This window comes from Kitasatospora sp. NPDC030952 (assembly GCF_055571335.1).
In genome coordinates this window covers 265,103-378,894 of sequence record NZ_JBVIFM010000004.1, presented here as the reverse complement: position 1 = coordinate 378,894, position 113,792 = coordinate 265,103, and the positions used below count along the sequence as shown (strand labels likewise).

General features: G+C 74.2%; 95 protein-coding genes (2 of these 95 running past the window's edge). 50 read left to right on the top strand and 45 right to left on the bottom strand.

Going from position 1 to position 113,792, the window contains the following annotated elements:
* The 3 genes from ACZ47G_RS11360 to ACZ47G_RS11350 all read left to right on the top strand — a co-directional run.
* On the top strand, positions 1–1,935 hold the 3' portion of the coding sequence (locus ACZ47G_RS11360) for an amylo-alpha-1,6-glucosidase (RefSeq protein WP_465741310.1). The gene continues 162 nt to the left of window position 1, outside the view; only the last 1,935 of its 2,097 coding nucleotides appear in the window; its start codon lies off the left edge, out of view; the stop codon is at positions 1,933–1,935.
* A 319-nt stretch (positions 1,936–2,254) separates the two neighbouring features.
* Positions 2,255–3,049 (top strand): hypothetical protein, encoded by a 795-nt coding sequence (locus tag ACZ47G_RS11355; RefSeq protein ID WP_465741308.1) that lies wholly within the window; start codon positions 2,255–2,257, stop codon positions 3,047–3,049.
* Between the two features lie 243 nt (positions 3,050–3,292).
* Positions 3,293–4,003 carry a YrzE family protein gene (locus ACZ47G_RS11350; protein ID WP_465741306.1) on the top strand — a complete coding sequence of 237 codons (711 nt, stop codon included), beginning with the start codon at positions 3,293–3,295 and terminating at the stop codon, positions 4,001–4,003.
* Here ACZ47G_RS11350 and ACZ47G_RS11345 read toward each other — a convergent pair.
* Positions 3,979–4,542: an amidohydrolase family protein gene (locus ACZ47G_RS11345; protein ID WP_465741304.1), complete on the bottom strand. Its 564-nt coding sequence runs from the start codon at positions 4,540–4,542 to the stop codon at positions 3,979–3,981. The genes ACZ47G_RS11350 and ACZ47G_RS11345 overlap by 25 nt on opposite strands.
* Before the next feature lie 136 nt (positions 4,543–4,678).
* Positions 4,679–5,965, bottom strand: a complete 1,287-nt coding sequence (locus tag ACZ47G_RS11340) for an MFS transporter (RefSeq protein WP_465741302.1) — start codon at positions 5,963–5,965, stop codon at positions 4,679–4,681.
* Between the two features lie 71 nt (positions 5,966–6,036).
* Here ACZ47G_RS11340 and ACZ47G_RS11335 point away from each other — a divergent pair, with 71 nt between their 5' ends.
* Positions 6,037–6,918 carry a winged helix-turn-helix transcriptional regulator gene (locus ACZ47G_RS11335; protein WP_465741300.1) on the top strand — a complete coding sequence of 294 codons (882 nt, stop codon included), beginning with the start codon at positions 6,037–6,039 and terminating at the stop codon, positions 6,916–6,918.
* Between the two features lie 91 nt (positions 6,919–7,009).
* Here the strand turns inward: ACZ47G_RS11335 and ACZ47G_RS11330 are convergent, their stop codons facing one another.
* Together ACZ47G_RS11330 and ACZ47G_RS11325 are read right to left on the bottom strand one after the other, a co-directional pair.
* The gene (locus tag ACZ47G_RS11330; RefSeq protein WP_465741298.1) at positions 7,010–7,594 is read right to left on the bottom strand and encodes a hypothetical protein; all 585 of its coding nucleotides are present in this window, start codon (positions 7,592–7,594) and stop codon (positions 7,010–7,012) included.
* A 110-nt stretch (positions 7,595–7,704) separates the two neighbouring features.
* Positions 7,705–8,391, bottom strand: a complete 687-nt coding sequence (locus ACZ47G_RS11325) for a hypothetical protein (RefSeq protein WP_465741296.1) — start codon at positions 8,389–8,391, stop codon at positions 7,705–7,707.
* A gap of 142 nt (positions 8,392–8,533) precedes the next feature.
* Between ACZ47G_RS11325 and ACZ47G_RS11320 the strand changes: the two genes are divergently transcribed.
* Positions 8,534–8,962, top strand: a complete 429-nt coding sequence (locus ACZ47G_RS11320) for a DUF3592 domain-containing protein (protein WP_465741294.1) — start codon at positions 8,534–8,536, stop codon at positions 8,960–8,962.
* Between the two features lie 29 nt (positions 8,963–8,991).
* On the opposite strand, the gene ACZ47G_RS11315 is transcribed toward ACZ47G_RS11320, so the two are convergent.
* On the bottom strand, positions 8,992–10,539 hold the full coding sequence (locus ACZ47G_RS11315) for a Na+/H+ antiporter (protein ID WP_465741292.1): 1,548 nt from the start codon (positions 10,537–10,539) through the stop codon (positions 8,992–8,994).
* A gap of 594 nt (positions 10,540–11,133) precedes the next feature.
* Between ACZ47G_RS11315 and ACZ47G_RS11310 the strand changes: the two genes are divergently transcribed.
* A complete protein-coding gene (locus ACZ47G_RS11310; protein ID WP_465741290.1) occupies positions 11,134–11,937 on the top strand; it encodes a thioesterase family protein in 804 nt (267 codons plus the stop codon).
* A gap of 49 nt (positions 11,938–11,986) precedes the next feature.
* Here ACZ47G_RS11310 and ACZ47G_RS11305 read toward each other — a convergent pair whose 3' ends face one another.
* On the bottom strand, positions 11,987–13,312 hold the full coding sequence (locus tag ACZ47G_RS11305) for a radical SAM protein (protein ID WP_465741288.1): 1,326 nt from the start codon (positions 13,310–13,312) through the stop codon (positions 11,987–11,989).
* 434 nt (positions 13,313–13,746) lie between these two features.
* On the opposite strand from ACZ47G_RS11305, the gene ACZ47G_RS11300 reads away from it, so the two are divergent.
* Both ACZ47G_RS11300 and ACZ47G_RS11295 read left to right on the top strand, forming a co-directional pair.
* Complete coding sequence (locus tag ACZ47G_RS11300) at positions 13,747–15,057, top strand: family 2 encapsulin nanocompartment cargo protein terpene cyclase (protein ID WP_465741286.1); 1,311 nt, start codon at positions 13,747–13,749, stop codon at positions 15,055–15,057.
* 63 nt (positions 15,058–15,120) lie between these two features.
* Entirely contained in the window at positions 15,121–15,999 is an 879-nt protein-coding gene (locus ACZ47G_RS11295) for a geranyl diphosphate 2-C-methyltransferase (RefSeq protein ID WP_465741284.1), read from the top strand.
* An 88-nt stretch (positions 16,000–16,087) separates the two neighbouring features.
* Here the strand turns inward: ACZ47G_RS11295 and ACZ47G_RS11290 are convergent, their stop codons facing one another.
* Complete coding sequence (locus ACZ47G_RS11290; protein ID WP_465741282.1) at positions 16,088–16,741, bottom strand: dihydrofolate reductase family protein; 654 nt, start codon at positions 16,739–16,741, stop codon at positions 16,088–16,090.
* 279 nt (positions 16,742–17,020) lie between these two features.
* Between ACZ47G_RS11290 and ACZ47G_RS11285 the strand changes: the two genes are divergently transcribed.
* Positions 17,021–18,091: a phosphatidylinositol-specific phospholipase C domain-containing protein gene (locus tag ACZ47G_RS11285; protein ID WP_465741280.1), complete on the top strand. Its 1,071-nt coding sequence runs from the start codon at positions 17,021–17,023 to the stop codon at positions 18,089–18,091.
* Positions 18,092–18,114: 23 nt separating this feature from the next.
* On the opposite strand, the gene ACZ47G_RS11280 is transcribed toward ACZ47G_RS11285, so the two are convergent.
* Positions 18,115–19,323: a glycosyltransferase gene (locus tag ACZ47G_RS11280; protein ID WP_465741278.1), complete on the bottom strand. Its 1,209-nt coding sequence runs from the start codon at positions 19,321–19,323 to the stop codon at positions 18,115–18,117.
* Between the two features lie 219 nt (positions 19,324–19,542).
* On the opposite strand from ACZ47G_RS11280, the gene ACZ47G_RS11275 reads away from it, so the two are divergent.
* The 4 genes from ACZ47G_RS11275 to ACZ47G_RS11260 all read left to right on the top strand — a co-directional run bounded on the left by ACZ47G_RS11275 (position 19,543) and on the right by ACZ47G_RS11260 (position 23,981).
* Positions 19,543–19,935: a ribonuclease gene (locus ACZ47G_RS11275; RefSeq protein ID WP_465741276.1), complete on the top strand. Its 393-nt coding sequence runs from the start codon at positions 19,543–19,545 to the stop codon at positions 19,933–19,935.
* 162 nt (positions 19,936–20,097) lie between these two features.
* Positions 20,098–20,235 carry a hypothetical protein gene (locus ACZ47G_RS11270; protein ID WP_465741274.1) on the top strand — a complete coding sequence of 46 codons (138 nt, stop codon included), beginning with the start codon at positions 20,098–20,100 and terminating at the stop codon, positions 20,233–20,235.
* Positions 20,236–20,528: 293 nt separating this feature from the next.
* On the top strand, positions 20,529–22,139 hold the full coding sequence (locus ACZ47G_RS11265) for a multicopper oxidase family protein (protein WP_465741272.1): 1,611 nt from the start codon (positions 20,529–20,531) through the stop codon (positions 22,137–22,139).
* A 450-nt stretch (positions 22,140–22,589) separates the two neighbouring features.
* Positions 22,590–23,981: a hypothetical protein gene (locus tag ACZ47G_RS11260; protein ID WP_465741270.1), complete on the top strand. Its 1,392-nt coding sequence runs from the start codon at positions 22,590–22,592 to the stop codon at positions 23,979–23,981.
* A 107-nt stretch (positions 23,982–24,088) separates the two neighbouring features.
* Here the strand turns inward: ACZ47G_RS11260 and ACZ47G_RS11255 are convergent, their stop codons facing one another.
* The 4 genes from ACZ47G_RS11255 to ACZ47G_RS11240 form a co-directional block, all read right to left on the bottom strand.
* Positions 24,089–24,343 carry a hypothetical protein gene (locus ACZ47G_RS11255; RefSeq protein ID WP_465741268.1) on the bottom strand — a complete coding sequence of 85 codons (255 nt, stop codon included), beginning with the start codon at positions 24,341–24,343 and terminating at the stop codon, positions 24,089–24,091.
* A gap of 193 nt (positions 24,344–24,536) precedes the next feature.
* Positions 24,537–25,553: an MASE1 domain-containing protein gene (locus ACZ47G_RS11250; protein ID WP_465741266.1), complete on the bottom strand. Its 1,017-nt coding sequence runs from the start codon at positions 25,551–25,553 to the stop codon at positions 24,537–24,539.
* A gap of 154 nt (positions 25,554–25,707) precedes the next feature.
* Positions 25,708–26,526, bottom strand: coding sequence for a PP2C family protein-serine/threonine phosphatase (locus ACZ47G_RS11245; protein WP_465741264.1), 819 nt, complete (start codon positions 26,524–26,526; stop codon positions 25,708–25,710).
* Between the two features lie 194 nt (positions 26,527–26,720).
* Positions 26,721–27,362 (bottom strand): hypothetical protein, encoded by a 642-nt coding sequence (locus tag ACZ47G_RS11240; protein WP_465741262.1) that lies wholly within the window; start codon positions 27,360–27,362, stop codon positions 26,721–26,723.
* Between the two features lie 215 nt (positions 27,363–27,577).
* On the opposite strand from ACZ47G_RS11240, the gene ACZ47G_RS11235 reads away from it, so the two are divergent.
* On the top strand, positions 27,578–28,663 hold the full coding sequence (locus ACZ47G_RS11235; protein ID WP_465741260.1) for a LacI family DNA-binding transcriptional regulator: 1,086 nt from the start codon (positions 27,578–27,580) through the stop codon (positions 28,661–28,663).
* 223 nt (positions 28,664–28,886) lie between these two features.
* Here the strand turns inward: ACZ47G_RS11235 and ACZ47G_RS11230 are convergent, their stop codons facing one another.
* Positions 28,887–29,990 carry an aryl-sulfate sulfotransferase gene (locus ACZ47G_RS11230; RefSeq protein WP_465741472.1) on the bottom strand — a complete coding sequence of 368 codons (1,104 nt, stop codon included), beginning with the start codon at positions 29,988–29,990 and terminating at the stop codon, positions 28,887–28,889.
* A 127-nt stretch (positions 29,991–30,117) separates the two neighbouring features.
* Here ACZ47G_RS11230 and ACZ47G_RS11225 point away from each other — a divergent pair, with 127 nt between their 5' ends.
* From ACZ47G_RS11225 to ACZ47G_RS11205, 5 genes are all read left to right on the top strand, one after another.
* Positions 30,118–30,708, top strand: a complete 591-nt coding sequence (locus ACZ47G_RS11225) for a helix-turn-helix domain-containing protein (RefSeq protein WP_465741258.1) — start codon at positions 30,118–30,120, stop codon at positions 30,706–30,708.
* Positions 30,709–31,031: 323 nt separating this feature from the next.
* The gene (locus tag ACZ47G_RS11220) at positions 31,032–31,901 is read left to right on the top strand and encodes an ABC transporter permease (protein ID WP_465741256.1); all 870 of its coding nucleotides are present in this window, start codon (positions 31,032–31,034) and stop codon (positions 31,899–31,901) included.
* Positions 31,874–32,602 (top strand): ABC transporter ATP-binding protein, encoded by a 729-nt coding sequence (locus ACZ47G_RS11215; RefSeq protein WP_465741254.1) that lies wholly within the window; start codon positions 31,874–31,876, stop codon positions 32,600–32,602. The genes ACZ47G_RS11220 and ACZ47G_RS11215 overlap by 28 nt, the downstream gene beginning before the upstream one ends.
* 25 nt (positions 32,603–32,627) lie before the next feature.
* Positions 32,628–33,653 (top strand): ABC transporter substrate-binding protein, encoded by a 1,026-nt coding sequence (locus ACZ47G_RS11210; RefSeq protein ID WP_465741252.1) that lies wholly within the window; start codon positions 32,628–32,630, stop codon positions 33,651–33,653.
* Positions 33,654–33,689: 36 nt separating this feature from the next.
* Positions 33,690–34,919: an LLM class flavin-dependent oxidoreductase gene (locus tag ACZ47G_RS11205; RefSeq protein WP_465741250.1), complete on the top strand. Its 1,230-nt coding sequence runs from the start codon at positions 33,690–33,692 to the stop codon at positions 34,917–34,919.
* Here the strand turns inward: ACZ47G_RS11205 and ACZ47G_RS11200 are convergent.
* Positions 34,833–36,323: an IucA/IucC family protein gene (locus ACZ47G_RS11200; RefSeq protein WP_465741248.1), complete on the bottom strand. Its 1,491-nt coding sequence runs from the start codon at positions 36,321–36,323 to the stop codon at positions 34,833–34,835. The genes ACZ47G_RS11205 and ACZ47G_RS11200 overlap by 87 nt on opposite strands.
* Before the next feature lie 74 nt (positions 36,324–36,397).
* Between ACZ47G_RS11200 and ACZ47G_RS11195 the strand changes: the two genes are divergently transcribed.
* Positions 36,398–37,936, top strand: coding sequence for an IucA/IucC family protein (locus ACZ47G_RS11195; protein WP_465741246.1), 1,539 nt, complete (start codon positions 36,398–36,400; stop codon positions 37,934–37,936).
* A gap of 22 nt (positions 37,937–37,958) precedes the next feature.
* Here the strand turns inward: ACZ47G_RS11195 and ACZ47G_RS11190 are convergent, their stop codons facing one another.
* Positions 37,959–38,444, bottom strand: a complete 486-nt coding sequence (locus tag ACZ47G_RS11190; RefSeq protein ID WP_465741244.1) for an FBP domain-containing protein — start codon at positions 38,442–38,444, stop codon at positions 37,959–37,961.
* A 71-nt stretch (positions 38,445–38,515) separates the two neighbouring features.
* Here ACZ47G_RS11190 and ACZ47G_RS11185 point away from each other — a divergent pair, with 71 nt between their 5' ends.
* The gene (locus ACZ47G_RS11185; protein ID WP_380459485.1) at positions 38,516–39,085 is read left to right on the top strand and encodes a TetR/AcrR family transcriptional regulator; all 570 of its coding nucleotides are present in this window, start codon (positions 38,516–38,518) and stop codon (positions 39,083–39,085) included.
* Positions 39,086–39,112: 27 nt separating this feature from the next.
* Here ACZ47G_RS11185 and ACZ47G_RS11180 read toward each other — a convergent pair whose 3' ends face one another.
* A complete protein-coding gene (locus ACZ47G_RS11180; protein ID WP_465741242.1) occupies positions 39,113–40,045 on the bottom strand; it encodes a YhjD/YihY/BrkB family envelope integrity protein in 933 nt (310 codons plus the stop codon).
* Between the two features lie 405 nt (positions 40,046–40,450).
* Here ACZ47G_RS11180 and ACZ47G_RS11175 point away from each other — a divergent pair, with 405 nt between their 5' ends.
* From ACZ47G_RS11175 to ACZ47G_RS11165, 3 genes are all read left to right on the top strand, one after another.
* Positions 40,451–41,701, top strand: coding sequence for a hypothetical protein (locus ACZ47G_RS11175; protein ID WP_465741240.1), 1,251 nt, complete (start codon positions 40,451–40,453; stop codon positions 41,699–41,701).
* Positions 41,702–41,747: 46 nt separating this feature from the next.
* The gene (locus ACZ47G_RS11170) at positions 41,748–42,188 is read left to right on the top strand and encodes a VOC family protein (RefSeq protein ID WP_465741238.1); all 441 of its coding nucleotides are present in this window, start codon (positions 41,748–41,750) and stop codon (positions 42,186–42,188) included.
* Between the two features lie 83 nt (positions 42,189–42,271).
* Positions 42,272–42,595 (top strand): hypothetical protein, encoded by a 324-nt coding sequence (locus tag ACZ47G_RS11165; protein ID WP_465741236.1) that lies wholly within the window; start codon positions 42,272–42,274, stop codon positions 42,593–42,595.
* A 134-nt stretch (positions 42,596–42,729) separates the two neighbouring features.
* Here ACZ47G_RS11165 and ACZ47G_RS11160 read toward each other — a convergent pair whose 3' ends face one another.
* Both ACZ47G_RS11160 and ACZ47G_RS11155 read right to left on the bottom strand, forming a co-directional pair.
* Positions 42,730–44,253: a tyrosinase family protein gene (locus ACZ47G_RS11160; RefSeq protein ID WP_465741234.1), complete on the bottom strand. Its 1,524-nt coding sequence runs from the start codon at positions 44,251–44,253 to the stop codon at positions 42,730–42,732.
* A 178-nt stretch (positions 44,254–44,431) separates the two neighbouring features.
* Positions 44,432–45,169, bottom strand: a complete 738-nt coding sequence (locus ACZ47G_RS11155) for an SDR family oxidoreductase (protein WP_465741232.1) — start codon at positions 45,167–45,169, stop codon at positions 44,432–44,434.
* A gap of 126 nt (positions 45,170–45,295) precedes the next feature.
* On the opposite strand from ACZ47G_RS11155, the gene ACZ47G_RS11150 reads away from it, so the two are divergent.
* Complete coding sequence (locus ACZ47G_RS11150; protein ID WP_465741230.1) at positions 45,296–45,868, top strand: TetR/AcrR family transcriptional regulator; 573 nt, start codon at positions 45,296–45,298, stop codon at positions 45,866–45,868.
* A gap of 36 nt (positions 45,869–45,904) precedes the next feature.
* Here the strand turns inward: ACZ47G_RS11150 and ACZ47G_RS11145 are convergent, their stop codons facing one another.
* From ACZ47G_RS11145 to ACZ47G_RS11135, 3 genes are all read right to left on the bottom strand, one after another.
* Entirely contained in the window at positions 45,905–46,645 is a 741-nt protein-coding gene (locus ACZ47G_RS11145; protein ID WP_465741228.1) for a polysaccharide deacetylase family protein, read from the bottom strand.
* A gap of 8 nt (positions 46,646–46,653) precedes the next feature.
* On the bottom strand, positions 46,654–48,513 hold the full coding sequence (locus ACZ47G_RS11140) for an MGDG synthase family glycosyltransferase (RefSeq protein WP_465741226.1): 1,860 nt from the start codon (positions 48,511–48,513) through the stop codon (positions 46,654–46,656).
* Positions 48,514–48,939: 426 nt separating this feature from the next.
* Positions 48,940–51,306 (bottom strand): ATP-binding protein, encoded by a 2,367-nt coding sequence (locus tag ACZ47G_RS11135; RefSeq protein WP_465741224.1) that lies wholly within the window; start codon positions 51,304–51,306, stop codon positions 48,940–48,942.
* A 178-nt stretch (positions 51,307–51,484) separates the two neighbouring features.
* On the opposite strand from ACZ47G_RS11135, the gene ACZ47G_RS11130 reads away from it, so the two are divergent.
* The 3 genes from ACZ47G_RS11130 to ACZ47G_RS11120 all read left to right on the top strand — a co-directional run bounded on the left by ACZ47G_RS11130 (position 51,485) and on the right by ACZ47G_RS11120 (position 54,473).
* On the top strand, positions 51,485–52,009 hold the full coding sequence (locus ACZ47G_RS11130; protein ID WP_465741222.1) for a hypothetical protein: 525 nt from the start codon (positions 51,485–51,487) through the stop codon (positions 52,007–52,009).
* 207 nt (positions 52,010–52,216) lie between these two features.
* Positions 52,217–53,569, top strand: a complete 1,353-nt coding sequence (locus tag ACZ47G_RS11125) for an MFS transporter (protein WP_465741220.1) — start codon at positions 52,217–52,219, stop codon at positions 53,567–53,569.
* Between the two features lie 61 nt (positions 53,570–53,630).
* Positions 53,631–54,473: an SAM-dependent methyltransferase gene (locus ACZ47G_RS11120; protein WP_465741218.1), complete on the top strand. Its 843-nt coding sequence runs from the start codon at positions 53,631–53,633 to the stop codon at positions 54,471–54,473.
* Positions 54,474–54,541: 68 nt separating this feature from the next.
* Here the strand turns inward: ACZ47G_RS11120 and ACZ47G_RS11115 are convergent, their stop codons facing one another.
* Positions 54,542–55,120 carry a TetR/AcrR family transcriptional regulator gene (locus ACZ47G_RS11115; protein WP_465741216.1) on the bottom strand — a complete coding sequence of 193 codons (579 nt, stop codon included), beginning with the start codon at positions 55,118–55,120 and terminating at the stop codon, positions 54,542–54,544.
* A gap of 70 nt (positions 55,121–55,190) precedes the next feature.
* On the opposite strand from ACZ47G_RS11115, the gene ACZ47G_RS11110 reads away from it, so the two are divergent.
* Positions 55,191–56,084 carry an NADP-dependent oxidoreductase gene (locus ACZ47G_RS11110; protein ID WP_465741214.1) on the top strand — a complete coding sequence of 298 codons (894 nt, stop codon included), beginning with the start codon at positions 55,191–55,193 and terminating at the stop codon, positions 56,082–56,084.
* Between the two features lie 31 nt (positions 56,085–56,115).
* On the opposite strand, the gene ACZ47G_RS11105 is transcribed toward ACZ47G_RS11110, so the two are convergent.
* The gene (locus ACZ47G_RS11105; RefSeq protein ID WP_465741212.1) at positions 56,116–57,309 is read right to left on the bottom strand and encodes a CapA family protein; all 1,194 of its coding nucleotides are present in this window, start codon (positions 57,307–57,309) and stop codon (positions 56,116–56,118) included.
* 259 nt (positions 57,310–57,568) lie between these two features.
* On the opposite strand from ACZ47G_RS11105, the gene ACZ47G_RS11100 reads away from it, so the two are divergent.
* The gene (locus tag ACZ47G_RS11100; protein WP_465741210.1) at positions 57,569–58,210 is read left to right on the top strand and encodes a DUF4360 domain-containing protein; all 642 of its coding nucleotides are present in this window, start codon (positions 57,569–57,571) and stop codon (positions 58,208–58,210) included.
* A gap of 61 nt (positions 58,211–58,271) precedes the next feature.
* On the opposite strand, the gene ACZ47G_RS11095 is transcribed toward ACZ47G_RS11100, so the two are convergent.
* Positions 58,272–58,643, bottom strand: a complete 372-nt coding sequence (locus ACZ47G_RS11095) for a winged helix-turn-helix transcriptional regulator (RefSeq protein WP_465741208.1) — start codon at positions 58,641–58,643, stop codon at positions 58,272–58,274.
* Positions 58,644–58,739: 96 nt separating this feature from the next.
* Between ACZ47G_RS11095 and ACZ47G_RS11090 the strand changes: the two genes are divergently transcribed.
* Positions 58,740–59,579 (top strand): SDR family oxidoreductase, encoded by an 840-nt coding sequence (locus ACZ47G_RS11090; RefSeq protein ID WP_465741206.1) that lies wholly within the window; start codon positions 58,740–58,742, stop codon positions 59,577–59,579.
* Between the two features lie 106 nt (positions 59,580–59,685).
* On the opposite strand, the gene ACZ47G_RS11085 is transcribed toward ACZ47G_RS11090, so the two are convergent.
* A complete protein-coding gene (locus tag ACZ47G_RS11085) occupies positions 59,686–60,687 on the bottom strand; it encodes a CU044_5270 family protein (RefSeq protein ID WP_465741204.1) in 1,002 nt (333 codons plus the stop codon).
* A gap of 56 nt (positions 60,688–60,743) precedes the next feature.
* Positions 60,744–61,373 carry an RNA polymerase sigma factor gene (locus ACZ47G_RS11080; RefSeq protein WP_465741202.1) on the bottom strand — a complete coding sequence of 210 codons (630 nt, stop codon included), beginning with the start codon at positions 61,371–61,373 and terminating at the stop codon, positions 60,744–60,746.
* Between the two features lie 192 nt (positions 61,374–61,565).
* Here ACZ47G_RS11080 and ACZ47G_RS11075 point away from each other — a divergent pair, with 192 nt between their 5' ends.
* Positions 61,566–63,221, top strand: coding sequence for a purple acid phosphatase family protein (locus ACZ47G_RS11075; protein WP_465741200.1), 1,656 nt, complete (start codon positions 61,566–61,568; stop codon positions 63,219–63,221).
* Between the two features lie 45 nt (positions 63,222–63,266).
* Here the strand turns inward: ACZ47G_RS11075 and ACZ47G_RS11070 are convergent, their stop codons facing one another.
* A complete protein-coding gene (locus ACZ47G_RS11070; RefSeq protein WP_465741198.1) occupies positions 63,267–64,319 on the bottom strand; it encodes an Lrp/AsnC family transcriptional regulator in 1,053 nt (350 codons plus the stop codon).
* 137 nt (positions 64,320–64,456) lie between these two features.
* Here ACZ47G_RS11070 and ACZ47G_RS11065 point away from each other — a divergent pair, with 137 nt between their 5' ends.
* A complete protein-coding gene (locus ACZ47G_RS11065; RefSeq protein WP_465741196.1) occupies positions 64,457–65,173 on the top strand; it encodes an SDR family oxidoreductase in 717 nt (238 codons plus the stop codon).
* A 42-nt stretch (positions 65,174–65,215) separates the two neighbouring features.
* Here the strand turns inward: ACZ47G_RS11065 and ACZ47G_RS11060 are convergent, their stop codons facing one another.
* The 7 genes from ACZ47G_RS11060 to ACZ47G_RS11030 all read right to left on the bottom strand — a co-directional run bounded on the left by ACZ47G_RS11060 (position 65,216) and on the right by ACZ47G_RS11030 (position 72,297).
* The gene (locus ACZ47G_RS11060) at positions 65,216–65,518 is read right to left on the bottom strand and encodes a hypothetical protein (protein ID WP_465741194.1); all 303 of its coding nucleotides are present in this window, start codon (positions 65,516–65,518) and stop codon (positions 65,216–65,218) included.
* Positions 65,519–65,658: 140 nt separating this feature from the next.
* Entirely contained in the window at positions 65,659–67,239 is a 1,581-nt protein-coding gene (locus tag ACZ47G_RS11055; protein WP_465741192.1) for an alkyl sulfatase dimerization domain-containing protein, read from the bottom strand.
* 251 nt (positions 67,240–67,490) lie between these two features.
* Complete coding sequence (locus tag ACZ47G_RS11050) at positions 67,491–68,951, bottom strand: cytochrome P450 family protein (RefSeq protein WP_465741190.1); 1,461 nt, start codon at positions 68,949–68,951, stop codon at positions 67,491–67,493.
* Positions 68,952–69,039: 88 nt separating this feature from the next.
* Positions 69,040–69,657 (bottom strand): GTP-binding protein, encoded by a 618-nt coding sequence (locus tag ACZ47G_RS11045; RefSeq protein WP_465741188.1) that lies wholly within the window; start codon positions 69,655–69,657, stop codon positions 69,040–69,042.
* Complete coding sequence (locus ACZ47G_RS11040) at positions 69,638–69,997, bottom strand: DUF742 domain-containing protein (protein WP_465741186.1); 360 nt, start codon at positions 69,995–69,997, stop codon at positions 69,638–69,640. The genes ACZ47G_RS11045 and ACZ47G_RS11040 overlap by 20 nt, the downstream gene beginning before the upstream one ends.
* Before the next feature lie 120 nt (positions 69,998–70,117).
* Entirely contained in the window at positions 70,118–70,504 is a 387-nt protein-coding gene (locus ACZ47G_RS11035) for a roadblock/LC7 domain-containing protein (RefSeq protein WP_380462758.1), read from the bottom strand.
* Positions 70,505–70,521: 17 nt separating this feature from the next.
* Entirely contained in the window at positions 70,522–72,297 is a 1,776-nt protein-coding gene (locus ACZ47G_RS11030; RefSeq protein WP_465741184.1) for an ATP-binding protein, read from the bottom strand.
* Between the two features lie 434 nt (positions 72,298–72,731).
* On the opposite strand from ACZ47G_RS11030, the gene ACZ47G_RS11025 reads away from it, so the two are divergent.
* The 5 genes from ACZ47G_RS11025 to ACZ47G_RS11005 all read left to right on the top strand — a co-directional run bounded on the left by ACZ47G_RS11025 (position 72,732) and on the right by ACZ47G_RS11005 (position 77,333).
* Positions 72,732–73,667 (top strand): class I SAM-dependent methyltransferase, encoded by a 936-nt coding sequence (locus tag ACZ47G_RS11025; RefSeq protein WP_465741182.1) that lies wholly within the window; start codon positions 72,732–72,734, stop codon positions 73,665–73,667.
* A gap of 143 nt (positions 73,668–73,810) precedes the next feature.
* Positions 73,811–75,040, top strand: coding sequence for a PP2C family protein-serine/threonine phosphatase (locus tag ACZ47G_RS11020; protein WP_465741180.1), 1,230 nt, complete (start codon positions 73,811–73,813; stop codon positions 75,038–75,040).
* 69 nt (positions 75,041–75,109) lie between these two features.
* Positions 75,110–75,526 (top strand): hypothetical protein, encoded by a 417-nt coding sequence (locus tag ACZ47G_RS11015; protein WP_465741178.1) that lies wholly within the window; start codon positions 75,110–75,112, stop codon positions 75,524–75,526.
* 14 nt (positions 75,527–75,540) lie between these two features.
* The gene (locus tag ACZ47G_RS11010) at positions 75,541–76,728 is read left to right on the top strand and encodes a sensor histidine kinase (RefSeq protein ID WP_465741176.1); all 1,188 of its coding nucleotides are present in this window, start codon (positions 75,541–75,543) and stop codon (positions 76,726–76,728) included.
* Positions 76,725–77,333 carry a response regulator transcription factor gene (locus ACZ47G_RS11005; RefSeq protein WP_465741174.1) on the top strand — a complete coding sequence of 203 codons (609 nt, stop codon included), beginning with the start codon at positions 76,725–76,727 and terminating at the stop codon, positions 77,331–77,333. The genes ACZ47G_RS11010 and ACZ47G_RS11005 overlap by 4 nt, the downstream gene beginning before the upstream one ends.
* Positions 77,334–77,368: 35 nt before the next feature.
* On the opposite strand, the gene ACZ47G_RS11000 is transcribed toward ACZ47G_RS11005, so the two are convergent.
* From ACZ47G_RS11000 to ACZ47G_RS10990, 3 genes are all read right to left on the bottom strand, one after another.
* Complete coding sequence (locus tag ACZ47G_RS11000; protein ID WP_465741172.1) at positions 77,369–78,685, bottom strand: sensor histidine kinase; 1,317 nt, start codon at positions 78,683–78,685, stop codon at positions 77,369–77,371.
* Positions 78,685–79,386, bottom strand: a complete 702-nt coding sequence (locus ACZ47G_RS10995; RefSeq protein ID WP_465741169.1) for a response regulator transcription factor — start codon at positions 79,384–79,386, stop codon at positions 78,685–78,687. The genes ACZ47G_RS11000 and ACZ47G_RS10995 overlap by 1 nt, the downstream gene beginning before the upstream one ends.
* Before the next feature lie 79 nt (positions 79,387–79,465).
* Positions 79,466–81,022: an alpha/beta fold hydrolase gene (locus ACZ47G_RS10990; protein WP_465741167.1), complete on the bottom strand. Its 1,557-nt coding sequence runs from the start codon at positions 81,020–81,022 to the stop codon at positions 79,466–79,468.
* 140 nt (positions 81,023–81,162) lie between these two features.
* Here ACZ47G_RS10990 and ACZ47G_RS10985 point away from each other — a divergent pair, with 140 nt between their 5' ends.
* Positions 81,163–81,603 (top strand): VOC family protein, encoded by a 441-nt coding sequence (locus ACZ47G_RS10985; RefSeq protein ID WP_465741165.1) that lies wholly within the window; start codon positions 81,163–81,165, stop codon positions 81,601–81,603.
* A 25-nt stretch (positions 81,604–81,628) separates the two neighbouring features.
* Here ACZ47G_RS10985 and ACZ47G_RS10980 read toward each other — a convergent pair whose 3' ends face one another.
* On the bottom strand, positions 81,629–82,072 hold the full coding sequence (locus ACZ47G_RS10980) for a hypothetical protein (protein ID WP_465741163.1): 444 nt from the start codon (positions 82,070–82,072) through the stop codon (positions 81,629–81,631).
* A 238-nt stretch (positions 82,073–82,310) separates the two neighbouring features.
* Positions 82,311–83,423, bottom strand: a complete 1,113-nt coding sequence (locus tag ACZ47G_RS10975; RefSeq protein ID WP_465741161.1) for an ABC transporter substrate-binding protein — start codon at positions 83,421–83,423, stop codon at positions 82,311–82,313.
* Between the two features lie 422 nt (positions 83,424–83,845).
* Here ACZ47G_RS10975 and ACZ47G_RS10970 point away from each other — a divergent pair, with 422 nt between their 5' ends.
* A complete protein-coding gene (locus ACZ47G_RS10970; RefSeq protein WP_465741159.1) occupies positions 83,846–85,180 on the top strand; it encodes a DUF4190 domain-containing protein in 1,335 nt (444 codons plus the stop codon).
* Positions 85,181–85,344: 164 nt separating this feature from the next.
* Here ACZ47G_RS10970 and ACZ47G_RS10965 read toward each other — a convergent pair whose 3' ends face one another.
* Complete coding sequence (locus ACZ47G_RS10965) at positions 85,345–86,163, bottom strand: MBL fold metallo-hydrolase (protein ID WP_465741157.1); 819 nt, start codon at positions 86,161–86,163, stop codon at positions 85,345–85,347.
* Positions 86,164–86,276: 113 nt separating this feature from the next.
* On the opposite strand from ACZ47G_RS10965, the gene ACZ47G_RS10960 reads away from it, so the two are divergent.
* The 4 genes from ACZ47G_RS10960 to ACZ47G_RS10945 all read left to right on the top strand — a co-directional run bounded on the left by ACZ47G_RS10960 (position 86,277) and on the right by ACZ47G_RS10945 (position 103,631).
* Positions 86,277–86,885 carry a helix-turn-helix domain-containing protein gene (locus ACZ47G_RS10960; RefSeq protein WP_465741155.1) on the top strand — a complete coding sequence of 203 codons (609 nt, stop codon included), beginning with the start codon at positions 86,277–86,279 and terminating at the stop codon, positions 86,883–86,885.
* 264 nt (positions 86,886–87,149) lie between these two features.
* Complete coding sequence (locus tag ACZ47G_RS10955) at positions 87,150–88,454, top strand: MFS transporter (RefSeq protein WP_465741153.1); 1,305 nt, start codon at positions 87,150–87,152, stop codon at positions 88,452–88,454.
* Positions 88,455–88,656: 202 nt separating this feature from the next.
* The gene (locus ACZ47G_RS10950; RefSeq protein ID WP_465741151.1) at positions 88,657–102,090 is read left to right on the top strand and encodes a MupA/Atu3671 family FMN-dependent luciferase-like monooxygenase; all 13,434 of its coding nucleotides are present in this window, start codon (positions 88,657–88,659) and stop codon (positions 102,088–102,090) included.
* Positions 102,087–103,631 (top strand): condensation domain-containing protein, encoded by a 1,545-nt coding sequence (locus ACZ47G_RS10945; protein ID WP_465741149.1) that lies wholly within the window; start codon positions 102,087–102,089, stop codon positions 103,629–103,631. Before ACZ47G_RS10950 ends, ACZ47G_RS10945 begins: the two co-directional genes overlap by 4 nt.
* Positions 103,632–103,864: 233 nt before the next feature.
* Here the strand turns inward: ACZ47G_RS10945 and ACZ47G_RS10940 are convergent, their stop codons facing one another.
* Positions 103,865–104,686: a S1 family peptidase gene (locus ACZ47G_RS10940; protein WP_465741147.1), complete on the bottom strand. Its 822-nt coding sequence runs from the start codon at positions 104,684–104,686 to the stop codon at positions 103,865–103,867.
* Between the two features lie 269 nt (positions 104,687–104,955).
* On the opposite strand from ACZ47G_RS10940, the gene ACZ47G_RS10935 reads away from it, so the two are divergent.
* Entirely contained in the window at positions 104,956–105,783 is an 828-nt protein-coding gene (locus tag ACZ47G_RS10935; protein ID WP_465741145.1) for a DUF4389 domain-containing protein, read from the top strand.
* Positions 105,784–105,923: 140 nt separating this feature from the next.
* Here the strand turns inward: ACZ47G_RS10935 and ACZ47G_RS10930 are convergent, their stop codons facing one another.
* The 3 genes from ACZ47G_RS10930 to ACZ47G_RS10920 form a co-directional block, all read right to left on the bottom strand.
* A complete protein-coding gene (locus ACZ47G_RS10930) occupies positions 105,924–106,250 on the bottom strand; it encodes a putative quinol monooxygenase (RefSeq protein WP_465741143.1) in 327 nt (108 codons plus the stop codon).
* 132 nt (positions 106,251–106,382) lie between these two features.
* The gene (locus ACZ47G_RS10925; protein WP_465741141.1) at positions 106,383–107,294 is read right to left on the bottom strand and encodes a hypothetical protein; all 912 of its coding nucleotides are present in this window, start codon (positions 107,292–107,294) and stop codon (positions 106,383–106,385) included.
* A 97-nt stretch (positions 107,295–107,391) separates the two neighbouring features.
* Positions 107,392–107,751 carry a hypothetical protein gene (locus ACZ47G_RS10920; RefSeq protein ID WP_465741139.1) on the bottom strand — a complete coding sequence of 120 codons (360 nt, stop codon included), beginning with the start codon at positions 107,749–107,751 and terminating at the stop codon, positions 107,392–107,394.
* Positions 107,752–108,044: 293 nt separating this feature from the next.
* Here ACZ47G_RS10920 and ACZ47G_RS10915 point away from each other — a divergent pair, with 293 nt between their 5' ends.
* The 5 genes from ACZ47G_RS10915 to ACZ47G_RS10895 all read left to right on the top strand — a co-directional run bounded on the left by ACZ47G_RS10915 (position 108,045) and on the right by ACZ47G_RS10895 (position 112,883).
* Positions 108,045–109,061 (top strand): ArsR/SmtB family transcription factor, encoded by a 1,017-nt coding sequence (locus ACZ47G_RS10915; RefSeq protein ID WP_465741137.1) that lies wholly within the window; start codon positions 108,045–108,047, stop codon positions 109,059–109,061.
* Between the two features lie 111 nt (positions 109,062–109,172).
* Positions 109,173–110,402 carry a hypothetical protein gene (locus ACZ47G_RS10910; protein ID WP_465741135.1) on the top strand — a complete coding sequence of 410 codons (1,230 nt, stop codon included), beginning with the start codon at positions 109,173–109,175 and terminating at the stop codon, positions 110,400–110,402.
* The gene (locus ACZ47G_RS10905; protein ID WP_465741133.1) at positions 110,386–111,156 is read left to right on the top strand and encodes an alpha-ketoglutarate-dependent dioxygenase AlkB family protein; all 771 of its coding nucleotides are present in this window, start codon (positions 110,386–110,388) and stop codon (positions 111,154–111,156) included. Before ACZ47G_RS10910 ends, ACZ47G_RS10905 begins: the two co-directional genes overlap by 17 nt.
* 229 nt (positions 111,157–111,385) lie before the next feature.
* On the top strand, positions 111,386–111,949 hold the full coding sequence (locus tag ACZ47G_RS10900; RefSeq protein ID WP_465741131.1) for a papain-like cysteine protease family protein: 564 nt from the start codon (positions 111,386–111,388) through the stop codon (positions 111,947–111,949).
* A 10-nt stretch (positions 111,950–111,959) separates the two neighbouring features.
* Positions 111,960–112,883 carry a hypothetical protein gene (locus ACZ47G_RS10895; protein ID WP_465741129.1) on the top strand — a complete coding sequence of 308 codons (924 nt, stop codon included), beginning with the start codon at positions 111,960–111,962 and terminating at the stop codon, positions 112,881–112,883.
* 97 nt (positions 112,884–112,980) lie between these two features.
* On the opposite strand, the gene ACZ47G_RS10890 is transcribed toward ACZ47G_RS10895, so the two are convergent.
* Positions 112,981–113,792: the 3' portion of an NADP-dependent oxidoreductase gene (locus ACZ47G_RS10890; RefSeq protein WP_465741127.1), read on the bottom strand. The gene runs 196 nt beyond the window's last position; 812 of the gene's 1,008 nt are visible here — the last part of the coding sequence; its start codon lies beyond the right edge, outside the window — the gene reads right to left on this strand; it ends in the stop codon at positions 112,981–112,983.

Genomic DNA, 113,792 nt, shown 5'->3' with positions numbered 1-113,792 from the left:
GGCGACCGCCGCATCCTCTCCCGGCTGGAGGTCGGCGCCCGCGGCGTCCCCAACGCCCCGGTCGCCACCGTCGACGGCCCGGACGGCCGCACCGCCTTCGTCACCGTGCTGCGCGGCCTCGCCGAGGAGACCGCCGACCCGGCCACCACGCTGGAACGCCGCCGCGAACTCCACCCCGGCCGCCTGGTCGAGCGCTACACCCTCCACAACGCCGGCGGCCGCCCCGCCCGGCTGCGCCTGGAGATCCGCGCCGAGAGCGACCTCGCCACCATGGACACCGTCAAGGCCGGCCGCTCCGGCACCCCGCTCAAGCCCTGCGGCGGCGACACCGACGGCCTGCGCTGGACCGACGGCCCGCTCACCGCCGCCCTCACCCTCACCCCCGCACCCCACCACCACGACCCCGCCACCGGCACCCTCGGCTACGACCTCGAACTCGCCCCCGGCCAGCGCTGGCAGGCCGTCCTCACGTGCACCGCCGAACACCGCGACGGCGACCTCTTCCCCGCCGCCACCACCACCCCCTGGACCACCCCCGAGATCACCGGCCGGGACCACCACCTCGCCCACTGGCTCACCCGCGCCCACCACGACCTGCGCGGCCTGCTGCTCACCGACCCGCTGCGCCCCGACGACACCTTCCTGGGCGCCGGAGCACCCTGGTTCCTCACCCTGTTCGGCCGGGACTCGCTCTGGGCGGCCCGGATGATGCTCCCGCTCGGCACCGCCCTCGCCGCCGGCACCCTGCGCACCCTGGCCCGGCGTCAGGGCCGCGCCGTCGACCCGGCCACCGAGGAACAGCCCGGCAAGATCCTGCACGAGGTCCGCCGCGCCGAGCAGCACCTCGACACCGGCTCCCGACTCCCGCCCGGCTACTACGGCACCGCCGACGCCACCCCGCTGTGGCTCCTGCTGCTGCACGACGCCTGGCGCTGGGGCCTGCCCGCCGACCAGGTCGAGGAGTTGCTGCCGAACGCCGAGGCCGCGCTCGACTGGCTGGAGCGCTACGCCGACCCGGACGGCGACGGCTTCCTGGAGTACGTCGACAGCACCGGCCGCGGCCTCTCCAACCAGGGCTGGAAGGACTCCTCGGACGGCATCCGCTTCCGCGACGGCCGGATCGCCGCCGCCCCGATCGCGCTCAGCGAGGTCCAGGCCTACGCCCACGAGGCCGCCGTCAAGACCGCCGACCTGCTGGAGGCCTTCGGCCGCCCCGGCGCCGAGCGGTGGCGGCCGTGGGCCGAGCGGCTGCGCGAGCGCTTCCGCGACCGGTTCTGGGCGCAGGACGCGGACGGCCGCTACCCGGTGGTCGCCCTCGACCGCGACAAGCACCCCGTCGACTCGGTCACCTCCAACCTCGGCCACCTGCTCGGCACCGGCCTGCTGGACGCCGAGGAGAGCGCGCTGGTGGCGCGCCGGCTCACCGCCCCCGGCCTGGACAGCGGCTTCGGCCTGCGCACCCTGGACGCCGCCACGGTCGGCTTCAACCCGCTGGGCTACCACACCGGTTCGGTCTGGCCGCACGACAGCGCCATCGCCGTGCACGGCCTGGCCCGGGCCGGATTGCACGGGGCCGCCGCGCCGCTGGCCGCCGGACTGGTGCGCGCCGCCGCCGCCTTCGACCACCGGCTGCCCGAGCTGTACGCGGGCTACCCGCGGGACCGCTACGCCCGTCCCGTCCCGTACCCGGCCTCCTGCCGCCCCCAGGCCTGGGCCGCCGCGGCGGCCGTGCTGGTGCTGCAGGCGCTGCTCGGCCTGGACGCGGACGCCCCCAACCGCCGGCTGTCGGTCCGGGACCGGCTCCCGGCCGGGTACGAGTCGCTGCGCATCCGCGGGCTGACGGTGGCCGGGCTGACGGTCGAGGTGGAGACCGACCACACCGGAGCCGTCCGGCTGCGCGCACCGGAGGGCTTCACCGTCACCACCGTGCGCTGAACCGCGCGTCGCCGTGCGGTGGAGCGCGCGGCACGGTGCGCTGAACCGCGCGTCGCCGCGCGGTGGACCGCCCGGCACGGTGCGCTGGACCGCGCGTCATCGTGCGCCGGACCGCCCGGCCGCCGAGCCCGGGGCGAACGCGGAGGCCTGTCCGGCGGATGCTCCGTATGCCGACTCGGCCCCGCCGGTCCGCCGCCCGGCGGGGCGTCGTCCGTCCCGGCGGCGCTGGTGTTCGAAGTGTCATCACCACCTGCTAACCTCAGCCGATTTCCCGCCGCACCGAGCCGGCGGACAAGACGGGGTAAGAGGTACAGAAGACATGGCATTCCTCCGGGCCAAGCAGAAGGCCCAGGTCATCGAGAAGCTCGCGCAGGTCGCGCCTCCCGGGGAGACCTTCATCGCCTGCGTGCACGCGGAGAGCGGTCCCAGCCCGTGGCTCGCCGCCGCACTCGGTGAGATTCCGCTCGTCGGCCTGATCATCGTGCTGACCCGCAGGTACTACTTCCTGACGCTCACCAACAGCCACGTGGTGGTCAACTCGGCCAACCGCTGGAACAACCGCCCCGGCGACGTGGTCGCGGCCTACCCGCGGCACGCCTTCCCGGTCAGCCGGGTCAAGCGGGCGAGCATCTGGAGCTCGATGTACCTCCAGATGCCGGGTGAGAGCAAGTCGGTGCGCCTGAACATCCACCGCATCTGGCGGGCCGAGATGGACCAGCTGAGCGCCGCCTTCCCGCCCGGGTCGATCGACGCGAGCTCGCAGCCCTTCGACACGCCGCAGAACCAGGGCTACCCGATGCCCGGCTACCAGACGCCCGGTCAGCCGATGGGGCAGCCGATGCCCGGCCAGCAGATGATCCAGCCGCAGCCGGGCTTCGGTGCACAGCCGGCGGCGCAGCCGTACCCGCAGCCGGCGGCGCAGCAGCCCTACCCGCCGCAGCAGGGGCAGCCCTACCCGTCGCGGCAGGCGCCGCAGGCCTACCCGCCGGCCCAGCCGTACCCGCCGCAGCCGGGTGCCCAGGTGCCGCCGCCGGCCCAGCCGTACCCGCCGCAGGTCCCGAACGTGTCCTACCCGGGCCAGCCGGGGCAGCAGGGCTACCCGGGCCAGCGCTGACCGCGCTCCTTCCCCGGGGCCTGTTTCCGGACTCCCGCAGACGGGAGTTCGAAGACGGGCCCCAACGGCCTCGGCCCCCTTCGTGGGGGCCGAGGCCGTTTCGGTGGCGCCGAACGCCCGTCCCGGCCACCGACGGTGGCCGTCCGGTCACCGGCTGCGGCCGGCCCCGGCTCGGCGCGCCCGGTCGGGCGGACTCTGCGAGGCTGAAGGGAGGAACCGCCTCGGACGAGGAGGCCGGCAGCCATGTCAGCGCAGAAACCGGAGCCCTCCGACCGGAAGGCCCGTGTCGCGGCACTCCGGGCCGCGGAGGCCCGGCACGCCCGGGACCGGCGATGGCTGGTCGGCGGACTGATCGGCCTGCTGGTGCTCGTCGTGATCGGCGGGATCGCCGTCGTGATCGCCACCAACCAGAGCTCCTCCAGCCCCAGTGGCGTCCCGGCCCACCCCCGGACGACCGCCGAGGGCCGCACCACCCCGCCGCCCTGGGACGCGCCCGCCGATGTCGCGGCGGCCGTCAAGGCGGCCGGGCTGCCGATGCTCGGCGCCGAGGGCACCGCCCTGCACATCCACGCCCACCTCGACGTCTACGCCGACGGGCAGCCGGTGACGGTGCCCGCACTGGTCGGCATCGACGAGGGCGCCCAGCGGATCAGCCCGCTGCACACCCATGACACCAGCGGCGTCATCCACGTCGAGTCGCCGGTGAGCGCCGACTTCACCCTGGGCCAGTTCCTGACCGAGTGGCAGGTCTCCGCCTCCGCCGACCACCTCGGCGGGCTGCGCACCGACGCCACCCACACCCTGACCGCGTACGTCGACGGCAAGCCGGTGGCCGGCGATCCGGCGGCGATCCGGCTGAACGCCCATGACGAGATCGCCCTGGTGTACGGCACGGCGGCGGAGAACGCCTCGGTCACCGTGCCGAGCGGCTACGCCTGGCCGAGCGGGCTCTGAACGGGGCGGTCGACGCGGGCAGCTCCGGCGGGGCGGGCGGCTCGGGTGGCTCGGGCACCTCGGGCGGCTCGGACACCTCGGGCGGTGAGCCGTTCCCAGTTGCGGTGGCCGATGTCGGCCTTCTGGTCCTCGGTGAAGGGCGCGTTCTCCAGGAAGGCGCGGGCCTCGCCGTTGCTGGTGTCGACGTACGGGAAGCCGCCGGGGCGGAAGCCGTAGGTGAACGGGTAGTCGGTGGAGTACAGCATCCGGTCGGTGCCCATGACCTCGGCGGTCCACCGCAGGTAGCGGGGGCTGTTGGTGCCGCTGCCCGCGACCCAGAAGTTCTGCCGCCAGTAGTCGGCGAGGGGCCGGCGCAGGCCGCCCGCCTCGGCGAAGAACCCGACGTGGTCGAGGTGGAACATGGTGAGTTCGCCCCAGTGCCCGGCGATGACCTGAAGTCCGGGAAAGCGGTCGAAGACGCCGGTGAAGATCATCCGCAGGTACTGGAGGCCGAGGTCGTAGTACCAGCCGATGCCGGGCCCGGCCAGGACCGGGCCCATGGCGCCGAGGCCGGAGTAGTACGGTCGACCAGGTGACCTGCACGGCCTCCTGAACCCACCGACCCGGTGGGCACCGTACCGGCCGCACGGTGCCCACCGGGGCGGACGCCGGACCCGCGGCCGCCCCGGCCCGACCTCAGGCGAGCTCGCGCATCCGGCGGATCGGGCCGGCCAGCAGGATCAGCGGGCTCGCCACGCTGACGACCGCGACCAGCAGCAGCGCGGTGCGCGGCCCCCAGGCGGCCGCGGCGGCGCCGGCGGCCAGGGCGCCGACCGGGATGGCGCCCCAGGAGACGAAGCGGACCGTGGCCATCACCCGGGACAGCAGCTCCGGGGGCGTCTCGGTCTGCCGGTGGGTGCGGGTGACGATGCTGGTGACCACGACCCCGGCCGAGAACCCGGCGTTGCCGAGGGCGAAGACCAGGGTGGCCCAGCCGGATCCGGCGAGCGGGAGCAGCAGGGCGAAGCCGGTGGCGACCGCCGCCGCCCACCGCAGGGCCCGGGCGCTGCCGAACCGGGTGACCAGCCGGGGCGTGGCGGCGGCGCCGAGCAGGCTGCCGAGCCCGCCGGTGGCCATCAGGGCGCCGACGGCGGCGGCCGGGGCGTCGAGGGTGCGGATCAGGAAGACCGGGGTGAGCGTCATCAGCCCGCCGCAGACGAAGTTCACCGCGGTGGCGTCGGCGACGCAGGGCCGGATCACCGGGTGTCGGGCGACGAACCGCCAGCCCTCGCGGATCTGCTCGCGCATCCCGATGCCACCGGTCGGCCGGGCGGCGGGCGGGCCGAGCGGCGGCAGGCTGCCGAGCAAGGCGGCCGAGGCCAGGTAGCTGACGGCGTCCAGCAGCATCGAGGCCGCTCCGCCGACCAGTTGCACCAGCACGCCGCCGAGCGAGGGCCCGGCCAGGTCGGTGGCGGCGATGCTGCCGGAGACCAGGCTGTTGCGGGCGGTCAGCTGCTCCTTGGGGACGACGGCGGGCAGGAAGGTGGAGTTGCCCACGTCGAACAGGACACTGGCGAAGCCCACCAGCAGTGCCACCACGACCAGTTGGGGCAGCCCCAGGACACCGAGCGCGGCCGACAGCGGCACCGAGGCGACGGCGGCGGCGCGGATCAGGTCCATCGCGACCTGGGTGCCGCGCAGCGGGAGCCGCTGGACGAGCACGCCGGCGGGGAGGCCGATCAGCAGCCAGGCGACGTAGGCGGCGCCGGTGATCAGGCCGACCTGGAAGGCCGAGGCGTGCAGGGTGACGACCGCTATCAGCGGCAGGGCCACCGTCGTGACCTGGTCGCCGAGCCGGCTGACCGTGGAGGCGCTCCAGTAGCGCCAGAAGGCCGTCGCCCCGCCGCCGCCCGCCCCGCCGCCGCGTCCCCGACCGCCGTCCGGGTCCATCGTTCTCGCCCCGCCCACCGTCTGCGTCGTCACGTCCACCCCTTCGCGTCACCGGTCGCGAGACCGAGTGAGTTCCTTTTGGGAACTCACTATAATGGGTGATCATGCGGCACACGGAAGCGGCTGACCCCGACTGCGCGATCTCCCAGGCCCTGACCGTGGTCGGGGACACCTGGACCCTGCTCCTGATCAGGGACGTCGCCGGCGGCATCCACCAGTTCGACGCCTTGCAGAACGCGCTCGGCATCAGCCGCAAGGTGCTCACCGAGCGCCTCAAGGCGCTGGTCGCCGACGGCGTCCTGGAGAAGCGGCTCTACCACCCGCACCCGCCGCGCTACGAGTACCACCTGACCGAGCGCGGCCGCGGACTGCTGCCGGTGCTGGTCGCCCTCCAGGACTGGGGCGGGCGCTACGTCCTGGGCGACGGCACGCTCTCCGCCACCAGCACCCCCGACTCCGCCGAGACCCGCCGGGTCACGGCCCTCACCGGCCACCGGCTGCCCGCCCTGGAACTCACCGCCGCCACCGGCGCCGCGGTCGACCCGGTCGCCACCGACCACGCCTGGACGGTGCTGTACTGCTACCCCGGCGCCTACGCGCCCGGCGGGGCCGACCACCCGCCCGGCTGGGGCGACATCCCCGGCGCGCCCGGCTGCACCCTGGAGTCCTGCACCTACCGCGACCGGATGGGCGAGTTCGCCGCCCGCGACACCGCCGTCTACGGCGTCAGCACCCAACGCCCGGACCAACTGGCCGCGTTCGCCGAGCACGCCCGGATCCCGTTCCCGCTGCTCTCCGACGCCGGACTCGAACTGGCCGCCGGGCTGCGGCTGCCCACCTTCCGCGCCGCCGGCGTCGAGCGCCTCAAGCGGCTCACCCTGATCCTCGACGCCGGCCGTACCGTCCGGGGTGTGCTCTACCCCGTCGCCGACCCGGCGGGTTCGGTCGAGGACGCCCTCGCCCTGCTGGACGGCCTGCGGGGCTGACAGCAGGGCTGACGGCGGCACGGACGACGACGGGTGCGCCACCGGTCGGACCGGTGGCGCACCCGTTCAACTGCCGCGGGCCGAAAGGCGGTCAGTACCGCGAGGCGATCACGAACCAGCCGACCACCATGATCAGGACGACGGCGATGATCGCCGCCGTCGTCGGCGTGAGCCGGTCCCGGAGCTGCCGGGCCGGCCGGACGCGCTGCGCCTCCTCGGTGCACGACTCCCACCAGTCGCGCACCCGCTCGACGTTCACGTCGAAGTCCTCGGCCGGGTACAGCGGGCTCCAGGCCAGGCCCGGCAGCGAGCGCCGGCGCCCGCTCGTGGTGAAGATCCGCGCCGCCCGGGCCGTCCCCCCGCTGCCGGCCACGCTGTTGAGCGGGGTCTCGCGGACGTCGACCCAGCGGATCTCCTGCCAGGAGTACGTCCGGCCGGCTCCGAAGCCCCAGCAGATCGTGACCCCGTCGGGCCCGACCCGGCTCCACCCCCGCCACGAGCTGTAGTAGACCGGCACGAACAGCACCACGACGGAGGCCAGCGACCAGGCCATGAACACCGGGCCGGAGCGCAGGACGCCGACCGACACCATGATGACCGCGAAGCAGATCGCGCCGATGAGGTGCGACTTGGAGGGGCGGAACAGGTCCTTGCCCCGGAACACCAGTTCGTTCACGGCGTCACGCTATCCCCGCAGGCCACGGGGGCACCAGGCGGTTTCGCGCGTTCTTGACGCCCCGGCGCGCCGGTCGGCTCCGCCGGTCGGGGTTCCCGTGCCGTCATGGGTCAGGCCTTCCGGCCGCGGAGGGTCCGATGGGCCGCGCCGAAGGTGAGGCCCATCCAGAGGACGGCCACCGCGCCCGCGACCCAGACCACGGTGGCGCTGAAGGAGAGGTCGTCGTCCAGGGTGGCCGGCGGGGCCCAACCGTCCGGGTCGGCCAGCACGGTGGTGGTCTGGCCGACGGAGTTGCGGGAGCAGCCGATGCCCTCGATGGTGCCGTGCGGCAGCGGCTGCCCGTCCTCGCGCCGGATGCCGCAGCTCCAGCTGACCTTGCCGGTCTTGTCCTTGCTGCTGTGGGCCGAGGTGATCACCACCCGGGTGTCCACCCCGCGGTGGGCGATCAGCTGGGCGCGCAGGGCGGCGGTGGGGAGCGCCAGGAGCAGCACGCCGAGCAGGACGGCGGGCCAGAGCACCCAGCCGCTGGGGCGGATCAGCATCACCCCGATCACGGCCGCCATCAGCACCACGACGGCGACGATCGTGCAGGGCGCCTGGTAGTCCGGGTTGGTGGCCACCGCGAGCAGCCCGAGGATCAGCAGCGGGGCGAGCAGCCCGGCCAGGAGCGCGGTGCGGCGCACCGTGCGCGGGGAGAGCGGTACGTCCTTGCGGGGGCGTCGCCGGGCGGCCCCGGCCGGCCTGCTGACCCCCGCGGCGAGTGGTCTCTTCTGCTTCTTGTTCGGACGCTTGGCCATGCTGTCCCCGTTCGGTGGTTCCTTCGTGCTCGCGACAGTGTGACGGCCGACCCGGCCGGCCGGAAGACCGGGGTGCCGCCCGACCTGCGGCACCGAGCGGCCGTCTTCCCAACTTCGTTGCGTGGTGGATACATTGACCGGTGTGGGAGTGGTATTCGATCTCTTCCTGCTGGTCGGGGCGGCCGTCCTGGCCGGGTTCGCCGCGGCGTTCGCCTCGGCGGGCCGGGCGGCCCGGGCGCTGCGCCGGGACGGGGTCCGCACGGTCGGCCGGGTGCGGAAGGTGCGGTGGCAGACCACCGCCGAGGGCTACGAGCGCCGGCGGGTGACGATCGAGTTCGGCCTGCCGGACGGCCGCACCGTCGAACTGCTGCGGCCCGACGAGGGCCCGGAGGGCGGCCGCTACCAGGTGGGGGACGAGGTGACGGTGCTGTACCACCCGTCCCGCCCCGGCCGGGGCCAGGCCGTCCATCCGGTGCGCCGGTTCCCGCCGCCCCCGGGGGAGTTCGGGCTGGCGCTGCTCTCGCTGGCCTGTGCGCTGGGCGCGGCGGGCCTGCTGGTGCTGATGTTCTGACCGTCCGCCGGGCCCGTCCGGTCCGGAGGTCAGGGCCGCCCCAGGGCCGCCTGCTCCAGGTCGAGGTCGCGCTGGAGCAGCCGCAGCGTGGTGTCGCTGATCCGGTGCTCCTCGTAGAGCCGGTGCAGCCGGTCGTTCTGGACGGCGATGACCTCGTGCCGCAGCTGGCGGTAGGCGCCGTCGGCGGTGGTGCCGTCGGGGGCCTCCGGGGTGCGGTCGAGCCGGGCGGTGAGGGCGCGGCGCACCCGGTCGACGGCGGTCCCGGGGACGGCCTCCAGCTCGGCCAGCCCGTCCACGTGCTCCAGGGCGGCGCGGTTGAGCGCGTCACGGGCGTCCGCCTCCTCGCGCGCGGTGTGCTCGGGTTCGAGGGCGAGCCCGGAGCGGTTGACCACGGCGGCGAGGGTCAGCCCCTGGACGACCAGGGTGAGCACGACGTTGGAGACGGTGAGCACCAGGACCAGCGGCCGCCCGTCGAGCCCGCCGCCGGCCTCGGTGGCGAGCGGGATGGACAGCGCGGCGGCCAGCGGCATGACGCCCCGGGTGCCGGCCCAGGTGACCACCCCGGCGACCCGCCAGGACAGCCGCCCCCGGCTGGGTTTGAAGGCCCGGGTGAGCGGCAGCGTCCACAGCACCCGGACGGCGATCAGTACCGCGGCGATCGCCGCCGACTGCAACGGCCACCAGCCGGTGGCGGCCGGCAGCTCCCGGACCAGGGTGGGCAGTTCCAGGCCGACGATCGAGAAGACGACGCTCTCCAGCAGGAACACCACCACCGCGTACACGGCGTGCAGCTGGAGCCGGATCCGGGCGTCGGTCAGCCGGTGGCCGGAGCGGCCGAGCAGCACCCCGGCGACCACCACCGAGGTGACGCCCGAGGTGTGCGCGGACTCCGCCAGCACATAGGCCGCGTACGGGGTGACCAGGGCTATCACCGTCTCCAGCACCGGGTCGGTGGTGCGGCGGCGCAGCAGCCAGACCAGACCGGCGACGGCCGCGCCGACCAGGCTGCCGCCCCCGCCGAGCAGCACGAGTTCGCCGCCCGCCGCCGGCAGGTCGACCGTGCCGCCGGCCGCCACGGCGACGCCGACGGCGACCTTGAACAGCACCAGCGAGGTGGCGTCGTTGAACAGGCTCTCGGCCTGGACCAGCACCTGGACCCGCCCCGGCAGCGCGAGCCGGCGCCCGAGCGCGGTGACCGCGACCGGGTCGGTGCTGGAGAGCACCGCGCCGAGCACGAAGGCCATCGCGGGCGGCAGCCCGGCGACGGCGACGGCCACGAAGCCGACGGCCGCGGCTGAGGCGAAGACCAGGCCGAAGGAGAGGATGGTGACCGGCCGCCACACCGTGCGCAGATCGCGCAGCGAGAGCTCCTCGGCGGAGGAGTAGAGCAGCGGCGGCAGCACCACCGCGCCGATGATCTGCGGCGGCACGTGCAGCGCGGGCACCCCGGGGACGAGCGCGACGCCGAGCCCGGCCAGCACCAGCAGGGAGGGCGCGGGCACCCGCCATCGGCGGGCGAAGGTGGCCACGCCGGTGGCCAGGACGACCAGGACGAGAACGATCCCCACGGTGTGCATCTGCAGAAACGACCCATCGCACCTTCGAGGTCGCCGAAGCCCGATCGCCGCGGTCGTCCCCCGAGCCGACCAGACTTCCCGGCACACCGCTGGTCATCTTATCGGTCCATTTGCGGGGTTCGGCAGAATATCGGCCGCCACCGACCCGCTGACCGCAGGTCAGGGACGGCCCGCGGCCCCCGCCACCGAAGGGTCGTCCCGTTCCGAACGAATTCACCGAATGCTCGCCGAAAGTCTTGCGGACCGTGCACGCACGGAAGTTCACCGCGCACTGAGCAGGTGACCTGACCTCTGGGCGGTGCGCCGGGGCCGCCCCGCCGGACGGGACGGCCCCGCCGTTCGGGGCGGCACCGGCGGACGGGCGGCACCACCTCGGTACCGGGAGGTCACGCACCAGCCGCCGCCGGCCGACAAGCCGCCGGCCCGCCGTGGACGGCCGTAGGCGGGCGTGGGGGCGGATGTGGGGCGGGTGTGGGGCGCATCACAGCTCCCGGGGCGGTTCGGGCTCCTACGATCGTGATCGCGGACGCCGGTCACGCCGAGGCCGGCGCCCCTTCGGTACCACCAGTGATCCGGCCCGAGGAGAAGCGCACCTTGACCACCCCCACCGCCGCGCCCGACAGCTACTACCAGCGCACCGGCGAGCACCGCTACAAGCCGACCGCCCACGCGCAGGGCGCCTGGCACCCCGACGAGCAGCACTTCAGCCCGGTGGGCGGGCTGATCGCCCACGCGATCGACCGCCACCGGGCCGACCGCCCCGCCGACGGCCTGGCCCTGGCCCGGATCAGCTACGACATACTCGGCCTGATCGCCCTGGACGAGCTGGAGATCACGGTGGAGACCCTCCGCCCCGGCCGCACCATCGAGCTGGTGGAGGCGGTGGCCTCGATCGGCGGCCGCGCCGTGGTGCGGGCCCGGGCCTGGTTCCTGGCCGAGCAGGACACCACCGCCGTGGCCGGCACCCACGACCAACGGCTGCCCGCGCCCGAGGAGTTCGAGCCCTGGCCGATGGGCGAGCAGTGGGCCGGCGGCTACATCGCCTCGGTCGAGGTCCGCCGACGCTCCACCGCCCCCGGCCGGGCCGCCGCCTGGCTGTCGACTCCGCTGGAACTGGTCGCCGGGGAGCCCAGCGGCCCGCACGCCGCCTTCATCGCCCTGGTCGACACCGCCAACGGCATCGCCGTCCGGGAGCGGCCGACCGCCTGGATGTTCCCCAACACCGATCTGACGATCCACTTCCACCGCCGCCCCGGCGGCGGCTGGACCGGCCTGGACACCGGCGTCAGCTTCGGGCCGGCCGGGCACGGCGTCACCAGCACCGTGCTGCACGACGTCCACGGGCCGGTGGGCCGGGCCGAGCAGATCCTCACCGTCCGCCCGTTGGCCGGGAGTTGACGACTCCGGCCGCTGCCGCCTGCCCGGGCGGCAGCGGCCGGGGCGCGGCTCAGCCCGGCAGCGAATCCATGAAGGAACTGACCGAGAACACCGCCTTGCCGGGACCAGCCGGCCCGTAGCCGGGCGGGGAGGAGAGGCCGAACTCCTCCAGGGTGGTCCGGTAGGTCTGCAGCAGCCGGATGTGGTACTCCAGCGGCGCGCCCTGCGGGTTGGCCTTGCCCAGCGGGGTGGTGGGCTCGGGGCACCAGGTGGTGAAGCGCGGCACCACGCCGTGGGACATGAAGAAGCGCAGCCCCTCCCGGGTGGAGGCGATCGCCTCGTCGACCGTGGTGAAGCCGAAGGGCTCGGCCATCTCCACACCCGCCACGAAGTTGGGGATCACGTTCTCGGCGCCGAACACCTCGGTGGAGTCCAGGATCCGGCGGTGCCACTCGTCCCGGCCGACGTAGCGCTCCTTGCCGGGGCAGTAGAGCTCGAACAGCCGCTTGTCCCACACCTCGAAGTTGGGGTGGTAGATCTTCACGCCGTAGTCGCGGAAGCGCTGGACGTCGTCGCGCGGCAGCGCCTGGGCGACCACCTTGCCGATCCACCGGTCCGGGAAGCGCTCCTCGATGGCCTTGGCGTACTGCCCGTAGAAGTCGGCCTCGTCCCGGCCGCCGACCTGCGAGGTGATCGCGCCGCCGGTGAGGGTGTACGCCCGGGAGGCGCGGGCGGTGTCGTGGCGGTCGATGATCTCCAGCGCCTCCAGCACCTCCTCGACCGGCTTGACTCCGGTGTACGGGCGGCCGGCGGCCTTGTGCTGGCGCCAGTTGTGGTTGATGTCGCAGTACTGGCACTCCTCCTTGGCGCCGAAGTACTGGCAGACCCGGAACACCGTGAGGTAGATCAGGTAACCCCACTGGATGGTCGGGGCGACCTCCATCACCGACTTCCCGTTGGCCAGGGTGTGGCGGTAGTAGTCCGGCATCGGCGGCAGGCCGACGTCGGCGATCCGCGCGCCGTCCAGGTAGAGCCCGAGCGCGCCGTCCTCGCCCGCGCCGACCCGGTACGGCGAGTCCGGGTTGACCCGCACCGACACCACCGTGCGGCGCAGCCCGTACGGCCCGCCGGTCAGCACCACCTCCTCCGGCGGCCGGTTCAGTGCGGCCGCGCCCAGCTCGGGCAGGGTGCGGTGGTCGAAGGAGAAGATGAAGTAGGACTTCGGCTTGACCTCGCCGCCCCCGTCGGCGCCGGTGCTGCCACTGAGGGCGGACTCGTCGAAGGCCATGCCGCCGCGCAGCAGGTCCTCCTTGATCACCGCCTCCCGGGGCACGTCGGGGAAGCGCTCCATGAGGTCCTCGACGAGGGCGGTGCGGCTGCGGGCCTGGCTCTCCATGCGCTGGTCTTCCTTCCTGGCCGCGTTCCTCTCACGGCGCCCGGCCCATTCTTCTCCCTCTTACGCGGACGGCCGGACTCCGGCCCGCCCGACGGCCGGACACCGCCCGCCGGGTGGAGCGGGACACGTGCGGTGGTCGACAGGTTGACGCCGGGAGCGGCCGGATCGATGCATGACAGGGGCATGGGCAAACGCCGACAGCCGGAACGTTCACCCTATCGGGTGTAGAAGATCGTCCGTTGCGATCCGGAACGGGCTTTCGCGCCTACCGTTGGTCAGCGAGCGAGACGGGGCCCGCGGCGTGGAGTTCCCCTTCGCGGCAGGCGGGATGACGACCCGTCACATCATGCGATCCCTCTCAGAGGAGGCTCCATGCCCCTGCGCACCCGAATGGACACACCACCCGGGCCCGTCCACGCCCCGGCGGTGGGCTCATGAGCTCCCCGGCGATCGAGCGGATCCTCGGCGGGCCCACTGGACTGGGCACCGCCGGGCTGCAGTTGAGGCCGCCGACGCCGGAGGCCGTGGCACCGGAGGCTGTGGCACCGGAGGTCACGGCTCCCGTCGAGGCCCCGGCCGCGGACGCCCCGGCGGCCGAGGCGGCACTGGTCGATGCGGTGTCGGCCGCCGCGGTGGAGGCCGTGGCCGAGGCGCTCGAAGCCGTGCTCCCCGACGTCCGCCTGCCGTCCGTCCCCGCGCTGCCGTCCGTCCCCGGCCTGGCCTTCGGGGCCCCGGCCGCGGCGCCGAGCGGCGGGAAGCCCAAGCTCGGCGACCCCATCCCCGGCCTCTACCACCACCCGATCGCCGAGCCCGACCCGGTCCGGGTGGAGGCGCTCAGCCTCAAGATCAAGGCCTGGGCGATCGACGAGATCGAGCTCTACCCGCCGGAGTGGGAGAAGGACTTCGACGGCTTCTCCACCGGGCGCTACATGGTGGCCTGCCACCCGGACGCGCCGAGCGTCGACCACCTGATGCTCGCGGCTCGGCTGATGGTCGCCGAGAACGCGGTGGACGACTGCTACTGCGAGGACCTCGGCGGCTCGCCGGTCGGCCTGGGCAGCCGCCTGCTGCTCGCGCACACCGCGCTGGACCCGCTGCACACCACCGCGGAGTACCAGCCGGCCTGGGAGGCCTCGCTCTCCGAGGACGCGCCCCGGCGCTCGTACCGCTCGGCGATGGACTACTTCGTCCGCGCCTCCACGCCCTCCCAGGCGGACCGCTTCCGGCACGACATGGCGCGGCTGCACCTGGGGTACCTGGCCGAGGCGGCATGGGCCGAGACCGAGACCGTCCCGGAGGTGTGGGAGTACCTGGCGATGCGCCAGTTCAACAACTTCCGCCCCTGCCCGACGATCACCGACACCGTCGGCGGCTACGAACTGCCCGTCGAACTGCACGCGCTGCCCGCCATGCAGCGGATCATCGCGCTGGCCGGCAACGCCACCACGATCGTCAACGACCTGTACTCGTACACCAAGGAGCTGGCCACCCCTGGGCTCCACCTGAACCTGCCGGTGGTGATCTCCGAGCGCGAGGGCGTCTCGCGCCAGGAGGGCTACCTGAAGGCCGTCGAGGTGCACAACGAGCTGATGCACGCCTTCGAGGCCGAGTCCGCCGCGCTGGCCGTCGCCTGCCCGGTGCCGACGCTCGTGCGGTTCCTGCGCGGGGTGGCCGCCTGGCTCGACGGCAACCACTACTGGCACCAGACCAACACCCACCGCTACAGCCTGCCCGACTTCTGGTAACGCGCCGGTCGGCAGTCGCCCGTTTTCCGATAACCAACCCTGACAACACTGGAGTTGACCCACATGTCCCTGACCGACGACCTCACCACCCCCGGCAGCGCCATCCCCGGCCCGGCGACTCCGTACCAGAGCGACATCGCGCGTTACTGGAACAACGAGGCCCGCCCGGTGAACCTGCGCCTGGGCGACGTCGACGGCCTCTACCACCACCACTACGGCATCGGCGAGGTCGACCAGGCGGCGATCGGCGACCCGGCCGACAGCGAGCGCGAGAAGAAGGTCATCGCCGAGCTGCACCGCCTGGAGTCCGCCCAGGCCGACGTCCTGCTCGACCACCTCGGCGGCATCGAGGCCGAGCACACCCTGCTCGACGCCGGCTGCGGCCGCGGCGGCTCGATGGTCATGGCCCACCAGCGCTTCGGTTGCCGGGTCGAGGGCCTGACCCTCTCCACCCAGCAGGCCGAATTCGGCAACAAGCGCGCCGCCGAGCTGGGCATCGGGGACTTCGTCCGCTCCCGGGTCGCCAACATGCTGGACATGCCGCTGGAGAACGGCTCGGTGATGGGCTCCTGGAACAACGAGTCCAGCATGTACGTCGACCTGCACGACCTGTTCGCCGAGCACTCCCGGGTGCTGGCGGTCGGCGGCCGGTACGTGACCATCACCGGCTGCTGGAACCCTAAGTACGGACAGCCGTCGAAGTGGGTCTCGCAGATCAACGCCCACTTCGAGTGCAACATCCACTCCCGCCGCGAGTACCTGCGGGCGATGGCCGACAACCGCCTGGTGCCCCAGGCCGTCATCGACCTCACCCCGGACACCCTGCCCTACTGGGAGCTGCGGAACACCACCTCGCTGGTCACCGGCATCGAGGAGGCGTTCATCGAGTCCTACAAGGACGGTTCCTTCCAGTACGTGCTGATCGCGGCCGACCGGGTCTGACCCGGCGCCGGACCGACGGGCGGCTTCCCCGCAGCGGCGCGGGGAGGCCGCCCGTCGGCTGTCGTCCGCTCGGCCGTCGGCGGCTCGGCTACACCGCGGCGGGGCGGGTGAAGGTGACGTGGGTGACCCCGCTCGGGCTGCTCACCACCTCGGTGTCGAAGCGCCGCTCCAGGTCCTCCAGCCCGGCCCAGAGCGACTCGCCCCGCCCGAGCACGACCGGCACCACGACCACGTGCAGATGGTCGACCAGGTCGGCCTCCAGGAAGGCCCGGATCATGCTCGGGCCGCCGCCCAGCCGCACGTCCTGCCCGCCGGCCGCCTCCCGGGCCTGCCGCAGCGCCTCCTCGGGGGTGGCGTCGATGAAGTGGAAGACCGTCCCGCCCTCCATCTCCACGCTCGGGCGCGGGTGGTGGGTGAGCACGAAGACCGGGGTGTGGAACGGCGGGTTCGGCCCCCACCAGCCCCGCCAGTCCTCGTTCTCCCACGGGCCGCGCTGCGGGCCGAACTTGTTGCGGCCCATGATCTCCACGCCGATGCCGTCGCCCCAGGCGCGGGCCATCGCGTCGTCCACTCCGGTGCTGCCGCCCTCCTGGCCCTGCATCCGGCGGAAGGTGCGGGTGCCGAAGAACCAGCGGTGCAGCCGGTCGGTCGCGTGCCCGAAGGGCTGTTCCAGGCTCTGTCCCTCGCCGGTGCCGTAGCCGTCGAGGGAGATCGAGAAGTTGTGGACCCGGACCAGGGACATGGTGCTGCCTCCGCTGCTCGTGGCTCTCGGACGGCCGCCCGCGGCCGCCCGCTCGCGGGCAACGCTAGCGTCAGGGGCCGACAATCCTGACGCTCCGTCACGCCCGGGGCGTGGCGTGCGTCACGGGGCGGAGCGGAAGGGGGGAGGCCGGGGCGGAGGTGGCGAAGTCGTCACGCTATTGTCGTGCCTTCTTCACGAGGTGCACGCCCCGTCCGGCGATGCTGCCTCCGGCGGCCCGCACCGGCGGCCGCCGCGACCGACCCCGGGGGGACGATTCCGATGACCGTACGCCGTACCCTGGCGGGCCTGCTGGCCACCGGCCTGCTCGCCACCGCCGCATCCCTGCTGCCCACCGCGGCCCCCGCCGCCGCCGACACCGGCGCCGGTGACCTGCCGTTCGGCTCGGCCACCACCGTCGGCCTGCACAACACCTACGACCCGGCCGCCTACCCGTACCTCGCCCAGAGCCTGGACACCGGCACCGGCATGATCGAACTCGACCTCTGGACCGACGTCGTCACCAAGGAGTGGAAGGTCAGCCACTCCAACCCGCTCGGCAACTCCAACAACTGCACCGCCGCCGACACCCCGGCCCAGCTCTACGGCGGCGGCACCAACAAGAACCTGGAGCACTGCCTGGACGACGTCCGGGTCTGGCTCGGCGCCCACCCGGGCGCCGGACCGCTGGTCGTCAAGCTGGAGCTGAAGGGCGGTTTCGCCGCCAACCTCGGGATGGGCCCGGACCAGCTCGACGCGCTGATCGCCGCCCACCTCGGCAGCGCGGTGCTGCGCCCGGCCGACGTGCTGGCCAAGCCCGGCGGCGGCAGCTACGCCAGCGTCGACGAGGCGGTCCGGGCGGGCAACTGGCCGAGCCGTTCCGCGCTCGCCGGGCGGGTGCTGCTCTACGCGATCCCGGGCACGGTCGAGGAGAACAACCCCTTCGACACCCTGCACACCGACGTCGAGTACGGCCGGCACCTGCGCGACCTGGCCGCGGCTGGCCGGCTCGGCCAGGCCCAGCTGTTCCCGGCCGTGCACGGCGCGACCGGCGGCGACCCGCGGACCAAGTACACCGGCGCGGACGCGGCCATCCGCCCCTGGTTCGTGGTCTTCGACGGTGACGCGGCCACCTACCTCAACGGCATCGACACCGCCTGGTACGACCGCTCCCACTACCTGCTGGTGATGACCGACGCCCAGAACGTCGCGCCGCAGATCAGCGCCACCGACCCGACCGTCGACCAGGCCCGCGCCCGCACCGAGCAGCTGGCCCGGGCGCACGCCAGCATCGTCTCCAGCGACTGGCGCAAGCTCCCGGCGGTGCAGTCCCTGGTGCTCACCCGGGGCTGACGCCCCGCCCCGCGACCGGGGCCTCAGCCGAGCCGGTCGATGTGGTCGAGGACGGCGCCGGCGCCGTCCTCGACCGCGACGAGTCCGGCGACGGCGGCCGCGCGGCGGCGGACCGGCTCGGCCAGGGCGGCGGTGATCGCGGCGGCGAGCCGTTCGGCTGTGAGGTCCGCGAACGGCACGGGCTCCGGGGCGAGTCCCAGCCCGTGCAGCCGCGCCGCCCAGAACGGCTGGTCGGCCATCACGGGCACCGGTACGGCGGGGACCCCGGCGCGCAGCGCGGCACCGGTGGTGCCTGCCCCGGCGTGGTGGACGGCGGCGGCGGTGCGGGGGAACAGCCAGTCATGGGGCACGTCTCCGATGGAGAGGACGCCGTCGCCCGCTGCCGCCAGCCCGGCCCAGCCCGCCTGCACCACCGCGCGCACCCCTGCCCGCCGCACTGCCGCCGTCACCAGCTCACCGAGCCGCTCGCCCTCCTCCGGTGCCATGCTGCCGAAACCGATGAACACCGGGGCCGGACCGGCCTGGAGGAAGTCGACCAGGTCGGCCGGCGGCTGCCAGCCCAGTGGCCGGGCGGGCCACCAGAAGCCCGCCACCTCGACCGGGGCCGGCCAGTCCGCCGGGCGCGGCGCCAGCTGGGGGCTGTAGCCGTGGACGACCGGGCGGGTGCGCCCGAGCGGTTCCGGGGCTGCAGTGCCGGGCAGGCCGAGGCGCTCGCGCAGCCGGGCCACGGCGCCGGAGAACAGCCGCTCCGCGCTGCGGAGCCGCTCCCGGCCGGAGGCGAGATTGCCCTCCGGCCCCAGGTCCACTGCGCCACCGGGGCCGGGGAACGGGAACTCGCTGGTGGCGAAGGCGGGTGTGAGGTACGTGCCGAGGACGGGCACGCCGCAGGCCTGACCCGCCGTCAGGGCGAGTGGCGACGGGGCGAAGGCGGTGAGCAGCAGGTCGGCTCCGCCCGCCACGGCGTCTGCCACGCCGTCGGCGATCCCGTCCACGAAGGCGGTCATCAGCGCGCGGGTCTCCTCCGGGGACGTCGCGCGGGCCCTGGCGAGGATCAGCTCCTTCGGGTCCCCCGGCAGCGGCCGGTACTCCAGGCCGCAGGACTCGATCAGCGTCGCGAAGGTCGGATGGGCGGCCACCGCGACCCGGTGTCCGGCGTCCACCAGACGCCGGCCCAGACCGGTGAACGGCGCGACGTCGCCGCGGGAGCCGGTGGTGATGATCAGGACGCGCATGGGGGTGATTCTCCACCGTGGCCCGGCCGGAGGGCACCGGACCGCGTGATCCGAAGGAAAGCACCCGGGCTTCACCGCCGGGCCGCGATGCCGACCGTCACGGCTTGCGACGGCGACTGACCGGCCGGTTCAAGTCATCGGCGGGTACGGCGAGTTGACCGGAGATGAAGACTCCGAACGTGGCTTCCAGCGGGGCCCCGGGCTCGCCATCCTGTTGGCATGACCCGAACTCTACGCGCGTGGAAGACCCGTGCCGCCGCCGTCGCCGTCATCTCCCTGGCCACCCTGGCGCCCGTCGCCGTCGCCACCGAGGCGCACGCCGCGGTGAGCGGCAAGGTGTGCGTGTCCGCCCTGCCGTCCCAGGCCCGGACCACCCTCGACCTGATCGCCAAGGGCGGGCCGTTCCCGTACCGCCAGGACGGCGTGGTGTTCACCAACAAGGAAGGCGTGCTGCCCGCCCAGCGCTCCGGCTACTACCACGAGTACACCGTCGTGACGCCCGGCGCCCCGACCCGTGGCACCCGCCGGATCGTCACCGGCCAGCGCTCCCAGGAGGACTACTACACCGGCGACCACTACGCGACCTTCCGCCTGATCAACTTCGGCTGCTGAGGCCGCTGAAGCGGCTGAGGCTGCTGACGGCAGCCACGCCACCCGTCGCCCCTCCGCCCCTCCGCCCCTCCGGGCCCCGGCCGATCCGGCCGGGGCCCGCTGCCGTCCCCGGGGCACCGCCCGGCAACGACGGGGTGGTCAACCTGGTCAAGCGGGGTCTCCGTGCTGTCGGACGGCAGCCTGAAGGTCCTGCTCTCGCTCGCCGACAACCTCCGCAAGCTGGAACAGAACGCGAGCGACGCGGACGCTCCCGGCAGGGCCGCCGCCGGCCGGAGCGCGGGCCCGGCCGACGGAAGATGAGCGGGAGCGCCGCCCTCCGACCCGCTCCCGCCCGCCCCCGCTCCGAAGGAACACCCTCCCCTTGGGCTGCCCCCCGTGGCCTGCGCCGCCGCTGCGAGCAGCGGCTCTCCGGCCTGAGCCTGCCCACCCCCTTCACCGTCGAGTGCGATCCGCATGGTCGGGGGTTCGATCCGCACGGCCGGGGGTTGTTGAGGACCCGTTTTGTTGAGGACTTGTCAAGGAGCGGTCGAACGATCAGGCTGTTGCGTTCAGTCCCACCAACCCTCACGGACCACCCGAACAACGGAGATCTGATGTCCCGCGACATCGAGGCTCCGGTCGACCCCGACCGGCAGCAGATACGCCGTACCCGGCGCATCATCCACGCGATGACGGCGGTGGCCGTCCTCATCTCGGCCGCCCTCGGCGCCGAGGCGATGGCCGCCCCGCCGCCCCCCGCCCCGCAACCGCCCTCGACGGCCGACCAGGAACACGGCATGCGGGCAGGCATGCCGTTCCAGGACCCGCCCGTCGCGGACGCGGGCAGCGCCGCCGACCCGAACGTCACCATCACCCTGGACGCCACCCGGAGCAGCTTCGACATCTCCGGGCGGGAGGCCTACGGAGCCTCCTACACCGGCTCGTTCGTCGCCCCCACCCTGCACGTGAACCCGGGCGCGACCGTTGCCGTCCACCTGGTCAACCACCTCCCGGTGGCCACCAACCTGCACTTCCACGGGCTGCACGTCTCACCCGAAGGACAGTCCGACGACCCCTTCCTGTGCGTGGCCCCCGGCGCCGACACCACCTACCGGCTGGCGATCCCCGCCGACCACCCCCAGGGCACCTTCTGGTACCACAGCCACGCCATGGGCACCACGTGCCCGGCGCCGGGCACCCCGGACACGGCGGGGATGGCGGGCATGGCGGGCATGGCCGGCGACGTGGAGAACCAGATCTTCGCCGGCCTGTCCGGCGCCCTGGTCGTCGGAGACGACCGCTCCCTGCTCCCGGCAGACCTACAGCACGTCACCGCGCACACCCTGGTGCTCAAGGACGTCCAACTCGACCCGGCCGGGCGCATCCTGCAGAACACCGACACCGCGTCGATCGACTCGGGCAACCCGACCGTGCGCCTGGTCAACGGCCGGCTGCGGCCGGTGCTGTCGATGCGGCCGAACGAGACCCAGCTGTGGCGCCTCGCCAACGCCGGGGCGGACATCTTCTACCGACTCCGGCTCGACGGCTACCACTTCACCGTCGTCGGGGAGGACGGCGTCCCGGTCGCCCGGGTGACCACCGCCGACACCCTGCTGCTGCCCCCGGGCAAGCGCTACGACGTCCTGGTCACCGCCGGCGCCCACCCCGCCAGGGCGAGCCTGCGCACCCTCGCCTACAGCAACGGCCCCCAGGGCGACGCCTATCCGGACACCGAGCTGGCCACGATCAGGATCGCCGGCGGCCGGCAGCGCCGCCTGCCCGAGGTCACCGGCGCCATCCCGACCGCGCCCGCCGACCTCGCCGCCGAGCCGGTCGCCCGGCAGCGCACCGTCGACCTCTCGGAGAGCGCCGACGGCGACACCTTCTACATCAACGGCCGCCAGTTCGCGGCGGGCGAACCCGCCTTCGCCACCCCGGCGAAGCTCGGCACCGTCGAGGAGTGGACCATCGTCAACCACTCCGGCGAGGACCACCCCTTCCACCTCCACACCACCGCCTTCCAGGTGCTCTCCGTCAGCGGCACCGCGCAGCCCTACACCCACCGCCAGGACACCGTCCCGGTGCCCCACGCCGTCGACGGCACCCCCGGCACGGTGGTCATCCGGGTCGCCTTCGCCGACTACCCGGGCAAGTGGATGTTCCACTGCCACATCGCCGCCCACGAGGACCACGGCATGATGAGCTACCTCGACGTGGTCCGGTAGCGGCCCCGGCCACCACGAACCTCATCCGCGGCATGGGGACGGTGGCCTGGCCTGGCCTGGCCGGCAGCCGGCGAACTCCAGGAGCCACCGGGCGCCGGTCCGGAGCCACGGTTCGACCGGTCGCCGGGTGGACCGACCCGCCGAGCCGCGCGGTTGGGCGTACGCCCCTGAGTCCGGCCCGGCGGCGTCCGAGGGGGCGCAGCCGAAGGGCGATCCCGCAGCCGCTGCTGGACGGCCCGTCGCCGGCCGATTCGGAGGTCGTCCTCCAGCAGCAGGTCCGGCCCTCCGCTGCGCGCGAAGGGCGCGGCGCGAGCGACGCCCGCGGCGACTTCCGCCACCGCGTCCGCCGGTTCTCGGCGGCGATCGGCTGGATCGGCGTGGCGGGCAACCGGGTAGGGGCGGGTGGCGTCTTCGCAAGGTCGGAGCAGAACCGTGAGCGGGGAGGGGACGATGGGACGTCGCGAGTTGGAGCCGGAGCTGGCCGCGCTGGTACGGGCGGAGTTCGCGGAGGCGGGGATCGAGGTCACCCTCCACCATGACGTCGCCCGGGACGCCGAGGGGCGGGACTACGGGCTCGGCGGGCTGCTCGAACTGGTGGACCGGCGGCCGGACGTTCCGCTGCCCGAGTTGCGGGAACGGGTCCACGCCCACGTCCTCGAACTGGTCGCCGCGATCCGGGGGCCGGGGGCGGGGCGGGCCGGCACGCCGGAGGAGACGGTCGCCCGGCTCTACCCGCTGCTCCTGGACGCCGCGACCCTGGCCGACCCGGCGCAGTATCCGCACGCGCTCGAAGTCGCGCCCGGGATACTGGAGTTCCTCGCACTGGAGTCGCCGGTCGGTTGGCAGGTGCTGACGTCCGCCGCCGTCGCCGAACTCGGGGACGCGGCGTGGTTGCGCCGGGCCGCGCGGGCGCGGCTCGCCCGGCTGCCCGTCGAGCGGCACGAGCTGCGGCCGGCCGGGCAGGGCGGCGGGCTCCACGTGGTGACCGGGAGTTCGGCGCTGACCGGCAGCCGGGTCCTCGCCCTGGACGCCGTCCACCGCGAGGTGACGGGGCGCCAACTGCCGCCGGACGGCGCGGTGGTGGCGTTCCCCACGCCGTTCTGTCTGCTGTACGCGCCGTTCGACGTCCGGGTGCCGGAGGTACTGCAGGCCCTGATCGAGACGGCGGCCCGGGAGTTCGACGCGTCCGCCGCGCCGCTGTCGCCCCACACCTACTGGTGGCGGGGCGGCGAGCTGACACCGCTCACCGCGGTGGCGGAGGGCGGACTGCTGGACCTGGTGAACGCGGACGAGGTGATCGCCGCGGTCACCCGGCTGGCCGACGGGGGAGCGCCGGCGTCCGGACCGCGCCCGCACCACTACCGCTTCGCGCACCGCCTGCTGCCCTCGCTCACCCACCTGGGGTCGGTGCCGGGGGAGTGGATCGGCGCCGAGTTGCTGCGGCTCTGGGGGGAGTACGGCGAGACGCTGCCCGCGGACCAGCGGCTGGCACCGGACGGACTCCAGGGCGGGTTCGTCCAGGCCGGGCAGCACCGGATGCTCCTCGTCGCGCTCCCGGTGCCGCGGGCGGCGACGGAGGCCTTCGCGGTCGTGCTGGCCTGGCCGGGCGACGGCTCCCCGCAGCGGGCCTTCGCCCTGGAGTACGCGGTCGACCCGGTCACGGGCGAGGGCGGGGCGGTGCTGGGCGAGTGGGAGACGGAGAGCCGGCACCGGCTGCACCGGACGGGTATGACCGCGGAGGCCCGCCCCTTCCTCCAGGCCGTCCTGGCCCTCCTCGACCCGCCGCCCCCGCCCCCGCCGACGTCCGCGAAGGCGAAGCGGCGCGGCCTGTTCCGACGCTGACAGCGGCCCCGCCCCGCCGGCCGAGGGCGTTCCAGCAGTGCGCGCCCCCGGTCGTAGACCCCCGGCCACGCCCCGCCGGCCGCGCGGCTCCGCCGGCTGCCGCGCTGTCAGGGCACCGGGGCGGCCCGGAGCGGGAAGTGACAGGCGGCCAGGTGGTCGTCGGGGCCGTAGGCGGTGAGGGGCGGCTCGGCCTCCGCGCAGATCTGCTGCGCCGCCGCGCCGGACCAGTACTCCGGCTCGTAGCCCTGGAACGGGTCGTCGGCGTCGACGTGCAGCTTCTTGGTGACCTCGCTGACCGTGAGCGTGTTGGGGGTGCGGATCACCGGCCGGTCGCCCGCGATGCAGTCCTCGTAGGCGTACATGTCGTTGACGTCGCTGCCGGTGCGTGCGGCCGGCTCGGCCCCGTCGGGTGGTATCAGTTATGCCGATTTCCCGGACGGAGAGAAGACCCTCGGACGACCGCGGTTCGTCAAGTTTCCATCAAGGAAGGGATCTTGGGGCCCGAGGTGAGGTGTAGGGCGACGTCAACGCCGTCCTCGGGCCGTGGGGGAGCGGCTACCGGGATCCGTCCTCCGGCGGCAGCCACCGGTTGGGGTCGATCTTGCCGGGGGCCAGTCGGTGCACGACCTCGGCGAGTTCGACGCAGGCCTGCTCGATCCGCCGGTAGGTGGTGCGCTGCTCGGCGACGATCGCGGACAGCAGCAGTCCGGTGAGCGCCGCGCAGCCGTTGAGCGCCTGCAGCATCACCATGTCGGCGACCAGCCCGTGCCCGGCGAACGGACCGGCGTGCTTGGTGGCCGCCGCGATGGTGAGCACCGAGACCAGGAGTACGCAGGGCGCCGCGCCGGGCAACTGGAAGCGGAGCGCGGCCCAGATCAGGAACGGGAAGACCAGGAAGAGCAGGCTCAGCGAGGTCGAGGTGACGATCACGGTGACGGCGGCGGTGCCGACCAGCAACAGCACCGGCTCGACCCAGTCGGACGCGCCGAGACCGGCGGGCAGCCGAGCCGTGCGCAGCGCCAGCAGCAGCGGGGTGACCACGAGGACGCCCATCGCGTCGCCGGTCCACCAGGCCGACCAGGTGGACCAGAACCCGTCGGCCGGCAGGGTCCCGTTCAGGACCAGGACGCCGGTGCCGATGCCGGAGCTGATCAGCATCCCGGTGAACGCTCCCAGGAAGACCAGGGCCATGCCGTCCCGGAGCCGGTCCAGCTCGATCCGGAACCGGGCCCGGCGCAGCATCAGGTAGGCGGCGATCGGGGCCAGGGTGTTCCCGGTGACGATGCCGAGCGATCCCCAGCGCGGCGGCCCGGTGACGACGATCACCAGGAACGCGCCCAGGGCCACGCCGGGCCAGATGCGGAGCCCGAACAGCAGCAGGCAGGTGAGCGCGATCCCGGTCGGCGGCCAGAGCGGGGTGACCTTGGCCCCGTCGATCACCACCTGTTGCAGCAGGCCGATCCGCCCGGCGGCGAGATAGACCGCGGTGACCGCGAGCAGGCGCGCGGCGGCCGCGGCCAGGTGGCGGGGGTCGCGGGAACGGGGCGCGGTGGTCGGCGGCATGGTAGTCATCTGACTACGTTCGGGCACCGTGGAGCGGGCGTGACACGCCCGGGCTTCCGGTCGCCGGGCCGCGGCTCGGTCGTCCTGGCTCCGTGGCTCAGGCGTCGTGACTCAGTGGCTCGGTCCCGTCCTGCCTCAGCTGTCGGGGCTCAGCCGTCGTGGCTCAGTCGTCGTGGCGCAGCACCAGCACCGCCGCGTCGTCCGTGTGCCCGGTCAGATCGGCGACCTCCAGCAGTTCGGCCGCCAGTACGTCCGGGTCGTCCGCGATCCGCTCCCGCAGCACGGCCGCCACCCGGGCCAGTCCGGCCTCGATCGGGAACGCGGGCCCCTCGACCACCCCGTCCGTGACCAGCGCGACGACCCCGGTCCCGGAGAGCCGGTGGTGGCTGACCGGGTACGTCTGGCCGGGCAGCACGCCCAGCGGCGGGCCGCCGTCATCGTCGGGGCAGTGCCCCCAGCGGCCGTCGCCGTTCGCCCAGATCGGTGGGACGTGCCCTGCGCGGGCGTGCGAGAGGTCCCCGGTGGCCGGGTCGTAGCGCAGGAAGCTGCAGGTGGCGAAGCGGCGGCTGTCCATGGAGATCAGCAGGTCATTGGCGCGGCCGAGGACCTCGCCGGGGTCCGCGGCCGTCGCCGCCACGGCGCGCAGGCCGACCCGCACCTGGCCCATGATCGCCGCCGCCTCCACGTCATGGCCCTGGACGTCGCCGAGGGAGAAGGCCACCGAGTCGTCCGGCAGCCGGAAGCCGTCGTACCAGTCGCCGCCGATGCTCAGTCCGTGCCTGGCCGGCGCGTACCGGGCGGCCGCCCGCAGCCCGGGCGGCTGCGGCAGCGCGGCCGGCAGCAGCTCGCGCTGCAACGCCTCGGCCAGCTCCACCCGGGCCCGCTGGAGCTCGGCCTGCTCCAGCGCGGAAGCGGTGAGCCGGCCGAGTTCGGTCAGCAGGGCGTCCGCGCTCGGGCGATCGGTGGGGCGGCGACGGCTCATCGACCCTCCGGCGGTGTGTGGGGGCGGGGTGCTCAGGGCCAGCGTATGTCGGCCGAACGGGCGAAGGCCGCCCGAGCGGGCAGCCGACGGCGGCGACCGGACCGACAGTGCGCCCCGCCGGACACACGGTGACCGGCGGGGCCGCCCGGGCGGATCCGCCGGGCCCGCCGACCGCTGCCGCCCGGGGCGGTGGACTACCCGGCCGCCACCGCCACCGCCACCGCGCCGACGACGACCACGATCAGGAGCGGGATCAGCAGCGCGGTCAGGACCGGATGCGCGAGGGCGAAGGACGGGCGCAGGCCGGGGTGGAGCTCGCGCAGCCGGCGGACGGACGTGCGGCCGCTCGCCCACAGGTCCAGGTGGGCGCCCGAGGGGCGGAGGACGCGCTCGATCAGCGCCACGTGGTCCCACTTCTCCGGTTCGAGCAGCAGCGGGGGCTCCTCCGGCTCGCCGGTGACCACGAGCAGCTCCGTCTGCGCCGAGGTCAGGCCGAAGACGTGGTACGACCGGGCGCGTCGCAGGGTGACGGAGCGGGTGTGCCCGCGGCCGTCGGTGACGGCGAGTCGGCCGTTCTCGAACCGCAGCTCCAGTCGCGCCCGTCGTCTGCGGTACACCGTGAACACCGCTGCCGGCCCGCCGAGCAGCAGGACGACCATCAGCACACCCGCGCCGGCTCCCATGCCGTCCTGGGAGGTGCGGGCCACCACCCGCACCGCCGCGCCCGCCAGCGCGAGCGCGGGCACCGGCCAGGCGGCCAGCAGAGGTCCGAACCCGGGCGCCTGGCGCAGCGGCACCGGCCGCAGGACCACCGCGTGCCCAGTCCCGTTCTCCATCCGGCGTTCCCCTCCCCGCGGCGGTCCGGCGCCGCTTGCCCAAACGTTTGGGCAAGCATGGCGACCCCGAACGTTCGGGTCAAGGGAAGCGGTCCGGTGCGGCCCGTTCCGGGGCGATGGACCGCGCCGGGCGCACGTCGGGGACAATGGGCCGCGTCCGGGCCGTCGGCGCGCGGCCGGACGGTCTCGGCAGCCGGCGAGGAGGGGAACGGGACGTGGGGACGGCGGGCGGAAACGGCGGGAACACCGGCGACGGCACCGGCGGGAACACCCCGGCCACGCTCCAGGGCATCGCCCGTGAACTCGGCCTGCACGTCTCCACCGTCTCCCGGGTGCTCAACGGCTCCACCGGCGCGGGTGGCCGCGCCGCCTCGTCGCACACCGCCCAGCGCATCCGCGAGCTGGCCGACCGGCTGGGCTACCGCCCCAACCCGCACGCCGCCAGCCTGCGCACCCGCCGCAGCAACCTCGTCGGCGTGCTCTTCCCCCGCCTGTCGGAGGTCGTCGTGGCGACCATCTACGAGGGCATCGAGCAGGAGGCGACCGAGCACGGCCTGTCCGCCTTCGTCGTCAACACCCATGACGACCCCGCCACGCAGCGGCAGCGCATCGCCATGGTGCTCGGGCGGCGGGTCGACGGCGTGATCATCGGCGACGCACACCTGGACGGCGCGGCGCTGGCCGGCCCGCTGCTGGACGGAACCCCCTACGTGCTGGTCAACCGCCACGCCGGGCCCGAGCACCCGGCCGTCACCTGCGACGACCACCTCGGCGGCCGTCTCGCCGCCGAGCGTCTGCTCGCGCTCGGTCACCGCGACGTGGCCGTCGTCGCCGGCGAGCCGTTCGCCAGCACCGGCGCCGACCGCGCGCGCGGATTCGCCGACCGTTACCGCGAGGCGGGTCTGCCGCTGCCGTCCGACCGCGTCCGGCACTGCCGCTTCGACACCGCGGGTGGGCGCGAGGCCGCGACCGCGCTGCTCGACGCCCTCCCCGGCCGCCGCCCCACCGCGCTGTTCGCCGTCAACGACCTGGCCGCCATCGGCGCGCTGGGCACGGCCCGTGACCTCGGCCTGCGCCTCGGGGAGGACCTGGCGCTGATCGGGTACAACGACACACCGGTCGCCGCCGAACTGCCGGTGGCCCTGACGACCGTCCGGTCCCCGATGGCGGAGCAGGGCCGCGTCGCCGTCCGCGAGCTGCTGCGCGGCATCGCGGGCGACGGGGTGCGATCCCGGCTCCTCGCCCCGGAGCTCGTCGTCCGGGCTTCCTGCGGCCCGCCCGTCGGCCCGCCGCCGCCCTGACGGGCCGGCGGTCCTGGTGATCGGGGCTCGGTGCCAGTGGCGCCGATGACGCCGTGCGCCAGGACCGCGGGCGCCCGCCGTGAGGACGTTCGCGACCGGTGCCGGGCCGGGTCGAGGACGTGCCCGAGGGTTGCGCGGATGAGCGGCTGGAAGCGCATGGAGGTTCCGAACGGACGGTGGCGGCGAACGGCGCTGGAGGGTGATCGGGGTCGGCCCCGGCCGGTCAGAGCCAGGGGATGTCCGCCCGGGCGTAGCGGTACGCCCGGAAGACGGCGTTCTGCGCCCCGCCGGAGGACTCCAGGCCGACTCCCTCGCCGAACGAGCCGAAGTACGGGACGACGTACTCCCAGACCACCTCGCCGTCGGCGGTGACCTCGAAGAGCCGGCCGAACGAGCCCTCCGCGATGAGGGTGTTGCCGTTGGGCAGGCGCTGGGCGCTGGACATGTACGGGCTGTAGAAGTTCTGCGGGGGGTCGTCGCGGTACTCCCAGACGATCGCCCGGCTCGCCCGGTCGACCTCGACCACCCGCGAGTACGGCACCGAAGTCCCCTCCCGGTAGGAGCCGTTGTCGAAGACGAGGATGTTGCCGTCGGCCAGCTCGTGCGGATGGTGCTGCTGGGCGAGGACGTCGGGGCCGAGCCGCCAGGTGACGGCGCCGCTCGCGCGGTCGATGACGACGGCCGTCGACGCGCTGCGGAAGCCCACCATGACGGAGCCGTCGGCGAGTTCGTTGACCGTGTTGGCCATGGGCCAGTGCTCGCGGGCGAAGTGGGGGTCGAGGGCGACCTCGGCCGGGTCGAGCCGCTCGGCGGCGGACCAGCGCCAGACGATCTCGCCGTCCCAGGTCATCTCGTACACCACGTCGCCCCAGATCACCCCGCCCGGTGCCTCGGAGCCGGGGATGCCGCCGCGAACCCGGGGGGCGAACCCGGTGGGGACGGGTTCGACGGCCAGCAGCAGCAGATTGCCGTTGCGCAGGATCTCGGCGTCGTGGTGGTGGAACGGGTGGCGGGCCTCGCGGATCACCGTGCCGTCGGGGGCCACCTGGAGGAACACGCCCCCGTGGTAGACGGCCCAGATCGGGAAGAGCGGTTCGGGCTGCGGGGCCTTGCCCTGGTAGAACAGCGTGCCGTCGGGCAGCAGTCGGGCGTGGCGTCCGGGCGGGTACGGCAGGTTCCAGCGGTGCCGCTCGGTGCCGTCGAGGTCGATCAGGTAGGCCTCGCCGGGGCCGGCGATCGGGGTGACCAGGGTGAGGCCGTCGAAGGCGCGATCGCGGTCGAGTGCGCGCAGACCGGTGCCGCGGCGGCGCAGGGTGTTCTGGTCGATCAAGGGTCTCTCCCGGGCGACGGCGGAATATTGACCACATCAATATGAGCCGGGGATCATTGCCGAAGCGTTGCGGCGGCATGAAACCTTCCGGGAGGCCCCGGGCCCGGCTGCGATACTGGTGGGCATGGCAACGCCGGACCCGACCGAGGCAGGACCGTCGCCCGAGGCGGCGGCCGTCGGTGCCGCGATCCGTCGGCGGCGCAAGGCCCTCGGCATCCGGATGGTGGACCTGGCGGGGGCCGCCGGGCTCTCCCAGCCGTTCCTCAGCCAGCTGGAGCGTGGCCTGGCCACCCCGAGTCTGAGCTCGATCTACCGGATCGCGGCATCCCTGGACTGTCCGCCCGGCGCGTTCCTGCGGCCACGGTCCGGGCCCGGTCCGGTCGCCCACGAGACCGATCCGCAGATCGTCCGGGTCACCGAGAGCGGCGGTCAGGCGGCCGAGGTGCTGATCCCCGGCGGGCAGAGCGCCGCCATGGAGGCGTACCGGCACCACTTCGTCCCCGGCGAACCCGATCGCGAGTGGTTCGAGCACCCGGGTGAGGACTTCCTCTACGTCCTGGAGGGCGAGGTCATCCTCGAACTGCGCGGCCAGCAGCCGGTGTTGCTGCGCCAGGGGCAGAGTGCGCACCATCCGGGCGACGTCCCGCACCGCTGCCGCCCGGCCGACGGCGAGGCCCGGACGCTGCTCGTGGTGTCGTCCGGGTCCCACGGGTGAGCCGGCTCCGGGCTCACCATGCGGAAGCCCCGTTGACTCCGGCGGCGGAGTCCGGCTAGCTTCCCCGGCATGCAGCCGTGCTCCATCTCCCTGACGACCCGCGGTCACATCGACCTCCTGCGGGTCTGTTCCGCTGCCTGTCGCTCCTGCTGAGCGCCTCCACCTTTCGAGAGTCCCGCGCCGTCCGAGTCCGACGGGCCTGAGACGCCCTGACCTGCCCCGGCGCACCGGCTCCAACCTGCCCTTGCACGGCCCCGGTCGACGCCCGCCCTGTGCTGCCCGCCCGTCCCGTGCCGGGGCCCACGCTGCCCTGAGGAGACACCATGTCCGTCGAAGCCGACGCCCTGTCACCACCCCCGGCCATCGCCGCCCGCGCCCCCGCCCCCGCCCCCGAACTCGTCGCCGTCGATGCGGGCACCCGTCGCCGCAGCCGCCTGCCCCGTGCGGTGCGGCGTGCGATCGCGCCCGCCCTGCTGCTGGCCGGGTGGCAGCTGCTGGGAGCGAGCGGCACCCTCTCCGCCCAGACCCTGGCAACGCCGAGCACCGTGCTGGCCAAGGCCGTCGAGCTGATCGCCGACGGCACCCTGCCGTCCGCCCTGGCGATATCAGTGCAGCGGGTGCTCCTCGGCCTGGCCCTCGGCGGCGTGGTCGGCATCGGACTCGCGCTGCTCTCCGGGCTGTCCCGGCTCGGCGAGGACCTGATCGACGCGACCGTCCAGATGCTGCGCACCGTTCCCTTCATCGGGCTGATCCCCCTGCTCATCATCTGGGTGGGGATCGGCGAGGCACCCAAGGTGGTGCTGATCGCGCTGGGGGTCGGCTTCAACCTCTACCTGAACGTCTACGCCGGCATCCGCAGCGTGGACGCCGCCCTGATCGAGACCGGTGAGACGCTCGGACTGAACCGTCGTCAGCAGATCCGGCACATCATCCTCCCGGGTGCGCTGCCCGGCCTGATGACCGGTCTGCGGTACGCGCTGACCGTCTCCTGGCTGGCCCTGGTCTTCGGCGAGACGATCAACGCCGACAACGGCGTCGGCTTCCTGATGAACCAGGCCCGCGAGTTCTTCCAGACGGACGTCATCGTCGTCTGCCTGCTGGTCTACGCCCTGCTCGGCCTGACCGCCGACCTCATCGTCCGTACCCTGGAAAGGACTCTGCTGTCATGGCGACCGACCTTCAGCGGGACGTGACCACCGGCCCCGCCGTCCTGGTCCGTGGTCTGCGACGGGCCTTCGGCGCGGACGTGGTCCTCGACGGACTCGATCTGCGCCTGGAGCCGGGCCAGTTCACGGTCCTGCTCGGCGCGAGCGGCTGCGGCAAGAGCACGCTGCTGCGGATCCTCGCGGGCCTGGACCGGGAGATCGGCGGTGAGGTCCTGGTCCCGCGCCGCCGGGCGGTGGCCTTCCAGACGCCACGGCTGATGCCGTGGAAGAGGGTCTGGCGCAACGTCGTGCTGGGCCTGCCCGGTCGGCCCGACCGGGCGCGCGCCGAGCGGGCGCTCGCCGAGGTCGGCCTCCTGCACCGTGCGGACGCGTGGCCCAAGACCCTCTCCGGCGGTGAGGCGCAGCGCGCCTCACTGGCCCGGGCCCTGGTGCGTGAGCCGGAACTCCTTCTGCTCGACGAGCCGTTCGGCGCACTGGACGCCCTGACCCGGCTGACGGCTCAGCGCCTGGTCGGCGAGGTGTGGGAGCGCCGCCGGTGCGCGGTCCTGCTGGTCACCCACGATGTCGAGGAGGCCGCGCTGCTCGCCGATCGGGTCCTGGTGATGCGCGACGGGGCGATCGTCCACGACTCCCTGGTGGACCTCCCGCGGCCGCGCGAGGCCGCCGACCCCGCCGTCATCGCCCTGCGCGGCGCACTGCTGGCCGAACTCGGCGTCAGCTCCTCCTGATCCGCTCCTACCGAAAGCACGAACCATGACCCTCCTGCTCCGCCGCGCCACCGCCGTCCTCGCCCCCGTGCTGCTCGCCGCCCTGACCGCCTGCGGCTCCTCCGCGTCGAGCTCCACGTCGACCTCCCCGGGGAGCGGCTCCGCCGGGACCCTGAGAGTGGGTGACCAGAAAGGGGGCGCCGCCCAGGCACTGCTGGACGCCTCCGGACAGTCCAAAGGGCTTCCGTACCACATCAGTTGGTCGACCTTCAGTTCCGGACCGCCGATGCTGGAGGCGATCGGCGCCGGCGCGGTGGACATCGGTACGGTGGGCGACACCCCGCCGGTCTTCGCCGGGTCCGCTCACCGGCCGGTCAAGGTCGTCGCCGCGCTGAAGTCCTCGGAGGCCGGAGACGCGGTGCTGGTGCCCAAGGGCTCGGCGCTGGCCGACATCGCCTCGCTCAGGGGGAGGACGATCGCCGTCGCGCAGGGCAGTTCCGCGCACAACACTCTGGTGGCGCTGCTGCTGAAGAGCGGGCTCAGCCCCGCCGACGTGCACCTGAGCTATCTCCAACCGGCTGACGCCCTGGCCGCGTTCAACGCCGGGAAGGTCGACGCCTGGGCGGTGTGGGATCCGTACACCGCGATCGCCGAACAGGCCGGCGGCCGCATCCTGGTCACCGGCGAGCAGGTCGCCGTCGGGCTCGCCTTCGCCGTCTCCTCGGACGGCGCACTGGCGGACCAGGGCCGCAGCAAGCTGGTCGGCGACTACCTCCAGAGGCTGCGCGCGGCCTGGCGCTGGGCCGCCTCGCACCAGGAGGAGTGGGCGCGGGTGTGGTCCAAGCAGGCGGGCGTCCCGTACGACATCGCCCTGGTCTCGGTGAAGCGCACCCAGTCCACGGCGTTCGGGGTCGCGCTGGACGACGACGCCGTGCGGTCCGAGCAGCGGATCGTGGAGACCTTCGCCGCCCAGAAGCTGATCCCGGCGCCCTTCGACTTCGCGGCCATCACCGACCGTCGCTTCAACGCCGACCTGCCGCCGTCCACGACCACGACCGCCCCCGCCAACTGACCCACTCCCCAACCGACCCACTCCGGAGCGTCCACGATGAACGTCCACCTGCACTGGTTCCTGCCGACCGGCGGGGACGGCCGAGGCCTGGTCGACCGCCACGTCTACGCCGGCAACTTCGACGACGCCGCGGCGAGCACGACCCCGGGCCGGGCGGCCGAAGCCGTCCGCCGGCCCGACATCGAGTACCTCGCACAGATCGCCAAGGCCGCCGACCGGCTCGGCTTCGAGGCCGTCCTCACCCCGACCGGCACCTGGTGCGAGGACGCCTGGCTCACCACGGCCTTCCTCGCCCACGAGACCCAGCACCTGAAGTTCCTGGTCGCCTTCCGTCCGGGCCTGATCGCACCCACCCTGGCCGCGCAGATGGCGGCCACCTACCAGCGGGCCACCGGGGGCCGCCTGCTGCTCAACGTGGTGACCGGCGGCGACACCGCGGAGCAGGCCCGCTTCGGCGACCACCTGGACCACGACAGCCGCTACGCGCGGACCGACGAGTTCCTCAGCGTGGTGCGCGGCGCGTGGACGGGCACGCCGTACGACTTCGCCGGGAGCCACTACCGGGTGACCGGTGCCCATGTGCCCGTCCCGCCGGCGCCGGCCGTGCCGATCTTCTTCGGCGGCTCCTCGGCGGCCGCCGGACCGGTCGCCGCCAGACACGCCGACGTCTACCTGACCTGGGGCGAACCGCCGGCGCAGGTCAAGGAGAAGATCGACTGGATCCGGGGACTCGCCGAGGCCGAGGGCCGGGAGATCCGGTTCGGCATCCGGCTGCACACCATCTCCCGCGACTCCTCCCGGCACGCCTGGCAGGAGGCCGAACGGCTGCTGGACGACATCGGTGACACCGAGGTCGCGCAGGCCCAGCGCCTGCTGGGGCGCAGCGAGTCGGTCGGCCAGCAGCGGATGCTGGCGCTCCACCGGGGCTCCCGGGACGAGCTGGAGATCCACCCCAACCTCTGGGCCGGAGTCGGCCTGGTCCGCGGCGGCGCGGGCACCGCCCTGGTCGGCAGCCACGAGGAGGTGGCCGACCGGATCGAGGAGTACCACGCCCTCGGCATCGACCACTTCGTCCTCTCCGGCTACCCGCACCTGGAGGAGGCCTACTGGTTCGGCGAAGGAGTACGCCCCGTGCTCCGGGCCCGCGGCCTGGTCGGGCCGCCGCCCGGTGCCGCGGGTTCAGTGGAGCAGGGCCGGGTTGGGGAGGTGGGCCCAGTGGTCGGTGCCGGGGGCCAGCCGCATCAGGGTGAGGGCCTTGGCCGGTAGCGGGTGCGTCAGGAGGGCTTGCAGGTCGGGGGTCGGGGGGAGGTCCCGGGTGGCGGTCCGGAGGAGCGTCCCGAGTGCTGCTTCGCTTCCGGCCAGCGGGCCCAGGGCGCCGGTGAGCAGGCAGCCGAGGACCTTGCGGCGCAGCCGGGTGGGGTCGTCCTCCAGGAGCCGGCCGGTCATCGGTGGGCGGATTCCGTGCCGGGCCAGGCGTACCGGACTCATCCGGATGTCGGCCAGGTCGCGGTAGACCAGTCGCCGGGCGCGGCCGTCCCGGTCGAGGACGGCGAGGAGGTTCTGGCCGTGCGCTTCCAGGGCCACGCCCAGGCCGAGCAGGTCCAGGCAGACGGACACGGCCAGGCGGGCGAACTCGATGATCCGCTCCTGTCGTCGGTCGGGCGGGAGCGGTGCGAAGTACGCGGGGAGTTCCGCCACCGGCACCACCTGTTCCCCCGCTCCGGCGTACTCGTACGGGGACTGCCGCACCATCGCCGCCAGGTCCGGGGTGCCGTCGCCCGCGGCGGCCAGGGTCCGCGCGATGTGCAGCCGGCCGCCGAGGTGGTCCGCGGCCCGGGCGGCGATCTCGGAGGTGGTCAGCGCCTGCTCCACCGAGTAGGCGGAGATGTCGCGCACCGCGGAGGTGAGCTGCACGCTCAGCGCGGTCTTGACGTGGATGCCCCCGCCGAGGTCGAGCGTGCGCAGGGACAGCAGCGGATGGGCGCTCGGGCCGGACCGCAGGGATCGTCCGGTCAGCGTGTGCTCGGCCTGCCAGGGGTGCACCGGGATCAGCGCGAGCGGGCCGTCGCGCAGCTCGGCCGGCCACGGGCCGCGCAGCACGGCGCCGGCCACCGGCGCGAGCCGCAGGGCCACCACGGGCCGGTGCTCCGGCGCGTACGCCAGCTGCTCGGCGGCCGAGAAGCCGGGGCGGGACCGGCAGGCGGGGTGGTAGGGGTGCCCGTCCGGTGACCGCTGCTCCCACTCCCACGGCGCCGCGGGCGGCCCGGCGGGGCGGGGGGCGGTGCGGGAGAGCGCCATCGACGCGACGCTGTGATCGAGTTCGCCGGCGAATCCCCGGCCGCCGGGCACGGCCAGCGCCGTCAGCAGCCGGGCCGGACGGTCGAACCGGCGGCCGTCCAGTTCGACGTGGGCGACGGTCGTCCCGGTGGCCCACGGGTCGCAGGGCGGGCCGTACAGCAGTCGCCCGTCCGCGAGCAGCAGGCCGACCCCGTCCGGGGTGGGAACGCGTTTCTCGATCCAGGGCAGGGGTTCATGGACGAGCCCCCGCCAGAGCCGGGCCAGCACCGCGGCCCGCGCACCGGGCAGCGCGGCGAGGTAGGCGTCGACCAGCTCCGGACGGAGGCCGGCCAGTTCCTCCGCCAGCCTCCGTTCGGCGGCACCATCGGGCATTGCGGGGTCTCCCATCACCAGCGGGCAAGCCGTTGCGGACATCATGAGGGCCGGTTGGGTGGTATTGGTGGCGGATGGATCACTTCGCCCGGGCAGCCGACGCACTGTCCGTCGCTCCGCTGCTCAACTGTCTCCTGCGCGAGGCCGTCGAGCCGGCGGCGAGCACATCCACCGGCCGCACCGTCCACCGGCTGAGTGCCAGCGGCCGGCTGCTCCGGGTGCGGGCCGGCCATCGGCCCTCCTCGCCCGAACTGTGGACCGGTGCGGCCTGGCAGCCGCTGGACCACGCCGAACTGGTCGAGGTCGCCGCCCAGGAGATGCGGGCCGTCACCGGGCACTCCAACCCTGCCCTGGTCGCCGAGGCGACGGCCAGTCGGGCGGCCGTGGAGGCGATCCTGGAAGCCCGCGCCCACACCGGCCCGCCCGATGACCTGTGGCTGCGCTCCGAGGCGGCCCTCGTCGCGGGCCACCCCTGCCACCCGGCCCCCAAGGCCCGCAGCGGCGGCGGCCCGCCCGCCGCCTGGCTGCGCTACGCCCCGGAGGTGTACGCGCGGTTCCCGCTCCTGCTGCTCGGCGTGCGCGCGGACGCGGTGGTCGAGGAGGGCGACACCCGGGCCCTCGCCCGCCTGGGCCAGGCGCCGCCGGGCTACCGCCTGCTGCCCGCCCACCCCTGGCAGTTCGCCCTCACCCACCGCCGGCCCGCCGTACGCGCCGCCTTCGCCGAAGGGCGGCTGATCCGGCTCGGCACCACCCCCTGGCGGGCCCGGGCGACCTCCTCGGTGCGCACCGTCCAGGTGCCCGGGAGCCCCGAGCGGCCCGGATCGGCCGACCTGTTCCTGAAGTTCAGCCTGGAGGTGCAGATCACCAACGACATCCGGCGGATGCGGCGGCACGAACTGCGCCAGGGGCGTCGCACCGACCCGCTGGTCGCGGCCGCCTTCGCGGCCATGGGCGGCCCGGCGGCCTGGTTGGCCGAGCCCGGGTACCGCACGGTCCGCGGCCTCGAGGAGGTCCTTCCGGTCCTGATCCGCGACGGCCTGGACCACCACGTGGTGCCGGGCGCCACCCCGGTCCTGGCGGCCGCGCTCGCCGAGGGCTTCGACGGCAGTCCGCTCGATCGCCTCGCCGATCCGCTGGGGTGGTGGGAGGCCTACCTGGGGCACGTGGTCCCGCCGGTGCTGGAGGCGTACGCGCGGCACGGGGTGGCGGTCGAGTGCCATCTGCAGAACACCCTGATCGCCGTGGACGCGGACGGCCGTCCCGTCCAGGCCGTCTTCCGCGACGCCGAGGGGGCCAGGGTCCTCCCGGAGACGCCCCGCGAGCGGGCCTGGCGGCGGCTGGTGTACTGCCTCGTCGTCAACAACCTCGGTGAGATCGCCGGGGCCCTCGCGCACCGCTACCCCCGGGCGGCGGGCGCGCTGTGGCCGGTCGCACGGCGGGAGTTCGAGCGGTGCGACAAGGAACTCGGCCTCCCGGAGACCGCGGCGCTGCTCTCCGCGGCCACGCTGCCGGGCAAGGCCAACCTGCTCTCCCGCTGGATCGACGCGGACGGCACCGAGCCGCGGTTCGTGGCCGTCCCCAACCCCCTGGCCGCGGCCCGGTGTCTTCCGTAGCGGTTCACGCGGTTCACGCGGTTCACGCGGTGACCTTGGCGACGAAGGCGGCGAGGTTGGCCGTCGTGCGCCGGATCTTCTCCTCGACGGTGAGCGACTCGTGGAGCCGGGTGCCGACCTCGCGCTTGCCGCGGACGTAGAGCGAGCAGGCGAGGTCGGCGCACATGTAGGCGCCGACGGAGTTGCCCTGCTTGCCGGCCTTCCCGGCCAGCGGGGCGACCAGCAGCGAGACGCCCCCGGTGTGGGTGGTCACGCAGAGCGAGCAGATGCTGCGCCGGGCCTGCCAGGAGGCGGCGTTGGAGGAGCGCAGCGCGACGGCCACGGCGCGGCCGTCGACCTCGGCGGCGAGGTAGGCGCGGTCGGGGGCCTGGGGGTCGCGCCAGCCGAGGAAGTCCAGGTCGTCCCAGGGGAGTTCGGTCAGGTCGCGGGGTACGTGCAGCCGCTTCGCCTCACCCTTGCTGCAGTTGACGAAGGCGGCGCGGATCTCTGGTTCGGTCATCGGCTTCATAGGGACCAACGTAAATTACCTAGGAGTATTAGGCAAATGTATAATCAGCCGAGGCGATCGAAGGGAAGCACATGGCACGCGTAGGACTGAACGCGGAACGACTCACCCGGGCGGGTGCGGAGCTGGCCGACGAGGTCGGCTTCGACAAGGTCACCGTCTCGGCGCTGGCACGCCGCTTCGGCGTCAAGGACGCGAGCCTGTACTCCCACGTCCGGAACTCCCAGGACCTCAAGACCAGGATCGCCCTGCTCGCCCTGGAGGAACTCGCCGACCGGGTCGCCGCCGCCCTGGCCGGCCGGGCGGGCAAGGACGCCCTGGCCGCCTTCGCCAACGCCTACCGCGACTACGCCCTCGAACACCCCGGCCGCTACGCCGCCGCTCAGCTCGAACTCGACTACGAGACGGCGCTCAACAGCGCCGCCGTCCGGCACTCCGCGATGACCCGCGCGATCCTGCGCGGCTACGACCTCGCGGAGCCCGACGAGACCGACGCCGTCCGCCTGCTCGGCAGCACCTTCCACGGCTACGTCGCCCTGGAACGGGCGGGGAGCTTCCAGCACACCCCGCGCACCACCGAGCAGACCTGGTCGCGCGTCCTGGACGCCCTCGACGCCCTGCTGCGCAACTGGCCCAAGGCCTGACGGCGGCCCGGCCGCAGGCCGCGCGTCTCACTCCCCGCCCGCCGTCGCGGGCCCGGGGGGCTCCGTGGTCTCCGGGGGCGCTGCGGGCTCGGGGCTCTCCGGAGTGCCCAGCAGCCGGGCCAGCCGGCCCTGGCCGGCCACCACGTACCCGGTGCCGATGGCCAGCGTGACGGCCGTGAACACCACGATGAGCCAGCTGAGCAGGGTGAAGACGAGCCCGAGCGGGCCGAACTGGGTCACGCTGCGGTTCAGCGAGCGGGGGATGTAGAGCCGCGACCCCCAGGCGAGCGCCGTCAGCGCGGCGCCGGTCAGCACGGCACCGGGCAGCAGCGGGAGCCAGGGCACCCGGCCACCGAGCAGCAGGTGGGGCGTCCACCACCAGAGGAGGACGGCCGAGATCAGGTAGAGCGCGATCCCGAGCGCGCCGCCCGCGCCGAAGCCGGACCGCACCTGGCCCTGGACGACCAGGGCGGCGAGCCACACCAGCAGCCAGGCGAGCCACCGCCAGGCCGCCAGCCGCCCGGCCAGATGGGGCAGGTGCCAGCTTCGTTCGCAGAGCCGCTGCAGCACCCGGCTGCAGCTGGTGGCCGCGAGGAGGGTCACCGCGATCCCGATGCCGCCGAAGGCGTCGGTGGTGCTGGTCCCGTTGGCCTGGAGCACCTGTTCGACCTCGGAGAGCGAGGCGCCCTGGAGCCCGAGGACGGTCCGCAGCGAGTCGGAGATGCTGCTGCGCACCTCGTTGGGCATGAAGGCGGCCAGGGCGAAGAGCGCCGGGACGGCGGTCAGGAAGGCCTGCGCCGCGAGGCGGGTGGCGATGTCCAGGACGTGGAGGTGGATCAGCTGCGCCGCCAGCCGGCGTGGGAACGGGGCGTCGCGCAGCGTCGCCGTACGCCCACGCAGCCAGGTGGACCTGGCGCGGATCCAGTGGGCGCGGACGGGCCGACCGCGCTCTTCCGCCACCGCGTCCTCCCTCCGGGGGTTCGTCGGGTTCGTCACCGGCGTGCGCACTCCGGACTCCGTCCCAGGCTGGGCGACGGGCCGGCGGACGGCACCTCGGGCGGACCGCCGTTCGCCGCAACGGGCCACCGTTCGGTGCGACGGGCCACCGTTCGGTGCGACGGACCGGCACCCGGGCGCGTCGAGCCGCCACCGGACCTCGCCCGGACGGCTTCCCCGGGGTGCCGGTCATCGCGCCCTACGGGGCAATGGTGGTCAGCGGTGCCACGGCCGCGCGGAGTACCGGGAGACCCGATGAACGAGCCGTCAGGGCCTCCGCCCCCGCCCGCACCGGGCAAACCGCCGGGTGGCGGCAGCGGCAGCCGGCCGCCCGCACCGGGGCGGATCGTCAGGAGCGCGCTCTCGGCCGTGCTGATCACCGTGGCCTGCGTCCTGGTTCCGGTCTCGCTGCTGGCCGTCTGGGTGCACGACATCGTCCTGGACACCGGCCGGTACGTCGCCACGGTCGCCCCGCTGGCGACGAACCCCGCGATCCAGGGCGCCGCGGTCGACCGGATCACCCACGCGGTGGACGTACGGGTGGACGGCCCGGCGGTCGCCTCCGACCTGGCCGCCTGGCTGCAGTCCCTCGGCCTGCCGCCCAGGGCGGCCACGGCGGTCAAGTCGCTCGGGCCCGGACTCGACCACGCGGTGAACCAGGTCGTCACCGACGCCGCGACCGGGGTCGTGCACAGCGACGCCTTCACCACCGCGTGGACGCAGGCCAACCGGGCCGCCCACACGGCGGTGGTGCGGGTCCTCACCGGCCAGGGCCGGGGCCCGGTGGAGGTCACCGACGGCACGGTCACGCTCGACCTCGGGGCGGTGGTCGACCGGCTGAGGGCGGAACTGGTGGCCGCCGGGCTCTCCCCGGCCGCGAGGATCCCGGACGTGGACAAGCAACTGGTGCTGTTCCAGTCCGACGAACTGGACAAGGTCCGCGGCGGCGCGCACGCCCTCGACGTGGTCGGCAACTGGATGCCCGTCCTCACCGTGCTGCTCGGCGCGACCGGCGTCCTGCTGGCCCGCCGCAGGCGCCGGGCCCTGGTCGCCACGGCCCTCGGTGCGGCCGGCGGCTGCCTGCTGGTGGCCGTCGCCCTGGTGATCGCCCGGCACTACTACCTGGACCACCTGCCGGCCGCCGTGCAGTCCCGGGCCGCGGCGGCGGCGGTCTTCGACGCCCTGCTGCGCTTCCTGCGGTCCGCCCTGGGCACCGGGACCGTCCTGGGTGTGGTGGTGGCGCTGGGCGCCTACCTGTCCGGCCCCGGGCGGCTGCCGGGCGCCACCCGACGCCGGGCGGACCGCGCCGCGGACACCGTCGCCCGCTGGGGCGACGCGCACGGGGTGCGCACCGGACGGGCCGGCACCTGGACCGACGCCGACCGGAACCGCCTCGCCCTCGCGGCCCTGCTGGTCCTGGCCCTGGTGTTCGCGCTGTGGAACCACCCGACGGTGCCGACCGTGCTGCTGCTCGTCCTGGTCCTCCTCGCGGTGCTCGCCGTCCTGGCACTGCTCGCCGCCACCGGACGAGCCGCCGCCGGACGGGCCGGTGCCGGACGGGCCGGTGCCGGACGGGCCGGTGCCGGACGGGCCGGTGCCGGGGACCGGTCCGAGGAGTGACACTACGGCTCAGGAACGGACCGTGCGACGAAGAAGGAGCACTCTCATGACGATTCAGCGGATGGACAACGTCGGCATCGTGGTCGACGACCTGGAGGCAGCCGTCGCCTTCTTCACCGAGCTGGGCATGGAGTTGGAAGGCGAAGCGCAGCTCGAAGGGGCCTGCCCGGAGCAGATGCTCGGCCTGGACGGGGTCCGCAGCGCCATCGCGATGCTGCGCACCCCGGACGGCCACGGAAAGCTGGAACTGACGAAGTTCCACACCCCCGCGGCGGTCACTGCCGGACCGCTCGACCCGCCACCCAACACCCTGGGCCTGCACCGGGTCATGTTCGCCGTCGACGACATCGACGACACCATCGCCCGCCTGCGCCGCCACGGCGCCGAACTCCTCGGCGAGGTGGCGCGGTACGAGAACACCTACCGGCTCTGCAACCTCCGCGGCCCCTCGGGAATCATCGTCGCGCTGGCCGAACGGATCGGCTGACCCGTACGGAGCCGTGGTGCCCGGCGGGGAACGGCGTCGGCCCGGCGCTGGTGCCCGGCGGTGCCGTTCGACAGAATGTTCCGGTGACGAACTGGACCCGGATCTGGACGATGACCCGCACCAACTTCCGCGCGGCCGACCCGGCCCAGCGGTGGACCGCACGTGCGGCCTGGGCGGTGCTGACCGCGACGGCCTGGCTGCTGGTGATGTTCACGACCGTCTTCGGGGCCGAGGTCGCCGGGGTGCCCATGGGTACCGTGACGTGGCTGGCGATCGTCCTCTCGCTGGCGGTCCCCGTCGTTTCGTGGGCCGCCGTCACCTCCGGTCCCGATGAGCGCACCGGGGCACCGGCGTTGACGCTCGTCCTGCTGCTGGCGGCTGCCGTGTTCGTCCTCATCCTCGTCTGACTCGTGCCGGCCCGGTGAGTGGGCCGCCCACGGCAGTTCACCCGGTCGCCCTGAGGTCCAGGGCTCCCGGGTGAACGTGGCGACGACGTGGTGACGACGCGGTGACGTGGGACGGTGACGTGGGACGGTGACGGCTACGCCTCCCCGACCAGCAGCCGTGCGTTGACGGTGGGGTTGCCCGCCTGGGCGAGCGGGAAGGCCGTGCCGATCTCCCCGGCGTGGCCCGGCACGTCGATGCGTACGGACAGTGTCCTGTCGGCGAGTTGGTCCTGCGGCATCCGGAAGTCGAGGTTGACGATGCCGTGTTGCTTGCACGTCTCACAGCGCCGCGGGTCGTCCGGCTGGAAGAAGAACCGCTTGGCGAGCGGCTCGCCGTCGGCGAGCAGGGTCACGATGAACGACCCCGGGATGTTCAGCCGGTCGATCCCCTTCACCCGCACCGAGACCGGATCGCTGCTGCGGAAGGCGAAGGTGCGGGCGGCGTCGATGCTTCCGGTCAGGTTCTCCATGACACCCATGCCGCCCGGGCCGCCCTCCGCGTGGCTGGGGAGGTCCAGCCGGTCGTACGAGATGTCGGTGGCGATCGTCTGGTCGGCGGTGACGGTGAACGGTGGCAGTGAGTTGAGCGGCGGTGTCGTGAGCCAGCTGGGGTCCTGCCCCGCCAGGGTGGTGCGGAAGCCGGCCAGGGTGGTCGCGGTGGCGCGGGTCTGCCAGCTCAGCCAGAGCCGGTCGATGTTGCAGTGGAAGAACCAGAACACCGGGTCGAAGGCGGAGACGGCCTGGTTGCCCATCGTCGGCCCGATCGACCCGTGGCCGCTGTCGTGGGCCTGGATCGAGAAGTCCTGGTAGCCGTTGGTGTTGTACGCACCCCACAGTGACTGGGCCATCGACGTGGTGATGTCGTCCAGGACTCCGAAGTCCTTGACGTTCTTCGTGATGTCGGCGACCGGGTAGCGCTTGGTCGTGTACGGGAAGAAGCCGGTCCTCGGTGGATGCGCGGTGGCGCCGGGGTCGGCCGGCAGGACGTACTTGTCGAACGGCGGGTGCTGCAGGCGGTCCGGCAGCGGCGTCGAGATGTCCCAGTAGGGGAGTGTGACGTCCTGGCAGCCCGGGACGGAGCGCAGCGCGTCCTCGAACTCGATCAGGTACGGGCGGTGCCAGGGGTTGAAGCGGTTCTCGTGGTGCAGGCACCAGGCCTGCGGGAGGCCGTGCTGGCCGGCCAGCGCGAAGTAGCCGTCCGGGGCCGTGGTGTCGCGGGCCATGATGCCGTTGAACGCGGTGGTCAGCAGGGCGAATTCGGCGTCGGTGAGGGTGGTGATGTCCTTGCGCAGCCGGGTCGGTGCCGGTCCGGCCGGGGGCGCGGTCGGGGCCGGCGCGGTACCGAGGGGGTATCCGTTGACGATCCAGTTCTTGAACGTCTGGGAGCGGTTGGCGCTCCACTGCCCCGCCGCGTCCGGGGGCATGTCCGGGTTCGGTGGCGAGGTGTGGGCGAAGATCGCCAGCGCGTTCCTCTTGACCCCGTCGTAGGTGCCGAGATCGATCCCCTTGGCGGCCATGTGGTCGATGTCCTCGGGGCGGAAGTAGGTGCGGATGTCCGCGAGGTACGTCGGCGAGGCGACGATCGGATCGTCGGCCGGGCTGGTCTGGGGCGTGGTCATGGGGCCTCCGCGGGCTCGGGTCAGGGGGGTCGGTCGTACAAGGATCTTTTGCGGTTGTGAGTATGTGGTACGGCAAAAGTTCGCTCTGCGATCGACACGTGCCCGTGCCCGGAGGAGCGCCGTGCCGGGCCTCTTTCCACCCGGGAGGCGGCTTTCGCGTGGCGCCGGCTCGCTGTGTTCAGGCTTGCGCGGCGGGGCGGACGACGATCTCGCTGACGTCGATGCCGTCGGGCTGTTCGATGGCGTAGCCGATGGCGGAGGCGATCGCCGACGGCGGCATGGCGATCTCGTCCCGCTGCCGGGTCAGCGCGGCCGCGACTTCGGGGCCGGCTCCCTTGCCGATGCCTTCGGTGTTGGTGAAGCCGGGGGAGACGAGGGTGACGCGCAGGTCGGGCCCCGATTCCTGGCGCAGGCCCTCGGTGAGCACCTTCACCGCCGTCTTGGTGGCCGCGTAGACCGCCTGGGGGGATTTGACGACGTAGGCCGCGGTGGAGGCGACATTGACGAAGTGTCCGGAGCGCTGCTGCCGGAAGACGGGCAGTGCGGCCCCGATGCCGTTCAGCAGGCCGGTGATGTGGGTGGCGACCATGGCGTCCCAGTCGTCCTGGCGCAGCTCGTCGAACGGCGAGACGGCCATGGTGCCCGCGTTGGAGATCAGGACGTCGAGCCGGCCGAAGCGGTCGATGCTCGCGTCGGTCAGGCGCTTCAGGTCCTCGCGGCGCGTGACGTCGACGACGACTCCGACGGCCGAGCCGCCCTGTGCGGTGATCCGGTCCACCACCGCGGTCAAGCGGTCCTCCCGCCGGGCGCCGAGCACCAGGTGGGCCCCCCGTTCGGCGAGATGGATCGCGGTTGCCTCGCCGATGCCGCTGCTGGCGCCGGTGAGCGCGATCACCTTGCCCTTGATGCCTGTCATGGAGAGTCCTCGGTGAGGTGCGTGAGGCCGGTAGAGTGAAACCGGGGGCGCCCCCAGTTGACCTCAGGCTAAGTGGGCGCGCCTCCGCTTAGCAAGCGGGAGTTTCGAGAAGGGACGGCCGGCACCATGGCCGAAGGAACGCAGCGGCCGTTGCGAGCTGACGCGCGGCGCAACCGGGAGAAGATCCTCGCGGTGGCGGCACGGGAGTTCGCGACGGAGGGGCTCGGCGTCCACCTGGAGCGCATCGCCAAGGAGGCGGGGGTGGGCAGCGCCACGCTGTACCGCAACTTCCCCACCCGTGAAGCGCTGGTCGAGGCGGTGTACCGCAACGAGGTGGCCCAGCTGTGCGACGCGGCCCCCGCGCTGCTGGCGGCGAGACCGCCCTTCGACGCCCTGCGTGCCTGGGCCCGCCTCTTCCTGGACTACGTGGCCACCAAGTACGGCATGATCGACGCCCTGCGGGCCATCGCCGCGACGGGGAACAACCCGTACGGTCACAGCCGGGACATGATCCGGGCAGCCCTGACCGCCCTCATGGATGCCTGCGTGGCCGCCGGCGCGATCCGCACCGACATCAGCCCCACCGACATCGGCGTCGCGCTCGAAGGCATCGCCCTCACCTCGGCGAGCCCCGAACGGCGCGAGCAGGCGGAGCGCCTGCTCGATCTCATCCTGGACGGCCTGACGATCCGGCCGTGACGGCCGGCGGGAGGTGAAGCCGGAGCCGCCCGGCACTCAACGGGCGGTGCGGCCGGTGACGCCGTGCTCGCGCAGCGGGCCGACCTGCCAACCCCGGGCGGCGCAGTGGTCCAGGAGCTGCGGCAGGGCGCCGAGGGCGGAGCGCCAGGCGGCGGGAGCGGAAGTGCAGTCGGAGTCGTGCAGCAGAACCGTGCCGCCGCCGTACAGGTCGGCGGTGACGGTGCGGTGGACGGTGTCGGGGGTGGCGCGGCTGGTCCAGTCCTCGCCCCAGCTCGTCCACAGCACCGGGGTGAGGCCGAGGCGGCGGGCGGACAGGTGGGCGGCGGCGCTCATCACGCCGTAAGGGGGCCGGAACCACTGCGGCGCGGTGCCGCTGAGCTCGGCGACGGTGTCCCGGGCCCGGCGCAGGTCCTGGTGGGTGGCGCGGGGGCCGCGCAGCAGCAGCGGGCGGTGTGCCCAGCCGTGCACGGAGATCTCGTGGCCGGCGTCGGCGATCTCCCGCACCAGAGACGGCGACCTCTCGGCCATCGAGCCGAGCAGGAAGAAGGTGGCCCGTACGTCGTACTTCTGCAGCAGGGTCAGGAAGTAGGGCGTGGAGTACCGGTCCGGGCCGTCGTCGAAGGTGAGGGCGACGTGGTCGGGGCGGCCGGTTCCGGCGAGGCGGGGCAGCAGCCGGTTGCGCAGCGGCCCGTAGGTGGAGAGCACGGGGGCCGCGTGGACGGCGGTGGTGGCGGCTGCGGCGGTGGCGCCGAGGCGCAGGAGGGTGCGGGGCTTCATGTCTGGCCTCAGGAAAGGACGGTGAGCGCGCCGAGGCGCGGCGGCCGGTGGGAGGTGAGCAGGCGCTTCAGGGTGTCGGCGAGGTCCGCCGGGTGGGCCTTGCCGCATTCGAGCAGGACGATCTGGCCGGGCTTCAGCTCGGGGGTGGTGGGGCTGCCGCAGGTGATCCGGGCGTCGGGGACGACCAGGTGCTCGTGGTGGTAGGCGGCTAGGCCGAGGTCCAGCGCGTCCAGGTGGCGGCTGGAGAGGAAGAAGTCGCTGGCCGCGCCGGTGGCCGAGCGCAGGGCGGTGGCGCCGGCGTCCAGGGAGCTGCGGCCGGTGACGATGCCGGTCTCGTACGGCGGGCCGTAGCCGGCGTTGACCAGGGTGAGCCCGGCTCCGGCGAGGCTGCGGACCTCGGCGGGGTCGTCGGCGGCCTGGGCGGTGTCGACGGCGACGGCGGCGCCTGCGGCCGACAGTGCTTTGACGGTGACCGGGGGGAGGGGCTCGCCGACCGGCGGGTGCACCACGAGGAAGGTCCGGCCGGTGTGTTCGGCGTCGACGGTGTCCAAGTCGCCGTAGGCGACGGCGAGTTGGGTGCCGCCGGTGGCCAGCCAGACGGCCGCGGTGAGGGCGGCGAGGGCGACGCCCAGCCGGCGGACGGGGCGGCGCGCGGCGGGCACGGGGGCGGGTGCGGTGGCTGGTGCGATGGCGGGCGCGGTGGTGGCGGCCGGGGCGGCGGAGGCCACGGCCGCGACCGCCTCCGCCGGGCCGGCGGCCTCGCGGTGCAGGGCCAGTCCGGCGGCCCGGTGGCGGCGGCCGGTGGGGCCGTCGACCATCGAGCGGAGGACGGGTTCGAGGTCGGCCGGGTCCTCGATCCAGGGGGCGAGGCCGGCCTGGTCGAGGGCCTCGGCGTTGGTCCGGCCGTGGCCGGGTATGCAGCGGTAGCTGATGGTCGGCAGCCCGCAGGCGAAGGCCTCCAGCGAGGTCAGGCCCCCGGCGTTCTGCACCAGCACGTCGCAGGCGTGCATCAGGCCGAGGACGTCGTCGACCCAGCCGAAGACGTGCTCGATGCCGTCCGCCCGCAACTGCGCCGCGAGCGCCCGGTTCTTCCCGCAGACCACCACCGGTACGGCCGCCCCGGTGTCGCGGACCTCGGCGGCCACCGTCGCGACCTCGCCGACGCCCCAGGAGCCGGCCACCAGCAGCGCCAGCGGCACGTCCGTCGGCAGGCCGAAGCGCTGCCGGGCGGCCGTGCGCTGGGCGGCGGTGGCCGGGGTGAACCGCGGGTCGACCACCGGCCCGGCGACCACCACCCGCTCGGCGCCGTGCTCCCGGGCCTGCCCGGCGGGGATGGAGTGGGCCGCCAGGTGCAGGTCGGCGCCGGGCGCCACCCAGAGCGGATGGACCGAGAAGTCGGTCAGATAGACGGCGGCCGGCACCGCCAGCCGCCCCTGGCGGCGCAGCCGGCCGAGCACCTGCCCGGCGATCGGGTAAGTGGCCACCACCGCGCGGGTGTCCGCCGGGAGCGCGCGCAGCAGCCGGCGGTGGGTGCTGCGCTGGGCCAGTCGGATCAGCGGGCCCGGGCGCCCGGCGTGCTCGGTGCTGGAGTAGATCCGCTGGTAGGCGGCCGGGGCGATGGTGAGCAGCAGCCGGTAACCGCTGGAGACCAGCCGCCCGAGTCCGCCGGGGACCAGGTCCAGGAAGTCATGGCGGTCCACCTCGAAGCCCAGGCCGCCCAGCCGCAGCGCGAGTTGGGCCGCGGCTCCGTCGTGTCCGGCGCCCACGCTCGCGGACACGATGACGATGCGCCCGGCGGCGGGGCCGGACGGGCTGGACGGGTCGGCGTGGTGCGCCGACGCCTCGTGGAGGTGCGGGAGTTGCGACACGGTCGGCCGATCCTCTGGCGATGACGGGGCAGGAGTGGGCGGGTTGCCGGGGCGAGCGGGCCGTGGCGGTGCCACGCCCGGGGGCGCGGGATCGATGAGCTCGGTCACGGCACGCGGTCCGATCCTCGGCGGCGCCCGGGCTTCCCCCGGGCGGGACGGTCAGGATGGCAGGGCCTTGCTGAAGATCCGCTTAAGCTCCCGGCCGCCCAGGGCACTTCCGCCCGGGGGGCCACCGTGGTGACGTCGCCATGTCCCACCTCGACGCGGGGCGCGTACCGGAGCCGGTACGGGCCGCCGCCCTCGACCTTCGCGTGCTGCGGGCCCTGCCCTTCGCGACGGTCTGCGTCGTGCCGGCCACCGCCGGGCACGGACTCGGCGTAGCGCCCACCCGGCCGGTACGGCACCCGCCGTACCGGCCGGCACGCGCTATGACTCGGGGCCGGGGCAGCGGTCGAGGCGGGCTCGGACCGCGTCGGCGTCGCGGTGCTGGAGGTCCTCCAGGATGGCGAGGCCGCTGGTCCAGGCCGCCCGGGCGGCCTCGGTGTCGCCGAGGGCGAGGTGGGTGTCGCCGAGGTGGGTGTGGATCTCGGCCTGGAGGAAGTAGTCGCCGATCCGCTGCCGCAGGCGCAGCGACTCCCGGTAGGCCGGGAGCGCCTCGTGGTACTCGCCGAGGTGGTGGTGGACGAAGCCGATGCTGTCCCAGATCGAGGACTGGCCGGGCAGGTTGCCGGTGGCGCGGGCCAGGTCGAGGGCCTGCCGACAGTAGGGCAGCGCCTCCCGCAGCTCGCCCTGCTGGGCCAGGTACCAGCCAATGCTGTTGAGGGCGAGGGCCTGCCCGGAGGGGTCGTCGATGGACCGGAACAGCTCCAGGGCCCGGCGGGACTCGGCCACGGCCTCGGCGTTGGCCCGTTCCTCCCCGTGGGCGATGGCGAGGTCCAGTCGGGTGCGGCCCTGGCGCGGCCGGTCGCCGAGCGCGTCGAACAGGCCGAGCGCCAGCCGCAGTTCGCGCTGGGCCTCGGGCTGGCGGTCCTGGGAGCGGTGCACCTGGCCGAGCCAGCGGTGGGCGTGGGCCTGGTGGCCGAGGTCCCCGGTGCGTTCGGCGGCGGCCAGCGCGGTCTCCCCGGCGCGCTGCCACTGCTGCCACAGCCCCGACTTGAGCAGGTACGGCACCTGGGCGCCGACCAGCTGCCAGGCGTGGACGTCGGACCCGGCCCGGTGCGCGGAGTCGACGATCCGCTCCAGCACCGGCTGCTCCTCCCGGTACCAGGCGAGTGCCTGCCGCCGGTCGGCGAGCTCCTCGGGCGCCACCCCGGGGGCGGGCTCCGCGAGGCCGAGCGGCTGCCAGGCGGCGTCGTCCGCGTAGGCGAGGCAGGCGGCGCGGTCCGCGGTGTGGAGGTAGTGGTCGAGCATCCGCAGGGTCGCGTCGGCCTGCTCCGGCGGGGAGTCGAGGGCGGCGGTCTGCTCGGCGGCGTAGGCGCGCAGCAGGTCGTGGAAGGTGTACCGGTCCCGTTCCGGTGCGGTGATCAGGTGGGCCCGGTGCAGGTCCTCCAGCAGCGCGCGGGTCTCGGGCAGCGGCAGGTCCGCGAGGCTCGCGGCCGCCGCCGCGCTGATGTGCGGGCCGGGGTGCAGGCCGAGCAGCCGGAACAGCCGGGCGGCCTGCGGGGCCAGCGCCCGGTAGGACCAGGAGAACACCACCCGGACGTCGGCGTGGCTGTCGCCGGCCGAGAGGAGGTCCAGGCGCACCCGGGAGTCGCGCAGTTCGCGCGCCCAGACGCCGAGCGGGGTGTCGGGCTGGTCGGCGGCCCGGGCCGCGGCGATGTTCAACGCCAGCGGCAGCCGGGCGCACAGCTCGATCAGCTCGTCGGCCGCCTCCTGCTGCTCCGCGACGACGGCGGCACCGAGCCGGCGGGCGAAGAGTTCGCGGGCCTCGGTGGGGGAGAGCACGTCCAGGGGCAGCGGGACGGCGCCGTCCAGGGCGACCAGTCCGGGCAGCCGGTTGCGGCTGGTGACCACGACCAGGCAGGTGTCGGAGCCCGGCAGCAGCGGGCGGACCTGCTCCGCCTCGCGGACGTTGTCGAGGACGATCAGGGTCCGGGTGCCGGCCAGCCGACTGCGCAGCAGCGCCAGCTGCCCGTCCGGGTCGGCGGGGACGCGCGGGGCCGGGACGCCCAGTGCGTCCAGGAAGCCCCGGGCCACGTCGGCGGCGGCGACCGGCGCCCTGGCCGGGTCGAAGCCGCGCAGGTTGGCGAACAGCTGGCCGTCGGGGAAGCGGTCGGCGACCCGGTGGGCGAAGTGCACGGCCAGGGTGGTCTTGCCCACGCCCGCGGTGCCGGCGATCGCGGAGATCACCACGGCGCCGCAGCCGGGCACGGCGTCGGTGCCGCCGCCGGGGGCGACGTCGGCCAGCAGTTCGTCGAGCAGCCGGAGTTCCCGGGTGCGGCCGGTGAAGTGCCGGATCGCCATCGGCAGTTGCTGGGGGCTGGTGGTGCCGGTCGTGCCGGGCGTGCGGGTCGTGCCGGGCGCGGTCAGCGGGAGGGGCAGCGGGGCCGGGGCGTCCGGCGTCGCCGGGCCGGCGTCCCGGACGGCCGTCAGCCAGCGGGCGCGGGTGTCCGGGTCGAGGCCGAGCGCCTCGGCGAGCCGGACCACCGAGGACAGTCGCGGCCGGCGACCGCCCGCCTCCAGGGCGCTGATCGACCGGGCCGACACCCCGGAGCGGTCCGCGAGTTCGTCCTGGCTCCACCCCGCCGTCAGGCGTCTCTCCCGCAACAGCGCGGCGAAATCAGCAGCTCCCACCCAGTCCCCCCGGATCCTCGCGGACCCGTGCCGTCGCCCCGCCCGTCCGACCCGGATCGCGAACGAGAGTAGCCCCCCGCGGCCCAAGTGTCAGGTCAACGTCAGGTCAACGTCGTGGTCGGCTCCGCCGCACCGCCGGGAGGATGAACGCCGACGTGATCACACCGAGGAGGCACCCATGAACGCGCCCGCTCCGGCTCCGAGCCGTCCGAGCAGGGGCCTGGTCAGGGCGGTGGCGGGCGCCGTGGCCGTCGCGACCCTCGGCAGCGCCGGCACCGTCGGGGCCTCGGCGGCCATTCCGTCCGCCGGCGGGTCGGCCCGGGCCGGAGCCGTCCTGGTCCAGGAGGTGCGGACGGCGGACGGGGTGCTCACCGTCGACCGGTCGACCGAGCCGCCGCAGCCGGCCTTGGGCGGCGGGTGCAGCGGAATCGACCCGCAGGTCTGCTTCAGTGTCGACGGCAGCGGCTTCTTCGTGCACGAGATGACCAACAGCACCCACTACGGATCGAGCACCTCGGCCGACATCAAGGTCAGGAGCCCGTCCGGGGTGGTCGTGGCGGAGTCGACGTTCTACGCGGTCGGCGGCAACTGGTACACCGTCACCTACGCCCCGAACGCCTATCTGGCCGAGGGCCGCTGGTGTGCCCTCAGCAACGCCAACGGCGGGGGGTACACCGGCACTTGCGTCGACGTGCACAACTGATCCGCCCGCCGACTCCGGCGGCGAGCCGCGGCCACGGGGGTGCCGCGGCTCGGGCCGGACCCGTTCGCCGTTCGGGCCGGACCCGCTCACGGTTCGGGCCGGACGGCGTTCACGGTTCGAGCGGAGGAGTTCGCGGCTCGACCGGACCCGTCGCGGGGTGCGCCGAACCCGATTCCGCCGCTGGTCGAACGGTGTCATGCTGACGCCATGACAGATCGCATCGACACCGCCCCGCCGCGCGACGGGGTGCAGGACGGGGGCCGGCACCGGGAGTTGGCGGCGGCGACGGTGGGATCGGTGGTCGAGTCCTTCGACTGGAACATCTACGCCGTGCTCGCGCCCTACTTCGCCGCCGACCTCTTCGGGCACGGCAAGGGCGGCGTCAGCGGGGTGCTCGCCGCGTACGCCACCTTCGCGGTGGGGTTCGTGGCCCGGCCTATCGGCTCCTACCTGATCGGCCGGCTCAGCGACACCCGGGGGCGGCGCTTCGCGCTCAGCCTGGGCATGGCCGTCATCGCCGTCGCCAGCCTGGGCCTGGCCGTGCTGCCGGGTCAGCGGACCATCGGCGTCTGGGCGGCGGTGCTGGCCGTGGTGGTGCGGGTGGTGCAGGGGCTCGCCTTCGGCGGGGAGGCGCCGAGCGTGGCCGCGTACGTGACCGAGACGGCGCCGCCCCGGCACCGCTTCGCGTTCAGCTCGGTCTCCTACGGCGGGATCATCCTGGGCTCGCTGCTGTCCTTCGGAGTGCTCACCACGCTGATCCACACCATCGGCAAGTCCGGCCTGGAGAACGGCGGTTGGCGTTGGGGCTTCCTGGTGGCCGCGCTGCTGGGGCTGGGCGCGGTGTGGGTGCGCCGGGCCGCGCCGGAGAGCGCCGAGTTCCACCGCGCCCGGGCCCAGGCGCAGCCGGGGGAGCGGCCGTCCTACCTGCGCACGCTGCGCGACCACCGCTGGGCGGTGCTCACCGTCTTCCTCAACACCCTGGGCGGCACGGTCGGTTACTACTTCGCGCTGACCTACCTGCCGCAGTACGCCGCCGCCTACCACGTCATCGACAAGGAGCGGGCGGCCTCCTTCATGACGATCGTGCTGGCCGTCGTGCTGGCCACCATGCTGCTCACCGGCGCGGCGGCCGACCGCTTCGGCCTGCTGCCGGTGGCCCGGATCGGTTTCGGGCTGCCCGTCCCGTTGGTGGGGTTCCTGCTGGTCGGGCTGCGCGGGGGCTGGCTGCCGTTCCAACTGGTGGCCGTGCTGCTGGGGATGACGGTGGCGACGGTGCTCGGCACCCTCAATGTCTTCACCGGCCTGCTGTTCCCGACCGAGGTGCGGGCGGTGGGCCTGGGCGTGGTCAATGCGGCCACCATCGCGGCCTTCGGCGGAACCTTCCCGCTGCTGGCCCAGTGGCTGGCCGACCACGGCCGGCTGGGACTGATCCCGTTCTACGTCACGGTCTGCACGGCGGGGCCCGCCTTGGGCCTGCTGACGGCGATGCGGGTGCCCTCGTTCACCGCCGCGCTGCGGGAGGCGGAAGGAGAGGTTCAGCGGACACCGGGAACCGCCTGACGGACGTTCACGTCCTGTGGTTGAGTGGTCCGGACCAAATGCCGGACGGGGAGGGGCGACTGTGGACGGCAACGGACCGGACAGCTGGCTGATCGAGGCCGACTTCGAGGAGCCGCCGCAGGTGGACCTGCGGACCGACCGGGCGCACTCCGCGCGGGTCTACGACTACCTGCTCGGCGGGAAGACCAACTTCCCGGCGGACCGCGAGGTCGGCGACCGGGTGCTCGCCGACCTGCCCGCCGCCCGGGCCGGTGCCACCGCGGCCCGGGCCGTGATGCACCGGATGGTCCGCCGGCTCGCGCAGCAGCACGGCATCCGCCAGTTCCTGGACGTCGGCACCGGCATCCCCACCACACCGAACCTGCACGAGATCGTCCAGGCGGTGGACCCGTCCTGTCGGGTGGTGTACGTCGACAACGACCCGATCGTGCTGGCCCATTCGCGCGCCCTGCTCAGCAGCACCCCGGAGGGGCGCACCGCCTACGTCGAGGGCGACCTGCGCGAGCCGGAGGAGTTCCTGGCCGACCCGGCGGTGGCGGCCACCCTGGACCTCACCCGGCCGGTCGCGCTGACGCTGATCAACATCGTGCACTTCCTCTCCGACGAGGCCGCGTACCCGTCCGTCCGCAAGCTGCTGGACGCCCTGCCGGCCGGCAGCTTCCTCGCCCTGACCGCGGGTACGGCCGACAACGCGCCGGAGGCGGCCAAGGCGGGCGTCCAGCGCTACACGGAGGCCGGGATAGAGGTACACGCCCGCCCGCTCGCCGGGGTGGAACGTTTCTTCACCGGGCTGGAGCTGGACGACCCGGGCGTGGTCCTGATCAACCGCTGGCACCCGGAGCCGGGCGCCCCCTCGGCCGACGCCGAGGTCTCGGTGTACGGAGGTCTCGCCCGCAAGCCCTAGGGTCTGTCCGCTGTCGGGCCCGTGGCCCGTGGTCCCCGCTGGACGCGGACCACGGGCCACTGCTGTTCTCAGGCCGCGCCGGTGGAGTCCCAGGCGGCCTCGATCATCGTGAAGACCTCGTCCACCGCGCCCTGGGGGTCGTCCGCCTCGCGGGCCAGCGAGAAGGCGCCGACCACGAACCGGGCGATCGCCCGGCAGGCCGTCGTGGACGGCACCGGGCCGGGCCGGCCGGCGATGGCGGCGGCCAGCGAGTCCGCGTGACGCAGCCTCATCGACTCCTCGTACTCCCGCAGGGCGGGTGAGCCGTCGATCATGCGCCAGATCGGGTCGGCGCCCTCCGCGGTGCAGTGGCGCACCATGGCGTGGATCTCGCGGCGCAGCGCGGGGATCAGCGGCTCGTCGGGCGAGGCGTCGGTGGCCGCCCGGGTGAGGCGCTGCTCGAAGTCCTGGTCCTGTTCGAAGACCAGCGCCTCCTTCGAGGCGAAGTGGGAGAAGACCGTGGTGACGGCGACGTCGGCCTCGGCGGCCACCTCGCGGATGCCCACCTCCTCGTACCCGCGTTCCAGGAAGAGCCGCAGGGCGGTGTCGGCGATCTTCTGGCGGGTCGCGGCCTTCTTGCGCTCACGGCGGCCGGTCGGCTCGGTCATGCGGTGATGCTACCAGGGAGTAAAATGCAACCGTTTCAAAACCCTAACCGTTAGTGTTACGGTCTGGCGCATGAAGAAAGTGAGCTTCGCCGCGTTCGGCGGCCCGGACGTCCTGCACCTCATCGACGCCGAGGAGCCCCATGCGGGCCCCGGCCGGATCCGCGTCGCTGTACGGGCGGCGGGTGTGAATCCCGTGGACTGGCGGCTCCGCGAGGGCCAGGTGCTGGGGGCCCATCCGATCCGGCTGCCGGCCGGCGTCGGACTGGACGCCGCCGGGGTGGTGGACGAGGTGGGCGAGGGGGTCGAGGGTGTCGCGGTCGGCGACCACGTGTTCGGCGAAGGCGCCGACACCTACGCCGAGTTCGCCGTGCTGTCCGCCTGGGCCCGGATGCCCGAGGGCCTGACCTTCGAGGAGGCGGCGGGATACCCCTCCGTGGTGGAGACGGCGCTGCGCGTCATCCGCGAGGTCGGGGTGCTGCCCGGGCAGACCCTGCTGGTCAGCGGCGCGTCCGGCGGCGTCGGGTCGGCGGTGCTGCAGGTCGCCCGGGAGCGCGGCATCGCGGTGATCGGCACGGCCGGGGCCGCGAACCAGGACTACCTGCGCGGCCTGGGCGCCACCGCCACCACGTACGGCGAGGGTTGGGTGGAGCGGGTGCGCCGGCTCGGCCGGGTCGACGCCGCCCTCGACCTGGCCGGGGCCGGGGTGATCCGCGAACTCGTCGAACTGACCGGCGATCCGCGGAGGGTGGTCTCCATCGCCGACCTCGGCGCGCCCGAACACGGCGTCCGCTTCTCCGGGGTGGCCGGGAGCGTACCGGCGGCACTGGCCGAGGCCGCCGAGCTGATCGCCCGCGGCAGGCTGCACATCCCGGTCGACGCCTGCTACCCGCTGGCCGAGGCGGCGGCCGCGCACATCGACAGTCAGGCCGGCCACACCCGTGGCCGCCGGGTCATCGTGATCTGATCGGCCGACCGGCTGCCTAGCTGATGGGCCGTCACTGCGCCATGGTGAGCCCGGCCGCCCCGGCGCCCCGGCTGAGCAGCACCGTGCGGATGTGCTCCAGCGCCCGGGACCAGTCGGCGCGGCCGGGGTCGCGGCGGACGGCCTCGCGCAGGTCGAGCACTCGGTAGGGCGGGCCGAGGTCGGTGATCTGCGGCACGAACTCGGCCCGGCCGATCGTCCACCGCTGCCCGGGGCCGGCCGGCGGGCTGACGGTGAAGCGGGCGATCGAACTCCAGTTGCCGCGCGGGTCCTCGGCGCCGTCGTAGCGGAACATGTGGCCGGCGAGCTGGTCGCCGAGGCCGTAGACCGTCCAGGTGTCGCCGAGCTTCTCGTAGGCCTGCGGGATGTGGGCGTGGGTGCCGAGGATCAGGTCGACGTCGGGGCGGCCCGGGCCCTGGCCGGCCGCGGACAGTTCGCGGGCCAGGGTGAGCTGTTGCTCGTTGGGGGTGTCCTGCCACTCGGTGCCCCAGTGGATGCTGACCACCACGAGGTCCGCGCCGTCCGCCCGGGCGGCGCGGGCGTCGGCGAGAATCCGGTCCCGGTCGATCAGGTTGACGGCCCAGGGCTCGCCCGGGGGCAGCGGGATGCCGTTGGTGCCGTAGGTGTAGGCGAGTTGGGCCACGGTCGCGCCGCCCGCGTGCAGCAACGCGGGCCGCCCGGCCTCCTCGGCGGTGCGGGCGGAGCCGGTGTGGGCGAGGCCGACGGCGTCCATCGCGTCCAGGGTGCGGCGGATGCCGGCCGGGCCGTCGTCCAGGGTGTGGTTGGAGGCGGTGTCGCAGGCGGTGTACCCGGCGTCCTCGAGGGCCTTGGCGACCTGTGGCGGGGACTTGAACGCCGGGTACCCGGTGTACGGGCCGCCGTCGGCGCCGTAGACCGTCTCCATGTGGCAGATCGCCAGGTCGGCGCCGCTGATCAGCGGTTTGACGCCGGCCAGTATGGCGGTGAAGTCGTAGCCGGTGCCGCCGGCGTCCTCCTTGGCCTGCTGGATGATCTCGGTGTGCGGGAGGACGTCGCCGGTGGCCACCAGGGTGAACGCGCGTGGGCCGGTCGGGGTCGGGGTCGGGGTCGGCCTCGGGCTCGGGGTGGCGGGGGCCGGTGGCCCGGGCGGCTGCGGGGCGCCGCAGCCGGGGAGGGCGAGCAGCAGGGCGAGGGCCGTGACGGCGGTCCGCCGGCGGGGCAGTGGCATGGTCGGCTCGTCTCACGATCGGACGGTGTGATCAACCCTCCGACTATGCGGGCCGCCGATCCGCCGGCCGTCCGCCCCACGCCCGCAGGTCACCCGGGGGGCCGTCGGGCCGGATCCGGTGACCATGTGTCACCCCCTGTACACGGCGCGCTCGATGTGCTGACATATCCACGTCAAAACAAGCCGAGGATAGCGGGCGGTGCGCCCGGACCGGCGCCGCGCCGCCTCCCGGCTCCACGGACGATCGAAGGGGAAGCCCATGCTGCTCCGCACCCTGGCCGTCGGCGCCGCCGTCGCCGCCACCCTGGTCGGCTCCTCGACCTTCGGCGGCGACGCGCTGCCGACCCCGCCGGACCGGATCGTCATCGACGTCGCGACCGTCAACGGCTCCGGCTGCCCGGCCGGAACGGCCGCCGTCGCCGTCTCACCGGACAACACCGCCTTCACCGTCACCTACAGCAGCTACCTCGCCCAGGTGGGAGTGGGCTCCAGGCCGACCGACTTCCGGAAGAACTGTCAGCTCGACCTGCGGGTGCACGTCCCCCAGGGCTTCACCTACGCCATCGCCTCCGCCGACTACCGAGGCTTCGCCCACCTGGAGAACGGCGCGAGCGGCATCGAACGGGCCAGCTACTACTTCCAGGGGGACCCGGAGACCGCCTACCAGAGCCACCGCTTCGACGGCCCCACGGACGACAACTGGCAGGCCACCGACACCGTCGACGTCGCCGCCCTGGTCTTCGCCCCCTGCGGGGAGGAGCGCAACTTCAACATCAACACCGAACTGCGGGTCGCCGCCGGGACCTCGGACCAGGCCCACACCACCAGCTTCATGACGATGGACTCGACGGACGGCAGCATCAACACCACCTACCACCTCGCCTGGAAGCAGTGCCCCTGATCCCCGGCCCCGGCCCCGGCGGAGCCCCGGCCGCCGGGGCCGGGGCGTGTCCGGGTCCGCTTCAGTCCGCGTCGCGCGGGGGCAGCCACCGGGTGATCCGGTCGAACAGCTCGGTCAGCGGCTCGCCGACCTCCCGGCCGAACTCGGTGAGCCCGTAGCTGACCTGGGGCGGCGTCGTCGGCTCGACCTTCCGCCAGACCAACTCGTCCTGGACCAGCACCCGCAGGGTCTGGGCGAGCATCTTCTCGCTGATGCCCTGGATGCTCTCGCGCAGCTCGTAGAACCGGAGGTCGTGGCGGCGCAGGGAGATCAGCACCCAGATGCCCCACCTGCTGGTCACGTGGTCGACCACGTTCCGCGCGGGGCAGTCGGTGTGAAACACGTCATACCGGCCCATGGTCCCGACCGGGCTGTGCTGGAAGCCTTCTGTCACGTCATGAGCTTACCCAGAGGTATGTCCTTACGAAGAGTTAGTCCGAACTTCTAGCGTGAGGGCCATCAGAGGACGACATCCGACGAGGAGCTGATCATGATCGTGGTGACCGGGGCGACCGGAAACATCGGACGGCCGCTGACCCAGGCGCTGGCCGAGGCGGGCGAGCAGGTGACGGCGGTGTCACGGCGCGCGGCGGCGGTGCCGGACGGCGTCCGCCACCTGGCGGCCGACCTGTCCGGTCCGGCCGAGCTGAGGCCCGCGCTGGCCGGGGCGAAGGCGCTGTTCCTGCTGCTCTCGGGCGACCTCCACTCCACCGAGGCCGATCCGGCCGAGCTCATCGGCGAGGCCGCGGCCGCCGGGGTGCGCCGGGTCGTGCTGCTCTCCAGCCAGGGCGTGGTGACCAGGCCGTTCGGCGCGACCCGGATCGCGATGCGCGGCCTGGAGGACACCCTGCGGGGCTCCGGCCTGGAGTGGGCGGTGCTGCGGCCGGGCGGCTTCGCTTCCAACGCCCTGTGGTGGGCCGAGTCCGTCCGTGACCACCGGCTCGTCGCCGCACCGTTCGGCGATGTCGGCGTACCGGTCGTCGACCCGGCGGACATCGCCGCCGTCGCGGCGGCCTGCCTGCTGGACGACCGGCACACCGGCGGCGTGTACGAGCTGACCGGCCCCGAGGTGATCAGCCCGCGGCAGCAGGCGCGGGCCATCGCCGCCGCCCTCGGCTCGCCCGTGGCCTTCCACGAACTCACCCGGGAGGAGGCCAAGTCCGCCATGAGCCAGGCCATGCCGGCGGAGCTGGCCGACGACACCCTGGACATCCTCGGCGCCCCGAACCCGGCCGAACTGCGGATCAGCCCGGACGTGCAGCGGGTCCTCGGCCGGGCCCCGCGCCCCTTCGCGGACTGGGCCGCGCGCAACGTCGCCGCGTTCCGCTGACCGGTCGGGTGTCGCGGCTGGGTGTCGCGGTCGGGTGTCGCGGGCGGGTGCTCCGGACGGCTCCGACGCACCCGCCCGACGCACCCGCCGTGGCTGTGCGAGCAGGTCAGCCCTCGGTCTCCTGCCCCGCACGGTCGGTGACGGTCCGCAGCACGATGGCCTCCTCGGAGACCGCGCCGGCCCGGAGGCCGCCCTGGGCCGAGGTGTCGACGAGCCGGACGCGCTTGTCGCCGAGCAGCTCGCAGGTGTTCCGGTCGAAGATCAGCTGCACCCGGTCCGTCCCGTCCTCGCCGGTCACCCCGATCCCGTGCCGTCCCAGCAGGTCGACGGCGTCGGGCACGACGGACACGCCCGGGAGGGTGGCGACCGTCCGGCAGAACGCGGCTCCGACCGCGGGGGGCATCAGCTGGGTCGTCAGCAGGGACTCGGCCTCGCGGAAGGCGACGAGGTTCGGGTCCAGGTCCTGGTCCTTGCTGCTGCTCCCGGCCCCGGCGCGGAGCAACGGCAGCAGCTTGTCCGGGTCGGTCGGCAGCGCCGCGAGGTACCGGTAGGTCGGCTCGGCGAGGCTCGGCGGCACGTCCTGTCGGTTGCCGCTGAGCTTCATCGTCCCGTGCCACGGATCGACGATCAGCCCCTCCGACCTGCCGTCGGCCGAGCTCCAGACCTTGCGCACGCAGGCCGACCCGCCGTCGATCCGCTCCACCGTCCGGGTGTGGACGAACTGGCCGTCCCTGACGTCCGGCGCGGGTTCGGCGGCCGCGGCCGCCGCCGCTTCGGCCAGTTCCTGGAGCGGGTCCTTGGTGGTCGGGTGCTCCGTCGGATCCGCCGCGGCGGTGCCGGTCGTGGCGGCCCTGGCGGCCGTGGTGGCCGTCGGGCTCGCCGAAGCGCTCGGCGCCGCCGCACCCGCCGGGCAGGGCGCGGGCGGCCCCGAGCGGCCCGGGGCGTTGGCCGGCGCGATCGCCGTGCGACCGCCGGTCGCCTGCTGCCCCGGGATGATCAGGGCCGTCGCCGCGGCGAGGCCGACGACCAGCGGCGGCGCCGCCAGCCAGCCCAGGCGCCGCCGGGACCGCGGCTTCCTGACGGCCGGGTTCCCTGCGATCTCGCTCATCAGATGCTCCTTCAGCATTCGGTGGCGGTCGGCGGAGAGCCGCTCGGGTGTGTCGTTCACCGGAGGCCCCCCCGCATCGACCGGACCGCCTCGGGGCGGCTGCCCGGTACCTGTCCGGAGGCGACGGCCAGTTCCATGGAGATCGTCAGTTCCTGTTCTGTGAGGAGGCGCAGACGGGTGCGCGCCCGGGACAGCCGGGAGCGCACGGTGCCGACCGGGACGCCCAGGGCCTCGGCGGCGGAGGCGTAGTCCAGGCCGACCCAGACGCACAGCCGGAAGACCTCGCGTTCGCCCCGCCGCAGCCCGGCCAGGGCCCGCTGGACGGCGGCCAGCCGGGAGTCGTGGTCGAGCCGGTCGACCAGCTCGTCGGCGAAGTCCGGTACGGGCCCCCGCTCGGGGAGCCTGGCCATGGCGGCCCGGTGCCGGCGGGCGGCCCGTGCGGTGTTGCGCAGGATGTTGGTGGCGATGCCGAACAACCAGGGCCGCAGGTCCTCGGCCTCCTCGCGCAGCTTGCCGCGCAGGCGCCAGGCCTCCAGGAAGGTCAGCGAGACGGCGTCCTCGGCCGCCGCCCAGTCCCCGAGGGTCCGCAGGGCGTACCCGTAGATGCCTTGGGCGTGCGCGTCGAAGAGCTCCGCCAGTGCGCTCTGGTCCCCGGCACGTAGTCGTGCCCGCTGTGAAAGTTCCACACCGATCCCTGTCCGCCCGGCCCACCGGGTTCCCTGTGATCCCGGTCACTCCGCGCGGCACCCCGCCGCCGGAGTTCGCCGGACCGGACGATCCGTCAACCGGCCGTCAGATAGGCCCGAAACGGGTCGTCTTTACATGCACATGCCGCTACAGTGCTGCGAATCCGACCCCCACTCGGTAGACGGAGCATCATGACGATCGCACGCAGGTCCATTCTCAAGGGCACGTCGGCGGCCGGGGTCGCCCTGGTCGGCGCGGGCGCCCCCGCCGCTCCGGCCAACGCGGACGGCGGCGCGGACGAGGGCGCGGACGGCGGCGCGGCCGGCCCGCCGGCGAGCCCGCTGCTGCAGGCCCGCCCGCACCGGGTCGGCGCACCCGCGGTGAGCGGCCTGCACCTCCAGTTCGGCACCGACCCCGCCGGCGAGATGACCGTCTCCTGGATCAGCCCGCAGTCCGTCAGCCGCCCGCTGGTCCGGCTCGGCTCGCCCGGCGGCGGCCCCGGCACGGTGGTCGAGGCCGAGACCCGCAGCTACCGCGACGCCCTCGGCAAGGACGAGGTGTACGTCCACCACGCCCGGCTCACCGGCCTGCGCCCGGCCACCACCTACCTCTACAGCGCCGGACACGACGGCGCGAACCCCGAGACCGGCAGCTTCACCACCGCCCCGCGCGGCCGCACCCCCTTCACCTTCACCAGCTTCGGCGACCAGGCCACCCCCAACCTGCGCCGCCGCCTCGTCTTCCCGGAGGGCATGCCCTCGCCGCTCGGCAACTACCCGGTCTACATGAGCAGCCAGATCGGCTCGCCGCACGCCGCCGACATCGTCGCCGCCGTGGAACGCGTCGGCCCGCTGTTCAACCTGGTCAACGGCGACCTCTGCTACGCCTCCTACAGCGGCCGGCACGGCCAGAGCCGCACCGCCACCTGGGCCGACTGGTTCATCAGCAACAGCCGCTCGGCCCGGCTGCGCCCCTGGATGCCCTGCGCCGGCAACCACGAGAACGAGAGCGGCAACGGCCCGATCGGCGCCGCCGGCTACCAGGCCTACTTCACCCTCCCCGACTCCACCGCCGACCGCGACCAGGAGACCCGGGGCATGTGGTACGCCTTCACGGTCGGTTCGGTGCGGTTCATCAGCCTCGCCAACGACGACGTGGCCATCCAGAACTCCGGCGAGACGTATCTGCGCGGCTACTCCGGCGGTGCCCAACAGCGCTGGCTGGAGCGGGAGTTGCGGACGGCCCGGAGCAACCGGGCGATCGACTGGATCGTGGTCTGCATGCACCACCCGATGATCTCCAGCTCCAAGCACGGCTCCGGCAGCGACCTCGGCGTGCGCGAGGCCTGGGGCCCGCTGTTCGACGCCTACGGGGTCGACCTGGTGGTCAGCGGCCACGAGCACTACTACGAGCGCTCCCACCCCGTCCGCGGCACCCTGCCGAACGACACCCGCACCCCGGTGCCCACCGGCACCGACCCCCGGGTGGCCGACACCGGCCTCGGCACCGTCCACATGATCATCGGCGCCGGGGGCAACGCCGCCACCACCCAGGACGACCTGTTCGAACGCCCCCAGGGCCGGGTGGTCGTGGGCCTGGAGCCCAAGCCCGCCCCGGGCGCGCCGTACCGGGAGTCGGTCTGGCTCACCGAGGACGCCCCCTGGGCCGCCTACCAGGACCGCACCCACACCCATGGCTTCGCCGCCTTCGAGGTCGACCCCGGCGACCGGCGCGGGGGCACCACCACGATGCGGGTCACCTACTACACCTTCGACGGCCCGTACGGGGACCTCACCCCGGTCGACACCTTCACCCTCCGCCGGCGCCGCACCGACGGGCACGACTGAGACCCACGGGGGGCGGGGCACGGCCCGGCAGGCGCCCCCGCCCGCTCAGCGCCGCGCGCGGGCGGCGGACGGATCGACGAGGCGGTCGTCGACGAGCCGGGTGCCGGCCTGCTTGACGTGCCTCAGCACGGGGGAGACCTCCATGCTCTGCAAGCCGGCCAGCGACCCGACGCGATCCGACGTGAACTCGAACAACTCGTCGAGATCCCGGCAGTGCGCGACGGCGTGGAGGTTCCAGGGGCCGGAGACGGCCGCGACGAAGGCGGTCTCGGGCTCCTGCGCGAGTGCGCGGCCCACGCTCTTCACCGCCGACGGGTGCACCCGGAGCCAGAGGTTCGCGCGCGCGTGGTAGCCCAGGGCCGCCGCGGCGATCTCCACGTCGATGTGGACGACCCGCTGCTGGAGCAGGACTTCGAGGCGCCGTGCGACGCGCCCCGGAGTGAGGCCGGCCGCCGCGGCGAGATCGACCAGACTGGCACGGCCGTCCGCGGCGAGCACGTCGAGCATCCGCTCGTCCTCGGGGGTGAGCCGCAGCGGCTCGCGGCTGACCACCGGAGCCTCGGTGAAGGGGGGCCCGCTGCTCCCCAGCGCGGTTTCCTCCTGCGGGGTCAGCGTGCCCTGCAGGGCGGACCAGTAGTGGCCGCGGCCGCCGAGGAACTGGCGGAGGACGGCGAAGGCATTGATGTCGAGCACCGCGGCCGTGCGGGGCAGCCGCTGCCCCAGGAGGTCCTCGCGCTGTTCCCTGGTCCGGGACTGGGTCGCGCAGGTGATCTCGCAGCCCGCCGCGCCGAGGGCCACCCAGTTGACGTCGGCCCGCTCGGCGAGCGCGTCGGCGATCGCCACCACACTGCCCGGGCGGCAGCGCAGTCGCACCAGCCACCTGCTCTGCCCCAGGGCGCCCGGGTTGACCATGCCGGCCACCCGGATGACCCCGTCGGCGCGCAGGCGGCGGTACCGCCGGTTGACGCCGCCCTCGGTCAGCCCGAGGGCGGCCGCGATCGCGGCGAACGAGGCCCGCGGCGCGATCTGCAACGCCCGGATGATTCGTACGTCGTCGGGCTGCAACGCAGCGGATTCCGTCATCAGCGCCTTGGTCATGCGGGCAATCGTACGAAAACGCGCCGGTGGCTCGCCCGCGACGCGGTGCGGGCGGAACACTCCGGAGCACGACGTCGTAAGCACGGACTCGAAGCACGGACTCGAAGCACGAACGCGAAGAACGGAGATGACACCGGATGTCATCGGCTGGTACCGAACAACACCCACCGACCGCACTCATCGTCGGGGCCTCCCGCGGGCTCGGCCACGCGATGGCGGCGGAGTTCCTCGACCGGGGCTGGCACGTCGTCGGCACCGTCCGCGACCCCACCGCCCGCACGCCGCTGCACGAGCTCGCGGACCGGGCGGACGGGCGGGTGACCGTCGAGCACCTCGACGTCAACGACCCCGCCCACCTGCCCCCGCTGCGCGAACGCCTGGCGCACCGCCGACTCGACGTGCTCTTCGTCAACGCGGGCACCGCGAGCCATGTGCGGACGCCCGTCGGCGCAGTCCCGACGGCCGAGTTCATCGAGGTGATGGTCACCAACGCGCTCGGCCCGATGCGCGTCATCGAAGCCCTCGAAGACCTGGTCCCCCCGGCCGGACTCATCGGGGCGATGACCTCCGGACAGGGCAGCATCACGAACAACACGACCGGGGGCCGCGAGCTCTACCGGGGGAGCAAGGCGGCCCTGAACATGTTCCTGCGGAGTTTCGCCGCCCGGCGCAGTGGGACGCGGCGCTCCTTCATCCTCCTGGCGCCGGGCTGGATCCGCACCGCCCTGGGCGGTCCGGACGCGCCGTTCACCATCGAGGAGACCGTCCCCCTGCTGGTGGACGTCCTGCTCTCCCGCCTGGGCACGCCCGGCCTGGCCTACCTGGACCGCTTCGGCCGGACCGTCCCCTGGTGAACCCGGTGGCGGACGCCCGCCGCGCTGCCCGGGGGGACGCGCCTACGCGCCCGGGTCGCCGGCGGCCGGGGCCGTCCCCTCCGCGCCCTCCCCGGCGGTGTGGCACGCCGTGCACGCGTTCCAGTACGGCCACGGCCGGCCGTCCTCGGTGGTGCGGTGCGGCGCGACGGTCATGTCGGAGGCGTCCAGGCCGCACAGGGTGAGCGGACCACAGAGGCCGGAGTAGTCCGCCGGGGCGGAGTGCGCCAGGCGCACGGGGTTCTCCGGGTCGGCCGGCTCATGGTCGGGGCCGAGGAGCCGGACATTGGTCGGAGTGTCGGGTTCGAGCACGATGACGGTGTTCATCTCCTCAACGTCGCCGCGGATCCCTCACGTTGCACGCGCAGAGCGGCATCCGGACCAGTCGACGGCGGATCCGGAGGCGCGGGCCGGGGCGCACCCCGCGCCCCGGCCCGCACCTCCGGCCGAGTACGGCCGGGTCGGCCCTACTTAAGCGGATTGGCGTAGGCGGCCAGGTCGGAGACGGTCTGCGCGAAGCGGGTCACCACCGTGCCCGGGGTGAGGACGTCGGCGGCGGCGGTCAGCAGGGCGTTGCGCAGCCGGGCCTGGGTGGCGAGGTAGGCGAGCTGGGTGAGGGCCTTGGACTGCAGGGCGCGGGCCTGCTGGGCGGTCTTGTCCGGGACGGCCAGCGGGATCGAGGAGGCGGAGATCACCGGGTCGAGCAGGAGGACGGCCTTGGCGTAGTCCGGCACCGTGTCGTCGTACGCCTTCTGGGCGGCGTCCACCGCCTTGCCCGCGCTGCCCGGCAGGAGCAGGCCCGCCTTGGCGGTGACGGCCAGTTGGGCGGCGCCGAGGGAGGTGCCGGTCAGCCGGGCCCACACCTCGCGCACCGTGCGGGAGGGGGTGTCCAGGTAGCCGGGGGTGGCGAGCAGCGGGGCGACGGCGCCCGCGTCGGGTACGGCGGTGGCGGCGGTGCGGTGGGCGGACAGCCAGGCGGAGACCCGGCCCTTGTTGCCTTCTTCGTCCGTGTCCCACACCGGGTGCCCGTAGGCGCAGGTGCCGACCTGCGCGGTGGTGCCGAAGGCGGTGACGGCGGCGTTCAGCAGGTCGGCGCGGTTCTTGTTCGGGGTGCCCAGCAGGCCGTCGCCGGCGAGGTGGACGGCCTTCAGTGCGGGCAGGTAGACGTTCATCTCGGCCGGTGAGGCGTGCCCGCCCGCGGGCTGGAGGACCAGCTGCACCCCGGCCACGTCGACCACGTACAGCCCGTCCTGCCAGGTGATGCCGGTGGAGGTGGGCCAGGAGGCCTTGGCGGTGGGGGTCGGGAGCAGGCCGCCGACCGTGTCGGTGGGGGCGAGGAAGGTCGGCGAACCGATGGCGACGGTGCGGCCGAGGTCGGAGTCGACCAGTGCGCGCGGGGAGGCGTCCAGCCGGGTGCCGTAGGCGTAGTCGACGAGGCGGGCGTTGTGTGCCCCTTCGGTGACCTGGCGCAGCACCGCGTCGGCGAGGAACCCGTCCGGCGCGTACACCTTCAGGTCGGCGGGCACGGTGTCGCCGAACAGCCCGCGTACGCCGCCGAAGTGGTCCACGCCGCTCTGGGTGTAGACCACGGCCTGCACCGGGAGGACCGTCCCGGTGCTCTCCTTCGCGAAGTCGCGGTACAGCTCGATGGCCGCGCGGGCCGTCTCGTACGAGCCGAGCGGGTCGATCACCACCAGGCCCGTGGTGCCGACGACGATGGTCATGTTGGCGAGATCGAAACCGCGCACCTGGTAGAGGCCGTCGGCCGCGTGGTACAGCCCCGACGTGACGCCGTCCAGCTGCCCCAGCCGCCACACCGGCGCCGCCACCGAGTCCGGGCGGTCCATCTGCACGAACTCGAAGGCATCGGTGTCCCAGATGACCCCGTTGCCGGCCCGGTTGACGATCACGGGATTGCGGGCGGCGGCGACCAACCCCCGGTTGGCCTCCGCGAAGTCCATCGGGTCACCGGTGACTTGCTTGGCACCGGCCTGGTTCTGCTGCACGACGTACGCGGTCGGGCTGACGGGCGAGAAACTGTCGGTCACGGGCAGGGCTCCTCGGAGGGTACGGGTGGGATCCGTGTGCGGCCCGCACACGGCGATCACCGACACTAGGGGTGACGCGACATGTACACAACGCAACGAATGTTCGGGTTGACCGGAACCGGCGCCGATCGACCGGCCCGCGCGCCGATCACCAGGGCCCGGCCGCTGCGAGGCTCCCCGGGGGTGGCCGGGGTTGGCCGAAAACAGACGGGCGGGCGGGGGTGGTCGACCCCCGCCCGCGCCGGGCGGGGTCAGCGCCGGAACAGGCCGGTGAGCACGTCCCACCAGTTGCGCCGCTGCGCCGGGACGGTGGCGGTGGCCGGGGGAGCGGGGGTGGCCGCGGCTCGCTGGGCGGCCTCCAGGGCCCGGGCGGCCAGTTCCCGTTCCTCCTTCACCCGCTCGGCCTCGGCCACCGACTCCGGGTCGGGCTCGATCTCGTGGGCGGTGAACTCCACCGGCAACGCGGTGAGATGGCGCGAGATCCAGGCCGAGCTCCAGGTCAGCTCCTCCTCGGGGACGGCCAGTCGGAGGTCCGGGAGGAGGGTGAGCAGGATGTCGATGCCGGCCTCGGCGACGTGCCGTCCGATGTCCTGGCCGGGGCACTCGTGCGGCCCGGCCCCGAAGGACAGGTGGGAGCGGTTGCCGTACAGCGGGGTGGTGAGGTCGGGCCGGACCACCGGGTCGACGTTGCCCGCGGCGAGGCCGAGCAGCAGGAGGTCCCCGGCCCGGATCTGCTGGCCGCCCAGCTCGGTGTCGGCGGTCGCCCAGCGCCCGGCGACCAGGGACATCGGAGGGGAGTCCCAGAGCACCTGGTCGAGCGCCTCGCCCAGGGTCATCTGGCCGCCGGACAGGTGAGCGCGGAAGCGCGGGTCGGTGAGCACCATCTTCAGCGAGTCGGCGATCAGGTTGACGGTCGTCTCGTTGGCGGCCAGCAGCACCACCCGCAGGTGCTCCATCACCTCGTCGTCGCTGAGCTTGGCCGGGTGGGCGAGCAGCCGGCTGGTCAGGTCGTCGCCGGGGGACTCGTGCTTGATCGCGATGGTGCGGCGCAGGCTGGCCACCACGTACTCGTTGCTGGCGATCGCCGTCTCGGTGCCCTTCATCAGGTCCCGTGCGGCGTCGACGAGTTGGGGGCCGTACTCGTCCGGCATGCCGAGCAGCTTGGTCATCACCAGCATCGGCAGGTGCTCGGCGAACTGGGTGATCAGCTCGGCCCGGCCGGTCGGCCCGACCACCTGGACCAGGTCGGTGGTGAAGCGGCGGACGTGGCGACGGATGCCGCGCCGGTCGAAGCCGTTCAGGCCGTCCAGCACGGCGTTGCGCAGCCGGCGGTGCTCCTCGCCGTCGGCGAACACGCAGATCGGCTGCCAGGCGACCACCGGCAGCAGCGGGGAGTCGGGCGGCACCTCGTCGTTGCGGAAGGCACTCCACAGCCGGGAGTCGCGGGAGAACAGCGACGGGGTGCGCATCGCGGTGATGTTGGCGCCGTGGCCGAGGATCAGCCAGGCCCGCTGGTCGCCGTGCAGCAGCACCGGGGCGACGTCGCCGTGCTCGGCGCGCAGCTTCTCGTACAGGCCCGCCGGGTCGGCCTCGGCCTCCGGGCCGTACAGCCGGCGCAGTCCGCCGGGGCCGACCGGCTCGATCGCGCGCCCGTGGGCGGGGCAGCCGGGCGGCGGGACGGGGGCGGCGTCGTCGGGGAACGGGGTGGTCACAAGGTCTCCGGTCGCGAGGGTCGCAGGTCGTAGGGGTGTGGGGCGTAGGGGCGGAATCGGACGTGGTCGGGGGAGGGGCGGCGGGCGGTCAGCCGGCGGGCGGCGCGGCCAGTTCGTAGAGGTAGCGCATCAGCGTCATCAGGGTGTCCCGGCTGGACTCCCGGCTGCGGGCGTCGCAGGCGATGATCGGCACCTCGGCCGGCAGATCGAGCGCCTGGCGCAGCTCGTCCAGCGGGTAACTGGGCGCCTCCGGGAAGCCGTTGACGGCCACCACGAAGGGCACGCCGCGGTCCTCCAGCCGGCCGATCACCTCGAAGCTGACCTCCAGCCGGCGGGTGTCCACCAGCACCACCGCGCCGAGCGCCCCCTCGAACAGGCCGTTCCAGAGGAACCAGAACCGCTCCTGCCCGGGGGTGCCGAAGACGTACAGCACGAGCTTGTCGCTGATGCTGATCCGGCCGAAGTCCATGGCGACGGTGGTGGAGGTCTTGCGCTCGACCCCGGTGGGGTCGTCCACACCGACCCCGGCCTGGGTCATGGTCTCCTCGGTGGTCAGCGGGCGGATCTCGCTGACCGCGCCGACCAGGGTGGTCTTGCCGACCCCGAACCCGCCGACGATCACCACCTTGACCGCCGTGGTGACGGTGTTCGGCAGCAGGTCCGTGCTCGCCGGGCCGACGACCGTGTCAGAGCCGCTGAAGTCCATGGATCACCGCCTCCAACAGGGCACGGTCGGGGAGTTCGGCCGCCGGGATCGCGGCGCGGGCCTCGATGTGCCCGTCGTCGAGCAGGTCCGCCAGCAGGACGGTGACCACGCTCGTGGGCAGTTCGAGGTAGGCGGAGACCTCCGCCACCGACAGCGGCGAGCGGCACAGGCGCAGGATGGCCGCGTGCTCGGGCTGCATGGCGGGGGTCGGTTCCGCGAGGGAGACGATCAGGGTGACCAGGTCGAAGACGCCCGGCCCGGAGGGGCCGCTGCGGCCGCGGGTGATCACGTACAGGCGATCGGGCTCGGGTCCGTCCCAGCCGCCCTGCTCGGCGGTCATGTCACTGCCTCACTGTGCTCGTTCACGTGCCCGCCCCGGGGCCCGGGTCCGCGGGCCGGGTCGTCGCGTGGCGCTTCGTCGCGGGCCGGGTCGTCGTGGGGCGGGTCGTCGTGGGGCGGGTCACGCGACCGCCTCCGGGTTGCGTGGCGGGGTGGAGAGGTGCTCGCCGATCCGGTCCACCAGGTCGCGCATCTGGTGGCTGACCAGCCCGGCGTCCACGCCCTCGTCGGCGAGCACGGCGAGGTAGGCGCGTTCACCGGCCGACATCAGGTAGAAGTAGCCGCCGTCCACCTCGATGACGACCAGCTTCATCGCGCCGTTGCCGTGCGGGAACTCGTGCCCGACGGCGGCGGCCAGGCTCTGCAGTCCTGCGCAGGCGGCGGCCAGCCGGTCGGCGGTGTCCGGGTCGGCGCCGTACTGGGCGATCCGCAGGCCGTCGGCGGAGAGCACGATGACGTGGCGCACGTACGGGACGCTGTGTGCGAGGTCGTTGAGGATCCAGTCCATGTTGCTGCGGTGCGGAATCACTGCTCGCCTTTCCCTGCCGTCTCTTCACTACTGGTCTGTCCGGCGCTGTTCGGTGCGGTGCTGCTGGGCCCGGTGTCGCTGTTCGACCTGGTGCCGTTCGACCTGGTGCTGTCGGGGCCGGTGCTCTTCTCGGTACCGCCGGTGCCCTTGTAGCCCTCCATGAAGGCCTCCAGCCACAGGCCGGGCTGCTTCTTGGGGCGCGGCGCCGGGGCGGCCGGTCCGGCCGCGGGTCCGGCCGTCGGGCCGCTGGGCTGGGCGGTGCCGCGTGCGGGCGTGGCGAAGGCGGCCCGGCCGGTGACGTTGCTGCGGCGGCGTTGGGGCAGGCCGTTCGCGGTGCGCTCGGTGACGATCACCTCGTCGTCCCCGCCGGTCGCGCCGGACGGCGGCGGCCCCCACGGGCTGGTCGAGCCGAAGGACGGCCCGACACCCGCCGACTGCCCCAGCCCGGCGGTCTGCCCGAGTCCGGACGTCTGGCCCAGCCCGGACGTCTGCCCCAGCCCGGCGGACGGGCCGGCGCCGGTGGTCCGGGCGCCCCAGGGACGGGCCGGGGCCGCGTGCCGGGGCGGGTTGGCCGGGAGCGGGCGCGGGCCGGAGAAGGCGCCGATGCCGTGCGCGCGCCCGGTCGGGGGCGCGGTGGTGAGCAGCTCCTGCGGCACCACCAGGACGGCGCGCACGCCGCCGTACGCGGAGCGGCGCAGCGACACCTGGAAGCCGTACGCCTGGCAGAGCCGGCCGAGGATGGCGAAGCCCAGTCGTGGGGACTCGGTGAGGTCGTCGAAGTCCTTGGAGACCATGGCCTCGCGCATCGAGCGCTCGGCCCGGATCCGGGCCTCGTCGGTGAGCCCGAGCCCGCCGTCCTCGACCTCGATCGCTATCCCGCTCTGCACTTCCGAGGCACTCAGGTGGACGTGGGTGTGCGGCGGGGAGTAGCGGGTGGCGTTGTCGAGCAGCTCGGCCACGGCGTGGATCAGGGGTTCGACGGCCGGTCCGGTGACCGAGATCTGGGCCACCGGGTGGAGGTCGACCCGCTGGTACTCGAGGATCCGGGACATCCCGCCGCGCAGCACGCTGTAGAGGGCGATCGGTCGGGTCCACTGGCGGCCGGGCCGGGCGCCGGAGAGCACGGCGATGGAGTCGGCGAGGCGGCCGACCAGGGCGTTGCCGTGGTCCAGGCGCAGCAGGTCGTCGAAGACCGCCGGGTCGTTGCCGTGCCGGTCCTCCATCTCCCGCAGGTCCTTGGCCTGGCGGTGGATGATCGCCTGCACCCGCCGGGCCAGGTTGACGAAGGCGCGCTCGGCGGAGTCGCGCCGGCTGACCTCGTCGTCGACGGCCTGGGCGATGCCGCGCACCACCAGCTCCAGCGAGCGGCGGAACCTCTGTGACAGCAGCGCGTTGGGGCGCTGGAAGGGCTGGAGCAGCACGTCGATGGACGACCCGTACCGGGCGCCGCCCACCAGTCGGCGCAGCTCGCCGGTGGCCATCCGCTCGATCTCGTCCTCCTGCCCGGCCAGCTTGCGGTTCAACAGGTCGACCTGGCGCGTGTGTTCGTCGCTCAGTTCGGCGAGGGCCCGCCCGCGGCGGGCGGATTCGGCGGCCACCACGGCGACCAGCACGGTGGCCGTCGCCCCGCACCACAGCACCTGGGCCCGGGCTCCGGCGGACACCACCACCGCGGCGACCGCGACCGCCGCCGCCATCACGGCGGTGGGCAGCAGCCAGCCGAGCAGGGGCGCGGGGCGCCGTCTGGCGGATGACGATCCAGCTCGAAGCATTCGGCAATCCTCAAACGATCGGAACAGAACGGGGACGGGCGACGACCGGCTCCGGAGGCGTGGTGCTGCAGCATAGCCAAGTTCAGGACATCCTGACCGAAACTCAAAAATACTGTCCGTCAACCGACTTGTGGCAACTTGCCGGACATGCCAGACATCTCGCACACCTGTCGCAGTCCGCTCGGTCACCGCCCGGTCACCAGGCTTCTCGCCCGGCCGCCCGCGCACCGGCAACCCGGCCGGGATTCGCTCATGTGAAGGGTTTCCGGGCCAAGTCGCCACGATCGGGAGCTAGTTCGTGCTACGTCCGGCCGCCGGGGCCTGTTGATCACTCCTGCGGGGGACGTGGCGCGCGTCGGCATGCCGCAACATCTGTTGCTCCGCACGGCAATGACCGTTGACGTAGCCTCCGTCCGGTCCCTAGAGTGCGGGCCATGGACATCGATGACCCCGGTCGACGGGTGGCGGAGGACGTGGCGGGCGACGGCGGACTGGACGGCCTGCGGCGGCTGTCCCGGACGATCGACGCACTGGAGGAACGGCGCACCGAACTGGTCGAGGAACTGCGCCGCGGCCGCCACGCCACCTGGGAGGAGATCGGCCGGGCCTGCGGAATGACCAGGCAGGGCGCGACCCGCCACTGGGCCGGACGGCTGCGCGCCCGCTCCTTCGGCCTCGCCGCCTCCTCCTACCAGCACGGCCGGCCCGGCTACCCGCAGGCACTGATCGGCTCCGCCGTACCGCGCGAGGCCCGCCGGGTGCTCGACCTGGGCGCCGGGACGGGCAAGCTGACCAGGCTGCTGGTCGACGCCGGGCTGGACGTGGTCGCGGTCGAACCCGATCAGGGCATGCGCGACCGGCTCGCCGCCGCCGTCCCCAAGGCGGCGGTGCGGGCCGGCACCGCCGAACGCATCCCGCTGCCCGACGCCAGCGTGGACACGGTGGTGGTCGCCCAGGCCTGGCACTGGTTCGACCAGGCCACCGCCGTACCCGAGATCGCCCGGGTGCTCGCCCCCGGCGGCACCCTCGCCCTGATCTGGAACATCCGCGACGAGACCGAGCCCTGGGCCGCCGCCCTCGGCGCCCTGATGCACCGCTCCAACCGGCAGCAGATCGACAGCGCACCCGACGTGCCCGCGCCCTTCGGCGCCCCCGAGCGGCTGGAGATCCGCTGGGAACACCCCACCACCCCGGCCGGCCTCCTCGACATGGTCGCCTCCCGCAGCTACGTCATCGCCCTGCCCGAGGCCGAACGCGCCCGTCTGCTCGCCGACGTCGAGCACCTGCTCGCCACCCACCCCGGGGTGGCCGGCCGGGACGAGATCGCCATGCCGTACGTGACCAGGTGCACCCGGGTCCGGCTCGGCTGAGCCGTGGGGCCCGTCCGGCGGATCGTGCCGGGCGCGCGAAGACCCGCCGGACAGACCCTCCCTCCGGAGCCGCTGAGCCCCACCCGCCGGCCGGTGCGCCCACCGGCTGGCGAGGGTGCGCGGTGCGGAGCACGGTGGTGGGTATGGACGACGCGGCCTTCGGCCGGCTCCTCGGCGACCTGCTCGACCGGGCCCACCGGGCGGCCCCCGTCGAGCTGGCCCCCCTGGTGGACCACGCGGCCAGGACCATGGGCCTGGCCGGTGCCGCCGTCTACCTGGCCGACGTCCAGCAGATCCACCTGGTCCCGCTGCCCGCCACCCCAGGGCCGGAGCCGGCCGGGGAGGGCACGCGGGAGCCGGAGGGCATCGAGGGCACCCTCGGCGGCTGGGCCTACCGGACCCAGTCGGTGCGCATCTCCTCCGAGGACCACCTCACGCTGTGGCTGCCGCTGCTGAACGGCAGGGAGCGGATCGGCGTCCTGCGGCTGACCGCCGACGCCCTCGACGCCGCCACCCTCTCCCGCTGCCACACCCTCGCGCGTCTCGTCGCGCTGGTCACCGCCTCCAAGGCGGCCACCAGCGACGCCGTCCTGAAGCTGGTCCGCACCCGCCCGATGAGCCTCCAGGCCGAACTCGCCTGGGCCTTCATGCCGCCCCTGACCATCGGCACCGCCGAGGTCACCTCCAGCGCCGTCCTGGAACCGGCCTACGAGATCGGGGGCGACGCCTTCGACCACGCCCTGGACGAGCGGCACCTGCACCTCGGCGTCATCGACGCGATGGGCCACGACGTCGCCTCCGGCCTGTCCTCGGCCCTCGCCCTGGCGAGCTACCGCTGCGCCCGCCGCATCGACGCGGGCCTGGCCGGGATCGCCGCCGCGGTGGACCAGGCCCTCGCCACCTGGGCGCCCGAGCGGCTGCTCACCGCCGTCTTCGCCCAACTCGACCTCGCCACCGGCCGCCTCACCTGGGCCAACTTCGGCCACCCCGCCCCACTCCTGATCCGCCGCCACCGCGTCGTCCCCAACGCCCTGACCCGGCCCGCCCAACTCCCGCTCGGCCTGGGCCCCGAGTACCCCGCCCCCACCTTCCGCGTCGACCACGCCCAACTGGAACCCGGCGACCGCCTCCTGATCCACACCGACGGCGTCACCGACGGCCGGGGCCCGTCCGGAGAACTCTTCGGCGAGGCCCGCCTGATCGACACCGTCGTCCGCGCCACCGCCGCCGGCGAGGCCGCACCGGAGGCCCTGCACCGCCTGATCCGCACGATCCTCGACCACCAGAACGGCCGCCTCACCGACGACGCCACCATCCTCCTCGCCGAATGGCACCCCGCCGCCCAGGGCGGAGCTCCGGCCGGACACGGCTGACAATTGTCATGGTGCGGGGGTGTGGCAGCACACTGCCGCCGGGCACCGGGCGGCGGCCACGATGAGGGCATGACCTCCACCGACCTGCACCACCCGGACACCCGTCGGGCCTTCCGCACCGTACGCCGGTGCGTGGCCGTCTACCTCGGGCTCAGCGCCGCCACGATGGTGGCCGCCTTCGCGCTCCGCTCGCACACCGACCTGATCACCCCGGCCGTGTGGATCCGCGGCATCCTGGTGCTGGCCGGGGCCGCCGTCACCCTGCTGCTCACCGTCCGTGCGGCCGGCGGCTCCCACGGCGCCTTCCGGCGGCTGCGGATCATCTCCGGGGTGATGCTGGTCGCGATTGCTGCGATCATCGCCGTGCCGGGCGTCTTCCCGGTCTGGATGAAGATCGAACAGGGCCTGTGCGGCCTCGCCCTGCTGGGGGTGGCCGTGGTGATCAACGGACGGCGGTTGCGCACGCTGTTCGCCGCCCGGCCCTGAGGAAGGACGCGAGCGTGACCGACCTCGACCGCGAGAGCACCCCGGGGCAGGAGAGCCCGCCCGCGCCCGGCCGGCCCTGGGCGGGCGGAGTGCGACGGATCCTGCTGGGCACCGGGATGCTGGTCTTCCCGGCGCTCACCGCGGTGGCGATGAGCGGCAATGTCGGCGGGTCGGCGGCGCTCGCCGGGTACGCCGTGGTGGTCGCGTTCTGCCTCTGCTACGTGCTTCTCGCGATCGTCATGGGGCGCGCCGGGGGCCGGCACCGGGCGCGGTGGATCAAGGCGCTGCTGGCGGCGATGGCCGCCCTGTTCCTGGCCGCGCTGCCGTCCGCCCACGAGAACGCCTTCTACCTCGCCACCGTCCTCGTCTCCGCGGTCGCGGTGCTGTGGGGCCGCCACGCCCTCAAGGCCGCGGCCGCCGGAGCGCTCGCCGCCCTGCTGGTGCCCTGGGCGGTGCCCGCCTGGCACACCGGGCCCGGCGGATTCCAGGCGCTGGCGCTGCTGTTCACCTCGCTCACCTGCGGCGCCTTCGCCGAGATCGCCGCCACCAATCAGGCCCTGGTGGCCGCCCGGGCCGAGGTCGCCCGCCTCGCCTCCGAGGCCGAACGCAACCGGATCGCCCGCGACCTGCACGATCTGCTCGGCCACTCGCTCACCGCGATCACCGTCAAGTCCCGGCTCGCCCAACGGCTGGCGGTCAAGGACGTGGACCAGGCGGTGGCCGAGATGACGGCCGTGGAGACGCTCTCCCGGCAGGCCCTCGCCGACGTGCGCGCCGCCGTCACCGGCTACCGCGAGGTCACCGTGACCGGCGAACTCGCCCGCGGCCGCGAACTGCTGCGCGCCGCCGGGGTGGTGGCCGACCTGCCCTCGGCGGCCGACGCGGTCGGGCCGGCACACCGCGAACTCTTCGGCTGGGTGCTGCGCGAGGGCATCACCAACGTCGTCCGGCACGCCCGCGCCGCCCGCTGCTCCGTGCTGCTCAGCGCGACGTCGGTGGAGATCCGCGACGACGGCCCGGGCAGCGGCCCCGGCGGCGGCCTGGTCGGCGGCGGCAAGGGCCTGACCGGGCTGCGGGAACGGGTCACGGCGGCGGGCGGTACGGTCGAGGCCGGCCCGCTCGACCCGCGCGGATGGCGACTGCTGGTCACCGTCCGGCCGCCCGAGCCCCGATCCGGCACCCGCCCCGAAGGGACGACATGACGATCCGACTGCTGCTCGCGGAGGACCAGGAGCTGGTCCGCACCGCGCTGCGCGCCCTGCTCGACCTGGAGGACGACTTCCAGGTGGTCGCCGCCGTCGGACGCGGCGACCAGGTGGTCGAGGCCGCCCGCGAGCACCGGCCGGACGTCGCCCTGCTGGACATCGAGATGCCCGGACTGGACGGCCTGGCGGCGGCCGCCGTGCTCGCCCAACAGGTGCCCGGCTGCCAGGTGGTCATCCTCACCACCTTCGGCCGGGCCGGCTACCTGCGCCGGGCCATGGAGGCGGGCGCGCTCGGCTTCGTGGTCAAGGACGCCCCGGCCGAGGTGCTCGCGGATGCCATCCGCCGGGTCGCGGCGGGGGAGCGGGTGGTGGACCCGGAACTGGCCGCCGCCACCCTCGCCGCCGGGGCCTCCCCGCTGACCGCCCGCGAACGCGACGTCCTCAACGCCTCCCGCTCCGGCGCCGGAGTCGCCGAGATCGCCGGGAAGCTCTACCTCTCCGAGGGCACCGTCCGCAACTACTTCTCCGCGGCCATCGCCAAGACCGGCAGCCGCAACCGCACCGAGGCCCTGCGGGTCGCCGACGAGCGCGGCTGGTTGTAGGCCCTGTCCGGCCGAGGGCGGCCCCTGGCGTCTTCTCAGGTGGTGGCCGGGGCAGGCGGCAGCCGGAAGCCGACCTCGGCTCCGCCGGAGGGGGCGGCGTCGGCGAAGACGGTGCCGTGGTCGGCGGCGACCAGGTCGTGGACGATCGCCAGGCCCAGCCCCGAGCCCGGGGTGGACTGGGTGCCGGCCGCACGGTAGAAGCGCTCGAAGACGACCTGCCGGTCGCCGGGGGCGATGCCCGGACCGTGGTCGCGCACCGCCAGCCGGGCGCCGGTGACGTGGATCTCCACCGGGCTGCCCTCCGGGCTGAACTTGACCGCGTTGCCGACCAGGTTGTCCACGCAGCGCTGCACCGCCCGCGGCCGGGCCAGCACCGGCACCGGCCCGTCCGCGCTGACGGTGATCTCCCGGCCGGTACGGCGCTGGAAGCGCCGGGCGCTGTCCTCGGCGGCGGCCGAAAGGTCGACCGGCTCCGGGGCCTCCGCCGTCCACTGGTCGGTGGCCAACTCGACCAGCTCCCGGACGAGTTCGTCCAGCGCTACGGTCTCGGTGACCAGTGTGGCGAGGATCTGCTCCTCGTCCTCGGCGGCGAGCCGGCCGCGCGCCCGCTGGAGGAGTTCGGCGCAGCCGCGCACCGAGGTCAGCGGGGTGCGCAGCTCATGGCTGGCGTCCTGCACCAGGCGCTGCTGCTGCTCCCGGGATCGGCGCAGCGCGCCGACCATCGACTCGAAGGCCCGGGTGAGCCGGCCGACCTCGTCGCGCCCGGCGGCGGGCAGCGGGGTGGCCAGGTCCCGGGTGGTGGTGATGTGCTCGGCGGCGTGGGCCAGGCGCCGCACCGGGCGCAGGATGCGGCCGAGGACGAGCCAGCTGAGCAGTGCGGAGCCGGCCGCCGCCGCGGCGCTGGTCCAGGTGATCCGGAGCAGGAAGGCGTCGTCGACGGCCTCCGCGCCGGCGTAGGTCTGGCCGACCATCAGCGCGCCCCGCCCGTCCGGTCGGGCCGTGGTGAGGATGCCGTACGGGGTGCCGTCGACGGTGGCGTCCTCCTGGTGGGAGCCCTGCCCGGCGCGGGCCACCGCCCGGGCCCGGTCCGAGACCGGCAGCGCCGCCGCGCCCGGAGTGAGCGGGCGGGCGGTGCCGTCGGGGGCCAGCAACTGCTCGACGGTGTCCGGCCGGGCGGCCGGGACGCGGTCGAGGTCCAGGGCGGCGAGCACGGTGTCGGTCCGGTCCGCCAGGCTCCGGTCGAGCTGGTCGGCGACCAGGGTGCTGACGCCGCGGTAGGCGGAGACGACCGGGACGGCGATGGCCAGCAGTACGGAGGCGAGGACGACCAGGCCGATCCTGGTGCGCAGCATCAGGCGGTCCGGGCGGTGTAGCCGACGTTGCGCACGGTGTGGATCAGTCGGGGTGCGCCGTGCTCCTCGGTCTTGCGGCGCAGGTAGCCGACGTAGACGTCGAGCGAGCGGGAGTCGGTGTCGAAGTCGTAGCCCCAGATCCGCTCGTAGATCTGGTGGCGGGTCAGCACCGTGCCCTGGTTGCGCAGCAGCAGTTCCAGCAGGTCGAACTCGGTCTTGGTGAGGTCGAGTCGACGCCCGGCCCGGTGGGCCCGGCGGGCGGCCGGGTCCAGGGCGAGGTCGTCGAGGCCGAGTTCGGCGCTCTCGCCGCCGATCGGTTCGGTGCGGCGCAGCAGGGCGCGTATCCGGGCCAGGAGTTCCTCGGTGGCGAAGGGCTTGGCGAGGTAGTCGTCGGCGCCCGCGTCCAGCCCGGCGACCCGGTCGCCGAGCTGGTGGCGGGCGGTGAGGACCAGGACGGGCAGCCGGTCGCCGCGCCGGCGCAGCATCCGGCAGAGCGCGAGGCCGTCCAGCCGGGGCATGACCACGTCCACCACCGCGAGGTCGGGGCGCCGGTGCTCCAGGAGTTCCAGGGCCTCCTGGCCGTCGGCGGTGGTGAGCACCCGGTAGCCCTCGAAGCGGAGCAGGTGGTCGAGGGTGTTGCGGACACCGGGGTCGTCCTCGACGACCAGGACGGTGCGCCGGGCGGTGGTGGGATCTGTCATGGCGTCATCTTCGCTGGTGGTGGGCGTGGTCAGGTCGATCGGGGTGGCCGGTCGGTGGTCGGAGGTCGGCGGTCGGTGGTCAGCGGGGGACGGGGACGACCGCCACCGGCGGCACCTCGGCCAGGCAGGAGGTGTCGCCGACCTCGCCGGTGCGGATGAAGTGACTGGAGATCCCCAGGGTGCAGCCGGTGGACTCCAGCTCGGGGACGTGCCCGGTGTTGGGCACCGAGACGACCGAGCTGTGCTTGAACTGGGCTGCCGACAGGCGGGAGTTGGCCTCGGGGGTGTTGGTGTCGAGGTCCCCGGAGAGCACCAGGACGGGTACGTCGGGCAGGTTCCTCAGGTCGGTCGGCTGCGGGCGGGCGGTGCCCCGGCGCGGCCAGTCCAGGCAGTTGTCCCCGCCGTCGGTCTGGCCGGCGGCCCAGCCCTTGGCGCTGAACGCCCCGAAGTCGGCCGGGTCGGTGGCGGCCAGGGCGGCGCGGTACTGGCGGCGGCGCTCCGCCGGCGGGGCGTCCCGGTCCCAGGCGCGGGCGTAGTCGTTGCAGGTGACGGCCAGGAACGAGGCCTGGTCCTCGGTGCCGGTGCCCTCGACCTGGCTGCGCACCAGGGCGGACAGCGGCCCCTCGTCGCCCGCGGCCAGGGCGTGCAGGGCGGCGGGCAGGGCGCCGAGCAGTCCGGGCTCCTCGGGGTGCAGTCCGGTGCCGCGGGTGGCGGGCTCGTACATCAGGTTGGCGAGCTTGTCCTCGGTGAAGAGCACGGTGCGCCGTTCGCCGCCGACGGAGGCGGTCACCTTCAGCGGGCGGGTGCGCAGCCGCTCGGTGACGGCGGCGAGGTCGTGCACCACGGTGTCGGCATCGCAGGAGCCGCTGCGCTCGCAGATCCGGCGCAGCGTCAGCGAGACCTGCTGGGCGCCGGGCCGGGCCAGGGAGTCGAAGGCGAGCGGGTAGGCGCCGGAGAGCACCATCGACTCGACCCGCTCGGGGTGGCGATCGGCGTACACCGGCATCAGGTAGGTGCCGTACGACAGGCCGTAGAGGACCAGCTTCGGGGAGCCCAGGCGCTCGCGGGCCGCGTCGAGGTCGTCGGCGGTGGCGGCGCTGGTGTAGGCGCGGGCGCGCGGGCCGAGCTCCTCGGCGCAGTCGGCGACGAGTTCGCGCTGGCCGGCCCGCGGGGCCCAGCGGTACTCGGCCTCGGTGACGTCACAGGGCAGCCGGCCGGAGCGGCCGGTGCCGCGCGGGTCCAGCAGCAGCACGTCGTAGTCGTCCAGCACCCCCTGGAGCGCCGCGCCCACCTGCTCGGCGCGGTCGATCAGAGTCTCCCCGGGGCCACCCGGGTTGACCGCCACGGTGCCCAGGGCCGGGCCGGGGCGGCTGTGGCGCACCACGGCGTGGCTGACGCCGATGGTGCCCAGGCCCGGCTCGTCGGCGACCAGCGGGCGGCGCATCGTGGTGCAGTCGACCCGGTGGCCGGGGACGGTCGGGCACCAGGCGGGCCGGGCCTGCGCCCCGGCGGGGGCGGCCTGCGCGGGGGAGACCGCGGTGAGCGGCAGCGCCGCCGCCAGGACCGCCAGTGCCGCGGCGGCCGGCCGGCCCCGGCGGGTGCGGTTCGTGGTGGTGGCGATCGGGTCAGTGGTCATCGCGGTGCCCTCCTGGCGTCCGGTGGTCGGTGTGGGCACGACCTTGCCGGGGGTCCGTCAGGCGTTCGGCAGAGCGGTGAAAGAGGCGGGTAAGAACTCCGCCGGGCGTGGTTGTCGGCGGTGCGCAGTACCGTCCTGCCATGGCCATCGGAATCGATCTGACCCTCGACTGCGCGGACGCGACGCTGCTCGCCGAGTTCTGGAAGACGGCGCTGGGGTACGTGGACGAGCCGCCGCCCGCCCCGTTCCGGACGCGGGAGGAGTGGCTCGCGCAGTTCGACCTGCCGGAGGACGACTCGGCGGACGGCGGCGCCTGGCTCTGCGACCCGGCCGGGGTCGGGCCCCGGCTGTCCATCCTCGAGGTCCCCGAGCCGAAGAGCGCGAAGAACCGGCTGCACATCGACATCCGGGTGCCGGGCCACGGCGGCCCGGCGGAGCGCTGGGCGCGGATCCGCGCCGAGGCCGCCCGGCTGGTGGCGGCGGGCGCGGTGGTGCTGGCGGAGTTCGACGGGCACCACGTGGTGATGGCGGACCCGGAGGGCAATGAGTTCTGCGTCGCCGCCGGTCCGGTCGGGGGCTGACTGGTCAGCCCCCGACCGGGGTGGTTCAGGCCTTGATGGTGAGCCAGGCGCCGAGGCCGGCGCAGCCGCGGGCGTCGTAGCTGGTGCTGCGGTAGCCGGCCGGGATCGGCGAGTACGGGCAGGTCCAGATGCCGTTGCGGACCTGCTCGTGGAACCAGGCGCCGACGCCGCTGCAGCCCTTGACGTCGTAGTTCGTCAGCACGTAGCCGGAGACGATCGGGGAGCCGGAGCAGGTCCACAGCCGGTTCTGGGCGGGCTGCTGGAACCACGCGCCGTGGTTGTTGCAGCCGCCGGGGTTGTACATGGTGATGACGTAACCGCTCGGGACGGGCGCCCCGGAGCAGCTCCAGCCGCCGGTGGCGGAGGCGGTGCCGGCCGCTGTCGTGCCGGTGAGGGCGGCCGCGAGCACGGCGACCGTGGCGGCCGCCCGTCCCATGCGGGTCATCAGCTGGCGGAAGGTCCTGGTCACTGCGACACCGGTCCGATCGGTCGGCTCCGCGCCGCCGGGGCGGCGCGGGCGGGCGTAACTGCGGGAATGCGCCGCACCCTAGCGGGGGTGATCAGTTCGCCGATAGATCCTGATCGGATGATCGGTGCACCTGACCGAAAACGATCCGTCAGGCGTCGTGGGGTGGACTCTCCAGCATTCGGTGAGTCGATGAGTCCGTCAGCCGGTGAGTCGGCCAGTCCGTCAGTCGGTGAGTCCGTCAGCCGGTGTGCAGGACGCGGAAGCGGTCGGGGGCGGCCGGGTCCCGGTCGGCGACCTGGACCGGGGGCCAGACCCACTGCCGGACGCCCGTGCCGGGAGCGCGGGTGAAGCGGATCCGTCCACGAGTGCCCTCGACGTCGACGTGTGACCAGGCCTCGGCGATGCGGTCGCGGTCCGCGCCGACCGAACGCAGCACCTCGGCGAGGACGGTGACGGTGTCATAGCCCTCGAAGGCGACGAAGGACGGCGCCTCGCCCAGCCGCTCCCGCAGGGCCGCCGCGACCCGCTCGCCGAGCGGGCCGAGCCGCTCGGGCAGGTAGCGCAGGAACGGGACCCCAGCGCCCTCGTCGCCCAACAGCGCCGGCCAGTCCGCGAACTCCGGCTGCCCCGCCGGGGCACCGATCAGGACCTCGGCGAGGCGCTGGTCCCGGCGGACGGCGCGGACGATCGGTACGGCCGGCTCCGGCATGCCGACCAGCAGGAGCAAGGCCGTCACGCCGTGCCGGACGAGCTCCTCGCACAGTTCGGCGGGGGAGAGCGCGCCGGTGTCGAGTTCGACGACGGTGCCGCCGCGCGGCGCGAGGTGGTCCCGCAGGATGCCGGCCCCGGCGGCCCAGTAGACGCTCGGCTGGGTGGCCACGGCGATCCGGCGGTGGCCCGCGCCGAGGAGGTGGTCCGCGTAGATCCGCCAGCCGTGGGACTGCACCGGGCACAGCCGGGCGACCCGGTCCGTCGGCGCGTCGGTGAGCGTGTCGAGGACGGCCGAGGAGCAGAGGTACGGCAGACCGAGGGCGTCCGCCCGGGCGGCCACGGCCCGGGCGACGACGCTGTGGTACTCCCCGGCGATCGCGGCCACGCCCAGCCGGGCCAGTTCGTCGACCGCGGCCGTGGCTCGCTGGGGATCGGCCGCGGTGTCCCGGACCAGCAGTTCGAGCGGCCGACCGGCGATCCCGCCGGCGTCATCGACGTCGCGGACCGCCGTCTCCAGCCCGGCCAGCAGGTGCCGGCCCGCCTCGACCCAGCCCGGCCGGCTCAGCGGGACGAGCACGCCGATCGGCACGGACGACCCGTCGGCCCGCTCCGTGCCGGATGACGATCGTGGCGTACTCATGGGCTGGCGTCTCCCGCCTGACGGTCCGGTGGCAGTCGGCCCGGACTGCCGACCGGCGCGGCGGGCCACCTGCGTGATCATGCGGACATTGCATCCGCCGCCGGGGCGGACGGCAAGCGAATTTCGCCGGACCGCTCCCGGGACCGCTCCCGGGACCGCTCCCGGGACCGCTCCGCGGACGAAGGACGTCGGGCGGGCCCGGGCGGTGGCTGCCACCGCGGTGACGGAACTGTTATCGGACACCTGTATGTTGATCAGTCGCCGACCCTGCCGCGCTCCCGTCCCGGGATGCCGACGCCCGGGTCCGGCCCGGACTGGTGCGCGTCTCGCGGAGGTCGGGCCGTCGGTGGGGGGAACCACGGAGGGACCTCGGCCCGGGGCGGAAAGCCGCTCATCATCCCGACGTTCCCGAAGGATCCCGTATGACCGTTCCTGTCCCGCCCGACAGCCCGCAGCCCGGGGAGGCGCCCGCCGGCGCCGAGCCGAGGACGCCGCTGACCCCGGGGCAGAGCGAGGCTCCGAAGCAGGGCGAGGCCCCGGGCCCCGCCGTGGAGCCTGCGCCCGCTGACGCCGTCTCGCTTGCCAAGTCCCCCGCGCCCGCTGGCACTCCCGCCGATGCCGACGCCGACGCTCACGCCGATGCCGATGCCGATGCCGAGCCGGAGAGGCCGCCGCTGACCCCGGCGCAGGGCGAGACCCCGGCGCAGGGCGAGGCCCCCGCGCCCGCCCCGGCCCCCGCGCCCGCCGCCGTCGGGGCCCCCTCGCCGTTCGCGCCGCCGGCCGGCGATCCGGCCGTCGGAGCCCCCTCGCCGTTCGCGCCGCCGGCCGGCGATCCGGCCGCCGGAGCCCCTTCGCCGTTCGCGGCCCCGGCCGGTGGTCCCGGCGGGTACCCGGGCGCGCCGTACTGGCCGCAGTACCCGGTAGCCGCGCCGCAGCCCCGCAACGGCCTGGGCACCGCGGCGATGGTGCTCGGGATCGTCGGGGTCGTCCTCGGCCTGGTCCTGGTCTTCTTCTGGCTGTCCTGGCTGCCGGCCCTGCTCGCCCTGATCTTCGGCATCATCGGCCTGGGTTACGCGCGCAAGGGCCAGGCGACCAACCGGGGAATGGCGCTCGCGGGCGTCATCCTGGGCGTGGTGGGCCTGCTCGTCTCGGCGGGCACCGGGGTGTTCTTCGCGGTGGGGGTGCACGCGGCGAACGAGGACCGCAAGGCGGCGTCGAGGGCCGCCCAGATCCGGGCGGACGAGGAGGAGCGGGCGTCGGCGGAACGGCTGGCGAAGGCGAAGGAACGGCTCGACGCCGCGAAGAAGAAGATCGAGGAGGAGCAGCAGGCGAAGGCCGCCGACGAGAAGGCCCGGCGCCTGGAGTTCGGCCAGTCCTACACGTACGGGGACGGGCTGAAGGTCACCATGGCCCCGCCGGAGCCGTACGTCCCGAACGAGACCGTGTTCCAGGCGCCCAAGAACGCCAAGATCATCCAGGTGAGGATCACCGTCACCAACACCGGTTCCAAGGACGTCTCGCTCTACGGATCCGGGCTGCCCTTCGTCTGGGACGCGAACGGTGCCCTCGTCACCTCGCTGATCGACGGGAGCTCCCGGCAGAAGCTCCTCGGCGGCTCGCTCGGGCCGGGTCGGGAGGCCGTCGGCGTGACCGCGTACGCCCTGCCGAACGGCGCGGCCGACCGGTTCTCCGTCGAGTTCAACTACGGCAGCGGACTGGAGCGCAAGAACGTCATCTGGACCGGCTCCCCCAGCTGATCCGGACTCGGCAGGCCGGTTCTGCCCTCCGCCACGGCGACGTTCCGTGACGTCCGATCGAGGGTGCGGAGGCGACGTCCGGCGCGGTGGGCGTCACTGGCACGGTGGCGCCCACCGCCCGCCGGAGTGCGCGAGCGCGGTCGGTCCGGAGCCGACCGGCTCGATCAGCCGATCGGTGGTGCGAGGTACTCCAGCGCATAGCCGTCGCCGGAGGGGGTCACCCGGGCGATGCCGGGTGAGTCGAGGTGGGCGCCGGCGACGAAGTGGTCCGGCCGGCTGAGTTGTTCGAGCAGGGCCGCTCGCGCGGCGCGGGCCCGGGGCTGGTCGCCGTCGAACTCCCAGGACACCTTCGGCCGCTCGAACTGGAGCGTGGGGACGTGAACGGTGTCGCCCCAGACGAGCAGGTGGCCGGTGCCGCTCCTGATGTCGTAGACGGTGTGACCGGGGGTGTGGCCCGGCGTCGGGACCGCGGTGGTCCAGGCGTTGACCGCGACCTGCTCCGACACGGGTACGACCCGGTCGCGGATCGGTTCGAGCCGCCCGGTGAACACCGAGGTGTCGCCCGCGCCGATCCACACGCGCTCGAGTCGGGCGAACGCCTCCGAGCCGTCCGGCGCGATCAGGCCGCTCACGTGGTCCTCGTGGTCGTGGGTGATGGCCACGTCGGTGATGTGCGCGCGGTCGATTCCGGCTTCGTCGAGCGCGTCGTAGATCAGCCCCATGGTGGGTTCGTGCCAGTTGTCGGACGCGCCGGTGTCGATGAGGACCGAGCGCGTGCCGTCGGTGACGAAGAAGGCGTTGACCGCCAGTCGAAGGTTGTCGCCGACCAGTGGAACGGTGGCCGGCAGCTCATCGAGCGCGCGTCCGTCCTCGTCGCGCAGCCGGGTCCGCGGCATGTCGATGTACCCGTCTCGCAACGAGGTCACCCGCAGGTCGCCGAATTCGAACGTGGCATGGTGCCGGCCACTTGAGATCAAACGCATGGAACCCCTCCATCGGGTCGGGTGCACTCGCAAGTCTCCTATAGAAGATCAAATCTTCTATAGGAGAAACCCTACACTGTGGGCAGCGAGGTACCTATCGATCGAGGAGCACGGTGGTCGAGCAAGACGGAAACGCGGCCGAACCGCGGCACGGTGACGACCTGGCCGGCGCGTTCGGTGGCAACGTGCGGCGACGCCGTGAGGAGGCGGGCCTGACGCTGGAGCAACTGTCCACCCGGGCGACGGTCAGCCGGGCGATGCTGTCCAAGGTCGAACGCGGTGAGAAGAGCCCGACGATCGGCGTCGCGTCCAGGATCGCCCATGCGCTCGATGTGGCGCTCTCCGACCTGGTCGGCGCGCCGGCCGCTGCCGCGTCCGGTGTCGCCGTCGTCATGCGCAAGAGCGATCGCCCCGTCTTCCGTGACCCGGAGACCGGCTTCGAGCGGCACATCGTGTCGGCGGCCCCGGGCGCGGGACGGGCCGAGATGGTCGTCCACCACCTCCCCGCGCAGGTCTCCACCGGGCTGCTGCCCGCGTATCCGCCGGGTACGGAGAAGCAACTCGTGGTGCTCGAAGGCGCCCTCACCGTCGCGGTCGGCGGGATCAGCGAGACCCTGAACGCGGGCGACTCGCTGTTCTTCCAGGCCGATGCGAGCCACGGCTTCGCCAACCGGACGAACGCTCCCTGCGAATACATCATGGTCATCTCGCGCAGGACCTGATCGGCCGCCGGGCGCTGCCGGGGCCTTGCCGTGGGGCGGTTGGAGGAGGGCCGACCGGTGTCCGCGGCCCCTGGGCCGATGGCCCGGGGGCGGGGTGTACCGGCATCAACTCGCCAGCGTGGCCGGAATGATGGTTCCGGATCGGCCGAACGCACGGTCTTTCGGACAGCGGACGATCAAGCTCTTGATCTGTCGCCGGGTGGATCCCTACATTGCCGTGCAATGTGACACTGAACCGATCGAAGCGGCGTTCCTGGGGGACCGGTGCCGGACACTGCACAGCAAGTACCGCACCGGACCGCCGAGAAGCTGCCCCGGGTGTTCTACCGGCTGGCCCTGGGCGACGCCCTGTCCAGCTACGGGAGCCAGCTCGACCTGGTGGCGCTCAGCCTGTTCGCGTACGAGGCGGCGGGCAACGCGCTCGGCACGGCCGGGTACCTGATCCTGCGGCTGACCGGCGGCTTCGCCGGCGGGATGCTCGCCGGGCGGCTGGTGGCCCGGACCGACCGGCGACGGCTGATGACGGGCTGCGCGCTGGCCCAGGCGGTGGCGCTGGTCGTGGTGGCCCTCGCCCCGGTCTCCGCGCGGATCCCGGTGCTCTACCCGCTGGCATTGGTGTTCGGCGGCGCGTCAGCGGTGTGCGCCGTCGCGCTGCGCACCAGCATCCCGGAGATGGTCGGCCCCGAGCGCCGGGCCCGCGCCAACAGCCTGATGGCGAGCTGCCGTTCGGCCGCCATGGTGCTCGGCTTCGCCTCCGCCGGTGTGGTGGTCGCCTGGGCCGGGTTCCGGGCGGCGCTGCTCATCGACGCGGCCAGCTTCGTGGTGTTCGCCCTCGTGGTGGTCCGGCTGCCGCTGCGCACCCGGCCCGAGGCGATCGAGGAGCCCATGGGTGCCGCCGACCCGGGTGCCGTCGACCCGGGTGCCGCTGACGCCGTCGGAAAGACGAAACGATTCGGCAGTCGGTGGCAGGCCCTGGTCGTGCTGCGCGCCGCCCCCGTGGTGGGCGCGATGGCGGCGATCCGGCTGCTGGACGCCTTCGGCTCGGCCGCGCACAACATCGGCCTGCCGGTCTTCGCGAACCAGCACGACCCCGGCAACCCGGCCGCGCTGCTGGGCATGTTCTGGGCCACCTGGGCGGTCGGCAACCTCGGCGCCCAGCAGCTGGTCTCCCGGCTCCTGCTGCGCCGGGGCATCGAACCGGGCGAGCGGGCCTTCGCGCTGGGCACCTGCCTGATGTCCGGCTGCTTCATCCTGGTCTTCACCGGGCTGCCGACCCCGCTGTTCCTGCTGGTGGCGATCGGCGCGGGGCTCGGCGACGGCTTCACCGAGATCTCGTACACCACCCGGATCCAGGCCCTCGCCGACGAACGGCGCGGCCAGGCCTTCGGGTTGCTCGCCTCCGCCGAGAACGTCGGCATGGGCACCGGGATGCTGCTGAGCGGATCGCTGCTGGCGCTGCTCAGTCCGCTGACCGTGGTCGGCGTCTCGCACGCCGTCCCGATCGTGCTGGCGCTCGGGTTCCTGGTCCACGTCACCTGGTCCCGGAAGGCCCGGTCCGGCAACCGCTGACACGCCCGGCCCGCTCGACCACCCAGCCCCGCACGCCGTACCGCACAGCCTCGTACCGCACAGCCCCGCACCCGCAAGTACCGCGCCACCGGATCCGCCGACGCCCACAAGGCGGCAGGCCACCCCGATCCGCCCACCCTCCGCACCCCGGGGCCGCCGTACCCGCGCACGCCCCGCACCGATCCGAAAGGTGCCGTCGCTGATGAGCCCCACCGGTTCCGACCGCGCCCGGCTGCGCGCCCTGGAGGCCCGGCTGCTGCTGCGTCCCGAGGTCGCCGACTGCGCGCTGCTGCCGGTCGAGCGCGCCGACGGCCGCCCTGGCCTGCTGGCCTACCTGGTGCCCGCCGTCGACACCGATCCGGCCGCACTGCGCCGCCGGGCCACCGGGGCCCTGTGGGATGCCGACCCGGGCGCCGAGGTGCACCTCCTCGACGGCATCGTCCGCACCCCGGAGGGCGAGCCCGACCGCGTCGCCCTCGCCGCCGCGGCGGCCCGGCCGCCGGCCGAGCCCGGTCCCGCCCTGCGCCACCTGCGCGAACTCACCGCGCACTGGAGGCCGTTCGGCGATCCCGGGGCGGCCGCCGGCCCCGCCCCGGACAGCGCGACGGCCGCTCCCGAGGACGCCACCCCCGAGGACGCCGCCCCCGAGGGGGAAGCCGCCGAGGACGTCGGGACCGAGGCGGTCGGCGCCCCGCTGCCCGAGCCACCCCCGGACGCGCCCCGGACGCTGCCCGAGGCGCTGCTGCGCGCCGCCGAGCGGCACCCCGAGCGCGGCCTGCACCTGGTCCGGGCCGACGGCGGGGCGACCAGGCTGACCTACCGTCGACTGCTGGAGCGGGCCCGGCGGACCCTCGCCCTGCTGACCGCCGCCGGACTGCGGGCGGGGGACCGGGTGATCCTCCAAGTGCCGGAGCCGGAGGACTACTTCACCGCCCTGTGGGCCTGCCTGCTGGGCGGGGTGCAACCGGTCACGGTGGCCCGCCCACCGGCGTACGACCAGCCCAACCCCGTCCTGGAGAAGCTCTGGCACGCCTGGCAGACCCTGGAGCAGCCGCCGGTGCTCGCCGCCGGTCCGGCGGTGGCGGGCCTGGCGGGGCTCGGCGAGCTCTACCCGGCGCCCGGCCTGCGGGTCATCGCGGTCGACCGGCCCGCCGACGGCGGCGCACCGCCCGCCCGTACCGGTGCCGAGTCCGCCCGTACCGGTGCCGAGTCCGCCCGTACCGGTGCCGAGCCGGCCCCCGCCGGCGCCGAGCACGCCCCCGACCCGGGTGATGTCGCGATCCTCCAGCTCTCCTCCGGCAGCACCGGCCGCTCCAAGGCCGTGCAGATCACCCACCGCGGCATCCTGGAGTACGTGGCCGGCGCGGTCGCCCAGGGCAGCACCCCCGAGGACGTCACCGTCAACTGGCTGCCGCTGGACCACGTGGCCGGGCTGCTGATGTTCCACCTGCGGGACGTGGCGCTGGCCGCCGACCAGGTGCAGGTGCCCACCGAGCTGGTGCTCGCCGACCCGCTGGTCTGGCTGGACACGCTGGAGCGCTACCGGGGCGCGCACTCCTGGTCGCCCAACTTCGGCTACCGGCTGGTCGCCGAGGCGGTGCGGGCGGCCGGCCCCGACCGGCACTGGGACCTCTCCTCGGTCAAGTCCCTGATCAACGCGGGCGAGCAGTGCACCGAGGCGGTGCTGGACGAGTTCCTGGCCGCCACCGGGCCGTTCGGCGTCCGGGCCGACCATGTGCTGCTGGGCTGGGGCATGGCCGAGACCTGCACCGTCATCACCTACAAGCGCTACCACGAGGACGGCGCCCGCCGCCTGGTGCGCACCGACTCGCTGAGCGGCCGACTGGCGCCCGCCGACCCGGACTCCCCGGAGCGCGGCACCGCCTTCCTCAGCATGGGGCGGCCCGCGCCCGGCACCCGGATCCGGGTGGCCGGCGAGGACGGCCGGGCGCTGCCCGAGTACCGGGTGGGCCGGCTCCAGGTCAACTCCGGCCGGGTGACGCCCGGTTACCTGAACAACCCGGCCGCCGACCGCGAAGCCTTCGTCGGCGACGGCTGGTTCGACACCGGTGACCTCGCCTTCCTGGCCGACGGGGAGGTGGTGCTCACCGGCCGTCGCAAGGAGATCATCATCGTCAACGGGGTGCACCACTTCTGCCACGAGCTGGAGGACGTGGTCGCCTCGGTGGCGGGGGTACGGTCCGGGCACGTCGCCGCCTTCGGGGTCCCGGACGAACGCACCGGCACCGAGCAGCTGGTGATCGCGTACGTGCCGAGCGACCCGGCGGCCCCCGCACCCCCGGTGGCCGCCGAGGTCCGCCGGCTGCTGGCCGCCCGCCGGCAGCCCGCCCCCGCCCTGGTGCTGCCGGTGCCGGCCGCCGAGTTCCCGCGCACCACCAGCGGCAAGATCCAGCGCACCGCCCTGCGCGGGCGCCTGCTCGACGGCGGACTCGACGAGCACATCGTGGCGCTCGACCTGGCCGAGGCCAACTCCCGTACCCTGCCGGACTGCGTGCGCCGGATCGTCTGGGAACCCCGCCCGGCGCCGGAGGCCCCCGCGGCCCCGACCTCCCCGGCCCCGGCCTCCCCGGCCCCGGCCTCCCCGGCCCCGGCCTCCCCGGCCCCGGCCCCGACCACCCCGGCCGACGGCGACCCGGTCGGGCCGACGCTGCTGCTCGGCCCGGCCGGGCCCGGCACCCTGGTCGAGGCGCTGCGCACCGCCCTGCCGGGGGCCGTGGTGGTGGACCGGCCGCCGACCGCCGATCCCCAGCAGTGGCTGCGGGCACTCGGCGAGGAGCGCCCCGGACGGGTGCTGCACCTATGGGGCGCGGCCGACAGGGGAGCAGTCGCCGGGGGCGCGGCCGCCGGGGGAGGGGCCGGCGGGGCAGCGGCCCGGCCCGATGAGGCCGCGCCGCCGGACGAAGCACTGCTCGCCCTGCTGCGGGCCCTGGCCGACCGGCCGCCGTCCGGCGAGCTGGTCACCGTCAGCGCCGGACTGCACGCCGTTCTGCCCGGCGAACTCCCGGACCCGGCAGCATCGTTGACGGCGGCGCTGACCGCCGGAGCCAGAGCCGAGCAACTGGTCCCGGCGGCCAGGCACCTCGACCTACCGACCGGCCTGCCGCCCGCCGAGCAGGCCGCCGCCCTGCTCGCCCTGCTGGCCGAGCCCCGCCCGGAGCCCGAGTGCGCCTGGCGCGAGGGCCGCCCGTGGGTGCCCCGGCTCGGAGCGGCCGAACCCGCCACCGAGGCCCAGGGCTGCTCGCTGCTCTCGCCCGGCGCCCGCTACCTGGTCACCGGCGGCCTCGGCGGGATCGCCGCCGAGCTGCTGCCCGGCCTGTTGCGCGACCACGGCGCCCGGCTGCTGCTGATCGGCCGCACCGACCTGGACGCGCCGACCGCCGAGGCGGCCGAACGCCGTGCCGCGCTGCACCGGCTCGCGGGGTACGGCGGCCGGGTCGACTACCGCCGCGCCGATGTGACGGACCGCGAGCAGCTGGCCGCGGTGGTCGCCGAGGCCGAACGGGACTGGCAGGCACCGCTGGACGGCGTGCTCCACCTGGCCGGCGCCTATCGGATCGCCCTGCTCTCCGGCACCGACCCGGACGGCTGGCGCGAGGCGGTGCGCGCCAAGACGACCGGCACGGACCACCTGATCGAGCTGGTCCGGCAGCGGCCCGGTGCCCAGTTCGTCGGCTTCTCCTCGATGGTCGGCTTCCAGGAGGCCGTCGGCTCCACCGCCTACGCCGCCGCCAACCGCTACCTGGAGAGCGCGGTCGAGCGGCTGCATCAGGAGACCGGCATCCCGGCCTGGACGATCTCCTGGGGCCTGTGGAGCCGGGTCGGCATGAACCGCGCCACCGACCACGAACAGGCCTCCGCCGCCCGGGGCATCGCCGTACTGAGCGCCGCGCACGGCCGCCGACTGGCGACCCTGCTGCTGGCCGGCCCCCCGGGCCGCTGGTACGCCGGGCCCGAGCCGAGCGCTCCTGCCGCGCGCCGCCACCTGCTGGCCACCGCACCGCGGCCGGTTCCCGAGGCGCCCGCGGGTCGGGCGGTCGCGACGCCCGTCGAACCCGCCGCACCTGGGCCCGCCGCGCCCGCACCCGCCGCCACCGAGCTGCGCCGGACCGTCCTGGACGCCTTCGAGGCCGTCCTCGACGCCCCGCTCGACCCGGCCCGCCCATTGGTAGAACTCGGCATCGGGTCACTGCAGTTGATGCGGGTGCACGGTGCACTGAGCGCAGCCCTGCCGACACCTCCTGCGCCCACCGAACTGTTCCGGCACCCCACCGTGGACGCCCTGATCGCCCACCTGTCCGAGGCACCCGCCGTCCCGGCCGCACCCACCGCTCCGACCACCCCGACCACCGCCACCGCGCCCGGCGGCCCCGAGGGTGCCGACCGCCGGGTGGCCATCGTCGGCCTGGCCCTGCGCTTCCCCGGCGCCGACACCCCCGAGCAGTACTGGCGCAACATCGTCGACGGGGTCACCAGCACCACCCGGTTCACCGAGGAGGAGCTGGCGGCGGCGGGCCTGCGCCCGGAGGAGTACCGGCACCCCGACTACGTCCCGGTCACCGGTGCACTGCCCGACACCGACCGCTTCGACGCCGAGGCCTTCGGCATCAGCGGCACCGAGGCCGCGCTGATGGACCCCCAGCAGCGCCTGCTGCTGGAGATCTGCCGCCAGGCCCTGGAGGACGGCGGCTACGACGCGCCCGACCCACAGCGCCGGATCGGGGTCTTCGCCGGCACCGGGATGACCCTGTACGCACTGCGCACCTACTACCAGCACACCCTGGCCGCCACCGCCGACCCGGCCGAGCCGGTGTCCGCGCTGCAGACCGCGATCGGGAACCAGGCCGACTTCGCCGCCACCCGGGTCGCCTACCGGCTGGGCCTGACCGGCCCCGCGATCGGGGTGCAGACCGCCTGCTCCACGTCGCTGGTCGCGGTGCACCTGGCGGCGCAGTCGCTGCTGGCCGGTGACTGCGACCTGGCCCTGGCCGGGGCCGCCGCCCTGCACATCCCGCAGGCCGCCGGCTACCGCTACGAAGAGGGGTCGATCCTCGCCCCCGACGGCGCCTGCCGGGCCTTCGACGCGGCGGCCGGCGGCACGGTCGGCGGCAACGGCGTGGCGGCCGTGCTGCTCAAGCGCCTGGACCGGGCGCTGGCGGACGGCGACACCGTGCACGGCGTGATCCTCGCCTCGGCCGTCAACAACGACGGCGGGCAGAAGGTCGGCTACACCGCGCCCAGCGTGGACGGGCAGGCGGCGGTGGTCGGCCGGGCCCTCGACCTGGCCGGGGTGCCGGCCGAGAGCGTCGGCTACCTCGAGGCGCACGGCACCGGCACCCCGCTGGGCGACCCGATCGAGTTCCGGGCGTTGGCCCAGGCCTTCCGGGCGCGCACCCAGGCCGCCGACTTCTGCTCGCTCGGCTCGGTGAAGCCCAACATCGGCCACCTGGACACCTGCGCCGGAATGGCCGGGCTGATCAAGGCCCTGCTGGTGCTGCGGCACGGCACCATCCCACCGCTGGTCAACTTCAGCCGTCCCAATCCCGCGCTGGAGCTGGCCGGCAGCCCGTTCCGGCTCTCCGCAGAGCGCCGCGACTGGCCGGCCGGTCCGACCCCGCGCCGGGCCGGGGTCAGCGCGCTGGGTGTCGGCGGCACCAACGCCCACCTGGTGCTGGAGCAGGCGCCCGCCCCGGCCGTACCCGGCGGCGCCGACGGCCCCCGGCAGGCGCCGACCGTGCTGCCGTTGTCCGCCCGCACCGAGGAGGGCCTGTCCGCACTGGTCGCCCTGCTCCGCGACCGCCTCGCCACCGGGCCCGCGCCCGCCCCCGGCGACCTGCCGCTCACCCTGGGCGGCGGGCGCCGCGCACTGCGCCACCGCCTCGCCGTCACCGGCACCGGCCCCGACGAGTTGCGCCGAGGCCTGGAGGCCCACCTGGCGGGCCGCACCACCGGAGCCGTACCGGTCCGCCGGGAGGCCCGGCGGACCGACGTCCAGCCGGTGCTGCTGTTCACCGGCCAGGGCGCCCAGCACCGGGGCATGGCCGCCGAACTCCACCGTGCCTTCCCGGTCTTCCGGGCCGTCCTGGAGGAGTGCGACCGGCTGCACCGCGAGGCCTGGGACGAACCGCTGCTTCCGCTGCTGCTCGACCCGGTGCCCCAGGGCGCCGACGACGCCTGGACCACCGAGGCGGCTCAGCCCGCGCTGTTCGCCCTGCAGGCGGCCCAGCTGCGGCTCTGGCAGGAGCTCGGGATCCGTCCGGCCGCGGTCGCCGGACACAGCGCCGGTGAGTACGCGGCCTTCCACGCCGCGGGCGCGCTCGACCTCGCCGACGGGATGTTCCTCACCGCGCTGCGCGGCCGGCTGATGCAGCGGGCGACCGCTCCCGGTGCCATGACGGCGGTGATGGCCGGCCCGCAGCGGCTCGCCGCACTCGCCGACCGGCTGCCCGGGGTGGAGCCGGCCGTGGTCAACGGCGCCGGCCAGTGCGTGCTGGCCGGCCCGCCGGAGGCGATCGCGGCGGCGGAGACCGTCCTGGCCGCCGAGGGCGTGCCCACCGAACGCCTCGCCACCGACCGGGCGTTCCACTCCCGGCTGCTCGACCCGGTGCTCGACCCGCTCCGCGAACAGCTCGCCCGGCTGCGCCTGCGGCCGTTGACCGTACCGCTGGTGAGCAACCTGGGCGGCGAGGTGTTGGCCCCCGGCACCGTGCCCACGCCCGACTACTTCGTCCGGCAGACCCGGGAGACCGCGCGCTTCGACCTGGTGCTGGCCGCCCTGGACGGGCAGGGCCACGAGCTGTTCCTGGAGCTCGGCCCGCACCCGACGCTCACCGGCATGGGCCGCCGGGAGCTGCCGCACCGCCACTTCGTGGCCGCCGCCCGGCGCGGCGCGCCCCAGGAGTCGCAGTTCGACGCCGCGGCCGCCGCGCTGTGGTCCCACGGCGTCCCGATCGACTGGGCGCGCTTCGCCGTCGCCCGGAACTGGCCGGACGGCCCGGCCCGCCGGGTGCCCCTGCCGACCACCGTCTTCCAGCGCCGCCGCCACTGGTTCACCGCCCCCGACCGGCCGACCACCGAGGACCCCGCCATGCACCAGGCACCGCCGCCCCAGCAGAGCGCACCCGCCGCCCAGGCGCCCGTCGCGAGCCCCGAGCAGCTCGCCGAGGAGGCCGTGCTGCGCCGGGTGCTGGAACAGACGGCCCGGCAGCTGGGCCACGACGAGGGGGCGGTCGGCCCGGACGACCCCTTCTTCGACCTGGGCGCCGACTCGCTCGGGATGATCAACATGATCCGGGACCTGGAGCGCGCCTTCCGGGTGCGGATCTCGATGCGCGAACTCTTCGAGGAGTCGGACACCCCGGCCCGGCTGGCGGGGCTGATCGCCGGTCGGCTGGAGCCAGCCGTCCGGGACGCGCTGCTGCCGGCCGCTGAGCCGGAGCCGACCCCGGCCGCGGCGGTTGCGCCGGTCCTGGCTCCGGTCGCGGCCCCGGCCCCGGCCCCGGTCGTCGCCGCACCGGCACCGCAGGCGGCCGCGCCCGTCCTCCCCGCCGCGCCCGCCGTTCCCGGCGTGCCTTCACCGCCCGCCCCGGTCGTGTCCCCGCTGCCGGCCGCGCCCGCCCCGGTGACGGACGGCACCGGCCTGATCGAGCGCCAGCTCGCGCTGCTCGGCCAGTTCTCCGACCTGATGCGCGACCAGCTCGGCCTGCTGGCCGGGACGGGTACGGCGCCGTCCGCGCCCGTCCCGGCGGCGGCCCCCGTCGCCCTGCCGCCGGCCGCCGCCCCGGCCGTCGCGGTCGTCCCCGTCCCCGTCCCGGCCCCTGTCCCTGAGCCCGCCACCCCGGTGGCCCCCGCACCGTCGGCCCCCCAGGTGCACGGCCCCCGGGTGACCCTCTCCCGCGAGTCCGGCATGGCCGCCGGCGGCCTGACCGAGCGCCAGCGCGCCCACGTGGACGAACTGGTCGCCCGCTTCACCGCCCGCACCGCCGCCTCCAAGGCGGTCACCCGCCGCCACCGGCGCACCCTCGCGGACAGCCGCGCCGTGGTCGGCTTCCGCTCCTCGACCAAGGAGATGCTCTACCCGCTGGCGGCCCGTCGTGCCCGGGGCTCCCGGCTGGAGGACCTCGACGGCAACAGCTACGTCGACATCACCATGGGCTTCGGCGTGCTGCTCTTCGGCCACGACCCGGAGTTCGTCTCCGAGGCCGTCCGCGAGCACCTGGCCGGCGGGCTGCGGCTGGGCCCGCGCGGCCCGGAGACCGGCGAGGCCGCCGAGCTGCTGGCCGAGCTGACCGGCACCGAGCGGGTCGCCTTCGCCAACTCCGGCACCGAGGCGAACGCCGGGGCGATCCGGCTGGCCCGCGCCTTCACCGGCCGGGACAAGATCGTCATGTTCGAGGGCTCCTACCACGGCCACTTCGACCACACCCTGGGCCGGACGGTGGGCCACGGCGCCGACCGGGAGACCGTCCCGGTGTCGAGCGGCATCCCCGGCAGCGCGGTCGCCGACCTGGTGGTGCTGAAGTACGGCGATCCGCAGAGCCTCCAGGTCATCGAGGAACTCGGCGACCGGATCGCCGCCGTCCTGGTCGAGCCGGTGCAGAGCCGCCACCCGGGGCGCCAGCCCGTCGAGTTCGTCCGCGCGCTGCGCGAACTGACCGCCCGCCGCGGCATCGTGCTGCTCTTCGACCAGATGCTCACCGGCTTCCGCCCCCACCTTCGCGGCGCCGAGGGCTTCTGGGGCGTGACCCCGGACCTCTCCACCTACGGCAAGGTGCTCGGCGGCGGCTACCCGATCGGCGCGATCGCCGGGCGCGCCGACCTCCTGGACGGCATCGACGGCGGCCACTGGGACTACGGGGACGACAGCTACCCGCCCCAGGACACCACCTTCTTCGGCGGCACCTACATCCAGCACCCGCTGGCGATGACCGCGGCCGGCGCCGTGCTGCGCCACCTCAAGGAGGCCGGCCCCGGCCTCCAGGAGCGGCTGAACGCCCGCACCGACGAACTGGCCGCGACCCTCAACGGGTTCTTCGAGGAGGAGGAGTTCCCGCTGCGGCTGGCCCACTTCGGCTCGCTGTTCCGGTTCGAGCCGAGGGCCGACGTGGAGCTGTTCTTCCCGGAGCTGCTGACCCGCGGGGTCTACGTCTGGGAGTGGCGCAACTTCTTCCTCTCCACCGCCCACACCGACGGCGACCTGGAGTTCGTGGCCGACGCCGTCCGGGACTCGCTGCGCGGCCTGCGGCGCGGCGGCTTCTTCCCGGCCTCGCCCGGGGTACGGCTCCCGGCCCCGCGGCCGGCGGCCGTCCTTCCGGAGCCCGGATCGGAAACCCGGACGGGTATCGAGCCCGCCGCCACGCCGTACCAGCCGGTTCGCGATCCCCAGCGCCCGGTGGACTTCAGCCTCTACTTCTTCGGCGACTACCCCCTGGACTCCCCGGAGGACGAGAAGTACCGCATCGTCCTGGACAGCGCCCGGTTCGCCGACCGGCACGACTTCCACGCCGTCTGGCTGCCGGAGCGCCACTTCCACTCCTTCGGCGGGATCTTCCCCAACCCCTCGGTGCTGGCCGCCGCGTTGGCCCGGGAGACCAGCAGGATCCGGCTCAACGCCGGCTGCGCGGTGCTGCCACTGCACCACCCCGTCCGGGTGGCCGAGGAGTGGTCGGTGGTCGACAACCTCTCCGGCGGCCGGGTCGGCCTGGGCTGCGCCAGCGGCTGGCACCCCAACGACTTCCTGTTCTTCCCGGAGAACTACGGCGGCCACAAGGAACTGATGCACCGTCAGATCGACACCGTGCGGGCGCTCTGGCGCGGCGAGCCCTACCGCGGCCGCAACGGCAACGGGGAGCCGATCGAGGTGACCCTGCACCCGCGCCCCCTGCAGGAACAGCCGCCGATGTTCACCGCGATCGTCGGCAACCCGGACAGCTTCCGCGAGGCCGCCCGGCACGACCTCGGGGTCATCACCAACCTGATGACCCAGGACGTGGCCCAGCTCGCCGAGAACGTCGCCCTCTACCGGCGCACCCGGGCCGAACACGGCCTGGACCCGGAGGCCGGCCGGGTGGTCGTGCTGGTCCACACCTACCTGGGCACCGACCTCGACACCGCCCGCGCCCAGGCTTACCGCCCGTTCTGCCACTACCTGCGCTCCTCGCTCTCGCTGTTCGGGCAGATGGCCAACAGCCTCGGCCTGACCCTGGACTTCGAGAACACCCGCGAGGAGGACCTGGAGTTCGTGCTGGAGCGCGCCTACGAGCGCTACTGCGCCTCGCGCGCCCTGATCGGCACCCCGGAGAGCGTGCGGTCGGTGCTCGCCGAGCTCCGGGCGGCCGGCGCGGACGAGATCGCCTGCTTCGTCGACTTCGGCCTCGCCCCCGACCTGGTGGCCGCCGGGCTGCCGCAGCTGGACGCGCTGCGCCGCGCCACCGGTCGCGGCGCCCCGCTGTCCTACGCCCAGCAGCGGATGTGGTTCCTGCACCGGATGCTGCCCGACGCCGCGCAGTACAACGAGGTCAAGGCCGTCGAACTGGACGGCCCGCTGGACCCGGAGGCACTGGATGCCGCGCTGCGCGCGCTGGTGGAACGGCACGTCGGGCTGCGCACCGTGTTCCGGGAGCAGGACGGCGAACCGTTCCAGCAGGTGCTCCCGGCGCCGGAGGGCCCACTGCTGGAGCGGATCCCGGTGAGCGCGGTGGACGCGGTGGACGCGGTGGACGCGGTGGGCGAGGCCGGTGCGGTCGGTGCGGCGGGCGAGGCCGGTGCGGCGGGCGCCGCTGACGGCTCGGCACAGGGGGCGGTGGCCGCGCTGGTGGCCGCCGAGGGCGTCCACCGCTTCGACCTGGCCGAGGGCCCGCTGTTCCGCGCCCGGCTGCTGGAGACCGGGCCCGAGCGGCACGTCCTGGTGCTCTCGATGCACCACATCGTGATCGACACCCTGTCCACCGTGGTGATCACCCGGGAGCTGGGGGAGCTGTACCGGGCCGCCCGGGAGCAGCGGCCGCACCGGCTGCCGGCGCTCACCACGACCCCGGCCGCCGAGGCCGCCCGGGAGCGGGCCGCGGTGGCCGCCGGGGCGTACGAGGACAGCCTCGGGTACTGGCGCAAGGTGCTCGGCGGCGGCCTGCCGGTGCTGGCCCTGCCCACCGACCGGCCCCGCCCCGCGGTGCCGGACGGCCGCGGCCGCGCCCACGTCCGCCACCTTCCCGCCGAACTCTCCGCAGGCGTAAGGGACTTGGCCCGCAGTCGGCGCTCGACCCTGTTCATGGTGCTGCTCACCGCCTTCGCCGGGGTGCTCCAGCGCTACGGCGGCCAGGACGAGGTGGTGCTGGGCACCCCGCTGGCCAACCGGGCGGAGGGCACCGAGGACCTCGTCGGCTTCTTCGTCAACACCCTGGCGCTGCGGCTGGACCTCTCCGGGGAGCCGGACTTCGCCGAGGCGCTGGACCGGGTCCGCTCCAGCGCGCTGGACGCCTACGAGCACCAGCAACTGCCCTTCGAGGTCCTGGTGCAGGAGCTGAACCCGCAGCGGGACACCAGCCGCAACCCGCTCTTCCAGGTCCTGGTCGAGTTCGAGAACCACGCGGTCTTCGAACTGGACCTGCCCGGGGTGACCGCCCGTCCGCTGGACCACGTGGTCGACCGCTCCGCCTTCGACCTGTCGCTGTTCCTCACCAACCTGCCGGACGGCATCCGCTGCCAGGTCGAGTACGCCGAGACCCTGTTCGACCGGGCCACGGTGGACCGGCTGTTCGACGCCTTCGAGCGGCTGCTCGCCGCCGCCGTCGCCGACCCGGCCCGACCGCTCGCCGAGCTGACCGCCGCCCCGGTCGACCCCGCCCTGGAGTGCGGGCCCGAGGCGGAGCGGGCGCCCGCGCACCCGCTGGCCAGGGTGGCCGCCACGGCGGCCGCCCAGCCGGACGCCGTCGCGGTGGTCGCGCCCGACGGCACCCCGACCGACTACCGGACGGTGGCCGCCCGGGCCGAGGAACTCGCCCGCCGACTGCTGGCCGCCGGGGTGCGCGAGGGCAGCCGGGTGGGCGTACTGCTGCCGCGCTCGGTGGACCAGGTGGCCGCGCTGCTGGCGGTGCTGCGGCTGGGCGCCGTCCTGGTGCCGATCGACCCGGTGCAGGGTGCGGAGCGCTGCCGGCTGATCGCCGCGGACGCCGCACCGACCGTGCTGCTCACCGCCCCGGGCACCGACCTGATGGGCATCACCCTGCCGACCGTCCACACCGGTGCCGGGGCGGGCACCGAGGCCGTCGAACTGCCGCCGCTGCCCGTCCCCTCGGCGCAGTCCGGCGCCTACCTGCTGTACACCTCCGGCTCCACCGGCCGGCCCAAGGGAGTGCTGATGCACACCCTCGGCCTGGCCTCCTTCCTGGCCTGGAACGTCGCCGGCCACCCGGCCGCCCGCACCCTCCAGTACGCCTCCTGCGGGTTCGACGTCAGCGTCCAGGAGGTGCTGACCACCCTGTCCGGCGGCGGCACCCTGCTGCTGATCGAGGAGGAGACCCGCTACGACATCACCGCGCTGGCCGCCGTGGTCCGCGCCACCCGGGCCGAGCGGCTGCACCTGCCGTACACCCCGCTGGCCGCGCTGGTCGAGGCCCTCGGCGACCAACCGGTGCCCCACCTGCGCGAACTCGTCCAGGGCGGCGAGCAGTTGCTGCTCACCCCGGCACTGCGGGCCTTCCTGGCCCGCAATCCCGGCTGCCGACTGGTGAACCACTACGGCCCCACCGAGACCCACGGGGTCACCGCCGGCGAGGTCGACCCGGACGGACCGGACCACGCGGCGATCGGCCGCCCGGCGCCGGGCAACCGGATCGTGCTGCTGGACACCGCCGGGCGCCCGACCCCGGTCGGGGCGGTCGGTGAGATCCATGTGCTCGGCGTCCAGGTCGGGCTCGGCTACCACGGCCGGCCGGAGGAGACCGCCGCCGTCTTCACCGACACCCCGGAGGGCCGCCGCTACCGCACCGGCGATCTCGGTCGGTGGCGGCCGGACGGCACCCTGGAGTACCTGGGCCGGGCCGACCGCCAGGTCAAGGTGCGCGGCTACCGGGTCGAACCGGGCGAGGTCGAGACGGTGCTGCGGACCGTGCCCGGGGTGCGCGGCGCGGCGGTGACGGCGCGCCGCACCCAGGCCGGCACCACGCTGGCCGGGTACGTGCAGTGCGCGGCCGCCGACCTGCCCCGGGTCCGCGACCACCTGGCCGACCTGCTGCCCGAGCACATGGTGCCGGGGCTCTGGGCCGCCGTCCCGGCGCTGCCGTTCACCGTGAACGGCAAGCTCGACGCCGACGCCCTGCCGGAACCGCTGCCGCTGGGCGCCGGCCTGGCCGCCGCCGCCCCGGCCACCGAGCTGGAGCGCACCGTGCAACGGCTGTGGGAGGAGGAACTCGGCGGCCCCGCAGGCGTGGAGACCTCCTTCTTCGACCTCGGCGGCCACTCGCTGGCCGCCACCCGGCTGCTGAACCGGGTCCGCGAGGCGACCGGGCTGCGGATCGGCGTGCTGGACTTCTTCCGCCGCCCCACCATCCGGGCGATGGCCGCCCACCGCCCGGCGACCGAGCACCGCCCGGCCCCCGCCTACGAGGAGGGCACCCTGTGACCGCCGCCGCACCCGTCACCCCGACGGCCGCCTCGCCCGCCACCCCGTCCACCGGCTCGCCCGCTACCTCGTCCACCGGCTCGTCCGCCGCCGGGACGGACTGGGACCGGCTGGTCCGGCTGCTCGACGAACGCGACATCGTGCTGCGCACCACCGGCGACCGGCTCGGCTACCTGGCCCCGCCCGGCGCGCTGGACGAGGAGGTGGCCGGGCTGGTCCGGGCGCACCGGGAGCGGCTGCTGGCCGTCCTGACCGACTCCGGTACGGCGCTCGCCGCCGCGCCGGCCGGGCTGGCCCAACGCCGCCTGTACCGGACGCACGGCCGCTCCGCGGACCCGGCGGTGTGGAACATCAGCCAGCGCATCACCCTGCGCGGGCCGCTGGACCCCGAGCGGCTGGCCGCCGCGCTGACGGCGCTGACCGACCGCCACGAGAGCCTGCGGACCCGCTACCGGGACACCGACCTGGGCCTGCTCCAGCAGGTGCTGCCGAACACCCCGGTGGCACTGCCGGTCGACGACCTGCGGGCGCTCGCCCCCGCCGCCCGGGACGCGGCCCTCGCCGAGGCCACCCGGGCGGAGGGCGCGATGGCCTTCGACCTGGCCGGGGCCCGGCTGCTGCGCGCCCGGCTGCTGCGATCGGCCGACGACGCCTGGACGCTGCTGCTGACGCTCCACCACATCGTCGTCGACGGCTGGTCGCTGGCCACCCTGCTGGCCGACCTGGGCGCGCTCTACCGCGCCGACGGCAAGCCGCTGCCGGACCCGGGCCGGATGACCGACCACGCCTGCTGGGAGCGGACGGTGGTCACCCCGGCCGCCGTCGCCGAGGCCCTCGACCACTGGACCGAGACCCTGGGCGGCACCCCGCTGACCGTCGACCTGCCCACCGCCCGGCCGCGCCCCGAGCAGCGCTCCGGGCGCGGCGGCACCGTCGACCTGCGCGTCCCGGCGGCCCTGGCCGAGGCGGTGCGCCGCTACGCCGCCGGGCGCTCCACCACCGCCTCGGCCGTCTTCCTCGCCGGCTACGCCCGGCTGCTGGGCGAGCTGACCGGGGCGGCGGAGACCGTGGTGGTGCTCTCCCACGCCAACCGCACCCGGCCGGTCGACGAGCAGGTCGTCGGCCTGCTCACCTTCGGCCTGCCGATCCGGCTGCCGACCCGCTGCCCGGGCGGGTTCGGGGCCCTGGTGGACGCGGCCGCGCAGGCGATCGCCACTGCCCTCGACCACGCCACGGTGCCCTTCGGCCAGCTGGTCGAGCAGCTGCGCGAGCGCGGCGTACGGCTGCCGGACTCGTACCCGCAGGTCCTGCTCACCGTGCAGAGCACCCCGACCATCGCCCTCGACCTCCCCGGCCTCACCGCCGAGATCGAGGACGTACCGGGCCCCTCCAACCGCTCCGACCTGCTCCTGCTGCTCGCCCCGGACCGGGACGGCTACGCGGGCCTGGCCGAGTACGACGCCGACCTCTTCGACCCCGGGACGGTGCGCTCCTGGCTGGAGACCCTGGTGGCCGGCCTCGCCCGGGACCTGACGGACTGACCGTCCGAGGTCGTCGGGCTCCGCACGCATGGGATGACGCGGCGTTGGCCCCGTGGGCCAGAGAGGGCCGTGCGAGAGCCGCGCTTCGCCTCGCCGGCCGGCCGGGCGACGGCCACCAGCTGAGTCCCGGCCTGTCCTACTGACCGGCGGCGGGTGACGGGCTCGGGTTCCGCCCGAGCCCGTCGGCGCCTGTCACCGCCCGGTCGCCGTGCCGGAGGCGCCGGGTACCGGGCTCAGCCGTTCGCGCGGATCGTCGCGCGGATCCAGTCGGCGTAGGCGGGGGCGCTGCTGTAGAGGCCGGGGCCGGAGGAGCAGGGGACGTGTCCACCGACGCCGGGGCCGGAGGTGACGCCGATGAGTTCCCAGCGCCCGCCCCGGTCGCGCTGAATCTGCGGTCCACCGGAGTCGCCGAAGCAGGCCATCGCCCGGGGGACCCGGCTGACGGTGCACAGCCGGGTGGGTCCCGCGTAGCCGGGGTCGCACTCGGATTCGGCCGCCCGGCGGGTGTCGAGCTGCTGGAGGTGATCCGGGAACTTCAGGCCGCCGAGGTCGTTGGTGTCGGCGACGGTGCCGAAGCCGAGCAGCCGGGTCGGGGTACCCGGGACGCCGGGCCGTACGGCGATGGGGACGGGTCGTTCCTGGACCGGGCGGTCCAGGCGGATCAGTGCGACATCGTTCAGATTGGGTCCGGTATTGCCTCCCTGCCGGTAGCCGGGGTGGGTGAAGGTGCCGGCGATCGCGCGGACGGTGCCGCCGGACTTGCGCTCGTCGCTGCCGATGCGGACGATGCCCGCAGGCTTGACCAGGTTCGGGTCGACGCAGTGGGCCGCCGTCAGCACCCACTGGTGGTCGATCAGCGAGGCGCCGCAGACACCGTCGTCCAGGCCCGGGGCCGACACCGGGACGGAGGCCATGAACGGGTAGCGCTGGGTGGTGTCCGTCCCGTTGACGATCGCCCCGGCGCTGCCGGCCGTCGCCACTGCGCACCCGACGGCGATCGCGGCCACGGTCGCGACGCGGGCCGCGCGGCGCTTCATGAACTTCCCGCTGAGCATCAGGGATTCTCCTTCGTAAGTGGGATTTCCTTCTGCCCTCAGCCTTCCTTTTCAAGATCCACAGAGCCATCCGGCCAACCGGCATACGGATGGTGGGGATTACCCCCGCTCCTGGGGACCGGCCAGGTCGCTGCTGCCCCGAGCGGGGGTACCGGCCTACCCGTCCGGCGCAGCACGGCGCGCGGGGCGGGCGGGCGACTGCGATCTTCGGAGGGACCCGGCAGTGACCGACTGCCGGGTCCCGTCGTCCCGAGACCGTGGAGGCCCGGATGTGGCAGGCTCCCCCCGCCCCCGTCAGCCGTGAGTGGCTTCCGGTGCTGGACATGCCGGCGGCCGGCGGGCAGAACCGCTGGACGGTGCTGCTGCGCCTCCTGCTGCTGGTCCCGCAGTTCGTGGTGGTGTGGGTGCTGTCGCTGGTGGCGTTCGTCGTCACCGTGATCGGCTGGTTCGGCGCGCTGGTCCTCGGCCGGCTGCCCGCGTTCGTGGCGGACTACCTGACCGCGTTCGTCCCGTACGAGACCAGGGTCAACGCGTATTTGATGCTCACCGTGGACCGCTACCCGCCGTTCCGGTTCCGGGCGCCCGAGTACCCGGTGCAGGTGGACCTGCGGCCGGGCGAACTGAACCGGCTGGCCGTGCTGTTCCGCATCATCCTGGTGATCCCGGCGTCGATCGTGCAGGGTCTGGTGCACGCGGGCTGGTGGATGGTCTCGTTCATCAGCTGGCTGGTGGTGCTGGCCCTCGGCCGGATGCCGCAGCCGCTGTACGAGGCGACGACGGCGATCCTGCGCTACCAGCTGCGGTACACCGCCTACCTGATGATGCTCACCTCCGCCTACCCCAAGCGGCTGTTCGGCGAGGAGCCGGGCAGTGAGCCCGAGCGGGTGTCGGCCACCCGCCCGCTGGTGCTGAGCGGCGGTGGGCGCGGCCTGGTGGTCCTGTTCCTGATCCTCGGGCTGGTCTCCTGGGCGACGGGCTCCGTCACCGCCTCGGTGAACGGCGACGACGACGACAACGACGACAACGGCACCAATCCGAGCCGGCACGTCATCGCGCCGCTGGTCCCGGGCCCGGTCGAGCGGGGCGCCGCCGGCTGACGGGCGGGACGGACCCGGCCGAGGGTCAGGGCCGGACCGGGGGCGGCCACCGGCCCCCGGTCTCACCCTAAGGTTCACCGTTAGGCTCGGGCCCAGGGCTTGCCCCGGGGCGTGCCCCGGGGCGTGCCCCGGGGCGTGTCCTAGCGGGGTGTGATCTCCCCCATCAGGTCCCAGCCCTCGCGGTCCGGGAGGTCGACGCTGATGATCCTCGGTTTGGCGGCGACCGCGCCGGCCAGCGTCTCCATCGCCTGCCGGAAGTGCGCCGACTCGACGTGGGCCCGGCCGGCCTCGCCGTCCCGGAAGCCCTCCACCAGCACGTACTCGTCCGGGTCGTCGACGCTGCGGGACCAGTCGAAGAACAGGTTGCCCGGCTCGGCGCGGGTGGCCTCGGTGAAGTCGCGGACGATGTCCAGCCACCGGGCGCTGTGCTCGGGGCGGACGGGGAACTTCGCGGTGATGAAGATCATGGAGGTCTCTCGGCTCGGTGGAACGGTCGAGTCCCCACCCTGCCCGAGTGCCGCCCGCCGCGCGAAACGGACGCCGCCGCGGTTCCACCCAGGCCGGAAAGCGCCGCCCCGCCGGGCCACCCGCGGGGGCCGCTACCCGGCCCCGCCCGTCGCGACGACCTGCTCCGCGTCGGCGACGTGCCGGCTGACACCCTGGGCGAACGTCGCCAGGTCGTCCGGGTGCGCTGCGATGTACTGCCGGTCGTAGGCGGACTGGACGGCCACCGCGATCCCCATGAAGCCGGTGGACCGCTTGCAGGCGTCATCGGCGGTCGCGGTGGCGATCTCGGCCGGACTGTGGGTGACGGAGGCTCCGCTGCTCCGCGTCCGGTCGCGCCAGCGCGGGTCCAGGTAGGCGTCGGCCGGGGTGGCGTAGGAGAACCCGTGCTCCTTCATGCAGCCGCTCCACCGCCGGTCGGCCGCCACGACGCGGGGGTCGGTCAGGGGTTCCTTCGGCCCGCCGTCGGGGAGGGCCGAAGGGTCGGAGTGCAGGAACCTCGATCCGCCGACGGCGTCCAGGCCCTCCTGCAGGCAGCCGCCCTTGGGGACCGGCTTGCCCTGGTACTCGGTGATCGGCGCGCCGGTCGCGTCCCGCCCGGTGAGTGCCTGCCGGGTGGCAGCGGAGGCGGGCTGCCCGGTCCCGGTGGCCACGACGGCGTCGTAGCCGGTGGTCGCGACGCGCTCGGGCGCGAAGTACCCGTAGAGCTGGGAGCGGACGTCCCGGTCGTCGGCGTCCTCGGCCTGGGCCGGGTCCGGTCCGGGAGGCTCCGAGATGCCCAGCCGGCGCAGACAGCGGGCACTCGTGAGGTAGGCGGCCCGGGCCACGGTGCGGGACTGCGCCGCGGTGGGGAGGTAGGCGTCGATCGGACGCACCACCTGGCCGACGCCGGTGACGGTGGGGATCTCGCCCAGCTGCGGGGGTTCCGGGCGGCTGCCTGACGCGCCGCAGCCCGCGAGGGCCGCCAGCAGGGCGATCGTCAGGGCCGAGGTGGTCGAGCGTTTCATGTCCGTCCTTCGGGAGCGGGCACGGCGGAGCGGCACCCGCCACGGGTGACCGTGGTCGGTGGCGGGTGCCGGACTCACGTGCCGGTACGGCCGGGGATCACGTCCAGTTCGGGTTGTCGATCTCCAGCGCGTAGGTGATCACGCCGCCGAGGTAGCCGGTGGACTGTCCGGGCTTCAGGCGGACGACGCCGCTCGAGTTGTAGAACTGGGCCCAGTTCCACTGCGTCGACTCGTAGGTGACGTGGTCGATCTCGCCGATCCCGAAGAGGCTGCTGACGTTCTTGTAGCCGATGGAGCCTTCGGCGCAGTAGTTGCCGTTGCCACTGGTGTTCACCGTGAGCCCGTACGTCGGGCAGCCCACCCCGCCGATGGCGTTCGCCGGGGCCGCCACGGCCACGCCGGCCAGGGCGAGGCCGGCGGTGGCGGTGAGGGTGAGGAGCTTCCTGCCGATCTGCATGAGGATCCCTTCGATCGAGGTGTCGAGGTGTCGAGGTGTCGAGGCAACAGGTTGTCGAGGCATCGGGGTGTCGAGGCATCGAGCTGTCCGGGTACCGCGGGGCCGGGTACCGCGGGGCGGGGGCTTCCGGTCGTCCCGGCCCCGCTGTCCCGGCCCAGACAGAGGGTGGCCGCCGGGGTCGCGGCGGCGCGAGCTGTTCAGCCGGAACCGAATACTCCCGAAACCGCCCCGAAGCCGTCCGGAGCACGCCATGCTGGCCGCCGTCGGCTGCCGGACCGGCCCATGGGGGAGACATGCTCGAACTGCGGTTCACCGTGCCGGATGTGGCCCGCACCAGGGTCACCGTCTCGCCGCTGGACCAGATCCTCGGCGGGACCGCCGGCGCCCGACACCGGTGCGCCGGTGCCACGTCGGTGCGCGACCGCTGGTGGCGCGGGGCGCGCCGGCACGTGCCGGACCGGGCCGCGCCCTTCCTGGAACTCCTCAACGCCGGTCCCGGAGTCCTCCCGGACTTCCTCGCGGTCAGCGTCGAGTCCTGCCACCGCCGGCTCGCCGACGAGCTGGATGTCATCCTCGCCGTCACCGAGGACAGCCTGCGCCAGGACCTCGCCCTCTATGGCGATGGGCCTGATCTGCCGGCCGTGGTCAGGGACTTGAGGGACGGCGGGCCGCGCCGGTTGCGGCGGGTCACCGACGGCATCTGGGAGCTGTTCCGGTCCTGTTTCGCGTCGGACTGGCCCGACATCCAGCGCGCCCTGACGGCGGACATCGCCGAGCTCTCCCGCTCCGCGGCCGAAGCCGGCACCGGCGCCATGCTGGAGGCCGTCCACCCCGGGGCGGTCTGGCGGGCCGACGGCGTGCTGCGGATCCCCGCGCACGCGCTGCACGACCGGTTCGCCCTGGACGGGCAGGGGTTGGAACTGCGCCCCAACTTCTTCCTGACCTCGGTCGCTGCGGCCCTGGACGGACGGCAACCGGCGGCGCTGCTGTACCCGGTCCGCGTTCCGCCGCCAGATCCGGGCACCGTCCGGAAAGCCGACGGACTCGCCCTGCTCGTCGGGGAGACCCGTGCCCGCGCCCTGCGCTCGATCGGCCTCGGCCCCTGCACCACCAAACTGCTCAGCGAACGCATCGGCCTCAGCCCGGCCTCCGCCTCCGCCCACGCCACCGCCCTGCGCGCCGCCGGGGCGATCACCACGGAGCGCGTCGGGACGGAGGTCCGCCACGCCCTCACCCCGCTCGGGCAGGACCTCCTGCTGCACAATCCCGAGCCGGTGGTGTCGGGCCCGCGGCGGGCTGGTGGCGGGTAGTCGGCAGACCCTTCGGGGTGCTGCGGCAGCGGGCGGTGAATCCCCTTTGCCCGCTGTCGGGCCCCGTGAGAGCATCGCCGGATGGCAGGTACGGGGCGGACGGACAGGTTGATGGACACGACGGAGCCGGCGGAGGCCCGCATCGACGATGCGAGCAACATCCTGGTCGCGCCTTCGGAGTTGCACGACGACGGGGTGCTCGGGGAGTTCTTCGGGGCGACCGTCACGCCGGAGCACCTTGCTTCCGGTTCGCCCGACCTCGCGGGGAAGACCGTCTACCTGTGCGGCGACGTCTCCGGGCTCGACGTCGGTCAACTGCGCTCGGCTGACAGGGTGTTCGTCGTCCGGGAGCGGTCGCAGGGTCATCAGGAGGGCGCGGACGCCCCGTGGACCGTGGTCGGCCTCGGCCGGGTCCCCACCCGGGTGCACGGCGTCGGCGTGTACTACCGGCGCTTCTTCGGGCTCGACGCCGATCACTTCGGACGGATCCGTGCGGAGCACGAGTTCCAGTCCCTGACGGAGTCCACCAAGCCCGGTACGGCCCATCGCAGCGGGATCTACCTGACGCCCGTCACCCGCGACGGCGACGACCTGCACTTCCGTCTGCTCCGCTGCTCCACGAACCTCTCGGGGCCGACCGAGGGCTTCGGCCCGACCGACACCCGGATCGTCGAGGCGCTGAACCGCGAGGCCGCCACCGTGTTCCGGGGCCAGGCGCCGCTGAACCACGTCCTCGCGCAGATCTACCACAACACCCGTGCCACGGCCGGGCGCAAGCAGTCCAAGGCCAAGATCTCGGCCCACGCGGACAAGACCAAGGACATGCCCGGCAACGGTGTCATGGCCTTCTGCACCTTCTACGACGGGCTCGACAAGCTGCAGCCGCTGGCCGACGACGCCTTCGACCACGGGGTGAGGAAGGTCAGCGGGCTGACCAGACTCCGCTTCCGCCTCAAGGACCCGAGCGCCGAACTCGACGGGGTCGCGCTCCCGGCGCAGTTCACCCTGACCCTGCACCCGGGCTCCGTGTTCTTCATGCCGCTGTCCACCAACCGCCTGTACACCCACGAGATCCGGTCCTCGATGCTGGACGCCGAGTCGCTCCCGACCCGGCTGGGATACGTGGTGCGCTGTTCGAGCGCCGAGGCCGTGCACAGGGACGGCCGCACGTTCCTCAAGACGGCCGGAGAGCCGGTGGAGTTGGAGCCGCCCACGCCGGCCGGCCTGGACGAGCTGCGCAGGCTGTACGCCGAGGAGAACAGGACGTCGTCCTTCATCGACTACGGCGACGGATTCCGCTTCAGCATGAACACGGGAGACTACCGTGCCCCCCGGGCCTAGGACTTCGGACGAGATCCTCTCGTACGCCCTTCCGGCCGAGGGGGACCCCTTCGCGGAGCTGTCCGCGTCGGTCCATTGGGAGGACGTGGGCAAGGGCCGGCGGGGCGCCGTGCTCACCCGGGTCGACCAGGCGGGCGGGGTGCCCCTGGTCCGTACCACCACGCGGTACGGCAGCCCGGCGCAGCGTTTCCGGCCGGTGCACGAACGCCTCGCGCAACGGGTCCGGGAGCGCGCGGGGTTCGCGGCCGGTTTCAACAACGCGCTCATCGAGAGCTACACGAACGCCTACACGACCATGGGCGGCCACTCCGACCAGGCCCTCGATCTGGCCGACGAGTCGTTCATCGCCGTCTTCTCCTGCTACCGGAACCCCGAGGCGGGCCCGCCGAGGAAGCTGGTCTTCGAACCGAAGGCCGCAGACGGCGAGAGGTTCGAGGTCCCCCTCGTCCACAACGGTGTCGTCGCCTTCTCCGTCGACGCGAATCGGCGGCTCAGGCACAAGATCGTGCTGGACGCGCCCGCCGGGGCGGCCGACAACCCATGGCTGGGTGTCACCTTCCGGACCTCGAAGACCTTCCTCCGGTTCCGCGACGGGCACGCCTACCTCCCGGAGGGTGCGCGCCTGCGGCCGGCCGACGAGGAGCAGAGCCGCGAGTTCTACCGACTGCGCCGCCGGGAGAACCAGGAGACGGACTTCGGCTACCCGCCGCTGACGTACACCGTCAGCGAGAGCGATCTGCTGCCACCCGTCTGATGCCGTCCGTCTGATGCCGTCCGTCCGATCGGGCGGGCCGGACGCCCGGCTACGCGGTCGGCGAGCGGTGGCGCAACGCGCCGTCCTGCTCGGCGGTCCGCTCCGGGTGTCGGTTCACCCGTCCAGGTAACGCTCCTTCGTGTACTCTCCGTGATCGTCCGCTTTCGTGTTGTCATGGCTCCGCAAGCTCCATCGGCACACGTTCGCGTTCGCGCGGAAAGGCAGACCCATGGGCAGATCCACCATCGCGACCACGCCGGCGGCCGTCGCACTGGCGGCATCGGCGCTGCTCGGCGCCGTACCGGGCCAGGCCCACGCCGAGGCGGCGCAGGACAACATCGCCATGCTGAAGCAGGAGAAGACCCAGTGGTGCTGGGTCGCCTCCGGGCTGACGATCGCCAAGTTCCAGGGCTACGGCAGCACCCAGACGGACTTCTGCACCCGCGCCCAGCCCTACTACGGCTGCAACAACCAGCCGGCCACCCTCGACGACATGGCCAGGGGCTGGAACAGCCTCGGCATGACCCACCTCGGCTCGGGCCTGAACAGCGCGGCCACGTTCAACCAGGTCTACACCGACGTCAAGGCGGCCCGGCCGGTCGCCACCCGCATCGGGTGGACGTCCGGCGGTGGCCACATGAACGTCGTCTACGGCTTCGACACGTCGAACAACACCGTCGCCGTCGCCGACCCGTGGCCGGACACCGCCACCTACACGTGGTGGAACTACCAGGACTACGTCAGCAACAGCTCGTTCAAGTGGACCCACTCCCGGATCGGCATCTCCAGGTAAGGCAGGCGACATGCGCGACACCAGAACCTCCAGTGTGCGGGCAGCCTCCAGGCCCTCCCACCCCTCCCACCCCTCCCACCCCTCCCACCCCTCCCACCCCTCCCGCTCGTTCCGTCCGGCCGCCGTCCTGGCGGTGGGCGCCGCCGTACTGCTGGCCCTCGCCGGCCCCGCCCACGCGGCTCCGGCCAAGGACCCGGTGCCGGCGGACATCCCGGACTACCAGGCCGCCCTCGACCTGGTGCGGTCGGCCGACGTCCACGACGCCGTCTGCCGCTTCCTCAGCGTGCCGCTGCCGCAGGGCGACGCCGCCGGAACGGCACAGCGGATCCCCGACAACGCCGCGCCGTGCGAGGGAATGCCGGCGTTCACCGTCAACGACCCGCTGGCCCTGAACGAGATCACCCCCGGCTTCGTCGCGGGGACGGCGCTGCCGATCCCCACCGAGGCGATCCGGCTGAGCCAGCTGGTATCGGCGTTGAACGCCCCGGTCAACGGCCGCAACGCCACCGTCCTGCTCGCCCCCACCGAGGGCGGCGGCTGGCACCTGGCCGGGGTGCGCGACGGCGACAGCGACGCCGTGTACGCGGGCAAGGCCACGGTGGGGAGCCTGGTGTTCAGCGAGCCGCAGATCCGCGGCTGGTACCAACTGACCGTCAGCACCGTGAAACCGCTCAACGACCAGGCGCGGCAAGGGCTGAACGGTCAGGACTCGGCCTCGCTGAGCGCCTACCAGAAGCTGGTCAAGGCCCGCTACGCCGACAAGCTGCCCGGCTCGGAGTACGCCGCCGCCGGGATGTCCAGCGGTTACGGCGCCGCGCGGACGATGGAGCCGGCCTCGTCCTCGACGCCGATGCTGGTCGGCGGTTCGACCGCGGCGCTGGTGCTCGCGGGCGGTGTCCTGGCGCTCCGCCGCCGTCGGCGGACCACCGGCTGATCCCGGACGGTCCGTCCCGCCGGGCCCGCAGGGGAACGCCCCCGCGGGCCCGGTCGGCGTACGGGCACCGGTGGGCGCGGGGGCGCGGGGGAGCGCCTCACACCACGCGCAGCACCAGCTTGCCGGTGTTCTCGCCGCGGAACAGCATCCCGAGGGTCTCCGGGAAGTCCGCCACGCCGCCCTCCACCAGGTGCTCCTTGACCTTGATCCGGCCCTCGCCGATCCAGCCCGCGAGCTCGGCCGCCGCCTGCGCGTACCGGCGGGCGTAGTCGAAGACCACGAAGCCCTCCATCCGGGCCCGACGCACCAGCAGGGAAAGGTAGTTGGACGGGCCCTGGACGGAGTCCTCGTTGTTGTACTGGCTGATCGCGCCGCAGATCACCACCCGGGCGTGCATCGCCAGCCGGGTCAGCGCGGCGTCCAGGATCGGGCCGCCGACGTTGTCGAAGTAGACGTCGATGCCGTCCGGGGCGTGGGTGCGCAGCGCCTTGCGGACGTCCTCGGCGCGGTAGTCGATCGCGGCGTCGAAGCCGAGCTCGTCCGTCAGCAGCGCGCACTTCTCCGGCCCGCCCGCGATCCCGACCACCCGGCAGCCCTTCACCTTGGCGATCTGCCCGACCATCGTGCCGACCGCCCCGGCGGCGCCGGAGACCACCACGGTCTCGCCCTCCTTGAGCGCGCCGACCTCCAGCAGGCCGAAGTAGGCCGTCATCCCGGGCATCCCGAGCGCCCCGAGGTAGGTGGACAGCGGGGCCAGCGCGGGATCCACCTTGAGCGCGCCCTTGCCGTCCGACACCGCGTAGTCCTGCACCCCGAAGGCGCCCACCACGTGGTCGCCGACCTGGAACCCAGGGTGGTTCGACGCGACCACCTCGACCACCGACCCGGCCCGCATCACCTCGCCCAGCC

Bases quoted from the DNA above. Each gene is read 5' to 3' on its own strand.
- ACZ47G_RS11100 (WP_465741210.1), top strand. From the start codon at position 57,569: ATGCTGCTCCGCACCCTGGCCGTCGGCGCCGCCGTCGCCGCCACCCTG.
- ACZ47G_RS11005 (WP_465741174.1), top strand. From the start codon at position 76,725: ATGACGATCCGACTGCTGCTCGCGGAGGACCAGGAGCTGGTCCGCACC.
- ACZ47G_RS10970 (WP_465741159.1), top strand. From the start codon at position 83,846: ATGACCGTTCCTGTCCCGCCCGACAGCCCGCAGCCCGGGGAGGCGCCC.
- ACZ47G_RS10990 (WP_465741167.1), bottom strand. From the start codon at position 81,022: ATGACCACTGACCCGATCGCCACCACCACGAACCGCACCCGCCGGGGC.
- ACZ47G_RS11105 (WP_465741212.1), bottom strand. From the start codon at position 57,309: ATGCCACTGCCCCGCCGGCGGACCGCCGTCACGGCCCTCGCCCTGCTG.
- ACZ47G_RS11150 (WP_465741230.1), top strand. From the start codon at position 45,296: ATGGCCGAAGGAACGCAGCGGCCGTTGCGAGCTGACGCGCGGCGCAAC.
- ACZ47G_RS11065 (WP_465741196.1), top strand. From the start codon at position 64,457: ATGTCATCGGCTGGTACCGAACAACACCCACCGACCGCACTCATCGTC.
- ACZ47G_RS11290 (WP_465741282.1), bottom strand. From the start codon at position 16,741: ATGTCCCTGGTCCGGGTCCACAACTTCTCGATCTCCCTCGACGGCTAC.
- ACZ47G_RS11030 (WP_465741184.1), bottom strand. From the start codon at position 72,297: ATGCTTCGAGCTGGATCGTCATCCGCCAGACGGCGCCCCGCGCCCCTG.
- ACZ47G_RS10920 (WP_465741139.1), bottom strand. From the start codon at position 107,751: ATGCAGATCGGCAGGAAGCTCCTCACCCTCACCGCCACCGCCGGCCTC.
- ACZ47G_RS11255 (WP_465741268.1), bottom strand. From the start codon at position 24,343: ATGTACGCCTACGAGGACTGCATCGCGGGCGACCGGCCGGTGATCCGC.
- ACZ47G_RS11085 (WP_465741204.1), bottom strand. From the start codon at position 60,687: ATGAGCGAGATCGCAGGGAACCCGGCCGTCAGGAAGCCGCGGTCCCGG.
- ACZ47G_RS10940 (WP_465741147.1), bottom strand. From the start codon at position 104,686: ATGCTCAGCGGGAAGTTCATGAAGCGCCGCGCGGCCCGCGTCGCGACC.
- ACZ47G_RS11245 (WP_465741264.1), bottom strand. From the start codon at position 26,526: ATGAGCCGTCGCCGCCCCACCGATCGCCCGAGCGCGGACGCCCTGCTG.
- ACZ47G_RS11060 (WP_465741194.1), bottom strand. From the start codon at position 65,518: ATGAACACCGTCATCGTGCTCGAACCCGACACTCCGACCAATGTCCGG.
- ACZ47G_RS10930 (WP_465741143.1), bottom strand. From the start codon at position 106,250: ATGATCTTCATCACCGCGAAGTTCCCCGTCCGCCCCGAGCACAGCGCC.
- ACZ47G_RS11025 (WP_465741182.1), top strand. From the start codon at position 72,732: ATGGACATCGATGACCCCGGTCGACGGGTGGCGGAGGACGTGGCGGGC.
- ACZ47G_RS11265 (WP_465741272.1), top strand. From the start codon at position 20,529: ATGTCCCGCGACATCGAGGCTCCGGTCGACCCCGACCGGCAGCAGATA.
- ACZ47G_RS11015 (WP_465741178.1), top strand. From the start codon at position 75,110: ATGACCTCCACCGACCTGCACCACCCGGACACCCGTCGGGCCTTCCGC.
- ACZ47G_RS11070 (WP_465741198.1), bottom strand. From the start codon at position 64,319: ATGACCAAGGCGCTGATGACGGAATCCGCTGCGTTGCAGCCCGACGAC.
- ACZ47G_RS11155 (WP_465741232.1), bottom strand. From the start codon at position 45,169: ATGACAGGCATCAAGGGCAAGGTGATCGCGCTCACCGGCGCCAGCAGC.
- ACZ47G_RS11000 (WP_465741172.1), bottom strand. From the start codon at position 78,685: ATGCTGCGCACCAGGATCGGCCTGGTCGTCCTCGCCTCCGTACTGCTG.
- ACZ47G_RS11185 (WP_380459485.1), top strand. From the start codon at position 38,516: ATGGCACGCGTAGGACTGAACGCGGAACGACTCACCCGGGCGGGTGCG.
- ACZ47G_RS11195 (WP_465741246.1), top strand. From the start codon at position 36,398: ATGGATCACTTCGCCCGGGCAGCCGACGCACTGTCCGTCGCTCCGCTG.
- ACZ47G_RS10965 (WP_465741157.1), bottom strand. From the start codon at position 86,163: ATGCGTTTGATCTCAAGTGGCCGGCACCATGCCACGTTCGAATTCGGC.
- ACZ47G_RS11355 (WP_465741308.1), top strand. From the start codon at position 2,255: ATGGCATTCCTCCGGGCCAAGCAGAAGGCCCAGGTCATCGAGAAGCTC.
- ACZ47G_RS11130 (WP_465741222.1), top strand. From the start codon at position 51,485: ATGAACGCGCCCGCTCCGGCTCCGAGCCGTCCGAGCAGGGGCCTGGTC.
- ACZ47G_RS11225 (WP_465741258.1), top strand. From the start codon at position 30,118: ATGGCAACGCCGGACCCGACCGAGGCAGGACCGTCGCCCGAGGCGGCG.
- ACZ47G_RS10925 (WP_465741141.1), bottom strand. From the start codon at position 107,294: ATGAAACGCTCGACCACCTCGGCCCTGACGATCGCCCTGCTGGCGGCC.
- ACZ47G_RS11285 (WP_465741280.1), top strand. From the start codon at position 17,021: ATGACCGTACGCCGTACCCTGGCGGGCCTGCTGGCCACCGGCCTGCTC.
- ACZ47G_RS10995 (WP_465741169.1), bottom strand. From the start codon at position 79,386: ATGACAGATCCCACCACCGCCCGGCGCACCGTCCTGGTCGTCGAGGAC.
- ACZ47G_RS11125 (WP_465741220.1), top strand. From the start codon at position 52,217: ATGACAGATCGCATCGACACCGCCCCGCCGCGCGACGGGGTGCAGGAC.
- ACZ47G_RS10910 (WP_465741135.1), top strand. From the start codon at position 109,173: ATGGACACGACGGAGCCGGCGGAGGCCCGCATCGACGATGCGAGCAAC.
- ACZ47G_RS11160 (WP_465741234.1), bottom strand. From the start codon at position 44,253: ATGACCACGCCCCAGACCAGCCCGGCCGACGATCCGATCGTCGCCTCG.
- ACZ47G_RS10950 (WP_465741151.1), top strand. From the start codon at position 88,657: ATGAGCCCCACCGGTTCCGACCGCGCCCGGCTGCGCGCCCTGGAGGCC.
- ACZ47G_RS10975 (WP_465741161.1), bottom strand. From the start codon at position 83,423: ATGAGTACGCCACGATCGTCATCCGGCACGGAGCGGGCCGACGGGTCG.
- ACZ47G_RS11075 (WP_465741200.1), top strand. From the start codon at position 61,566: ATGACGATCGCACGCAGGTCCATTCTCAAGGGCACGTCGGCGGCCGGG.
- ACZ47G_RS10900 (WP_465741131.1), top strand. From the start codon at position 111,386: ATGGGCAGATCCACCATCGCGACCACGCCGGCGGCCGTCGCACTGGCG.
- ACZ47G_RS11280 (WP_465741278.1), bottom strand. From the start codon at position 19,323: ATGCGCGTCCTGATCATCACCACCGGCTCCCGCGGCGACGTCGCGCCG.
- ACZ47G_RS11315 (WP_465741292.1), bottom strand. From the start codon at position 10,539: ATGCACACCGTGGGGATCGTTCTCGTCCTGGTCGTCCTGGCCACCGGC.
- ACZ47G_RS11240 (WP_465741262.1), bottom strand. From the start codon at position 27,362: ATGGAGAACGGGACTGGGCACGCGGTGGTCCTGCGGCCGGTGCCGCTG.
- ACZ47G_RS11345 (WP_465741304.1), bottom strand. From the start codon at position 4,542: ATGGGCCCGGTCCTGGCCGGGCCCGGCATCGGCTGGTACTACGACCTC.
- ACZ47G_RS11190 (WP_465741244.1), bottom strand. From the start codon at position 38,444: ATGAAGCCGATGACCGAACCAGAGATCCGCGCCGCCTTCGTCAACTGC.
- ACZ47G_RS11110 (WP_465741214.1), top strand. From the start codon at position 55,191: ATGAAGAAAGTGAGCTTCGCCGCGTTCGGCGGCCCGGACGTCCTGCAC.
- ACZ47G_RS11325 (WP_465741296.1), bottom strand. From the start codon at position 8,391: ATGGCCAAGCGTCCGAACAAGAAGCAGAAGAGACCACTCGCCGCGGGG.
- ACZ47G_RS11250 (WP_465741266.1), bottom strand. From the start codon at position 25,553: ATGACTACCATGCCGCCGACCACCGCGCCCCGTTCCCGCGACCCCCGC.
- ACZ47G_RS11350 (WP_465741306.1), top strand. From the start codon at position 3,293: ATGTCAGCGCAGAAACCGGAGCCCTCCGACCGGAAGGCCCGTGTCGCG.
- ACZ47G_RS10935 (WP_465741145.1), top strand. From the start codon at position 104,956: ATGTGGCAGGCTCCCCCCGCCCCCGTCAGCCGTGAGTGGCTTCCGGTG.
- ACZ47G_RS11335 (WP_465741300.1), top strand. From the start codon at position 6,037: ATGCGGCACACGGAAGCGGCTGACCCCGACTGCGCGATCTCCCAGGCC.
- ACZ47G_RS11300 (WP_465741286.1), top strand. From the start codon at position 13,747: ATGAGCTCCCCGGCGATCGAGCGGATCCTCGGCGGGCCCACTGGACTG.
- ACZ47G_RS10895 (WP_465741129.1), top strand. From the start codon at position 111,960: ATGCGCGACACCAGAACCTCCAGTGTGCGGGCAGCCTCCAGGCCCTCC.
- ACZ47G_RS11040 (WP_465741186.1), bottom strand. From the start codon at position 69,997: ATGACCGCCGAGCAGGGCGGCTGGGACGGACCCGAGCCCGATCGCCTG.
- ACZ47G_RS10915 (WP_465741137.1), top strand. From the start codon at position 108,045: ATGCTCGAACTGCGGTTCACCGTGCCGGATGTGGCCCGCACCAGGGTC.
- ACZ47G_RS11220 (WP_465741256.1), top strand. From the start codon at position 31,032: ATGTCCGTCGAAGCCGACGCCCTGTCACCACCCCCGGCCATCGCCGCC.
- ACZ47G_RS11170 (WP_465741238.1), top strand. From the start codon at position 41,748: ATGACGATTCAGCGGATGGACAACGTCGGCATCGTGGTCGACGACCTG.
- ACZ47G_RS11090 (WP_465741206.1), top strand. From the start codon at position 58,740: ATGATCGTGGTGACCGGGGCGACCGGAAACATCGGACGGCCGCTGACC.
- ACZ47G_RS11045 (WP_465741188.1), bottom strand. From the start codon at position 69,657: ATGGACTTCAGCGGCTCTGACACGGTCGTCGGCCCGGCGAGCACGGAC.
- ACZ47G_RS10985 (WP_465741165.1), top strand. From the start codon at position 81,163: ATGGCCATCGGAATCGATCTGACCCTCGACTGCGCGGACGCGACGCTG.
- ACZ47G_RS11260 (WP_465741270.1), top strand. From the start codon at position 22,590: ATGGGACGTCGCGAGTTGGAGCCGGAGCTGGCCGCGCTGGTACGGGCG.
- ACZ47G_RS11145 (WP_465741228.1), bottom strand. From the start codon at position 46,645: ATGAAGCCCCGCACCCTCCTGCGCCTCGGCGCCACCGCCGCAGCCGCC.
- ACZ47G_RS11200 (WP_465741248.1), bottom strand. From the start codon at position 36,323: ATGCCCGATGGTGCCGCCGAACGGAGGCTGGCGGAGGAACTGGCCGGC.
- ACZ47G_RS11115 (WP_465741216.1), bottom strand. From the start codon at position 55,120: ATGACCGAGCCGACCGGCCGCCGTGAGCGCAAGAAGGCCGCGACCCGC.
- ACZ47G_RS11305 (WP_465741288.1), bottom strand. From the start codon at position 13,312: ATGGAGAGCCAGGCCCGCAGCCGCACCGCCCTCGTCGAGGACCTCATG.
- ACZ47G_RS11035 (WP_380462758.1), bottom strand. From the start codon at position 70,504: ATGGACTGGATCCTCAACGACCTCGCACACAGCGTCCCGTACGTGCGC.
- ACZ47G_RS11020 (WP_465741180.1), top strand. From the start codon at position 73,811: ATGGACGACGCGGCCTTCGGCCGGCTCCTCGGCGACCTGCTCGACCGG.
- ACZ47G_RS11205 (WP_465741250.1), top strand. From the start codon at position 33,690: ATGAACGTCCACCTGCACTGGTTCCTGCCGACCGGCGGGGACGGCCGA.
- ACZ47G_RS11215 (WP_465741254.1), top strand. From the start codon at position 31,874: ATGGCGACCGACCTTCAGCGGGACGTGACCACCGGCCCCGCCGTCCTG.
- ACZ47G_RS11275 (WP_465741276.1), top strand. From the start codon at position 19,543: ATGACCCGAACTCTACGCGCGTGGAAGACCCGTGCCGCCGCCGTCGCC.
- ACZ47G_RS11295 (WP_465741284.1), top strand. From the start codon at position 15,121: ATGTCCCTGACCGACGACCTCACCACCCCCGGCAGCGCCATCCCCGGC.
- ACZ47G_RS11210 (WP_465741252.1), top strand. From the start codon at position 32,628: ATGACCCTCCTGCTCCGCCGCGCCACCGCCGTCCTCGCCCCCGTGCTG.